Origin of the sequence: Lactiplantibacillus sp. DA1, assembly GCF_032681335.1 — a bacterium.
Classification (GTDB): domain Bacteria; phylum Bacillota; class Bacilli; order Lactobacillales; family Lactobacillaceae; genus Lactiplantibacillus.
In genome coordinates this window covers 230,687-346,029 of the sequence record NZ_JAWHTQ010000002.1, presented here as the reverse complement: position 1 = coordinate 346,029, position 115,343 = coordinate 230,687, and the positions used below count along the sequence as shown (strand labels likewise).

Genomic DNA, 115,343 nt, shown 5'->3' with positions numbered 1-115,343 from the left:
AACTGGCCTGTTTGATCGAAGATAATCACGATGTCATAGCACAGGTCGAAGCGGGGTTAGCAGAGGACTGGTTAAATACGCATGGCACCATATGGGACAGCACTCAGGGTTATCACCGTTATCCAAATGATCAGCGGGAGTTTGATGACACTGTCTTTTGGGCAGCCTCAACTTGGGCAACACCTGCAATCGTCGTTACTTTTCATAATGAACTCAGCCGTGCATTCAGTTGTTGTCGGCTTGGATCTGATCCAGACTTTCATTACTTGGGACCACTTGGAAATGGAGATTAACTCGTTATTGTTATTAACAAATTGGAGGGAAATAAGTGAAAGTTGGCATCGATAAGTTGCACTTTGCAACGTCACATTTATACGTTGATATGGCTGAGTTGGCGGTAGCGCGTCAAGCTGAGCCCGATAAATATTTGATTGGTATCGGTCAGTCTAAGATGGCAGTGATTCCACCTAGTCAAGATGCAGTTACGCTCGCGGCGAATGCTGCCGCACCAATGCTAACGGCTGAAGATATTGCCGCCATTGATTTGTTAGTTGTTGGAACCGAATCGGGTGTTGATAATTCGAAAGCAAGTGCCATATACGTGGCTAAATTGTTGGGGTTGAACCGGCGCGTCCGCACGATTGAAATGAAGGAAGCATGTTATGCTGCGACTGCTGGCGTTCAGTTGGCCCAGGATCACATTCGGATTCATCCTGATAAGAAGGCCCTAGTTATTGGTAGCGATGTGGCTCGTTATGGGTTGAACACGCCGGGAGAACCGACTCAGGGTGGCGGGGCGGTCGCCATGTTAATTAGCGTTGATCCTCAGGTGTTGTCATTGGGGACTACAACTAGTTTACTTAGTGCCGATGTAATGGATTTCTGGCGCCCGTTGTACCATACAGAAGCCCTAGTTGACGGTAAATACTCATCTAATATTTATATTGACTATTTCCAAGATGTTTTTAAAGATTACTTGAAAACAACGCACACACGTCCAGAAGCGATGACGGCATTGGCCTTTCATTTGCCATATACAAAAATGGGACTTAAGGCACTTCGGAGCGTTTTGCCACTAGTCGATGATGACCAGCAAAAACGCTGGCTGGCTCATTTTGAGCATGCGCGTCAGTTAAACCGGCAAGTGGGCAACTTGTATACTGGGTCACTCTATTTAAGCTTATTATCGCAATTATTAACAGATCCGCAGTTACAGCCGGGCGACCAATTAGGACTATTCAGTTATGGTTCTGGTGCAGAGGGGGAGTTTTATACTGGTGAACTCCAGCCTGATTATCAATTGGGCTTAGACTCTGGCTTACCGCAACGTTTAGCCCGTCGTCGACGAGTCAGTGTCGCGGAATATGAGACATTATTTAATCAGCAACTGCAATGGCAAGCTGAAGATCAGGTTGTGTCAGTTGCGGATGATCCACACCGCTTTGTGCTAACTGGACAAAAAACTGAGCAACGTCAATACCTGGATCGCGAGGCTTAATAAAAAAGCACTTGATATTAGCAAAATTGCTAGGCAAGTGCTTTTGTTATTTGAAATTATTAGTGATGATTTGGCCATCTTTAACACTAAGTAAGGTTTTATCAGTTGTATCTGGCTGTAGCAGTTGAATGGTATAACCAGCCGCTAGATTCTTTTTAAGTGACTTAGATAAGGACTTGAAGTTTGACGTAATTGTCGTGATGGCTTTTTGATTTTGTGACGGATATGACTTGATTGTCTTTAAAGATTTGACGTATTTTTTGCCGGTTGGGGTGATCGTATAAGTTTTGGTTGCTTTCGTAAATGCGACCGTCCCGATTGACTGATAGTTCGCTTGCAGCTGTTTAAGAATGTTTTCTTCGTTTAACTTAGTCGTTGCTGCAGCTTGTTTAGCGCTACCTTCGTTGAAAATAACCTGTGAGGAACTTAAGCTCGTCGATTTTGATTTGCTAGTACTTGTACTAGTTTTAGCACTTGATGCTGCTTTGCTGGTAGTGTGCTGTGACTGGTTGTAAGGCCAATACGGTAGTTTGATAACAGCATAAATAGTGACCACAGCGCTTAAGACTGTTATGAACGTTAGAAATTTCCAACCACCACCGGTTTGACGTGCATAAATCACGGAAAATAAAGCTAATAGAAAAACAATCAAGCCCATAATGGCTAGGAACAACATGTAACCAACTCCCAATGTTTGAAATAATATAATTATTATACCATTGAACTATTGGCTGTTTGACACCGAATTAAAATATTTTGAAAATGAGGGGACAAAATGACTAATTTGCTGACGACACCACCACTTTTTTTACCTAGTCATCTTGAAAATCAGGCACCGATGGCTAAGTACATGCGTGACCAGTTTCAATTTCTGGGGGTTAAAAGTCCGGAGCGTAGGGAACTGTTTCGACCGATTCGTCAGGCGAGTCACCAACTAACGGTACACCAGTTACAACACTGGCTAGTTTTTTATTATCAACAACCTTATCGCGAGTATCAGTACGTGGCAATTGACCTTGCGCGGGCCAATCTGCGCCGACTAACACCGGCTCAGTATCAATGGTGTCAGCAGCAACTTACGGTGACGCCGTGGTGGGATAGTGTTGATGCGTGGCGTAAAGTACTAGCAACGTACATTCTGAAGCACGGTTGCTTAGAACAAGCGGGGCCAGTGTACTTGCGCGCTACTGACAAATGGGTTCGGCGAGTGGGGATTACGTTACAGTTAGGTTGGCAGCAACAAACCAATGTTCAGTATTTACGGACGGCCATTTTAAGCAATCAATGCGATGAAGATTTCTTTATTCAAAAGGCGATTGGTTGGGCGTTACGCGATTACAGTAAGACTGATCCGGCATGGGTCCGTGAATTTCTGGCAACGACGACTTTGTCACGGCTTGCTCAATGTGAAGGGCAAAAATATTTATAGCGCATGTCTATAAATATTGCGCTACGCGGGAAATAAGCGAGTAAGGACCGTGACAATAAAAAAAGATGACGGCTAAGGTCATCTTTTTGATCATTAATACTTATTGAAAAAGCATGTCGCGGTATAAACCAACAACTTTACCTAGGACGGAGACGTTGTTCAGAATAATTGGTGCCATCGTATCATTCTCGGGTTGGAGGCGGTAATGATCGGCTTCTTTGAAGAAACGTTTGCACGTCGCTTCATTTTCATCGGTCATCGCAATAATGATGTCGCCGTTGTCAGCTGAGCTTTGACGACGGACAATAACTTGATCACCATTCATGATGCCGATATTGATCATACTTTCGCCTCGAATCGTTAGCATGAATAGATCACCACCGAATGATTCTAATTCCTTAGGGATCGGGAAGTAGTCTGTGGCTTCCTGGACCGCTAAGATGGGTTGCCCAGCGGTTACGGTTCCGAGGACTGGAATTTGATGCGGGGTGGTTTCGACTCCCAAGGCTTCGAAGCCAGCGGGCGTTACTTCAATGGCGCGGGGCTTGGTGGGGTCTTTTTGAATGTAACCCTTCTTTTCAAGTCGTGAAATATGGCCGTGAACGGTTGAAGTCGAAGATAAGTCAACGGCTTCCCCAATTTCACGAACAGTTGGCGGATATCCTTTTTCATTGACGCGTTCATAAATAAAACGAAGAACGGCCATTTGTTTGCTTTCCGATGTTTTACTCATCTTGGCACCTCATTTATTATTTTCATTATTGGTTAAACCAATTGTAGCATAGCGTTTCACAGCTTTCAAACAAATGTTCGGTTGACAAACGCTATTAATTGATTTACGGTCTGTTTTCGTGTATATTGCATTGATGAAAGGGGCTGCTACTTTGATTTCAAAAGAATTGCTTGCTCGGATCAATGAGTTAGCTCATAAGGCGAAAGCCGAGGGCCTCACCGAGTTGGAAGAAGCGGAACGGCAAGAGTTACGGCAAAAATACTTGCAGGAATTTCGGGCCGGGTTCCGGCAACAAGTTGAGATGCTGCAAGTCTATGATAAAGATGGTAAAGAGGTTACGCCCGAAAAGGTTCGCCAGGTACAACGTGATCGTGGCCTGCGGGATGATTAACCGATTTCAGGAAAATTTGTCAACTGACAAATTTTCCTTTTCTTTTATTATTAATTTGTGTAGACTAGTTTAATGAAGACTGTAATAAGGGAGGGGAATGACTGTGTCTACTGGAATTTGGATTTTAATCGTCGTTATCGGCGTATTAGTTGGGTTAACTGGTGGCTTCTTTGGTGCCCGGCATTATATGCAAAACTATTTGAAGCAAAATCCACCTATTAGTGAAGAAATGCTTCGGAGCATGATGATGCAAATGGGTCAACGCCCATCCGAAAAGAAATTGCACCAGATGTTAAATTCAATGAAAGCTGCTTCTAAAAACGATAGTAAGTAGTGTTGATAATAAAAAAGTGCCGGTTCGCAATCGCGATTACCGACACTTTTTTATTGTATGATTAGCGCTTAGAATTAGTTGTTGCGGGATCGATGTATTTGAATGTTGGATCAATTTGGTGATCCAGCTGGTCAAAAGCACTGAGCATTTTAGTCTCAATTTGTTTCTGGCCGGCATCATCTAGTTTAAGTTTTCGATCGATGTAGATGGGTTCCCCAAAACGGACAGTGACGCGTTGTCGGCTGAAGAGCTGTTTGAAGGTCAATGGTCCTTGGTAAACAGTTGGGACGAGGGGTACGCCAGCCATTTTTGCAATAACTATCGCGCCACCCTTGAGTTCTTGTGAGTGTCGCGTTCCTGAAGGGTACATAATTAGTGAGAGTTTTCCGCTTCGCAAGAATTTGACAGGGGTCTTGATCGCGGAGGGTCCAGGATGTTGGCGGTTGACAGGAAAAGCATTGGCATGGACGAGAATGAACCGCAAAACAGGGTTTTTAAATAATTCTTCCTTAGCCATAAAACTAAACTTCATTGGACTACCGGCTAAGGCATAATATAGAGGATCAAACCATGTTCGGTGTGGGCCGACTAAGATGTAGGCGCCCTCAGGAAGGTTGGCACGTCCTTGATAGCGGGGCCGACCGTTAATTATGGTGATGATCAGTCGGACTAGTCCGCGCATAAAAGAATAAAACATCACGATCTTCCTTTCGTTTACTAACTGCTCACAGTATGACGAAATTTGGCAAATTCTGCAAGTTAATTGTATGATAGCTTTGCGATGATTTTAATGGAGGGGGTGGCCGAGTATGGCTGACGTCACGTTACACGCTGATGAGCGTATTGATCAATTATATAGTAAAGATATTCAAATTATTCAGAGTTCTCAAGTGTTTGCATTTTCACTAGATGCCGTTTTACTGGGGAACTTTGCGCAAGTTGCGAAGGGGATTAACAGTCAGATCGTGGATCTCTGTGCTGGTAATGGCGCCGTGGGATTGTTTGCCAGCGCCAAGACTCGCGGTCATATTACAGCCGTAGAAATTCAACCACGGTTGGCGGACATGGCACAACGAAGTGTTATCTTGAATAATTTAACACAACAGATGACGGTTCTAAACGAAGACTTACTGACAATCACGCAACAATTACCGAAAGATTCGGTGGACACGGTCCTATGTAATCCACCATATTTTAAAGATCAGCCCCAAAGTGTTAAAAATCCTAATCCACATCTGGCAATTGCGCGTCATGAATTATCGGCCAATTTAGATCAGATTTTGGCTGTGAGTAGTGATTTACTAAAAATGAATGGTAAGGCTTATTTCGTTCACCGTCCTGAGCGGCTGGACGATTTATTCATCGCAATGGCTAGGAATCGGTTAGCACCCAAACGCATTCGGTTTGTGCATCCTAAGGCCGGGCGAGAAGCCAACATGGTGTTAATTGAAATGATCAAAGATGGCAAGGCCAATGGCGTTCGGATTATGCCGCCGCTTGTGGTATATCAAGATAATGGTGAGTATGGAGAAGAGGTGCACACGCTACTTTATGGCAAAGGTTGATAAGACGGTTACGGTCGACGCCGCAACGAAAAAATATTATTTTTATGTATTGTTATGTGCTGACCAGTCGTTGTACGGTGGTTTTACAGATAACTTACAACGCCGGTTAGCAACACATAACGCTGGCAAAGGTGCTAAGTACACACGTGTAAAATCACGGCGCCCCTTGCAATTAATTTATCATGAAACTTTCAATGACAAATCAAGTGCGTTGAAGGCCGAATACGCCTTTAAACACCAATCGAGAGCTGCCAAGCTAAATTACTTGTCAGCTCACGATGTAAAAATTTAGCGAAGTTTTCACAATTAATGATTCTATTTCTGGCATTTACTGTTATAATATTTACTGTATCAATATATAGGAGGAATTTTTGTAATGAAAATTATTGCATATGCTGTACGTGATGACGAACGTCCATTCTTCGATACTTGGATGAAAGAAAACCCAGATGTTGAAGTTAAATTAGTTCCAGAATTACTTACTGAAGACAACGTTGACTTAGCTAAGGGCTTCGACGGTGCCGATGTATACCAACAAAAGGACTATACTGCTGAAGTATTAAACAAGTTAGCCGACGAAGGGGTTAAGAACATCTCTCTTCGTAACGTTGGTGTTGATAACTTGGACGTTCCTACTGTTAAAGCGCGTGGCTTAAACATTTCTAACGTGCCTGCATACTCACCAAATGCGATTGCTGAATTATCAGTAACGCAATTGATGCAATTATTACGCCAAACTCCATTGTTCAACAAGAAGTTAGCTAAGCAAGACTTCCGTTGGGCTCCAGATATTGCCAAGGAATTAAATACCATGACTGTTGGTGTTATTGGTACTGGTCGGATTGGCCGTGCTGCCATCGATATTTTCAAAGGCTTCGGCGCTAAGGTTATCGGTTACGATGTTTACCGGAATGCTGAACTTGAAAAGGAAGGCATGTACGTTGACACCTTGGACGAATTATACGCCCAAGCTGATGTGATTACGTTACACGTTCCTGCATTGAAGGATAACTACCACATGTTGAATGCGGATGCCTTCAGTAAGATGAAAGATGGTGCCTACATCTTGAACTTTGCTCGTGGGACGCTCATCGACTCAGAAGACTTGATCAAAGCCTTAGACAGTGGCAAAGTTGCCGGTGCCGCTCTTGATACGTATGAATACGAAACTAAGATCTTTAACAAGGATCTTGAAGGTCAAACGATTGATGACAAGGTCTTCATGAACTTGTTCAACCGCGACAACGTTTTGATTACACCACATACGGCCTTCTACACAGAAACTGCCGTTCACAACATGGTGCACGTTTCAATGAACAGCAACAAGCAATTCATCGAAACTGGTAAAGCTGATACGCAAGTTAAGTTTGACTAATCTCGACAATAATTGATTAAAAAAGCGCTACTCAGATGAGTAGCGCCTTTTTGTATTCGTACCAGGTTCATTTTCACTAACAACAGTTGCGTAACTAACAGAATTACTGTGACTTAGGATTCGCTGGTTAGGATGGTAGTGAAGGGTATCACCAAAAGAAGTCGCCCTAGCTGAACTCTAGGGCGACTTCTTTGAGTAGTGCTTTAATTACTGATGATACAAAGTCTTGAGTAATACAACTATGATGCACTAGCAGCTTGTACTAAAGCTATTAGTAACTCGTTTAATTCCGCTGGACTTTGGATAATTTGATCCGGAATCACACTAGGCGTCATCTGCTCATTTTGCCGGTGATTGAACCAAAAGGTCTGCCAGCCGGCGTGTTTAGCGCTGGTCATATCTAATGCGGCGTTATCGCCAACATAAACGGCCTCGTTGGCTTTAATGCCAACTTGGTGGGCCCAGGTGGTGAAAATCGACGGGTCTGGTTTAGCAATGCCCAATTCTTCAGAAATGAAAATATTATCTGGGTGCACAAAATGCTCAATTTGTAATTGATGTAATTTTTGATGCTGAATGGGTGCCGGCCCGTTTGTGATGATACCAATTTTGAAAGCGTGGCTAAGCTTAGTTAACGTTGCGGCGAGACCATTGAAGAGACAAATATGGTTTAAGGCCTGTTGATAGGCCATTTCAAATTGGATCGCCCAATCCATGCTGATACGCTCAGTAATGGGTGCCAGAGCATGCCGAATACGGGCTGTTTGCCAGGCTTCTAGGCTCATGGCTGCGTCCGTCACCTGATTAAAGGTGCGGTCGTTAAAATCATGAAACCGATTAAAAATTTCTGCCAATTCAGGATCGCTTAAACGCTGGTTAAAAGTTTTGGTTAGCGCAGTCGTGAATGGTGATTTTTGATCATATAACGTATCGTCAAGGTCAAAAATGATGGCTTTTATCATTATTAAGTGAGCCCCCTATGCGAGATTGTATTTTAACACACTTTACCCAATTCACAAATTATTGATGAAATTGCTTGCAAGCACTAGTGATTTTCGGTATACTAATTTTCGGTGTTAAAACCAATTCACACCTACTGGGATAATTATGGCGGTGCTCGGGAGAGTGTCATAGTTAGTTGAGCAGTGGGGAGGAATAAAACAAATTTTTTGGAGGCACATTTATTATGGCTATTATTTCTATGAAACAATTGCTTGAAGCCGGTGTCCATTTCGGTCACCAAACTCGTCGTTGGAACCCAAAGATGAAACCATACATCTTTACGGAACGGAACGGCATCTACATCATTGACTTACAAAAGACGGTCAAGATGATTGATTCAGCTTACAACTTCGTGAAGGACGCTGCAGCTGATGATGGTGTTATCTTGTTTGTTGGGACTAAGAAGCAAGCCCAAGATTCAATCGAAGAAGAAGCAACCCGTGCTGGTCAATACTACGTTAACCATCGTTGGTTAGGTGGGACTTTGACTAACTGGAATACGATTCAAACTCGGATCAAACGGCTTAAAGACTTGAAGAAGATGGAAGCTGATGGGACCTTCGAACGTTTACCTAAGAAGGAAGTTTCATTGTTAATGAAGCAACGTGCCAAGCTTGAAAAGTTCTTGGGTGGTATTGAAGATATGCCTCGGATTCCAGATGTTGTCTTCATCGTTGATCCTCGTAAGGAACAAATTGCGGTTAAGGAAGCTCAAAAGTTGAACATTCCGATCGTTGCCATGGTTGATACCAACACTGATCCAGATGACATTGATGTTATCATCCCATCAAACGATGACGCAATTCGTGCCGTTCGCTTGATTACTTCTAAGATGGCTGATGCTGTCATTGAAGGCCGTCAAGGTGAAGACGAAGACGTTACTGAAGATTCTTTCAAAGATAGCAAGGACGCTAAGAAGTCCGTTGACTCATTGGAAGACATCGTTGAAGCCGTTGAAGGCGACAATGACGCTAAGTCAGACAAATAATTAATTGAAATAATTAGGCTGCCTAAAAATCGCGGACCATTACGGCCTGATTTGACGGGCAGCTTTTTATTTAAAATCAAGATACTCAAAGGAGAGTAAACTATGGCAAAGATTTCTGCAGCACAAGTTAAAGAACTTCGTGATAAAACCGGTGTTGGTATGATGGACGCTAAAAAGGCGTTAGTTGAAACTGAAGGCGACATGGAAAAAGCCGTTGACGTTTTGCGTGAAAAAGGGGTTGCCAAGGCCGAAAAGAAGAGTGGCCGAGTTGCCGCTGAAGGTATTGCTGCCGTTGCCATCAAAGACAACAAAGCTGCCATTGTTGAAATTAACTGTGAAACTGACTCGGTTGCTTCAACTGACAAGTTTAAGGATTTAGTTGCTGAAGTTGCTGATAAAATTGCTGAAGAAGAACCTGCTTCAGTTGATGATGCTTTAGCTTTAAAGACGACTAATGGCACAGTCAAAGACGATGTCATCGAAACGACTCAAGTAACTGGTGAAAAGATCAGCTTACGTCGTTTCCAAGTTGTTGAAAAGGGTGCTGACCAAAACTTTGGTTCATACATTCATAACGGTGGTCAAATTGCGGCGTTAGTTGTCTTAGATGGCGCTGACGGTGCGACTGCTAAGGACGTGGCGATGCACGTGGCTGCCATCAACCCTGAATACGTTAACCGTGAACAAGTCCCTGCTGATCGCTTAGCTCATGAAAAGGATGTTCTTGTTAAAGAAGCCTTAAATGAAGGTAAGCCTGAAAAGATCGTTGAAAAGATGGTTGAAGGCCGTTTGAACAAGTGGCTTTCAGAAATCAGCTTGGATGATCAAGAATTTGTTAAAGATTCTGACCAAACTGTGGCTCACTTTGTTGAATCAAAGGGTGGCAAGGTTAATTCATTCATTCGTTTTGAAGTTGGCGAAGGAATCGAAAAGAAGGCTGATAACTTTATCGACGAAGTTATGAACCAAATTAAAGACTAATTACTGGTTAAAGAATTAGCTAATTGGGGATTACGACGAAAAGCAATTTTCGGCGTAGTCCCTTTTTGTAAAGTAACGGGTTGAAGCCACTTTAAAAAGAGAATTCGGTTAATTTTCCCATGGTTTATGGCTGACAACCAAACGCTTATTCAAATATATGGTAAAATAATAGACAGATAATTTCGAGGAGGACAAAACGATGTCGGAAGTTAAATATAAGCGTGTGATCCTAAAACTTAGTGGTGAAGCCTTAGCTGGTGAAAAGGGCTTTGGCATCAATCCACCCGTCATTAAAACGGTGGCAGAAGAACTCAAGGACGTCTATGATATGGGCGTTCAAATTGCAATCGTTGTTGGCGGTGGTAACATGTGGCGTGGTGAAGCTGGCGCACAGATGGGTATGGAACGGGCGCAGGCTGATTATATCGGTATGTTGGCTACCATTATGAACGCCCTAGCACTCCAAGATAATCTTGAATCAATCGGGGTGCCAACCCGGGTTCAAACATCAATTGAAATGCGTCAAATTGCGGAACCTTATATTCGGCGGAAGGCAATGCGCCATCTTGAGAAACGCCGAATTGTTATTTTTGCCGGTGGGACTGGGAGTCCATACTTCTCAACTGATACGACTGCGGCATTACGAGCTGCTGAAATTAATGCGGACGCCATCCTTATGGCTAAAAATGGGGTCGATGGTGTTTATTCAGCTGATCCTAATAAGGATGCTAACGCGGTTAAATTTGATAAACTTACGCATCTCGACATTATCAACAAAGGCTTGCAAGTTATGGATACAACAGCTAGTTCATTATCAATGGACAATGATATTCCTGTCGTGGTCTTTAATTTGAACGAGCCCGGTAATATTCGGAAAGTCGTCGCCGGTGAACACATCGGGACAACAGTCAGGGGGAAATAAAATGGCAGTCACAGAACCAATTTTAAAAGAAGCACAGGAACGAATGAAGAAGGCGGAAGCCGCCTTACAGCGTGAGCTTGGTAATATTCGCGCTGGCCGGGCGAACGCGTCATTATTAAACCGCATCTCAGCAGATTATTATGGTACTCAAACGCCCCTTAATCAAATGGCAGCTATTACGGTGCCGGAACCACGGGTATTAATGGTGACACCTTTTGATAAGAGTGCCCTTAAAGAAATCGAAAAAGCCATCTTAGCGTCAGACCTCGGGATTAGCCCAGCTAACGACGGGTCGGCGATTCGGCTAGTTATTCCACAATTAACGGAAGAACGGCGGAAAGAACTTGCCAAGGACGTTAAGGCGGAAGGTGAACGCGCCAAAGTTGCGGTGCGGAATGTTCGTCGGGATGCAATGGAAGCCTTGAAAAAGGGCCATAAGGCTGGTCAATTTACTGACGATCAGTTACATCAATTAGAAGACCAAACCCAAAAATTAACGGATCAAGCGGGTAAGGATGTTGATGCAATCGTTGCCGATAAGGAAAAAGAAATTTTGGAAGGCTAATCACCAACTGATTATTAAGGCTTGGAGAAATTCAAGCCTTTTTTTGTTGACGAATAGTTAATTGATGCTTTTTTTGGTAAAATAGTGCATAGTTAAGCTATTTTTATGGAGGTGCGCCTTGTTCGCTTTTTTTAATAAGAATGATCCTGCAGATAAAACGGACGTGCAATTGGATCCTAATCGAATTCCGGCACACGTCGCCATTATTATGGATGGCAATGGTCGCTGGGCCAAGTCACGGCATTTACCACGCATTGCTGGTCATAAGGAAGGCATGAATACCGTCAAAAAGATTGCGATTGCCGCAAGTGATGTGGGCGTGAAAGTATTGACGCTCTATGCGTTTTCAACCGAAAACTGGAAGCGACCGACTGATGAAGTGAATTATCTGATGCAATTGCCAGTAAGTTTTTTTGACACATTTGTGCCGGATTTGATCAAAAATAACGTTCGGGTGCAAGTCATGGGCTATGTTGATCGCCTACCAGCTGCTACTCAAAAGGCAGTTCAAGATGCGATTACGGATACCAAGGATTGTGACGGCATGGTATTGAACTTTGCCCTCAACTATGGTTCACGGGCTGAGATCGTGACCGGAGTGCAAGAGATCGTACGGCAGGTGCAGGCTGGTCAATTGGCGGTTGATGATATTGATGATGCAACCATCGACGCAGCACTGATGACGGCACCACTTGCACCCTATAATGATCCTGACTTGTTGATTCGAACCAGTGGTGAACAACGAATCTCAAATTTCTTAATGTGGCAAATTGCGTACAGTGAACTGGTCTTTACGGATGTTAAGTGGCCAGACTTCACAGCGATGACTCTTCAGGCGTGCATAGCGGATTTTCAAAGCCGTGATCGCCGTTTTGGCGGGTTGTCGGATCATAAATAAAGGGGAGTTTTCAGTATGAGACAACGAGTCATCACGGCGGTCGTTGCGTTAATTTTATTTATCCCAGTCATTTTTGTTGGTGGGATTACCTTGGATATTGTGGCTATGTTACTAGGTGCCATTGCGATGAGTGAATTACTCGTGATGCGTAAAAAGTTGCTGATTTCATTTGAAGCGATTGTCAGCATGTTGGCAGTAATGATTCAAATTGCACCTAACAAATGGTTCAATGGGTTACCGGATCAACTCAATAAGGAATACGTGGTTTACTTTTTAGTGATTTTACTACTGTTGCACACGGTTTGGTCACGCAACCGATTCTCGTTTGATGATGCCGGTATGCTGACGTTAGGTGTGTTATACATTGGCATGGGCTTTAACTACTTCACCGCTGCTCGAGGTGTGAGTGTCTACATGTTATTATTCTTGATGTTTATTGTTTGGCTGACAGATAGTGGCGCCTATATGGTTGGTCGTAAGCTGGGTCGACACAAAGTGACACCCATCAGTCCTAATAAAACTTGGGAAGGGTGTATTGGTGGTAGCGTGATTGGCGTGATTGTTGCCAGTGGTTTTGCAATTGGGTTCCATGTTGGTTATGCGAGTGTGGTAAGTATGGTGTTGATCACACTCGTCTTATCAGTGGTCGGCCAGTTTGGTGATTTAGTTGAATCGGCCTTAAAACGGTACTATGGTGTTAAGGATTCTGGTAAGATTTTGCCAGGCCATGGTGGAATTTTGGACCGTTTTGATAGTATGTTATTAGTTTTTCCAATCGCACATTTATTCGGCCTCTTTTAAGCTGAATACCCGAAACGCGGGAGAAAGGAGCGCTTAATTGATCGTTACAATTATTACGTTCATTATCGTTTTCGGTATCTTGGTCATCGTCCATGAGTTTGGGCACTTTTACTTCGCCAAAAAGGCTGGGATTTTAGTGCGTGAATTTTCTGTCGGGATGGGGCCCAAGGCGGTCGCGTTTCGTCGTAATGCCACGACCTATACGTTACGGTTTTTACCAATTGGGGGCTACGTGCGGATGGCAGGTGTCGCCGATGATGAGGATGAAGAACTCAAACCAGGGACACCAGTAAGTTTGCAAGTCGGTCAGGATGGGATTGTTCATTCGATCAATGCTAGTAAAAAAACAACGTTGTTCAATGGAATTCCGCTATCGGTAACGGCCACTGATCTAGAAAAAGAACTCTGGATCGAAGGTTACGAAAATGGTGACGAAACTGAAGTGAAACGATATTCTGTCGATCATGATGCAACCATTGTGGAAAGTGACGGGACTGAAGTTCAAATTGCCCCGGTCGACGTTCAGTTTCAATCAGCCAAACTTTGGCAACGCATGTTGACCAATTTTGCTGGTCCGATGAATAATTTCATTCTGGCCATCATTACCTTTGCCATTTTAGCTTTTATGCAAGGGGGGGTCACCAGTACGACGACCCACGTTGCAGCGACAACGGCTCACTCAGTCGCACGACAAGCTGGCATTCAAAAGGGTGATCAGATTGTGGCCGTAAATGGTAAAAAAATGACGAGTGCGCAATCAATTTCGTTATTGATTCAGGACAGCCCCAAGCAACAATTAAAGTTGACCATCAAACGGGCGGGACAGACTAAAAAAATTGCAGTCACGCCCGCTGCGAAGACGGTTTCTGGTAATCGAATCGGTCAAATTGGGGTCCAATGGGCCACTAAGACGGATACGAGTCTAGGTGCTAAGTTGGCATATGGGTTTACTGGCTCGTGGGGAATCACGAAGCAGATTTTTCAAGTGCTCGGGCGGATGGTTACCCATGGTTTTAGTTTGAATGATTTAGGGGGGCCCGTGGCAATCTTTGCAACGACTTCTCAAGCGGCTAAATCTGGTGTGCGCACTGTGATTTACTTGCTGGCTGTGTTATCGATCAACCTCGGAATTGTCAATTTATTGCCAGTTCCAGCCCTTGATGGTGGTAAACTATTATTAAACATTGTTGAAGGCATTCGAGGTAAGCCACTACGAGTGGAAACGGAAAGTGTCATTACCTTGATTGGCTTTGGCCTTTTGATGTTATTAATGATTCTAGTAACTTGGAATGATATTCAACGGTATTTCTTCTAAGTGATGTTTAATTTGAAACAATAAGGAGAAGATTTGTAGATGAAACAATCGAAACTGTTAATCCCAACCCTCAAGGAAGTGCCTAATGATGCGGAGGCCTTGAGTCATCAAATGATGCTACGGGCTGGCTATATTCGCCAGATTTCAGCGGGAATGTACGCCTATCTGCCATTGGCCTACCGGGTATTAACGAATATTGAAAAAATTATCCGTCAGGAAATGGAAAACATTGATGCGGCTGAAATGCTAGTGCCGGCAGTCATCCCAGCTGAGCTGTGGAAAGCAACTGGCCGTTATGAAACGTACGGTCCAGAATTGTTCAAACTGAAGAATCGGCATGACCGGGAATTTATTTTAGGCCCTACACATGAAGAAACGTTTACTTCAATTGTTCGTGATGAAATCAAATCATATAAACGGTTGCCGTTGACGTTGTATCAAATTCAAGCTAAGTATCGTGATGAGGACCGCCCACGTTACGGGTTACTCCGTGGGCGTGAGTTTATCATGAAGGACGCTTATTCGTTCCATGCGGATGAGACGTCGTTAGATGAAACATTTCAAGCGATGGCGCAAGCTTATCAAAATATTTTTGAACGGGTCGGTTTGAAGTTCCGTTCGATTATTGGTGACGGTGGTGCCATGGGTGGCAAAGATTCTCGTGAATATTCAGCAATCGCACCGGTTGGTGAAGATACGATCGTTTACTCGGATGCGAGTGATTATGCGGCCAACTTAGAAATGGCTCGGAGCTTGTATGTTCCTAAAAAGTCGCACGCTTCGTTGAAGGATATGGAAAAGATTGACACGCCTGGAGTTGGGACCATTGAAGACTTGGCGGACTTCCTGAAGGTGGGGGCTGATCAGCTAGTTAAGAGCATTCTGTTCATTGCGGATGATCAACCAGTAATGGCATTGGTTCGTGGCGATCATGAAGTCAATGATGTTAAATTGAAGAATTATCTCGGTGCTGATTTCTTAGATATGGCAACACCAGAACAGGCGCAACAATATCTTGGGGCCAGCTTCGGTTCACTTGGGCCGGTCAATGTTAGTGATGATGTGAAAATTGTTGCTGATCAGTATGTCAAAGACATGGCTAACATTACGGTCGGGGCCAATGAAGATGGGCACCACTTCACGAATGTTAACCCAGAACGGGATTTTCATGCTGAAGATTACGTCGATATTCGCTTTGTTCAAGAGGGGGAATTATCACCAGATGGTGCCGGCGTCTTGAAGTTTACAAAGGGAATTGAAATTGGACATATTTTCAAGCTAGGTACGCGTTATTCGAAAGACTTACACGCGGAAGTCTTGGATGCTAATGGTCGTAATATTCCAGTAATCATGGGATGTTACGGAATTGGCGTCTCACGGTTGTTATCAGCGATTGCGGAACAACGGGCTGATGAAAATGGTTTGATTTGGCCTAAAGCGATCGCGCCGTTTGACGTGCACGTCATTCCGGTCAACCCGAAGAAGGCTGATCAAGTTGAAGTTGCTGATCAAGTTGAAACGCAGCTAGAAGCCGCTGGGTATCATGTGTTGTATGATGATCGTAAGGAACGGCCTGGTGTAAAATTTGCTGATTCTGATTTAATGGGAATTCCTGCACGAATCACGATTGGGAAGAAAGCCAGTGAAGGAATTGTTGAAATCAAACTTCGTCAGACTGGTGAAACTTTGGAAGTTAAGCAGGAAGAAATTGCCAATAATTTGGCCGTCTTGTTGAAAAACATTGATTAGGATTTTGTAAAATAAAAATACGGCAACTACCCGTGGTTAGTCGCCAACAACAATCACCTGGTTGAAGTTCGTTGACTAGGTGATTTTTGTTGGCCGATTAATCACGTGGCTCATTGGGCAGACTGTGATAAAATAGTAACGTTTCAAGCGAACGACTTGAACGTTCACTGAGGATTATTTAGATTAAGTCAGTACTAGTTATCATTAGTATGCATTATGATCGTTGGCCGATTATTAAGGTCAGCAGCCATTTTTGAAGGCGCGTATGCTGACAATCGGTCGATGCTAATCATAATTCATGCCAGATTAACCAGCGCAACGCAGGTATTATCAACTGAGTACAATTAACAAAAGGAGGACCACTGGTGAGTTTAAATCAACAAGAAATGTTTGAGAAATTGCTCGAACAAATTGAAATGCCAACGGGTCCTGAATTTACAGAAGCGATGATCGATAAGTTGACCGTTCATCAAGCTTCCAAAGTTTGGGAATTTCATCTGCATTTCCAACACGTTTTACCGTATACACAATTTATGACTTTTCAAAACAAACTCCAAATTGCCTTTAAAGACATCGCGCGAGTGACGTTTACAATTGCGACCGATGACACGGAAGTCAATGGTCGTGAGCTGGCTGAGTACTGGGAATGGATCGTTCAACACAGCGGTATCAAGTCGCCATTAGTTCAATCGTTGTGCAATAGTAATGTGCCGACTTATGAAGATGGGCGTGTCATTTTATTAGCTGAAAATGAAGTTATTCAAAATTTTCTGACTAATCAAGCTCTGGGACCCATTGAAAGTACGTATCATCGTCTGGGCTTTCCGAAGTTTTCCGTCCACACCATGATCGATGAGAGTGCTTCCCAGGCCAAAATCAAAGAGTTTCATGAGCAAAAGGCGAAGTCTGACCAGGCACTGGCACAAAAGGCAGAAGCGGCCATCAAGAAAGCTAATGAAAAACGTCAAAAACAAGCTGATGCCCCCGCGCCAATTGAGGGTCCCGTTCAATTGGGAAAGCAAATCAATCCACAGGAGCCTGCGAAACAAATAGTTCAAATTACCGAAGAAGAACGATCAATCATTGTGGAAGGCTACGTCTTCGACATGGAAGTGCGTACGCTTCGGTCACAGCGGCAACTATTGATTCTAAAGGTCACGGATTATAGTTCATCAATGGTCGTCAAAAAGTTCTCACGGAATGCTGATGATGAAGCTCAGTTTGCGGCCTTGAAACCGGGTATGTGGGTTCGCGTGCGCGGCTCCGTCCAAGAAGATAGTTTTATGCGTGATTTGACGATTAATGCGTACGATATCAACGAAACGTCGCATGCGAGCCGCCAAGATACTGCACCAGCAGATGACAAACGAGTCGAATTACATTTGCATTCTAATATGAGTCAGATGGACGCGACTAATAGTGTTAGTGATTATGTGAAACAAGCCGCTAAGTGGGGTCATCCGGCAATTGCCATTACGGACCATTCTGGAGCGCAGGCGTTTCCAGAAGCTTTTGCGGCCGGTGAAAAAAACAACATCAAAATTTTATACGGCGTTGAAGCCAACATGGTTGATGACGGTGTCCCGATTGCCTATAACGATGCCCATGTTGATTTAAAGGAATCGACTTATGTGATTTTTGATACCGAAACGACGGGGCTTTCTGCTATTTATGATCGGGTGATTGAACTGTCAGCGGTCAAGATGGTCAAAGGGAACGTCGTTGATCAATTTGAAGAATTTATTGATCCCGGGTTTCATCTTTCTGAGACGACCACTAATTTAACGAGTATCACTGATGACATGGTGCGGGGCTCTAAATCAGAGGAAGAAGTTTTTAAACTATTCCGAGAATTTTATGGTGATGCGATCGTTGTCGGCCATAACGTGACATTCGATATCGGTTTTATGAACACGGGCTATGCACGACATCATATGGGGCCCATCACGAATCCAATTATTGATACGTTGACGTTGGCACGGTGGTTATACCCGAATTTGCGTGGATACCGGCTGAATACGTTAGCCAAGAAATTCAACGTTAATCTGGAACACCATCACCGTGCGATCTATGATGCGGAGACAACTGGACATTTGAATCATCTTTTCTTGAAGGATGCTGAAGAACGCTATAAGGTTCAGTTCCATGATCAATTGAACGATCATATGAATGAGAATGCGGCGTATCGCCATGCCCGGCCATTTCATGCGACACTCTATGCACAGACACAAGCTGGATTGAAAAACCTCTTCCGGATTATTTCCTTATCGAATGTTGAGTACTATTACCGTGTGCCACGCGTACCACGTAGTATTTTAAATAAGTATCGTGATGGTATTTTAGTTGGTTCGGCCTGTTCCAGTGGTGAAGTATTTACTGCGATGATGCAAAAGGGAAAAGCGGAGGCCCGTCAAAAGGCTGGTTATTATGACTTTCTGGAAGTGCAACCGAAACCTGCATATTCGGCACTGATTGAGAGTGGTTTAATTGCGGATACGGCCCATCTGGAAGAAATTATCAGTAACATGGTCGAACTAGGCCATGAGATGAATATTCCGGTTGCTGCCACGGGCGACGTCCATTATCTGAATCCTGAGGACAAAATTTATCGTAAAATCTTGATACATTCACAACCAGGTAATCCGTTAAATCGAACTGAACGTCCCGATGTGCATTTCCGCTCAACGGATGAGATGCTTAAAGATTTCGATTTCTTGGGCCCAGATACGGCCCACGAAGTCGTTGTTGAGACACCACGGGCGATTGCTGATCAATTTGAAATTGTGCGGCCAGTTAAGGACAAACTATATACGCCACGAATGAGGGGTGCCGAGGCGGAAATTGAAAAATTAACAATGGATCGGGCCCATGCGTGGTACGGGGATCCACTACCTGAAATCGTTCAAAAGCGGGTCGATAAAGAACTTAAAAGTATTATTGGCAATGGGTTCTCAGTGATTTATTTGATTGCGCAACGGCTTGTGTTTAAGAGTAATAAAGACGGGTATTTGGTTGGTTCCCGGGGGTCGGTCGGTTCTAGTATCGTTGCGACCTTGTCTGGGATTACTGAAGTGAACCCGATGCCACCGCATTACCGTTGCCCCAATTGCCAATATTCGCATTTTTATACGAATAACGAATATGGGTCAGGGTACGATTTACCACCTAAGGATTGTCCTGAATGTGGGACTGACATGGTGCGTGATGGGCAAAACATTCCCTTCGAAACGTTCTTAGGCTTTTACGGCAATAAGGTACCGGATATTGATTTGAACTTCTCGGGAGACTATCAACCCATTGCCCATAATTACACCAAGGTCTTGTTCGGTGAGAAAAATGTGTATCGGGCTGGGACAATCGGTACGGTTGCTGATAAGACCGGTTATGGCTATGTCAAGGCGTATGAACGGGATACGAATCAAACACTTCGTTCGGCGGAAGTTGACCGATTAGCAAAGGGAACAACCGGCGTCAAACGGACGACTGGGCAACATCCGGCCGGTATCATCGTTGTGCCGGATTACATGGATATTTATGACTTTACGCCGGTTCAGTATCCGGCCGATGACCAGAGCGCGGCCTGGCAAACGACCCACTTTGATTTCCATTCGATTCACGATAATATTTTAAAAATCGATATTCTGGGTCACGATGATCCGACAATGATTCGGATGTTGCAAGATTTGTCCGGTGTGCAACCTGAAAGTATTCCGCCGGTTGATCCGCACGTCATGAAGATTTTTTCGAGTCCCGAGGTCTTAGGGGTCACGGAAGACCAAATTTTCTCCAAGACGGGGACGCTTGGAATCCCTGAATTTGGGACGCGCTTTGTGCGGGGAATGCTTGAAGAAACTCACCCATCCACCTTTAATGAATTACTTCAAATTTCCGGATTGTCACATGGGACCGACGTGTGGTTAGGAAACGCTGAAGAGTTGATCAAGGATGGGACGGTTACGCTGGCGGAAGTTATCGGTTGTCGGGATAACATCATGACCGACTTGATTCATTACGGAATGGAATCTGACATGTCCTTCCAAATTATGGAACACGTGCGGAAAGGGCGTGGGATCCCGGATGAGTGGCAACAAGCGATGAAAGATGCCAACGTTCCCGATTGGTACATTGAATCTTGTCTGAAAATCAAGTATATGTTCCCGCGGGCCCATGCGGCTGCTTATATCTTAATGGCACTACGGGTAGCTTACTTTAAAGTGTACTTCCCGTTGATCTATTACACGGCATACTTCTCAGTTCGGGCAGATGATTTTGATCTGGTCGCGATGGCTCATGGTAAAGAAGCTGTCAAGGCATCGATGAAAGCCATTACTGATAAAGGAATGGATGCCAGCGCCAAAGAGAAAAACTTACTAACGGTCTTAGAATTAGCCAATGAAATGCTAGAGCGGGGTTTTAAGTTCTCAATGGTCGATCTTGAAAAATCGGATGCTTCGGACTGGCTGATTGATGGTGATACATTGATTGCCCCATTTCGGGCAGTACCAGGTTTGGGCTTGAACGTTGCCAAACAGATCGTGGCGGCCCGCGCAGATAAACCGTTCCTGTCGAAGGAAGATTTATCTAAGCGCGGCAAAGTTTCAAAGGGATTAATCGATTTTATGACTGAAAACGGTGTGTTAAGCGATTTGCCAGATGAAAATCAATTATCTTTGTTTTAGGGGTCATTATGCCGACTTGGTTAAAAATTGATGAAACTTTAAGGTGAACGGCTCATTTGATACGACCGCGGGCTATCATCATCGTTGCCAATGAATCATGGTGACAAACCGCGACTTAACAGGCTTTCCGTCACTTAAAAGAGTGGCTAGCTGTTAATCAGCGTAATGGTCATTTGAATGCTATAAATGGCGTAAACTTGCGGTTCTTAGATAATTGTGCTAATATATGGGTTGTAATTTAAAACTCGTTAACGAGTGAGCAGCGATGCTCACTCTTTTTATTGGACTAATCTGAATAGGAGGCACAGCCTTGAGCAATAACGTTGTTGAAACCATTCAGCCAGTGGCCGCAGCCATTGTCAGCGCACACCAATTTGAACTCGTGGATCTTGAATTTGTTCGCGAAGGTCAAAGCTGGTATTTGCGAATTTATATTGACAAGCCGGGCGGCATTAATATTGAAGAATGTGCAATGGTTAGTGATGAACTTAGTGAAAAGTTAGATACCATGGATCCTGATCCAATTCCACAGGCCTATTTCTTAGAAGTCTCTTCGCCAGGTGCGGAGCGGCCCCTGAAGAAGGAAGCTGATTATCAAAATGCTATCGGTAAGTATGTGCACATTGGGCTATATCAGAAATTAGATGGCAAGAAGGTTTTTGAAGGTGACTTGACGGCCGTGACGCCAGCGACGTTAACCGTTGATTACATGGATAAGACGCGTCATAAAACAGTGACGATTAACCGGGAACAAATCTCGCAAGCCCGCTTAGCGGTAAAGTTCTAAATAAGTAAAGGAGTCTACACATGAGCAAGGAATTATTAGGGGCCTTAGACACCCTTGAATCAGAAAAGGGCATCAAAAAAGAAGTTGTGATCGAAGCGTTGGAAGCGGCGTTAGTATCAGCTTACAAGCGTAATTATGGTCAGGCTCAAAACGTTGAAGTTGACTTTGATCAGATTAAGGGTAATATTCACGTTTACGCGGTCAAAGAAGTTGTCGAAGACGTCTTCGACTCACGTTTGGAAGTTAGTTTGCAAGATGCATTAGCCATCAACCGAGCTTACGAAATTGGTGATGATATTCGGTTTGAAGTAACACCTAAGAACTTTGGTCGGATTGCGGCGCAGACAGCTAAACAGGTTATCATGCAGCGAGTTCGTGAAGCTGAACGTGGAATCATCTATGATGAATACAGCCAGTATGAAAATGAAATCGTGACTGGTGAGGTAGAACGTCAAGATAATCGGTTTGTTTACGTCAGCTTAGGTAAAGTAGAAGCTGTCATGGGACGTTCAGACCAGTTGCCTGGTGAAGTTTACCGGATTCATGATAAAATTAAGGTCTACGTTTCTAAGGTCGAAAACGCGACCAAAGGGCCACAAGTGTTTGTTTCGCGAACAGCGCCAGATTTGTTGAAACGTTTGTTTGAACAAGAAGTTCCCGAAATCTTTGATGGCATCGTCGAGATTGTTTCCATTGCTCGCGAAGCTGGTGACCGAGCTAAAGTAGCGGTCCGTTCTAATAATCCGAATGTTGATGCCGTCGGAACTTGTGTGGGTCCCAAAGGACAGCGGGTTCAAACGATTGTTAACGAGTTACATGGTGAAAACATGGATATCGTTGAATGGACGGATGACCAGGCCGTGTTTATTGCCAATGCATTGAATCCTGCTGAAGTTTTAGATGTTATTTTCGATCCTGAAAATGAGCGGGGTTGTACCGTGGTCGTTCCTGACTATCAATTGTCATTAGCCATTGGTAAACGTGGTCAAAATGCCCGTTTAGCTGCTAAATTGACTGGTTTCAAGATCGATATTAAATCGGAAACCGAAGCTTCTGATATAATGGATGCAAACCCGAATGATATTGCCGCTGCTGAGACGGCCCCAGAAGCAACCACTGAGGAAGTACCAACAACAGCAACGAGTGAAGCCAGTAATGATGAAGCAGCAACGTCCGAAGCAGCAGTACCGGTGACTGATTCAGAAGCAGCCGTTGATGAACCAGCGAGTGATGCTGAATAGTTTGTTGCTAAGTGAGTGAAGTAACTAAAGGAGGTCTGGGATTATGAAAAAAAGAAAAGTGCCGTTACGAAAGGACATTGTGACGGGTGAAATGCATCCCAAAAAAGACTTAGTCCGGGTCGTTAAGAATAAGCAAGATGAAGTATCCGTTGATCCGACCGGTAAAAAGCCGGGTCGCGGTGCTTACATCGCGTTAGACGTAGCGGTTGCGCAACGCGCCAAACAGGAAAAGACTTTTGATAAGGCGTTTGGTATTAAAGTTGACGCGGACTTTTACGATGAGTTAGTGGCGTATGTTGATCATCAACAAGCCCGAAAGGAACTTTTCGGTAATGACGCCTAACGAAGCTTGTTTAAACCTACTGGGCCTTTCACGGCGTGCCAGCAAGCAGATTACGGGCGAGGATTTAGCCTTGGCCGCAATTCGTAATCAGACGGCTAAACTAGTCTTTATTGCTAGCGATGCCGGTCCCACGACTGCCAAAAAATTCCATGATAAGGCCCAATCTTATGATGTTCCAGTGATCGATACCTTTACTAAAGCAGAATTAAACACGGCTACCGGGAATAAACGAACCATTTATGCCATCACGGAGGCCGGGTTTGCGAAGAAAATGGTGGCGATCATGACACGGTAAAGGAGGGTGAAGATATGGGGAAAAAGCGAATTTATGAATTAGCGAAGGAGCTCAACGTCCCAAATAAGCAACTGATTGCGCAAGCACAGCAGCTGGGATTCTCCGTCAAAAATCATATGTCGACACTCGGTGACGGTGAGGCGCGTCAGTTACAAGGCGCTACCACGGTTACCCATCCTAAATCTCAACCGGCTCCAGCTAAAACTGGTCGGGCTGCGCAAGCTGCAGCAAAAAATGTGACACGAACTGCTAATCAGCAGCAATCCAACTCGCGTCATCAACAGAGTGGTGATTCTTTGAATAATAATCGTAATAATAACCAAAATAATAGTCAAAGCCGTAACAGTAACGGTAATCGTAGCAATAATAACGGTGGCAACCGCAGTAACAGTAATAACGGTAACCGTTCAACCAATGCTGCACGTAGCAACAGTACTCGGAATAATAATGGGAACAATACGAACCGGTCTAATAACAGTACTAATAACCGGTCCAATAATAGTAACCGTTCAAATACGAGTGCTAACCGTTCGAACAATAGCAGTAATCGCTCCAATAATAGTAGTCAGAACCGGAATAATAACCGGAATACGACGAACAGCAACGCTTCAAACGGTAACCGGAGTAATGGGACTAGTAACAGCTCCCGTAACGGTAGTGGTCGCTTTGGTGGCAGTTTAAACAATAATAACAATGGTGGCGGTAATGGCGGTGGCCGTTATCGGGGTGGTAACAATAATAACCGGCGGCGCAATAACCGTAACAATAAGAGCCGCAATAATAAGAATCAACGAATTCGGCAAGTCAATAACAAGCCAGCCCCAGTTCGGAAAGATAAGCCATTGCCAGAAACACTGGTTTACACGGTCGGCATGAATGCTCAAGATTTGGGTAAGTTATTGCATCGTGAACCAGCCGAAATCATCAAGAAGTTATTCATGTTAGGCGTGGCAGTTAACCAAAATCAATCTTTGGATAAGGATACGATTGAAATCCTTGCCAGTGACTACGGCATTGAGGCTCAAGAAAAAGTGCAAGTCGATGTTACCGACTTAGACAAGTTCTTTGATGATGAAGTTAATAATACTGATAATTTGGCGCCACGAGCACCCGTTGTCACTGTCATGGGTCACGTTGACCATGGGAAGACGACTTTATTGGATCAATTACGGCATACCCACGTTACGGAAGGCGAAGCCGGTGGGATTACCCAAGCAATCGGGGCTTATCAAGTTAAACATGATGGCAAGACCATTACGTTCTTGGATACGCCTGGACATGCGGCCTTTACCGAAATGCGGGCACGGGGTGCGGACATTACTGATATCACCGTGTTAGTGGTCGCTGCTGATGATGGGGTCATGCCACAAACAATTGAAGCAATCAACCATGCGAAAGCCGCTAAGGTGCCAATTATTGTGGCCGTTAATAAGATCGATAAGCCTGGTGCTAACCCTAACCATGTGATGGAACAATTGACTGAATACGGTTTAATTCCTGAAGATTGGGGTGGCGACACGATCTTTGTTCAGATTTCAGCGAAGTTCGGTAAGAACCTTGATGAATTATTGGATATGATCTTGTTACAATCAGAAGTGTTAGAATTAACCGCTAACCCTAAACAAAATGCGGCTGGCTCCGTATTGGAAGCAAGCCTTGATCGTGGGAAGGGTTCAACCGCTACGTTGCTTGTCCAACAAGGGACAATGCATGTTGGTGACCCAATCGTCGTCGGAAATACTTACGGGAAAGTCCGGACGATGACTAATGATCATGGTAAGCGAATCAAGGAAGCTGTACCATCAACACCAATTGAAATTACTGGTTTGAACGATGTGCCTGATGCGGGTGACCGGTTCGTGGTCTTTGATGATGAAAAGACGGCGCGCGATGCTGGTGAACAACGGGCTAAACAAGCTTTGATGGAAGAACGGAAGCAAACGGCTCACGTTACCTTGGATAACTTGTTTGACTCAATGAAACAGGGTGAACTCAAGGAAGTTGATGTCATTATCAAGGCTGATGTTCAAGGTTCCGTTGAAGCGTTAGCTGGTAGTTTACGGAAAATTGAGGTTGAAGGTGTGCGGGTTAATATTATCCATACGGCGGTTGGGGCCATTAATGAAAGCGATGTTGCGTTAGCAGAAGCAAGTAACGCGATTATTATTGGGTTCAACGTCCGGCCAACGCCACAAGCGAAGGCCCAAGCTGACACTGATGATGTTGATATTCGTTTGCATCAAGTCATCTACAACGCAATCGATGAAATCGAAAGCGCGATGAAAGGGATGCTCGAACCAACTTATAAAGAAGAAATCACTGGTCAAGCCGAAATCCGTGAAATCTATAAGGTTTCTAAGATTGGGACGATCGGTGGTGGGATGGTCACTGATGGTGTTATCCATCGTGACTCCGGTGTCCGGGTCATTCGTGATGGTGTCGTCATTTATGACGGCAAGTTAGCTAGTTTACGGCGTTTCAAAGACGACGTTAAGGAAGTTAAACAGGGCTTTGAACTTGGTCTTCGGATTGAAGATTACAATGATATTAAGGTCAACGATGTCATTGAGGCCTACGTGATGAAGGAAGTCCCAGTGGAATAACCTTTAAAAAGGGGGATTAGCAGATGGCACAACATTATCGAGTTGGTCGTTTAGAACAAGAAATCGAACGTGAAGTTAATGATATTTTGTTAAAACGGGTTCGTGATCCACGAGTTGCGGGTGTCACTATTACCGGTGTGACGGTAACTGGCGACCTTCAACAAGCGACCATCTACTACAGTATTTTGTCAGATAAGGCATCCGATGGTGAAAAGACGGCGGCTGGATTGACTAAGGCAACGGGCTTAATTCGTAGTGAATTGGGTTCACGACTTAGTATCTATAAAACCCCGGAATTAACTTTTGAACGCGATCACTCGGTTCAATATGGTAGCCGGATTGACGAATTAATCAATAATTTGAAACGTCAAGATTAGGCGGTTCAACGTTATAGTCGTTGTGAATCTATGTGGATTCACAACGACTATTTTTTTGATCTCAATATTAATTGGAGCAGGCCTAAGTTGGCGGTGGCCCCCTCAACGCTGACTTCTCATCCAGCCGAATGGGTTTGCGGGAGGAAAACGCGTGATTGTAGCCATTGATTACCAGTCCGAAAGTCAGACTTAGGTCGCACTGACTAATTCGGTGATGGGAGGACCATCTTTGGATCGTTACATTAGTGATGTGTACGCTTACTGTTATTTTACGGAAGTTCAGTAAGCTGTATTTAACAGCAGTGGTAGCGGTTGCTCGAAATAATTAATTGCTCGGTTTTAAAATTAAAATAAAATTAGGGTTGACGTATTAAAATGAGAATGCTTTAATATAAACAACCAATAAAACGGAAAGGAAAGATGAATATGACGACTTTAACCATCAATGCAACTTATTATTATGGCTTTGCTTATTTTAGGTAGCGCCCGTGTTGGAACCTTAGATACGGACGGCACCTACGTTCGTGTCTAAGCGAAGTCAATTCATCTTGGCCAGCTAGACACAGTGAGTCTAGCGGCAAGCATATCATCAAATGAGATTAAATTTTGATGAGCCGGCTAGATTCTTGGAATCTAGCCGGCTTTTTTTATTTCCATTAAGGAGTTGTTGTTTATGAACAAGCATCAATTATCAGTCAGTCTTTACTTAAACTACTTTGTTCACGGCATTGGCTTAATTATTTTAACGCAAAATATGCAGGCCTTAGGTCAACATTGGCAAGCACCACTAGCGACCGTTTCTTACGTGATTTCGGGGATTGGAATCGGCCGTTTGCTCGCCTACTTTATTCTCGGCAACTTATCGGATCGCTTCGGCCGTAAAGTCTTTGTCAATCTGGGGATGCTCAGTTACTTGATTTTCTTTGTTGGAATGGCGGTTGTGACCAATATTCAACTTGCTTATGGGTTAGCAATTTTAGCAGGAATCGCGAATTCGGCATTGGATGCGGGAACTTATACGACATTTATCGAAATGGGTGGTCGGCAGGGTTCTGCGAATGTATTATTGAAAGCATTTATGTCTGCCGGCGAATTCTTATTGCCTTTGTTGGTGGCTAATTTTGAAGCTCAGAAAATTTGGTATGGCTGGTCATTTATGTTAGCGGCCGCGATTTTGATAATTAATGGAGTGTTACTGAATCGGCAACAGTTTCCAGCTAAAAATCAATCTAATTCAGATGTGGGCGTTGCAGGGCAACAGCAATCTAAAACACGACGGTGGCTAGCTACAGTAGGCTTAGCGGGCTATGGTTACACTTCGATGGCCCTCATGATTCTCTACACACAATGGGTCAGTCTATTTGCAACGAGGACCTTTCATTTTTCCTCGGTCCTGGCGCATTGGCTACTGTCACTCTACAGTATTGGCTCAATCACCGGCGTTCTTGTGATTTTTTGGTTGTTACGCCGCGGCGTTGCGGAAACTAAATTGTTAGTTGCGATGAATAGTGGTTCGTTATTGGCGCTAGCGGTGATTTGTTTTAGTCCGGTTGCTAGCGTATCCATGTTGGCGGCATTTAGTTTTGGTTTCACTGCTGCGGGTGGTGTGATGCAGGTCGGTCTTAATTTGTTTATCAAATGCTATCCGCATATCAAGGGTCGAATTACCGGTATTTACTTCACGTTTGGTAGTCTGGCGTCCTTTACGATTCCGCTGATGACTGGGTGGCTTTCAAATCAAAGTGTGACGACGGCGATGCGCTTTGATTTATTAGTTGGTCTCATTGGCCTAGCTTTTGTCGGCCTAGCTGCTTGGGCGCTACATATGCCGGCAACGCTCAACCAAGAACGGCAACGGATCAATCACATTGATCGTCAGATTGTTCGGTTACTCAATCAGCGTTTTGACACGGTGACAACTATCGGTGAGTTGAAGCAACAGCAACAGCTGCCGGTATTAGATCAGCAGCGTGAACAACGCGTCTTACAGCAAGTTGCTGTTAAAAGTACGCAAACGGCACACACACCTTATCTACAAGCAATTTTTCAGGCGATTATGCATAACTCACGGGCATACCAAACAGAATTACACAAGGAGGATATGAAACATGATTAATTACGTTACAGCGGGGGAATCTCACGGGCCCCAATTGACTGGAATTCTGACTGGTATTCCAGCAGGCCTTAAGTTAGACATTGCAGCTATTAATGCAGGATTAGCAGCACGCCAAGGCGGCTTTGGTCGCGGCAATCGGCAACAGATCGAACATGATACGGTTCAGGTCAGTGGCGGCGTCCGCCACGGGGTCACGATGGGGTCGCCCATCGCACTAACAATTATGAATCGAGATCACGCTCACTGGGCAGCTATCATGGATCCCGTTAGTCCCGCCACGGCCACGAATACGTTGCGGCAAGTCACACGGCCACGACCTGGACATGCTGATTTGGTTGGGGGCATGAAGTATGGTCATCGGGATCTGCGTAACGTGTTGGAGCGTTCCTCAGCTCGTGAAACGGCCATGCGTGTGGCAATTGGTCAAATCTGTAAGCAGTTACTAATGCAATTAGATATTCAATTAATTGGTTACGTTCAGCAAATTGGTACCAAGCAAGTCACGAATGATTTGGCGTTGACCGTTGACCAGTTACGGGCACGAATCAGTCAGAATGATTTGCGATTACCAGATGCAGCACTGGTTCCTGAAATTCATGATCTTATTACGGCAACCAAGAAAGCTGGTGACACTTTAGGTGGTGTGATTCGGGTCGTTGCGGAAAACGTTCCGGCTGGCCTAGGAAGCTACACGAATTGGGATACAAAGCTAGATGGTCAATTAGCGGCTGCGGTGATGGGTGTCAATGCCATGAAGGGTGTTGAGATCGGTGATGGGTTTGCGGCGGCTGATCACTATGGTAGTCAAGTGATGGATGAAATCAGCTGGGACGAGCAAACTGGCTGGTCGCGGCTAACGAATCATTTAGGTGGTTTTGAAGGCGGCATGACTAACGGAATGCCAATCATTGTGAAAGCGGCGATGAAGCCAATTCCAACGCTATACAAGCCGTTACAAAGTGTTGATATTGCGACTAAGGTGAGCCAAAAGGCGAGTGTTGAGCGCTCCGATACGACCGCGATCGTACCGGCATCAATCGTAGTAGAAAGCGTGGTGGCCATCGAATTAGCACGGGCGTTAACCGCCACTTTTGATGGTAGTAACTTAGTTCGTTTCCAACAAACGGTCGCAGATTACCGTGAAGCGCTTCGAAAGTACTAGGAGGGACGCATGCAAATTCATACTTTGGGTCCTAAGGTTACGGATAGTTATGCGGCAGCGCAAGCGTATAATCATCGGGATCTTCAGGATCAGGCAACGATTGTGGGGCACCCTAGTTTTGAGATGATTTTAGCTAATTTAGCTGTTTACTCGGGCGACCGCTTAATTATTCCAGCCGCTTTTAAATCGACAACGTTACACGCAAGTTGGGGTGATGTCCATTATGCGTTATTGTCCCAATTAACACTACTGACTTGTTTTATGACTAAGTTAGACCCGTTAGTCGTGATCCAGCGATTGGATGCTGACAATCAGATTGGGTATACCCATGCGGCGACTGCGCAATTACTGACAAGATTAGTGCATAACGTTACGGTCCAAGCGGTCGCTAGCAAGTATTTGGCTTATCAAGCCTATCAGCAAAATCAGGCGGCCTACGTGTTAACCAATGAGAAAAACGTAACTTTAACAACGCATGAACGACAACTGACGCGTTTGACACCTTCGATGGTGTGGTGTGTCTACCAAATAAATTAGGTGATGATAATTGATGATAAAAAAATTAATGACGCGGCCCATCAGTGGCTTACAGGGAACGTTAACGGTACCAGGCGATAAGAGTTTATCGCATCGGGGCTTGATTTTGGGGGCCATTAGTCAAGGAACTACGACGCTGCACCACTTTTTACCGGCGGCTGATTGTTTATCGACGTTAACGGCGCTGCAACAATTAGGGGTTCCTATTATGCGGGATGGTACAACGGTGACGATCATTGGCCAGGGATTACGTGGGCTGACGCAGCCAAAGCAAGAATTAAATATGGGCAACGCGGGTACGGCGACACGGTTACTTGCCGGTTTGCTAGCTGGTCAACCATTTACGACTACCTTGGTTGGGGATGCGTCACTTAGTCAGCGGCCAATGGAACGGGTACGTCAGCCCTTGCAAGCGATGGGTGCTAAGTTACAATTAACGGCCGGCCATTTACCAATGACAATCATTGGACAAGTATTACATGGAGGTCGTACAGAGATGCAAATTGCCAGCGCCCAAGTCAAGAGTGCGTTAATTTTAGCGGCCCTTCAAGCTGATCAACCGAGCACGATTATTGAAAAACTACCTACTCGTGATCATACTGAACGACTATTAAAACAATTTGGGGGTCAAATCGAAACCGCGGCTGATCAACGGACGATTACAGTGCACCCTAAGCCAGTCTTGCATGGGCAGTCATTAACGATTCCTGGGGATTTTTCCTCCGCCGCATTTTTCATCACAGCGGCAACAATCATCCCGAATTCTCATATCCGGCTAGTGAACGTAGGATTGAATCCAACGCGGACTGGGCTGTTAACGATCTTACAACGAATGGGCGGCCAAGTAACGGTTGATCAACAGCAACAGGCAGGTGAGCCAGTTGGCACGATTGATGTCGCGTATGCGCAACTACAGCCAGTACGATTAACCGCGGCTGAGATTCCTGCCGTAATTGATGAGTTGCCTCTGGTAGCCCTGTTAGCGGCAACCGCTGACGGAATCACGACAATCAGTGGGGCGGCTGAATTGCGGGTCAAAGAAACGGATCGGATTGCAACGATTGTGACCGAGTTACAAAAACTCGGGGTGCAGATCACGGCCCAACCGGATGGTTTTACCATTGATGGTCGTAAATCTTGGCATCAACCAACGATGCCGTTAGCAAGTCATGGGGATCACCGGATTGGCATGATGATGGCAATTGCGGCGTTACGGTTGGCAGCTCCGAGCGAATTACAGACCGCCGAAGCGGTGAATATTTCATACCCAACTTTTTTTGAAGATTTAGCCCGCCTAAGTCAGGAGGTACCAGCATGACGACCGTATTGATCAAAGGATTGGGATTGATTGGCAGTTCATTGGCGCTGGCCATTAAGCAAGCACACCCAACAGTTCGCATCATTGGAATGGATCGCGACGCTGCCAGCCTGAGTTACGCGTGCCAACAAGGTATGATCGATGACAGTGAAATCGACTTAGCAGCGACAGCGAGCCAGGCCGACATCATTATCTTAGCCGGTCCCGTCAATGTAATTGTGGCTGACTTGCAACAATTGGCAACCGTGGTGTTAAAGCCAGGTGTGCTCGTGACGGATGTTGGCAGTACGAAGCAAGAGGTCATGCGAGCTGCACGGGCACTACAAGAACGGGGCGTCACTTTTATTGGTGGTCATCCCATGGCCGGTTCACATAAGTCAGGTGTAACAGCCGGGCGTGCCAATCTCCTTGAAAATGCCTTTTACTTTTTGGTGCCAGGATTTGCTGCCGAGTCGGCTGTTGAACAATTACAACAACTATTGCGTGCAGCTCGCGTAAAATGGTTAACGGTTACAGCGGTGCAACACGATCGCATTGTGGGTCAGTTAAGTCATTTGCCGCATGTGATTGCTGCTGCCTTAGTTAATCAAACGCAACAGGCCTTAGCGGATTCGCCACTCGGACTACGGCTAGCGGCTGGGGGTTTTAAAAGTATTACCCGGATTGCCAGCTCTGACCCGACGATGTGGGCGGCGATTTTGATGACTAATCCTGAATTAATAACCAATCAATTGCAGGATTATATTAACCAGTTAACACATATAAAAATGGCAATTACGGCGCGTGACCAACAAACATTACATGAATTTTTTGCGGCTGCTAAAGTGACTCGTGACCACTTAGGGCCCGAGCAGCTTGGCGGGTTGCCTAACTTCTTCGACTTGTTTTTAAACGTTCCAGATCAGGTCGGGGCAATTGCAGATGTGACGCAACGGTTGGCCCGAGCTCAGCTTAGTTTGATCAACATTCATATTTTAGAAATTCGTGAAGATATTGATGGGGTGTTGCAATTGACATTTAGTGATGCCAACACTCAAAGCCAGGCTGCGACGTTACTTGCGGCAGCGGGCTATCAGATTGTGAGGAGGAATTAAACATGCAAGCAATTTTAATTGGATTTATGGGTAGCGGTAAAACAACGGTCGGTCGGATTTTGGCGCGGACGTTGGCGACTGAACATGCTGATTTGGATGATTTGATCGTTCAACGGGCCGGAAAACCAATTACGGCGATTTTTGCGGAGCACGGGGAGGGGTATTTTCGCCAGTTGGAACATCAAACCTTGCTCCAAGCGCTTGGAACGCCGGGGATTTTATCAACTGGTGGTGGGACACCAACGATTACTATGAATGCCGTAAGTTTAAAGCAAAGTGCAGTTCCGGTTATATGGTTAACGGCCAGTGACCAAACAATTATTGACCGGGTTCAAAATGACGCTGGCCGGCCATTGGTCAATGAATTGGATCATAGTGCGCTCTTAGCATTGAAAAAGCGTCGTCAAAGTTTATATGCGGCTGCGGCTGATTTGACAATTGCGACTGATCGATTGACACCCCAACAAATTGCTCAGAAAATACAAAATTGGTTAGGTCGCCAGCAAACGGCACTTCAAGCTTGATCGATAAAGTAATCAACAACTATTGCCAGTCTGACACAAGATTAGATTGATGAATCATTGATAATGACCGTGCAGTGCCTGAATTCAGGGCGGCACGGTTTTTCTACGTCTTATTAATAAAAATATGATTTATTGGTTAAATCTACTGTGATGCTAGCTATGCCTGCTTTTAATCATTACTCACGCGATGTTGTGTTGGCTGTTATCGGATTAATCATTATACATGCATTGTGCTAATTAATTATTTAGTATGAATCATGATTAAAACATGCCAGTTAGTTGGATTACTATTAGTCAGTATATGCCCGTCCGATGCCGACCTCCGGGGCTGGGTGCCAATTGCTGGAACGTAGCCGACGTCGATTTGAGCTAACGCCCAACCCGCGTCATCTCAAATACGAGTCTTATTCTAAGCCGGAAGAAGTTCACTTCCAGCTAAGAATAATTTGGCTACTGAGCATTGTCACCCAGCCCCTCCGGCCTAAAAGTCTGTGAGGGGGCACGGGGTGAAGCCGAGCACGTTTTGGCGGGCTGCTCGAATGGCTGATTGCGGCTACTTCTACTCTCAACAATTGCATCTTAAGCTATTGCTGTATATGAAACAACGACTAGTTTAATTAAAGTTGAGCCCATCAATAACTGCATTCAAACACGATCCCGTCTGGAAGGTATTTCTGACAATGCTCAGTGGTGAAATTCCACTTAGCAAGCGTCCTTTGCTTGGTTAGTGGAAGACCAGTATTTGAGACGTGGACTTCGGCTCAAATCTGTGTCCACCACGTTCCAGCAATTGGCAGGAATGCCTGGAAGCCGGCATAGAACGCGCTAATTAAAGAATTTTCCGCCAAATTACACGCTTTTCAGCGGGACTCAGCTGGCAGCTTTTAAACTTAGAAATAGCCATTTTTAATCATGTTTCATGACAAATTAACTAGCACAATGCATCATTATATATTTAAAGCGCGTGGTATATTCATCACTTAGCCAGGATAATTGGTGCTAAACGGCTTAGCTATGGCATCAAGCACTCTGAATTCTTTGATAATCCGCTTACATATGGGTGAGGTGTGGTATACTGAAAACCGTCGATTAAGGACGATTAAATCCGTGACGGCCCTGTTAGGCGTCACTTAAAACTGAATTTAAATATTGAAGGAGTTTTTTATGTTAAACGGAATTCTACCATTATATAAACCCCGGGGAATGACGAGTTTTGATTGTGTTGCTAAAATTCGCCGGCTTTACCAGACTAGAAAAGTTGGGCATTCCGGGACTTTGGATCCGAACGTCGATGGTGTTTTACCAATCTGTATCGGTAACGCCACTAAGGTTGTTCAATTTTTAGTGGCTTCGGGCAAGGAATACCAAGGCAGCATCACACTAGGATTTGCAACGACCACTGAAGACTTAGATGGTGAGGAGATTGCGCGGCAAGCGATTAGTGAACCGTTTACTAGTGAAGCAATCGATGAAGCACTAGAACAGATGACCGGTGCAATTACGCAAATTCCACCGATGTTTTCAGCAGTGAAAGTGAACGGGCGGCGGTTGTACGACTACGCCAGAAACGGTGAAACGGTCGAACGACCTGAACGTCACGTGACGATTACCAGCTTTAAGCAACGGCAGGCTGCCGATTATGATCCAGAAACTAAGACGCAAACGCTTTACTTTACCGTTGCTTGTAGCAAAGGAACCTATGTGCGAACGCTGGCGGTGGATGTTGGTAAGGCTCTCGGAGTACCCGCTGTCATGAGCGACCTAACTCGGCTAAAGAGCGGTGGTTTTACGCTGGCCGAAACGGTGACTTTTGAAGAAATTGCAGCACACGTGGAGGCTGGCACGGCCGGTGAGTTACTAGCGCCAATCGATAAAGCATTGGGGCAATACCCGCGGGTCACGTTGACTGATGAACAGTGGCAACGAGTTAAAAACGGAGCCTTCATTACGGCTGCGGAAGGCCAACAAACTGATCCAGATGCGAACACGATGGTTGCGTTAGTTTACCAAAACAGCCTAAAATGTCTATATAGTTACCGACCGGATGAACAACGGTACAAACCGTTTAAAATGTTTGCGGTCAATTAAGGAGTTTTTTGTCATGCAGGTGATTAATTTAAAGTATCCCGTGGCGACGGGCCAAATTCCAGAAGGACCGATCGTATTGGCCTTAGGCTTTTTTGACGGCGTTCACCGTGGGCATCAACAAGTTGTTGCAACGGCACGTCAGGCGGCCCAAGCACAACACGCAAAACTGGCAGTGATGACGTTTGATCAGCACCCGTCAGTTGTCTTCAAACATACGGATCCCCAGCAGGTGCGCTATTTAACGACGATTGCTCAAAAAACAGCATTGATGGCGGAACTTGGTGTTGAAATCTTGTACGTCCTCCATTTTGATGCGGCGGTGGGTGCCATGCCACCGCAAACCTTTGTTGACCAGTTGATCGTTGGTTTGCACGCGCAAACAGTAGTGGCCGGGTTTGATTACACTTACGGACCGGCCGAAATTGCCAACATGCAACGGTTGAACGAATATGGTCGCAATCGATTTGAAATTATTGAAGTTCCCAAGGCCGAATTGGATGCTGAAAAGATCAGTTCGACGCGCATTCGCCATGCGTTGGACGCTGGGGAAATTGATACGGCCAACCGGTTACTTGGTTATCAATATGAAACTAGCGGTGAAGTGGTCCATGGTGAAGCACGGGGCCGTACGCTGGGCTTCCCGACCGCCAACGTTGCCCACGGATCCAATACGCGGGTGCCCGGAATTGGTATTTATGCCACAATGGTGCAGATTGGCTCACAATGGGTCATGGGGATGGCATCAGTGGGGCGCAACGTCACGTTCGGCGATCATCGTCCAATTACGGTTGAAATTTATTTATTAGATTCCCACGGTGATCTTTACGGCCAACAGTTAACGGTTCGTTGGAGTCATCGAATGCGCGGTGAAATTAAATTTGCGGGTGCCGATGAGTTGGTCGCCCAATTAAAACGTGATGAACAGGCTACCCGAGATTACTATGCCATGCACCCATTTCAGGTGGTACCCCGGATACAAGTTGCTAAACAATCAGATAGTTTGGAGGCATAACGAATGGATACAACAACAATTTTTCAACACGGCACGTTAGGATTACTCGTGCCCGGTCTATTTGATGGAACCATCACGGCCCGGGAACTTTTAACACATGGTGATACTGGAATTGGGACGCTAGATGGTCTTAACGGTGAAGTGATCATTGTTGATGGTCACGCTTATCAGGCACGTGAAGACGGCCAGATTCGTGAAATCAAGCCTGATGAAACGTTACCGTTTGCATCGGTACACTTTGAAAAACCTGACATCAGCGCTAACTTGGCAACAATCAAGCAGGCTGATTTTGAACAGCAGGTTGTTCAAGATTATCGCTTAACGAATGTGTTTGCGGCCATTCGGGTCGATGGCACTTTTGCACATATTAAGACGCGAGTCGCCCCACGGCAAGAACCGCCTTATAAGACGTTGGTTGCAGCAACAGCGACGCAACCCGAGTTTACTGGGGAAGATGTCGCTGGAACGATTATTGGCTACTATGCGCCACACTTGTTCCAAGGGGCTACGGTCGGTGGCTTTCACTTACATTTTCTAAGCAAGGATCATCAGTTGGGTGGTCATTTGCTTGGATTCGAAGTGGAACAAGCTACGTTGAAGGTTCAACATTTTGCTGATTTTCACGTGCACTTACCGATCGACAATGAGGCTTATCTTCAGGAACAGTTTGATAATGAAGTTATCGATCATGCTATTAATAAAGCGGAACGATAAGTAGTAAGAGGTGTATGCGGTTGTTAATGGCCCCCATCTCGACAATATTGATAGAAAAATTATGCTCAGTTTCTGGAAAAAGAAACTGGGCATAATTAGTTTTGTCTCGGACTTTTTGGTGGGTAATCAATTACATCCTGGGTATTAAATCCATGTTGGCGATTACGATATGGATTGCCGCTGATGGCGAGGTGTTATTGCTAGGCATCGTGCTTGCAATGTCATTGATGTGGGTGTATATTAGCACTCGTAAGTAAGGAGTGCTAATTGTTGATTGGGGTCGTTAAAGACCCGTCATGGTGGTGCTTACCATACTGATAATTCAAGCATTCTTTTCCAGAAATACTTTGTCTTTCCTTGACTTTCATCGGGGTGGTTGTTATATTAGTAATTGTGTTAGCACTCCATTAAGTTAAGTGCTAAAAAGAGGTGATGATCACGTTAACTGAACGACAAAGCCTAATTTTAAAGGCCATTGTCCGTGACTATACCGAGGGCGGTAACCCAGTTGGGTCCAAATCGCTAGTTCAAGAGCTGCCAATCAAGGTCAGTTCGGCGACCATTCGTAATGAAATGGCCCGGCTAGAGGATTTGGGATTGATCGTCAAAACGCATTTGTCATCAGGTCGAATTCCATCAATTAAAGGGTACCGGTACTATGTCGATCATATTCTGAAGCCCGAAAAGGTTGACGGCAAAGACTTAAAAGTAATTCAACATTCGTTAGGTGGCGAGTTCCATAAGATTGACGAAATTGTTGCCCAGTCGGCTGATATTTTGTCCCAATTGACAAGCTATACGACCTTCACGTTGCGTCCAGAACTCAAAGACAGTCGTCTCAGTGGCTTTCGGCTCGTACCGTTGGGCAATCATCAAGTTATGGCGATTCTGGTTACAAATAATGGTGACGTTGAAAATCAAACGTTCACCATTCCTAGTGACATTACCGGTGATGAGCTGGAGCCAGTCGTTCGTTTCATTGACGATCAATTGGTTGGCCTGCCGTTACAAGACGTCCTCCGTCAATTAACGCATGAGATTCCGTTAAAACTTGCACAGTATTTGCAAGATCCAGACGGCTTCTTGGATATTTTTGGCAGTGTGTTGTCCAAGGCAGCTTCTGAGCGTTTCTATGTTGGTGGTAAGTTAAATTTGTTTAACTATACTGAACAACAGAGCCCGAAAGAATTACAGTCATTGTACTCGTTACTTGATCAAACCGATCGATTAGCTAATGTGATTGGTCCACCTGGTCAACAGATTCAGGTTCGTATCGGTAATGAGATTACCAACGATTTGTTGAAGAACTACAGTTTGATTACCGCTACTTACGATGTCGATCAACACGGGCAGGGTGTGATTGCCCTACTTGGACCGACCGCCATGCCGTATTCACGGATGATTGGGCTGATGGGTGCGTTCCAACGTGAACTCGCCCGTAAATTACTAGATTATTACCGGTACTTTGACGAGTGACGGACAGGGAGATGAAAACATTGGCAAAAAAATCAACGCATACGGCGCCGACTAATTCACAGGCGTCGACAGCTGATTCAAAGGCAACTTCAACTGCCAGTGAAGCAACTCAGGCGGCAACCAGCGCAGCGGGCCAACCCGAAGAAACAACGCAGGTGGATCCACAAGCGCAACAAATTGCTGACCTTAAGACGCAGTTAGATGAAAAGGACGATCAGCTGTTGCGAGCACAAGCCGAGATCGTCAATATGCAAAACCGCAATAAGAAAGCGCAAGCGGCGTTGCTGAAATATGATGGTCAAGCGTTGGCTAAGGATGTTTTACCCGTATTAGATAACTTAGAACGGGCCTTAGCAACGCAAGCGGATGATGAAGCGGCTCAGCAATTGAAGAAGGGTGTTGAAATGGTCTATGGCCATTTGCAAGACGCTTTGAAGAAGCATGGGGTCACTGAAGTCGCCGCTGCGGGTGAAAAGTTTGATCCAAATATTCACCAAGCTGTTCAGACCGTGCCAGTTGATGATGATCATCCGGCCGATACGGTGGTGCAAGTCTTACAACGGGGTTACCTATTGAAAGACCGGACACTCCGTCCAGCCATGGTCGTTGTGGCACAGTAATTAATCAATAAAAATACTAATTAAAAAGAGGTTTGTTAATTTATGGCAAGTAATAAAATTATCGGGATTGACCTCGGAACTACTAACTCTGCGGTAGCGGTTCTTGAAGGTAATGAACCTAAGATTATCACCACTCCTGAAGGTGGCCGGACGGTTCCTTCAGTTGTGGCATTCAAAGATGGCGAAACTCAAGTTGGTGAAGTTGCCAAGCGGCAAGCAATCACTAACCCTAATACCGTTGCTTCAATTAAGCGCCACATGGGTGAAGCGGGTTACAAGGTTAACATTGAAGGCAAAGACTACACGCCACAACAAATTTCAGCAATGATTTTACAATACATCAAAGGATTTGCTGAAGACTATCTTGGTGACAAGGTTGAAAAGGCCGTTGTAACTGTTCCTGCTTACTTTAATGATGCCCAACGGCAAGCAACTAAGGATGCTGGTAAGATTGCCGGTTTAAACATCGAACGGATTATTAACGAACCAACGGCGGCAGCTTTAGCCTATGGTTTGGATAAGACCGACAAAGACGAAAAAATCTTAGTTTATGACCTTGGTGGTGGGACGTTTGATGTCTCCATCTTGGAATTAGGCGATGGCGTCTTCGAAGTGTTATCAACAAACGGTGATACTCACCTTGGTGGTGACGACTTTGACCAAAAGATCATCGACTGGTTAGTGGCTAGTTTCAAGGCTGACAATGGCGTTGACTTATCACAAGACAAGATGGCCTTACAACGGTTAAAGGATGCTGCTGAAAAAGCGAAGAAGGATCTCTCTGGGGTTTCTGAAGCGCAAATCAGTTTACCGTTTATTTCTGCTGGTGCTAGTGGTCCTTTGCATTTGGAAACCACGTTAACGCGGGCTAAGTTCAATGAATTGACGGCGGACTTGGTTGAAAAGACCCGGATCCCAGTTGAAAATGCTTTGAAAGATGCCAACCTTTCTGCTAGCGACTTAGACGTTGTTATCTTAAACGGTGGGTCTACCCGGATTCCAGCTGTTCAAGAAGCCGTTGAAAAGTGGACTGGCAAAGAATCTAACCATTCAATCAACCCTGATGAAGCGGTTGCCTTAGGGGCGGCTGTTCAAGGTGGTGTGATTACTGGTGATGTTAAGGACGTTGTGTTGCTTGATGTTACGCCACTTTCACTTGGAATTGAAACTATGGGTGGGGTCTTCACGAAATTGATTGACCGTAATACCACCATTCCAACTAGCAAGTCACAAGTCTTCAGTACGGCTGCTGATAATCAACCAGCTGTTGACATTCATGTCTTGCAAGGTGAACGGCCAATGGCTGCGGACAACAAGACGTTAGGTCGTTTCCAATTAACCGACATTCCAGCAGCACCTCGTGGCGTTCCTCAAATCGAAGTTAAATTCGATATCGATAAGAACGGGATCGTTAACGTTTCTGCTAAGGATATGGGAACTAATAAAGAACAAAAGATTACCATTAAGAGTTCATCGGGTCTTTCAGACGACGAAATTGATCAAATGGTCAAGGAAGCCAAAGAAAATGAAGAAGCCGATAAGCAACGTAAAGAAGAAGTTGACTTGAAGAACGAAGTTGACCAATTGATCTTTACGACCGACAAGACCTTGAAGGACCTTGAAGGTAAGGTTTCCGAAGATGAAGTTAAGAAGGCTCAAGATGCTCGTGATGCTTTGAAGAAGGCTCAAGATGATAACAATATTGATGAGATGAAAGCCAAGAAGGATGATTTGAATAAAATCGTTCAAGACTTATCAGTCAAGTTGTATCAACAAGCCCAAGAAGCTCAGGGTGCCCAAGCTGGTGCCGACAGTAATGCTGCCGGTAACGCTGATTCGGCCAAGAGCGGTGATGACAACACGGTTGACGGTGACTTTGAAGACTTGGATAAAGACAAGGATAAGAAGTAAAACTGTCAGAACAAAAGGCCAAGGCCACGTGGCTTTGGCCTTTTTGGTTTAAATATGCTAGTATTAATGAGACTTAATTAAGGTTCATTAGGAGGTTACAATGGCAGAGCAAGACTTATATAAGGTTCTGGGTGTTGAAAAGGATGCCAGTCAGGACGAAATTAAGAAGGCATATCGGAAGCTTTCAAAGAAGTACCATCCTGATTTGAATCATGAACCTGGTGCGGAAGAAAAGTTTAAAGCTGTCAATGAAGCGTACGAAACGTTAGGCGATCCCCAAAAGCGGTCTCAGTATGACCAATTTGGATCAACTGGCGGTCAACAAGGCTTTGGCGGCGGTGCCGGTGGCTTTAGTGGTCAAGACTTTGGCGGCTTCGGAGGCGGCGGTGGTTTTGAAGATATTTTTAGTTCCTTCTTTGGTGGTGGCGCTGGTGGGGCACGGCGACCTAACCCAACGGCTCCACAACAAGGGCGCGATTTACAGTATGAAATGACATTGAAATTTGAAGATGCCATCTTTGGTAAGAAGACGACCATTACTTATAATCGTGAAGAACAATGTGAAACTTGTGGCGGTTCCGGTGCTAAGCCTGGGACCTCACCAGTGACCTGTTCAAAATGTCATGGTGTTGGTTATATTCAAGTTCAGACTAACACCCCACTCGGTCGAATGATGAGTCAACAGGTGTGTGACGTTTGTCATGGGACTGGTAAAGAAATTAAAGATAAGTGTGCAACTTGTGGTGGTTCTGGACATACAGAACAGAGCCATTCTATCAAAGTGACGGTTCCTGCTGGGGTTGAAGAAGGTCAGCAAATGCGGCTTCAAAACCAAGGGGAGGCCGGTACTAATGGTGGTCCTTATGGGGATCTCTTTATTATCTTTAGAGTTGAGCCAAGCAAAGACTTTGAACGCGATGGGGCGACGATTTACTTCAAGTTGCCGATTGACTTTGTTCAAGCAGCACTTGGTGATGAGGTTCAGGTTAAGACGGTTCACGGTGACGTTAAGTTAAAGATCCCAGCTGGTACCCAAACCGGGACAACTTTCCGGTTACGTGGTAAGGGTGCTCCCCGATTGCGTGGTAATGGTAATGGTGATGAACGGGTCACGGTTGCCATTGAAACACCAACACACTTGAACAAAGGCCAAAAAGAAGCCTTGAAGACCTTTGCTAAAGCTAGTGGTAAGACGGTGGCCGGCAACGGTAAGAGTTCACTATTTGATAAACTCCGGGGTGTTTAACTAAATGAATTAGTTTTTGAAATGTCCAATTAGCTGGATAATACTCATCACAATCTGTGATGGATATTATCCAGCTTTTTTTGAGTTGACTTGTAAAGTAAAACGGGCCTGTTTATTAGGTGACCTTTCAGTAGTTTGATTTTTATGCAAACTGTTTCGTTATCCTGTCACCGGGCGATTAGTGAGTGCTAGAATTAGTCAAGGAGGTGAAGTAATACGTCGTTGACTCATGGGAAAAACAACGTTAATGTTACAAAACCGTTACAAATATGTCGGTTCAGCAAGCGCAAATGCAGGTTTTTGTTCTTTTTGAGGTGTCACAGGCAGTATTGGCTGGTAAGTTGTTACACTAATACTTGAACTTAGCGTCCTATTAGCGGCGTAGCTAATATCACCAATCAGTTCGTAATTGATAAGCTAATGGGAGGTCAATCATTGTGAAGCGAAGCAAACTTTTAATAACAGTTTTGCTTGGACTGCTGATTGTGGGGGCTGGTGGCGGCTACTATATTTATCATACAGAGCGGCAAACAGCGATTGCTAAAAAGCGTCAAACTGAGAAAACATTAAAGAAAAAAGCGGCATCGCAAAATAGCCAGCTTAGCCGTAAAGTCAACCAAACGACATTTTCTAATAATAAAAGTACGGATGCACAAGTGACTAAGGTTTTGAATCTAAGCCATTTTGTGGGTTCAGCATTAGTTGTTAAAAATGATCATGTTATTTATAATCGTGCCTTTGGTTACGCAAATAAAGCAAAAGACCAACGTAATAAAGTAAATTCAAAGTATCAAATTTTATCGATTCAAAAATCAATGACGGCGGTCGGCATTATGCAGCTTGTACAGGCAGGCAAAGTAAAGTTAACTGATCCGATTTCTAAGTATTATCCAACTCTTAAGCATGGCCGTCAGACAACAGTTCGTCAGATGTTAGATATGACGACAGGATTTCGGTTGAAGAGTGGTTCGAAGGAATTTTTACCTGAAAATCAAGTGATTGACTTTGCGGCCCATAATGTTTTCTACTATCCAGATAAAAATGGGATTAATAATTATTCGTCCGTTAACTTTCTGTTACTGGCTGGTATTATTCGCAAGGTTACCGGTCAATCATATCAACATTTCTTTACAACGCGTTTTATTGATAAGTTGAATTTGAAGGAAACTGGTTTCTTAATTCATGGTCAGGGTCAGAATGCGACGACTGGCTATCGAGCCCTTGCAGACCAAACGATTCCTAATTATGATCAAACAATGCCAGAAAGCAAAGCACAGATGGCCAATGAGTTAGGTACTGGTCAAGTTTATATGAGTACTGCAGATTTATTTACGGTTGAAAGTGCCATTCTTAAGGGACAGTTATTGTCAAAAAAGAACGTCGCAATCTTGCACACGCGCACAGCTACAGGTGAATATGGCGGTGGTGTTTATAACATGAGTAATGGTATTCGGTCACACGGGCTTGGTTACGGATATGAATCCAGTGTTTTTCTCTCACCAGATGGCAAGACTGGTGTCGTATTGTTGAGTAATTACTATCGCAAGGCTGCCGGTAGTCAAGCAGCGGCTCAAAAAATTTTTGCGGAATTAATGAAGGGTGATATTAAGTAACTGTTATTGAATAAGAGGAGGTGATGGCATGTTCGCAAAGTTGAAAAGCTGGTTTCAACGGCCAGTCGTTCAATTTATTGCGCTCACAGTATTCTATTTTGCTGTCATGCTAGCCTTGGTTTATCTATACGGCTATAGTGGGATCAACCAAGCGAAGTTTATTTACAACGAATTCTAAAAGTGAACGCAGTAACTTATTGTTTGGGGGGAGTTTTAATTATGATTGAGAACATCATTACAACGATTGATGATTATGCACGAACGCAACCCAAGAAAGTGGTTTATGATGTGCAAGGGGTCACGCATACCTATGCGGAATTAAAAGCTTATTCGGATGCGTTAGCGGCGCATCTTGATACGCTGGATTTGCCAGCGAAAGATCCAATCATTGTGTTTGGCGGACAAACTTTTGAAATGATTGCAACTTTCTTAGGGGTTGTTAAATCAGGCCGGGCCTACATTCCGATTGATACGCATTCACCAAATGAGCGGTTAACGATGATTAATGAAATTGCTAAACCGGCTGCTGTGATTGCAGTGGTTGATCTACCAACTGGTGTTGGCACTACTCCGGTTATCACACCGGATCAATTAGCGGCAATTTTTGCAACACCAGTAGATTATCAAGCTGATCACGTAGTTAGTGGCGATGATAATTACTACATTATCTTTACATCGGGAACAACGGGCATGCCTAAAGGAGTGCAGATCAGTCATGATAATCTGGTTAGTTACGTTGACTGGATGTTAGGTGATGACTTTGGGTTGCCTGATCAACCTAATGCGTTGTCACAACCACCGTATTCATTTGACTTATCCGTGATGGATGTTTATCCAACGTTAGCCTCAGGTGGTACGCTGTACGCATTGCCGAAAGCAGTGACAGATGATTTTAAGCAATTATTTGCGGCGTTACCAACGCTACCAATTAATGTTTGGGTATCGACGCCATCGTTCATGGATATTTGCTTGTTAGAACCACGATTCAATGCCGAAAACTTACCGAGTTTAACGCATTTCTTGTTCTGTGGTGAGGAATTAACGCATAAGACAGCAGCAACATTGAAGCAACGGTTCCCAGATGCCCGGATTTTTAATACGTATGGGCCTACGGAAACTTGTGTGGCGGTTACGCAGATTGAAGTCACGGATGCAGCTTTAGCAAAGTATGACCGGTTACCAATCGGGTATGCTAAGGCCGACACGCGCATGTTAGTCGTTGATGAAAATGGTGAAGCAGTTCCAAATGGCACGGAAGGTGAACTGATTATTGCTGGACCGTCTGTTTCGAAGGGGTACCTCAACAATCCTGAAAAAACGGCCAAGGCTTTCTTTGAATTAGATGGCCAGCGCGCTTACCATTCTGGTGATATTGGCACGATGGATGCGGATGGTTTATTCCGGTATCGCGGTCGGGTCGATTTCCAAATCAAAATGCATGGTTACCGAATTGAATTAGAAGAAGTTGATCACTTCTTAGCACAACAACGGCATATCAAACAAGCAGTGGCCGTTCCCAAATACGATAAAGAGCACAAAGTAACTCAAATGATTGCGTACGTGGTGCCAAAGCCAAATGACTTTGAAAGTGATTTTGCCTTGACCACCGCAATTAAAAAGGACTTGCAAGGAATGATGATGGAATACATGATTCCACAACGGTTCGTCTATCAAACGAGCTTGCCATTAACGCCTAACGGTAAGATTGATGTCAAGTCGATCATTAAAGAGGTTAACCCAGAATGATGTCTTTTGACCCATACGGTAATCCAACGTACTTTGTGCTGCTCTTTATCGCGTTGTTACCGTTGATGATTGGTTTGTTATATGGTCGGCGGTCCCATTGGTATGAATCAGTAATATCATTTATCTTCTTAATGCTGACCTTTGGTGGTGTTAAGTGGCGAACTGGGATCGCGTTAATTATCTATTTGGTCTATCAGATCACACTAGTTTGGTTGTACTCAAAGTATCGGCAACGACCAGATTCACCTAATAAAGGCTGGGTTTTCGTGGTCAGTGTGATTTTGGCGATTATTCCATTAGCGGTCGTTAAAATTACGCCAGCTGTGTCGCATGGTGCTAATTCGATTATTGGTTTCTTGGGAATTTCCTATCTGACCTTTAAAGTTGTTCAGATGATTATGGAGACCCGTGATGGGGTGATTAAAGAATTCCATCCGGTACTGTTTGGCCAGTTCTTACTGTTCTTCCCAACGATCTCGTCCGGGCCGATTGACCGGTATCGGCGGTTCGTTAAGGATTACGATAGTGTCCCGACCCGTGAAAAGTATCTCGGATTAGTTGAAAAAGGGGTCCGCTACATTTTCTTGGGATTCTTATATAAGTTCATTTTGGCCTATATCTTTGGAACGCGGATGCTACCTGTCGTTGAACACGCGGCCTTGCAAGCTCACGGCATGTCATGGGCGTTAGTCGGTGTGATGTACGTCTATAGTATGGATTTATTCTTTGATTTTGCGGGTTACAGTTTGTTTGCCGTTGGTATCAGTTACCTGATGGGTGTTGAAACCCCGATGAACTTCAATCAGCCGTTTAAGTCAAAGAACATCAAAGACTTCTGGAATCGTTGGCACATGACGTTGTCCTTCTGGTTCCGTGACTTCATCTACATGCGGTTAGTCTTCTTCATGATGAAACACAAAGTCTTTAAGAGCCGAATCACAACAGCTAATGTGGCCTACGTTATTAATATGTTAATCATGGGGTTCTGGCACGGGGAAACATGGTATTACATCGTTTATGGGTTGTTCCATGGTTTCGCAATGGTCATCAACGACGCTTGGTTACGTTACAAGAAGAAGCATCAGGCGCAGATACCGTCGAATAAATTTACGGAATACTTTGCGATTTTTCTAACGTTTAACGTGGTTTGTTTCAGCTTCTTGATTTTCTCAGGATTTTTAAACACGTTATTCTTTGGGGCCCGGCCATAATATAATTACAATAAGGGAGCGTAATGACAATGGATGATACAAAAGCAACGGTTTTATCAATTTTAACAGACTTAACAGGGGAAGACGTTTCTAGCAATATGGACGTTAACTTATTTGATGAAGGAATCTTAGATTCGATGGGTTCTGTCCAACTCTTGTTGGAACTCCAAAATCAATTAGGCATCGAAGTACCGGTCTCTGAATTTCAACGGTCAGAATGGGATACACCGGCGAAGATTGTTGCAAAGGTTGAGAACTTGCAATGAAGGTTGCCAAACGCCTTTTTAAGATTTTTGGGCCAATTATTTTGGCAGCCGTCTTATTATTGGCCGTACTGCTTTCACCGTTCTCATTTGGATTGAATCACATTTCTAAAGATACTGAGAAAAAGGCCGCCGTTTCCTTATCCGCTAACGTATTAAAGGGTCGGTTAGTTAAACGACAAGCGTTGGATGATGGCTATGTGCCATTCTTTGGTTCTTCCGAATGGTCGCGGTTTGATCCGATGCATCCGTCCGTACTGGCAACTAAATATCACCGTGATTACCGGCCATTTTTGCTCGGTGCACGGGGGACCCAGTCATTGACCCAGTATTTTGCGATGCAGTCGGTGAAAAAGCAGATTACAAATAAGAAGGCCGTCTTTGTAATTTCGCCACAATGGTTTGTTCCTCAAGGGACGCGTAAAGATGCGTTTTCGTATTATTATTCACCATTGCAGACGATCGACTGGTTGCAAGATGAACATAATACGGCAATGGATCGGTATGCTGCCCAGCGGTTGTTACAGATGCCTTCAGGTTCATCCGACCGTGTGTTGGAGGGGGCCTTGGCACGAGTTGCGGCTGGCTTTAAACCAACGAGTGCGCAAATGACGTACATCAATTATAAAGCGCGGGTTCTTGGCAGTGAGGATGAATTTTTCTCACGCTTCGGGATTGCAGGCAAGAATTTGAACACTGTTAATAAGCAGGCTGATAAATTACCAGCGACTTATAATTTCAATCAATTAGATCAATTAGCAGGCAAGATTGGCGCCGCTCAAACGAATTCAAATGGTCTGGAGATCAGTAATCAGTTCTGGAATACGAAGTTAAAACGTAATTACAAGCGGCTTAAAGATTCACAACGCCACTTGAATTACACGAAGTCGCCAGAGTTTGCCGATTTCCAATTAGTCTTAAATCAATTTGCGAAGACACATACGGATGTCTTGTTCATCATTCCGCCAATTAATCAGCGATGGTCCGCATATACCGGATTATCAATGAAAATGATTGCGCAGTTTGATAAAAAGATTCAGTACCAGTTGAAGAGTCAAGGCTTTAATAACGTTTTGGACCTGACCCAGGACGGTGGTGAAGATTACTTTATGACTGATACCATTCATCTAGGTTGGCGTGGTTGGTTAGCGGTGGATCAGAAAGTTGATCCATTCTTGACTAAGAAGACGAAACCAGTTCATTACCAAATCAATGATGATTTTTATTCGAAGCAGTGGCAACGACTTAGTCCGAGTCAGATTGACTATTTTAAATAAGTTAGTAAAAAAGTACAAGCCATCAACGGCTTGTACTTTTTTGGTTGCGCTGAATGATCAGTTGTTCAAATGGCGGCTGTTGTCAGTCCGTTGTATTTGATAGAAAAATTGTGCTTGTGCTTGTATCTTGGTATAATTAAAAAGACTAGGACTTAGGAAGAAAGTAGGAAAATCAATGGATAAAGCGACAATGCAAGATCGGCAACAACATATTCGGAATTTTTCGATCGTCGCCCATATTGATCACGGTAAATCAACGCTAGCGGATCGAATTTTGGAACTAACTGATACGATCTCAAAGCGCGAAATGCAAGACCAAGTGTTGGATTCAATGGACTTGGAACGTGAACGTGGGATTACGATCAAATTGAATGCGGTGGAATTACACTACCAAGCAAAAGACGGGGAGACCTATATCTTCCACTTAATCGATACGCCTGGGCATGTTGACTTCACATATGAGGTTTCACGGAGTCTAGCAGCCTGCGAAGGGGCAGTTTTAGTTGTGGATGCTGCGCAAGGGGTTGAAGCTCAGACACTGGCCAACGTGTACTTAGCCATTGATGATGACTTGGAAATTGTGCCGGTAATTAATAAAATTGATCTACCCTCAGCCGAACCCGAAAAGGTCCGAAAAGAAATTGAAGATGACATCGGTATTGAGGCCGAAGATGCCGTCTTAGCCTCGGCAAAAGCGGGAATCGGGATTGAAGAGTTACTTGAACAGATTGTGCATAAAATCCCCGCACCTCAGGGGGAGTTAGATGCACCATTGAAAGCGTTAGTGTTTGATTCGGTTTATGATGACTATCGGGGTGTCGTGCTTAGTGTCCGCATTCATGAAGGGATTGTCCGTCCGGGTGACCGGATTCGGCTGATGAACAGTGGTAGTGAGTACGAAGTAACTGAAGTTGGTGTTAACTCGCCTAAGCCATTAGCTCGGGATTACTTAATGGCCGGTGATGTTGGTTATATTACGGCTAGTATCAAGGATATTCAAGATACTCGGGTCGGTGATACGGTCACGAATGCAAAAAGGCCAGCGGAAAAAGCTTTGGCCGGTTATCGTGAAATGAATCCGATGGTCTATGCCGGGATTTATCCGACTGATAATGCGAAATTTACGGATTTGCGAGAAGCGTTGGAAAAATTAAAATTAAATGACGCTGCTTTGGAATTTGAAGCAGAATCTTCACAGGCGTTGGGCTTTGGGTTCCGGTGTGGGTTCCTAGGACTGCTGCACATGGATGTCATTCAGGAGCGTCTCGAACGGGAATTTAATCTTGAACTGATTACCACGGCGCCGTCTGTAACCTACCATGTGCTCATGACCGATGGGACAGAGAAACAGGTGGAAAATCCGGCCGAAATGCCAGAAGCTTCGGCTATTAAAGAAATTCGCGAACCATACGTGAAGGCCCAAATCATGGTCCCTAACGATTATGTTGGGGCAGTGATGGAATTAGCCCAGCGAAAACGCGGCGAGTTCGATACGATGGAATACTTGGATAGTAACCGGGTCAATGTGGTTTATCACATTCCACTGTCAGAAATTATCTTTGACTTTTTTGACAAGTTAAAATCGAACACGCGCGGTTATGCTTCGTTAGATTATGATTTGGACGGCTATCGTGCCAGTGACTTGGTCAAAATTGATATTTTGTTGAATGGTGATCAAGTCGACGCCCTGAGCTTCATTGCTCATCGTGATTTTGCACCAGCACGTGGTCGTGAGATTGCTTCGAAGCTGAAGACGATTATTCCCCGACAAAACTTTGAGATTCCGGTACAGGCGACGATTGGATCTAAAGTCATTGCTCGAACTAATATCAAGGCCTATCGGAAAGACGTGACGGCGCACTTATATGGTGGTGACCGGACGCGGCGGATGAAGTTACTCGAAAAGCAAAAAGTTGGTAAAAAGCGGATGAAGGCTGTCGGTAAAGTGGAAATCCCACAAGAAGCGTTCATGGCGGTTCTGAAAACTGACGAAGACGAAAAGCCGAATTGAGCAATTAATAAATAACGCAAAGAACGGCGGTTACATCAATCGATGTAACCGCCGTTCTTTGCGTTATTGTTATAGACAACTTTAGTTAGATTCAGACGATTGTCATAGCCAATTAACCCCAAACATTGTCCATATGAGGCAGCTGCAGTAACCCATCACTAGCTGGATCAGTTGTACCGATAGTCTTTAAATGCCAGATACCTTGATCGTCTTTGGTTGCAACGACTTTTTTGCGCTTGCCTTCTTGATTCTTGTAGAAGCAGTTTTCACTGTCCGCACCGATTTCTCGCGCTAATACATCGTTAGATGTGATGTAGCCATCACTAGTTTCAAATTTTTCAATTTGATCGACACTGGTTAATTGCTCATGTCCGTGTCGATAAATTCTTTCAATAAGTACCATCAGTTAATTCCCCCTAAGATTGATAACCAGACTGATTTAATCATATTTTACCATACCCGTAAAACAGTCAAACACAATTCCGCCATGGTTAGCAAATTTATAAGAATTAAAGCGCACTACTTGCTAAACCAGTGGCAAATTGGTACACTACTTGTTTAAAGTCTGCTATAATAAAAGCTAGATATGAAAATGTAATAACGATAAATTAATTTATTATTTAATCAATTTCACATTGTGAAGGAGAGATCAACGACATGTTAAAACGCACGAAACAGTTTCTGCGATCGATACATTATGACTACGATAAAACATATATTAGACCGCTGATGGTGCCCGACAGCGTTTACGTGTTGAAGTTTGGTAAGGATCACCGCAATAATCGGGTGGTCGTTAAATATAGTCATACTTGGACTGGGCGAATTAAGATCAATGAGATTGCGGTTCGGTTGCATAAGCAAAAGCATCCTCGGATCTTTAAGCATGAGGCCGATATGATCAAGTATTTGAATAAACATCTAACGAAAAAGACCGCAAATAATGACTAAGTTAAAACGATGACGGACTGGCATAGTGGCTAGTCCGTTTTCTATTAGGAGCGAGTGAGCATGACAGATACTGAACGATTTTTAAGCACTCAAACGACGCCAGCAATTGCGGCAGCCTTGTTGGGTAAACAATTGCGACTACAAACGACTACGGGCGTATTGACAGCGTGGATTACGGAGACGGAAGCCTATTTAGGCGTGGCTGATGCGGGTGCCCATGCCTACAAGAATCATCAAACGGCCCGCAACCAAGCACTTTGGCAACCTGCTGGGACAATTTATATTTATCAAATGCGAACCTGGTATTTACTGAACATTGTGACCCAAGCGGCCAGAATACCTGAATGCGTATTGATTCGCGGTATTGAGCCAGCTGTGGGGATGGCACAAATGCAACAGCAACGCCCGGTGCCTATTGCCAACTTGACGAATGGACCAGGGAAGCTAATGCAGGCGCTTGGACTGGATGGATGTCTGAATGGTCAGCCTTTACAGCCGGCGACCTTATCATTGAATCTGCACCATGGCCGCCACCCAAAGCGGGTAGTGGCAACGCCTCGAATTGGAATTGTTAATAAGGGTGAGTGGACAACTGCGCCGCTACGTTTCTTTGTAGCTGGCAATCCGTTTGTATCAAAATTGCCACGACGAGCGGTTGATCACGAACACCATGGTTGGATTACGGGCTGATTGTCAAATTACTGCGGCTTGTTATATAATTGCTAATGAGAATAAACGGTGCGAAGCTAAGGAACTGCGACAAGCGACTTAGCTTTTTTAATAGGAGGATAATGGAAAAATGAAATGGACTGAAGTAACGGTCAGTACTTCTAATGAGGCCGTCGAGGCGGTTGCTAATATTTTAATGGAAGCTGGTGCCAGTGGGGTCAAAATTGATGATGCGTTGGATTATCAGAACTTAAAACCTGATCGGTATGGTGAGATTATTGATTTGAAAACTATTCCGCACGCAATGAGTGGGGCGAAAATCTCAGCGTACTATCCTGAAACGGTATTCGTACCGGAAGTCATTCCGACAATCAAACAGCGCGTGGGGCAATTGGCGGATTTTGGCTTAAACCCAGCGCCGAACGAAGTCAGTATGGCGGCCTTATCTGACGAAAATTGGGCCACAGCTTGGAAAAAATATTATCATCCGGTCCGGGTGACCCGGTATTTGACAATTGTGCCAAGCTGGGAATCATATCAACCTGCTCAGCCGAGCGAGTTAGTTTTACGATTAGATCCTGGTCAGGCGTTTGGTACTGGAACGCACCCAACAACGAAATTGTGTTTACAAGCACTTGAGACCGTTATTAATGGTGGCGAGCATTTAATCGATGTCGGGACTGGGTCTGGTGTCTTGAGCATTGCGGCTAAAGCAATGGGTGTCGGTGCGGTAGAAGCCTATGACCTTGACGATGTGGCCGTGGCGTCAGCACAAACAAATCTAGATTTAAACCCAGTTGCTAAGGATGTTCACGTAGCGGCTAATGATTTATTAGCTGGGATTCAGACACAGGCTGATATTATCGTGGCCAATATTTTGGCTGAAATCATTATCCCACTAGTTCCGCAGGCCCGTCAAAACTTAAAGCGTGGTGGCTACTTCATCACCTCTGGAATTATTGATGATAAGTTCCAAGTCGTGTTAAACGCGATTAAAGAAGCCGGCTTTCAAATCGCTCAGCACACGCAAATGGATGACTGGCATGGCATTGTGGCCTACTTACCAACGGATGAAGATTAGTGAGGAACTGAAATGCAACGATACTTTTTAGCAACACCAATTACAGCAACGGTTGGGCAAACCTTTACGGTTGATGGAGCAACGGTCAAACATTGGATCAAAGTGATGCGGGCTCAGCCAGGAGACCCTGCCGAGTTTGTTACCCAGACCCGTCAAGTAGTGGTAGCGGAACTGGTGAACAGTGATGGGCAAACGGCGACGGCGATGATTACCGCTGTTACCACGCCCACAGTCGAATTACCGCTGCCGGTGACCATTGCCTGCGGGCTATCTAAGGGGGATAAACCTGAACAGATTGTACAGCGTGGTACCGAGTTGGGGGCGAGTGGTTTTGTTTTTTTTGATAGCCAATGGACGGTGGCAAAATGGGCAGCCAATAAACGTGAGCGGAAGTTAGACCGATTAGCCAAAATTGCGCAGGGAGCGGCTGAACAGTCACATCGAACAATGATTCCAAGTGTGACTTATGAAGCGGATCTAACGCACGTGTTAGTAAACACCACGTATGATACGGGGGTCGTTGCATGGGAAGAGTCGGCCAAGCAGGGTGAGAGTAGTCAGCTGGTGCAAACGTTGAAAACAATGACGCCTCCGCAACGCTTACTGGCAATTTTTGGCCCTGAAGGCGGGTTGACGCCTCAAGAAGTCAGCACTTTACAAACTGCTGGTGTTACAGCAGTCGGTCTAGGGCCACGGATTATGCGAGCTGAAACGGCGCCACTATACTTGTTAAGTAGTGTTTCTTTTTGGTGCGAACTAGTGTAATTTTGTGGTCGGTGGTGTACAATAAATAATCATAGTCAGTTAGCAATAAAGCGTAAGCGAGGGAGTTAGTTTGACGGAAAAATTTCGTAAGTTTAATGGCCAGTATTGGCTGATTGCGCTTGTCGTTGGGGTGATGTTACCATGGTTGCTGAAATTCATGAGTGTTAGTCGGTTTCATCAGATTGTATGGCTACTGTTCGTAGTTGACTTTGTGTTGGCAGCCGTCGTGGGCTGGTGGATTCGGCGGACTGAACAGACGGGCTGGTTAATCTGGTTATTTCCAGTTGGCTGTTTTGTGGGTCTATATCTATTTTTCCCAACGTATGTCTATTACTTAGCATTAGTTGATTTAGGCATATCCTACTTAGCATATGGGTTAACTGGTCCCCGCGCGAGTTTGCGTTAAAACGGTTGTCAAGGCACGTTGGGTGGGAACCTCGCGTGCCTTTTATTAAATAGAATCTTTGTGGAAGTCGTGGTGATAAAATGCCCAAACAACCTACTTGGACTGCCCAGGATATCTTGGACATGGTTCAAAAGTATATGAATAATGATCACGTGGCGTTAGTTAAACGAGCCTGTGATTTTGCAGCCTACGTGCATAAGGACCAGTATCGTCAATCTGGTGAGCCATACATTATGCATCCCATTCAAGTTGCTGGTATCTTAGCTGAATTGAAGATGGACCCTGAAACCGTCGCTTCTGGTTTCTTACACGATGTTGTGGAAGATACGGGTGTAACTTTAGGTGACGTTGAAGAACTTTTTGGCCATGATGTGGCCGTTATTGTTGATGGTGTCACTAAGCTTGGTAAGATTCGGTATAAATCGAATAAGGAACAATTAGCCGAAAATCATCGAAAATTATTGTTGGCCATGTCAAAAGATATTCGGGTCATGATTGTCAAATTAGCAGACCGTTTGCATAATATGCGGACATTGAAACACTTACGTCCGGATAAGCAACGGCGGATTGCAAATGAAACCTTAGAAATTTACGCCCCCATTGCGGACCGGTTAGGGATTAGTACGATTAAGTGGGAATTGGAAGATATCTCGTTGCGCTATCTGAATCCACAACAGTATTATCGAATCGTTCATTTGATGAATTCTCGGCGTGAAGACCGTGAGAAGTATATTGAAATCGCTATTCAAGATATCCAAAAGGCACTACATGATCTTGAGTTACCAGAAGCAGAAATTTATGGTCGACCCAAACATATTTATTCGATCTATAAGAAGATGCGCGATAAACACAAGCAGTTCAGTCAGCTTTATGACTTGTTGGCAATTCGCGTGGTCGTTGATTCGATTAAGGATTGTTATGCAGTTTTAGGTGCGATTCATACGCAGTGGAAACCAATGCCAGGCCGCTTTAAAGACTATATTGCGATGCCCAAGGCTAATATGTATCAATCCTTGCATACGACGGTAGTTGGTCCTGAGGGTAAGCCCTTAGAAATTCAAATCCGGACGTTTGAAATGCACCGGGTCGCTGAATATGGGGTCGCTGCTCATTGGGCATACAAGGAAGGTAAGCGAGATGAGGTTCAGGAGACTCAGTCAGGCAATAAGCTGAATTTAGTCAAGGAGATCATTGAACTCCAAGATGAAAGCAAGGACGCTGCTGACTTCATGGAAGGTGTCAAAGGTGACTTGTTCAGTGACCGGGTCTATGCTTTTACGCCTAAGGGTGACGTGACGGAATTGCCAAAAGGGGCTGGTCCGTTGGATATGGCATACTCAATTCATACTGAAGTGGGTAACCATACGACCGGTGCCAAAGTTAACGGTAAAATCGTACCGCTGGATTACCAAATCAAAAACGGTGATATCGTGGATATTTTAACGTCCAGCAGCTCCACTGGGCCAAGTCGCGATTGGCAGAAATTAGTTTATACGCGGCGGGCGCGCAACAAAATCAAACAATTTTTCCGTAACGCTGACCGTGAAGAAAATATTATTACTGGTCACGACATGTTAGAAAAGCAATTACGTGATTTAGAGTTTAATCCTAAAGAGATTATGACTAAGGACAAATTAACCGCAGTTGCTCAGAAGATGCATTATGGCAGTGAGGATGATTTATTTGCGGCGTTAGGCTTTGGTGATGTTCAACCAGTAGGAATTGCAAATCGCTTGACGAGTGATGTGCGTAAGCAGCGAGAAGCAAATCGCCAGCGTGAGCGTGAAGAAGCTATTCTAGCGGATGCTACGGAAACGCCAACGAAGAAGAAGGCTAAGGATCATCATAATGATGATCAAGAAAAGCAGGAACGTAAACGTCAAAAAGTCTCATCTTCTGGTGGCGTGATTATTCAAGGCGTTGATAACTTGTTGGTTCGATTGAGTCATTGTTGTTCACCAATTCCGGGAGACGAAATTGTTGGCTATATTACAAAGGGCCGTGGTGTCTCGGTTCATCGAGTAGATTGCCCGAACGTTAAGAGTGCTGAAGCTAACGGTGAGCGGTTGATTGATGTGCAGTGGGAAAATCCTGAGGGTGATCGGACGAATTATAATTCTGATTTGGAAATTCAAGGTTACAATCGTAATGGGATGTTAAACGATGTGTTAAAAGTCATCAACAACCACACGAAATTTTTAACGAATGTCAATGGTAAGGTTGATCATAACAAGATGGTCATTATTAGTGTTTCGTTAGGTGTTCGGAACTTAGAGCATCTGCAACGAATTATTGATAGCTTAAAAAATGTTCAAGATCTTTATGTTGTCGAACGGAAAATGTTTTAGGAGGTCTTTATGCGAGTCATAGTTCAGCGAGCACAGCAGGCACAAGTAAGTATTGATGGTAATGTTCAAGGTGCGATCGACCATGGTTTCGTCTTGCTGGTCGGTTTTCAAGACGGCGACGGCCAGACCGAATTAGACTACGTTACACATAAGATTTTGAATCTCCGCGTTTTTAGTGACGCAGCTGGCAAAATGAATTTGAATATTCAGCAAGTTGGTGGTGCCATCTTGTCGATATCGCAGTTTACGTTATATGCAGATACGCGTCATGGCAATCGGCCAAGCTTTACGGATGCGGGAAGTCCTGAGTTAGCTAGCAAGTTGTACGATACATTTAATCGGCAACTCGCGGCTAGTGGGGTGACCGTTGCGACTGGTGAATTTGGTGCTGATATGCAAGTATCCCTAGTTAATGATGGCCCGGTCACGATTTGCTATGACACTGATCAACGTTGAGCTAAAGCTGAAAGGCCAATCTGGTACTTTCAGCTTTTTGTCTATCACAATCAATAATAGGAGTGAATGAGATGCGCGAGTTTTTATGGGATCTTGACGGGACCTTGCTAGATACTTATCCAGCCATGGTCCAAGCTTTTCAACAAGCGGTGGCTGAGTTAGGTGGAACAATAACGGCTGAAGCAACTTACCGGCTAATGCGCCAACAGTCGGTTGGTTATGCGGAAAAAACGATAGCAGCGCAAAATAGCTGGGATTGGCAGGCTTTGCGGGCGGGCTATCAACGTTGGGAGCCACAATTGCAACAAGCACCGGCCGCTTTTGCGGGGGCCAAGGCGGTGCTTGCAAAAGTAGTCGCAATCGGTGGTCATAACTATTTAATGACGCATCGTGATGAAAGCGCCCAGACCTATTTGGTCCAAGCCGGCCTTGATCACTACTTTACGGACGCAGTCACTGCCGACCAGCCGTTTCCACGCAAACCAGATCCGGCGGCCTTAAATTATTTATTAGATAAGCACCATGTTGATCGACAACAAGCCGTTATGGTTGGTGACCGTAACTTGGATATTGAGGCGGGTCACAATGCTGGCATTGCGGGCTATTTATTTGATATTGATTGGCTGATCAAGGTGACTAGTTCGCCCGAGATTCAAGTGACAGATTTAAATGACTTATTAACGATGGTCGGTTAACTAAGATACTGGCAATCCTAGTATAATTAGTGATTGTATCTAGCAAGTTGTTAAAAGCCCCGGTATCAGTGCAGGTCAATTGAGACGGACTGGTATCGGGGCTTTTCAGTTAATATTGCATCAGAATACGGTCGACGGCTGCCCCGTATGTCTCACCAAAGAGGTTCAGGTGAGCTAGCAGATAGTAAAGTTGATAACTTGGTAGTCGGGCTTGCGTGCCGGGAGCAAACGGGTAGATGGCTTGATAGCCTTGATAGAAATCAGCGTCAAAGCCGCCGAAGAGTGTCGTCATTGCGAGATCCATTTCACGGTCACCGTAAAAGACGTCGGGATCAATCAAAACAGGTGTGCCGGCGGTATCGAACAAGTAATTACCTGACCATAAATCACCGTGAAGGAGACTTGGTTGCACGGTATGCATGTGAGGATCTTGTAGAAGTTGTTGCCGCAATCGGCGATAATGCTCATCACGTGTCTGTGACCATAAATGGTGTTCCTTTGCCAAGTTGACTAATACATCTAAGCGTTGTTGGGTATAAAAAGTCGCCCAATCGGATTGCCAGTGATTAAGCTTAGGCAGTTTGCCAGCCGTGAAATCGTGGTCGAGGCCAAAGTGGGTTTGATGTTGTTGGTGGACCGTTGCTACGGCTTTACCAAGGGCAGACTGGCTACCGATCCCAGTTGTTAACCAATCTAGCAATAGGTATCCATCAGTTGCAATTGTGCCACTGGCAATAATAGTTGGTGTCTTGATCACTGCACCGAGTAGTTGCAATCCAACAACTTCATGGTCAAAAAAGGTGCCGTTGTTGTTCGGCTGGACTTTTAAAAAATATTGGTGGCGACGCGTGACAATCCGAAAAGCAGCATTGATATCGCCACCACTAACTGGCAATATTTGCTGAACGCCGGTTAATGGTAGCTGTGCGAGCCAAGCTTTTGTTAAATGCATCATGACCCCTCCTAAAATAATGCTGAATATCGTTGTCATCACTGTAACGCAATCAATTGCGATTAACAATTAGAAGGCTTAATAGTGCTGTGACTGACTAATTGTTAACTGTACGAGTTACTTAGCGGGCGTATGATCAAGCGCCCCAGGTTGAAGCTCAACAGCAAAAAATTGGTCGCCATCCAAGTAATTGAGATGGCGACCAATTTCAGACACATGATGTACTTCACGATGTTGCTATTGGTTAGCAAAGTAGGTGGTTAATCCCGCGTAGACGGCATGGGCCACTTCTTGCGGGTATTTTTTTGAGCTGATGGTCTTGAAGTCGGACTTGTCATTAATGTAGCCCAGTTCCATCAAGACGGCAGGCCGCGAATTATCACGAATAACTAAGAAGTCACCGAAGTCAGTTCCCTTACTAGGAATTGGCAAGGTCGAGACATTATTGTTCAACGCCTTGGCGAGTGCTAGTGAAGTTGATTTATGATAGTAATAAGTCGTAATTCCAGAAGCCGTGTTCTTCTCTGGTGAACTATCAAAGTGGAAACTGATGAAGGCGTCCGCATGCAGCTTATTTGCTATCGCTGGTCGCGCACTCAGCCCCACATATTTATCACTATCACGGGTCAAGACGACGTGGGCACCAGCTGCGCGGAGCTTTTTAGCCACTGCTTTGGCTACCCGTAGCGTGTACGTTTTTTCCATCTTGCCCTTGCTGGAGAGCGCTCCGGAATCAGAACCACCGTGTCCGGGGTCTAAGACGATGGTGGCCTCAGAGATCTTAGTGGTTTTGGTTAACTGACTGTTATGTTCGTTGACCAACCAACTGGCAATCCAGCCAAACTTATGATCCGCATAACGAACGTACAGCCAATTATTCTTGCGTTTTATAATGTGGACCTTGGTCCCCTTGGACGTTGCGTCTTCAATGGCATAGCTCATGCCAGGACCACTACGGATATTGACATTGGCAATGTTAACGGTGGCTGTGTTATTAGTCACTAGTAGCACTACAAAGCCAATCACCAAGCCAATGAAAATAAGCGTAACGGTGATTTGACGCCAAAATTGTTTTAAAACTTGCATGCTTTGTCACCAACTAAATTTAAGATAATTGCAATTTGAAGTGCTGCAAATAGTATACCAAAAAAATGGCTGACCGACTAAATTTTGAAATGATTTTAACTAGAATCGTTGACTTTTAAGTGATTTTCGTGTAACTTTAACCATATATTAATCAATCGACCGCAGAGAAAGTAAGAGCATTGTACGCCACTATAATCAGAGACCGGTAGTGCTGAGAATTCCGGATAGTGCGCAATGAGGAGACGCTTTTGAGGTGAACGGCAGCGTTCCGCCTGTGATTACAGACGTTATCAATTAGTACTCAAAAAGGTGGTACCGCGCTAACAGCGCCCTTGGTAAATAATCAAGGGCGCTTTTTTTGTCGATTGCAATCAAGGGAGGAACTATTAATGAGATATCAACGGCCTAAAGGCACCGCCGACATTTTGCCTGGCGATAGTGAAAAGTGGCAATACGTTGAAGCAACGGCTCGTGCCGTCTTCAAGACTTATCAGTTCAAAGAGATTCGGACACCGATGTTTGAAAATTTCGAAGTCTTCTCACGTTCAGCGGGGGATACTTCTGATATTGTGACGAAGGAAATGTACGATTTTCATGACAAGGGTGACCGGCACATTACGCTCCGCCCAGAAGGAACTGCCGGAGTAGTTCGGGCATTCGTGGAAAATAAATTGTACGGGCCGCAGGTTTTAAAACCCTATAAAGTTTATTACATGGGACCAATGTTCCGTTATGAACGGCCCCAATCAGGTCGGTTACGTGAGTTCCACCAATTAGGCGTGGAAGCTTTTGGTAGTGAAAGTGCCGCCCTAGACGTTGAAGTAATTGCAATGGGCTATAACTTACTTAAAACCTTTGGCTTGACTGATTTGAAACTGGTCATCAACACGTTGGGTGATCAACAAACGCGTGATGATTACAGACAAGCCCTGATTGATTATTTGGAACCCCACTTTGATGAATTGAGTGATGACTCCAAGGAACGGTTACACAAGAATCCATTGCGGGTTTTAGATAGTAAGGCACCGGAAGATCAACAATTTGTGGCCGATGCACCATCGATTTTAGATTACTTGTCTCCGGAAGCTCAAGCGCATTTTGATCAAACTAAGACGTATTTAGATGCGTTAGCAATTCCGTACGAGATTGATGCCACGATGGTCCGGGGATTAGATTATTATAACCATACGATTTTTGAAATTATGACCCACTCAAAAGCGTTAGGCAAGGGCTATACGACGATCTGTGCTGGGGGTCGTTACAACGGATTGGTTAAGGAATTAGGCGGCCCTGAAGTTTCTGGGGTTGGTTTTGGCCTTGGAGTTGAACGGCTATTAGTGTTGATGGATGCCGAAAACATTGCGGTACCGACTGATGATCAGTTGGACGTCTATGTCGTGGGAATTGGTGACACTGCTAGTGCTACGACTTTGAAACTGGTACAGGCATTACGGGCAGCCGGTTATAAGGCCGAACGGGATTACTTGGATCGCAAGCCTAAAGCTCAGTTTAAGAGCGCTGATCGCTTGAATGCACGTTACACAATGACGGTGGGCGAAACCGAGCTGGCTGATCAGGTCGTTAACTTGAAGGCTATGGCGACTGGTGAGGAAACCAAGGTTGCGATGGCGGATATTTATCAAGATGCTCATCAAGTTTTAGATAAGTAGTGTGGACGGCAAGTTTGCCGATTTATAAGGAGGAAGCGTTTATGAAACGGACCACATATGCGGGTCTCATCAATGAGGATTATTTAGGCCAAACGGTCACTTTACAAGGTTGGGTACAAAAACGCCGTGACCTTGGGAGCTTGATTTTTATTGATTTACGGGACCGTGAAGGAATTGTACAATTAGTCTTTAGTCAGGAATTTTCAGCGGATGCTTTGGCGGTAGCGGATCAGTTACGGGGCGAATATGTCATTGAAGTGCAAGGAACTGTTGTTAATCGGAATGCTGACGCTGTTAATGACCGCATGAAGACTGGTAAAGTTGAAGTTGAGATTCACAATGCCAAAATCTTAAATAAGGCGAAAACTCCGCCATTTTATATTCAAGATGACATTAACGTATCAGATGAATTGCGCTTGAAGTACCGTTACTTGGACTTGCGTCGGCCAGAAATGCAACGTGGATTGAAAATTCGTAATGGCATCACCCAAGCAGTTCATAGCTATTTTGATGCCAACGGGTTCTATGATATTGAAACGCCGTTCTTAACGAAGTCGACGCCAGAAGGGGCCCGGGATTACTTAGTGCCTTCGCGGGTCTATCAAGGGCATTTTTACGCGTTACCACAATCACCACAACTCTTTAAGCAATTGCTGATGGGGGCCGGTTTTGATCGCTACTATCAAATTGCGCGCTGTTTCCGTGATGAAGATTTGCGGGGTGACCGTCAGCCTGAATTTACCCAGATTGATATGGAAACATCCTTTTTAACGGCTGAAGAAATTCAGTCCTATACTGAAGGTTTGATTAAGCAAGTCATGAAGGACGTCAAGGGTGTTGACATCAAGACGCCATTTACCCGAATGACTTGGCAAGAAGCTATGGATCGTTTTGGCTCTGAAAAGCCGGATGTACGTTTTGGTATGGAACTCAAAGACATGGGTGTGGCTGTTTCTAACGCCGGTTTTAAAGTCTTTGATAATGCACTTGCTAATGGTGGCCTGGTCAAGGCGATTGCGGTTCCAGGTGGTGCTGATCAGTACTCCCGGAAGCAAATCGATGCTTATACGGAATATGTCAAACGGTTTGGAGCTAAAGGCTTAGCTTGGATGAAGGTCACTGAGGATGGTTTTAGTGGTCCCGTGGCGAAGTTCTTCAAAACTGATGGTGATTTTGAAGCCATTACGAGTGCTGCTGCGGCTAAACCAGGCGATTTATTACTGTTCGCTGCTGACAGTTTCAAAGTCGTTTCTGATACGTTAGGCTACCTGCGGACAGCTATTGCCAAAGAACTTGACTTGATTGACCAAAATCAATACGCCTACTTATGGGTCGTTGATTGGCCACTATTTGAATATGACGAAGGTATTGAACGCTGGGTACCTGCGCACCATCCATTCACAATGCCCAATGAAGAAGATGTTCATTACTTGAATGATGGCGAAGATCCCCACAAAGCCCATGCCCAGTCGTATGATATCATCTTGAACGGTTATGAACTCGGGGGCGGGTCGATCCGGATTCATACCCGCGAATTACAAGAAAAGATGTTTAAAGCGTTGGACTTTACGAAGGAACGAGCACAAGAACAATTTGGGTTCTTGCTGGATGCGCTGGATATGGGCTTCCCACCACACGGCGGCTTAGCAATCGGGTTAGACCGGTTTGCAATGTTGCTATCTGGTAATGATAATATTCGTGAAGTAATCGCCTTTCCTAAGAATTCTAAGGCTTCAGAACCGATGACCAATGCACCATCACGGGTATCTGACCAACAATTGGCTGATTTAGATTTGAATATTACTAACCCGATAACAGATGACGAACCAACCGAATAAAGCAATTAAGAGCGTCTAGAAATGGACGTTCTTTTTAATTAGTGTTAGATTTGTATTAATATTTAATTGGAGGAATTCTCATGGAAACAGCAATTTTTGCAGGTGGATGCTTTTGGTGCATGGTTCAGCCCTTTGATAGCCAACCGGGCATCGATAGCGTCGTTTCAGGTTATACCGGTGGTCACACAAAAAATCCAACGTATGAAGAAGTTAAAGCACATACGACTGGCCATACGGAAGCAGTCAAGATTACGTTTGATCCCCAAATTATTAGTTATGCGGAATTAGTTAATATTTATTGGCATCAGACGGATCCTACCGATGCGATGGGACAATTTCAGGATCGTGGCGATAACTATCGGCCGGTCATTTTTGTCGATGGCCCACAACAACGCCAAATTGCCGAAGCTTCCAAACGTGCATTACAAGTCAGCGAACGATTTGTTCAGCCAATCGTTACAACAATTGAAGACGTACAACCGTTTTATCCGGCTGAAGCGCGTCATCAGCGTTTCTATCAGAATAATCCGGTCGTGTATGCGGAACAGGAAGCGGGTGGCCGTGCTGATTTTATCGCTGAACAGTGGGCGGATGCGCCTAAGGTAGATTAGTGCTAGTGTTCACCAAATATTGATATTAAGAAATGAGGTCATGACAAGCAAGCGTAGCTGGCATGGCTAAGATTGGTTCAGCCGAGCCGATTAATGGTATTTTGCTGAGAAACGTGAGACTTTTAGCAGAAAACTGCAAAAGACCGGCTGTTTGCGGATAGGCGTGTTACAATAACGAAAGCAAAAACGTAAAGGAGCACACTTAATTCATGGATGATTTTCAGCAGTTATCCAAACACCATCGCGATGTCGTAAAAGCGTCAACTGCATTTATTTACGCCATTTTAGTTTCTATTGCCATGAACTATTTCTGGACCCCTGGGCATATTTATTCATCAGGGATTACTGGGTTAGCCCAATTGATTAATAGTTTAATGAGCAAGTTTCTACCAGTCCAAATTTCAACAGCGGCACTACTGTTTATTTTGAACGTACCGATGTTCATCATTGCGTGGCGCGCTATCGGACATAAGTTTACACTGTATACGTTCTTGGCGGTTACATTATCTAGTATTATGATTAAACTGATTGCCCCAGTCGGATTGACTCATGACCCCATTATTTGTGCGATTTTTGGGGGTGCTGTTAATGGTTTTGGAACCGGAACGGCTCTTAAAAATGGTATTTCAACTGGCGGACTCGATATTATCGGGATTGTATTACGCCGTAAAACGGGACGGAGTATTGGGACCATCAACATGGCCTTCAATTCGATCATTGTGATTGCGGCCGGTTTCGTCTATGGGTGGCCATACGCTTTTTATTCGGCACTCGGTTTATTTGTGAATGGTCGGGTCATGGATATGACGTATACGCGTCAGCAGAAGATGCAAGTCATGATTATTACGAGTCGCCCGAAGACGGTGATTGACAGTGTTCAAAATCGAATTCGCCGTGGTGTTACTATCGTCCACAATGCTGAAGGCGCCTATCAACATGATGACAAGACGATTTTATTCACGGTTATCACGCGTTACGAGATGGGCGAGTTGAAGGCGGCGATGGCGGAATCCGATCCCCACGCTTTCGTCAGTATTTCGGATACAGTCAAGATCCTGGGGCATTTCTATGAACCGAAACCTTGATTGGGTTGATATGATAAAAAGTGTTTGCAAACCATGGCGTTTGCAAACACTTTTTTGTAGATGCTCTAGTTTGGCTGGACGCCATTAGTTAGTACTATTAACTGTGTCCCGACTAGCCGAAGCCTGGGAATCTGGTATATAATACAAGCATTGTGTTAGTGACTGATAGCATGAGAAACTAGTAATTAATAACGAAATGAAAGGATGGCCAGTGTGAAAAAAACAATTTATGTCTGGCTTGTGCGGATTATATCGTGGCTGGCACACTTTAGCACCACCGATCGGGTCATTTATCTCATGAGTTTTGCAGATAATTTGGACTTTATTCGGCAATTGAATCAGCGAATCCCGGGACGCGTAACCGTTTATTATTTGCCAAGTGCCAGTACAGGAGCTGCCCAACTGGCACAAGCCGGGATTGTAACGCAGCCGTATCATGATTCTATTCGATTTGCATTGACGGGGATTCCCGCCATTACACGGGCAACGGATGTCTATATCGATAATTATTATGGCTTTACTGCCGGCCTGACTCGGCGTTCATCGCAGCGACTAATTCAACTTTGGCATGCTGCTGGAGCAGTTAAAACGTTTGGTTGGGGTGATCCACAGACTGCTCAGCGCTCCGCAGATGATCGCCAGCGATTTCAAGCTGTTTATGATCAGATTACGGATTACGTGGTTGGTTCCGATAAGATGGGAAGGATTTTTGCGGCGAGTTACCACGTTCCGGAGACACGCATGCGGGTTTTGGGATACCCACGATCGGACCGGTATTGTGAGTCTGACTGGGTGAAGCGAACGGCGACCGCCATCTATCAAAAATACCCAGAATTTAAACAACAGGAAGTTATTTTGTATGCGCCAACGTATCGGGCCGGTGTTCAGTTTACATTACCAGCAGATTTTGGCCAATTAAAGTTACGACCTGATCAACGGTTGGTTATCAAATTACATCCGCATTTGGTTGATCAGGAGCGCGATTTGCAAGCTCGTTACCCAGATCAAGTGATGTTAGTACCCGAGTTTAGTACGGATGAATTATTGACGGTTGCCAATACACTGATCAGTGATTATTCATCGGTTGTGTTTGACTACGCGTTATTACCGAGTTGTCAAAAGATTGTTTTCTATGTATTTGATTGGGACCACTATAAACGTGAGGTGGGCCTCCAAGCTGACTTTAAGGATTGGGCGCCGGGGCCATTCGTGATGACGATGGCGGATTTGAACCAAGTCTTGGCAATGCCAGCGACGTCGTTACAACTGGTCCGATTTAATCAGCTGTGGAATACGCGTAATGATGGTCACGCGATTGAGCGGACCTTGGCGTACTTTTATCCACAGGCGACTGAAACTAGTTGAGATACTTCAGCTGGTGCAATGATTGTTTGGTATCGTAAAGAAAATAGCGCTAATCCTTGTTATGATCAGAATTAGCCAATTTGAGAAAAGGATGGATCAATAATGCTTAGACTAGGATCACATGTTTCGATGAAAGCGCCTGATATGTTGCTAGGCTCAGCCAATGAGGCAGCTAGCTACGGCGCCAATACGTTTATGATTTATACGGGGGCGCCGCAAAATACGCGGCGCAAACCGATTGATGAACTTAAAATTGCTGAAGCCCAATCAGTAATTGATGCTAACGATCTTCGTCAGATTGTGGTGCATGCGCCATACATTATTAACTTGGGCAATACGAAAAAACCGGGTTACTTTGAATTTGCAACGGAATTTCTATATCAAGAAATTCAGCGGGCGGACGCAGTTGGGGCAACGCAATTGACATTACACCCTGGCGCCCATATTGGTGCTGGGGCGGATGTGGCCATTGCACAAATCATTAAAGGCTTGAATACGGTTATCCGACCAGAACAGCATGTTCAAATTGCGTTAGAAACGATGGCTGGTAAGGGGACTGAAGTTGGGCGGACGTTTGAAGAGCTCGCACAAATGATTGACGGTGTGACTCACAATGAAAAGTTATCCGTTACCTTTGATACTTGTCATACGAGTGATGCCGGCTATGCCATCAGAGATGATTTTGATGGGGTTCTGAATGAATTTGACCATGTCATTGGGCTAGACCGCTTGAAAGTGATTCATCTCAATGACTCGAAGAATCCACAGGGTGCGCATAAAGATCGGCATACCAATATTGGTATGGGAACAATTGGCTTTGATACTTTGAATGCGGTCGCACACCATCCTCAGTTACCAGATATCAGTAAGATTTTAGAAACGCCATATGTCGGGGCTGATAAGAAACACCAGTTGCCACCATACAAGTACGAGATTGCCATGTTGCGCGCTGGCCGGTTTAATGACCATCTGATTGCAGATATTGAACAACAGTAGTTAATAAGAATTGAACGATGATCGCTAGCCGGTTATCGTTTTTTATTTTAAGGAGGAAGTTTAAGATGCAATTTGAACAACGGATACTAGTAGTCGGTGGTACTTCAGGTTTTGGCATGGAAATTACGCAGCAGGCATTACAATACGGTGCTCGTGTTCATATTATTGGTCATACGACTGCGCATGTAGCGGCTGCAGTTAAAAAAATAGGAGTTTCGAACCGGTTGATGGGAACGGCGTTAGAGGCACAAGATAAGGATCAGTTGACAGCCTTTTTTGAAAAAAATACTGGTTTTGATCATATTATTTCGATGCTAGGTGGTGCCATGGGTGGCGGATTTCTTGATAACTCGGTGGCGGCGATACGGCAGACGGTTGAAGATAAATTTTTTGCTAATCTTCAGCTAGCGCAGATTGCTAGTCGGCATCTTAACCAGCACGGTTCGCTAATCTTCACTTCCGGTGCGGGTGGTCGGCCGGATAACGCTTCTGGGGCCATCATTGGCAATCAAGCAATTAATACGATGGTTGCTGGCCTCGCCGTTGAGTTGGCGCCAAATCATCGTGTTAATGCAGTTGCACCAACTTGGACACCAACCGGATTGTGGCGGCAATTATCTGCTGAGCAGTTAGCGACTCAAACAGCTGAAGTAAGCGATGGTAATCCATTGAAACGTGTGGCGACACCAGCGGAAGTGGCGACAGCTTATCTCTATCTGATGCAAAATCAATTTGTGACGGGACAAGTATTGCATGTTGATGGGGGTGTCGAATTAGCTTGAGTTGTTCGCAGTTACTGGAAATGCTGAGTATCGCAAGATAAATAGAAGACAAAGAGCGTTACGATTTTAAGTAGTCGTAACGCTCTTTTAGTGAAAAATAGGCTCATTGTGGCCGTGATTAACTAGTAAGTGAACCGGTTAATGATTGTCCGACTCATCAGTATTTAAGCTCTCGGTAATCAGAGTGGCCGTTTCTTCAATCGATTTATTAGCGACATTGATAACTAAGCAACCAATCTTCTTGAAAATCTTGTCAGCATATTCAAGTTCTGCTTTGATTTTATCTGTGTTGGAATACATGGTATCAGGATTGAGCCCATATTGAACCATCCGCTGTCGGCGAATGTCATTCAACTTTTCAGGATCGTTAGTTAGGCCGAAAATCTTTTTAGGATCGACTTTCCAAATCTCATCAGGAATTTGAGCTTGAGGAACCAGTGGTAAGTTGGCGACCTTTAGATTGCGATTGGCCAAGTAAAGTGACAAGGGAGTCTTAGAAGTTCGCGAGACGCCCAGTAAAACAACATCGGCTTCCAAAAAGCCACTAGGATTTTTGCCATCGTCGTAAGTGACCGCAAATTCGATCGCGTTGATCCGATCAAAATAGTTGGTATTCAAGGCATGAACCGTCCCAGGATGATTGGACGGTTGAACGTGAGTAATTTGCGAAAAAGTGTCAAGAGCTGGCGTAATGACGTCATAATAAGGTAATTCATGGGTTGCACAAAATTGATTGACAATCTGACTAAGCCGTCGATCGACGAACGTGTGAAAGATGGCGGCATGTTCCTTGAGGGCTTGAGTTAAGACGGTTTGGAGTAGTGAATCTGTCCGTACAAATGGAAAACGTTGATAGCGAATGTCATAGTCGGAAAATTGAGCAGCTGCGGCTAAGGCAACGTTGTGCGCCGTTTCACCAATGGAATCGGATAAAATAAAAACTTTAATTGCTGACATGTAATAACCTCATTTCGGTTCGATAATATCCTTAGTGTAGCATAGCTGGCGGGGGATGAAAACGATTTACTGCCCGGATTGACGTTGCTTTTAATGTTTTATTTTAAGGAAATTGTAAACTTTAGTTGACGGCCTTTTTCAATTTATGTATAATTTACTAGAACAGTTGCGTTATGTGTAAGTACGCATAATTTAACGGTTACTTTTTGAGCTCGGAGGGAGGGAATTTAACATGGCAAAAACAGTCGTTCGTAAAAACGAATCTCTTGATGATGCTCTTCGTCGCTTTAAACGTACCGTTTCAAAAAGTGGTACTTTACAAGAATACCGCAAACGGGAATTCTACGAAAAACCAAGTGTGAAGAAGAAGTTAAAATCTGAAGCAGCACGTAAGCGTAAGAACCGTCGTCGTTTCAAGTAATTAGTATTATACTAATGACCTAACGAGGAGGGAAAACCAATGAGTTTAATTGATACACTCAATGGTGATCTAAAAGCTGCGATGAAGGCGCGCGATAAGCAAACCCTCAGCGTTATACGGATGCTTAAGTCCGCAGTAATGAATGAACAAATTAATGCGGGTCATGATTTAACGACTGATGAAGAAGTGAGCGTACTTTCACGTGAGCTGAAACAACGGCGCGAATCATTAAGTGAATTCGAAAATGCGGGTCGTCAAGACTTAGTTGACGGCGTTAAAGCAGAAATTGCAATTGTTGAGCAGTACATGCCAAAACAATTGTCGGACGAAGAAGTTCAACAAATTGTTGCTGAGACCATTCAACAAATCGGAGCCACTGGTAAAGGTGACTTTGGTAAGGTGATGGGAGCAGTGATGCCCAAGCTTAAAGGTCAGGCGGATGGCAAGCTGATCAACCAAACAGTTAAATCATTATTGAATTAACGGTTAACCGGAGAAGACTTTCTCCGGTTTTTTTGTGCTACCTTTGCCACTAACAACAATTGCTTACGGAAATAAGATCACAATTTGAAAAGTTGGTTCGTTAATTAGGCGTAGCCGGTGGAATGTATTGGTGAGTGGAGGCTGGAGCGTCCTTGTACTGGTTCCTAAGGGGCTTTTATGCTATGATTAATTAACAAATACCTGCTGAAATCAGCGTGGTTATCACGCTGATTGTGGGTGACATTACCAGATGATGGTGATTAAATCTGTCAATAAAGGAGTCCATGTTTTTGACCGAAAACTCAAAATATGAACAAAAATTTCTCATTGCTGATCCGACCCAATCAGTTGCTTTATTAGGGCCAGAGGACGCCCACTTAGCCTTGCTTGAGGACGGACTACACGTACAATTACACGTGTTTGGTGATCAGATGACGATTAGTAGTGATGACGAAGCGGCTGTTCATAATACGCAAGCAGTACTAGACAATTTAACGAGTTTAATTAAACAAGGCATTCAAATTGGCGCGCCCGATGTCATCAGCGCCATTAAGATGGTAAACCGCGGCACGTTGGCTTACTTCAAAGATCTCTATTCGGAGACCTTGATCAAGGACAATCGTGGACGGCCCATTCGGGTGAAGAACTTTGGTCAACGACAGTACGTGCAAGCCGTTGCTAAAAGTGACATTACATTTGGAATCGGCCCAGCGGGGACTGGGAAGACGTATCTCGCTGTTGTCATGGCGATTGCTGCCTTAAAACGTGGTGATGTTGAAAAACTGATTTTGACTCGGCCAGCAGTTGAAGCCGGTGAGAGTCTTGGCTTTCTGCCGGGTGACTTGAAGGAAAAGGTTGATCCATATTTACGGCCGATTTATGATGCTTTGTACGATATTTATGGCGCTGAACATACGCAACGTTTAATGGATCGTGGCATTATTGAAATTGCTCCGCTAGCTTATATGCGGGGCCGGACGCTTGATCACGCCTTCGTCATCTTGGACGAAGCTCAAAATACGACGAATGCCCAGATGAAGATGTTCCTGACCCGCCTTGGCTTTGGCGCCAAAATGATCGTTAATGGTGATATTTCGCAAATTGACTTACCACACCACACTAAGAGCGGGTTAATTCAAGCCGAACAAATTTTAGATGGTATTAGTAATATCACGTTTGTTAAGTTTACGGCGGATGATGTGGTTAGAAATCCGGTCGTTGCCAAGATTATCACGGCTTATGACCGCGTGGAACAACGCTAGGGGGCACTTATGGATTTAGAATTATATGATCAAACAACGGCTGGAGCGCAGCCTGAACAGTTGCAACTAATTCAGGATCTAATCGCGCTAGCCGGGAAGACATTGAAGTTACGAGACGACACGGAAGTTTCCGTGACTTTAATGAACAATGATGCGATTCAAAAAATTAATGAACAATATCGGGGTGTTGATCGGCCAACGGATGTCATTAGTTTCGCGATGCACGATGATGATGAGGACGATCTGATTGTGATGGATCCTGAGATGGCAGCGGAAATGCCGTTAAATCTAGGTGATATTATGATATCAGTTGATAAAGTCAGCGAACAAGCCGCCTTTTTGCAACATTCAGAGGCCCGTGAGTTGGGGTATTTGGTCGTTCACGGCTTTTTACATTTAAACGGGTATGATCATCTTCAGCCAGCAGATGAGACCGAAATGTTTACGTTGCAACGTCAGATTCTGGATGCTTATGGCCTCGAAAAATAGGCCGGATCGGCTTCAGGTCGGCAAGAATCACTCCTTTTGGCAATCCTGGTTGCATGCTTGGAATGGTCTTAAAACGGTCGTGATTGAAGAACGGAATATGCGAACGCATCTTGCATTGGGAGCGGTAGCCTTGATTGCTGGCTGGTGGGTTCACCTAAACGTTAACGAATGGCTATGGCTGGCATTAGCTATTTTTTTGGTCATGCTATGTGAAATTAACAATACGATTGCCGAAAACTTGTCCGACATGGTGACAGGGCCCAACTTCAGTCCATTAGCTAAAAAGATCAAGGATATTGCAGCTGGCGCAGTCGTGTTTGCCGCAGCATTTGCAGTTTTGGTCGGGTTAGTATTGTTTGCACCCAAAATTTGGAACTTCGTTGTCGACTGGTTAGGCTAATGATTGGTCAACCGGTGGGCAAGATTGAAAGGAATTGAATATGGCAGAACAACAAGCATTTCATTCCGGCTTTGTGGCGATTATTGGTCGTCCAAATGTCGGTAAATCAACATTATTAAACCGGGTCGTTGGTCAAAAAGTGGCAATTATGTCAGATAAAGCCCAAACGACGCGGAATCGAATCCAAGGTATCTATACAACGAGCGATACCCAGATGGTCTTTATTGATACGCCTGGGATTCATAAGCCACACAGTCGCTTGGGTGACTTTATGGTCAAGTCGGCGTTGTCGACATTAGGTGAAGTGGATGCGGTGTTATTTATGATCAATGCTGATGAACGACGTGGTGCTGGTGATAATTTTATTATTGACCGACTTAAGACGGTCAAACAACCGATTTATTTGGTGATTAATAAAATTGACCAAGTTCACCCGGACCATCTCCTGGAAATCATGGATCAGTACAAGGACGCGTTACCGTGGAAAGAAGTTTACCCGATCTCGGCCCTTGAAGGCAACAATGTTGATGAATTATTGGCGACCTTGAAAGCGCAATTACCAGAAGGCCCTCAATATTATCCGTCTGACCAGATCACTGATCATCCAGAACGTTTTATCATTTCGGAATTGATTCGTGAAAAGGTTTTGGAATTGACGCGCCAAGAAGTGCCACATTCAACAGCGGTGGTCATTGATTCAATTAAGCGGCAGGATGAAGAAAAGATTCACGTGCAGGCCACGATTATTATTGAACGTTCCTCACAAAAAGGGATTATTATTGGTAAGGGTGGTAGTATGCTCAAGAAGATTGGTTCTCTAGCCCGGCGTGATATTGAACATCTGCTCGGGGATAAAGTGTACCTTGAACTTTGGGTGAAGGTCCAAGAAAACTGGAAGGACCGCCAAGACTTGTTGGCAAGCTACGGCTACCGGCAAGATGACTATTAGAATCGTTAGGTGATTCAGATGGCCCAACAAATGGTCACAAATTTTAACGGTATTTTGCTTTTTCGCCGCGATTACCGTGAGCGCGACATGCTGATCAAGTTTTTAACCGCTGAGTATGGTAAGAAAATGTTTTTTGTTCGCGGTGCGCGGCGTCGCGGCTTCAAGATGGCGGCAGAGTTATTACCTTTTACGATGGGGGAATACGTTGGCGATTTACGCGATCAAGGCCTGTCGTATATTAATAGCGTTAAATCCGTTCAGTATCTTGAGCATATTAGTCAAGATATCGCGCTGAATGCTTACGCGACGTATGTGATGAATTTAGTCGACGTGGCTTTTCCTGATAATCAACCGGTAGGCCGGTGGTACCAACAATTGACCAGCGCGCTACAACTGATTGATCAAGACGTGGCCCCCGCGTTGGTGGCTAACGTGGTTGAGATTCAATTATTGCAACCATTTGGCGTTGCACCGGAATTGCGTTGGTGTACGGTATGTGGCCGTACCGATTTACCACTGGATTATTCTGAAAGTTACGGTGGTTTACTTTGCCAGCAACACTGGCACTTAGATCTGCATCGTTTGCATGCCAGTGCCGCGGCTATCTTTTATTTGCGCCAGTTTTCGGTGCTGGACTTGGCCAAGGTTCATTCCATTAAGGTCAAACCGCGGACGGCGGCGGAGTTACGGCGAATTCTCGATGAAATTTATCAGAACTCAGTGGGCGTTCGATTGAAATCTAAACGCTTCATCGATCAGATGGGCAGTTGGTACCAACCACTGGCGCCACGCAAGAATGAGGATTGACAAACGAACAAGCATCAGCTATGATGATGAAGAACTGAATAGTTAAGTGTTGATGAGAGAAGGTTGATGGCCTTTGATTTACAGTGAGATCGTGATGGTGTGAAACGGTCAATCAAAGTCGTTAATTGGCGCTCTCGGAGCTTTAAGACCATGTAATTAAGCTGCTGAGGTTACTCAGAAGTAGGGTGGAACCGCGAAACCAATCGTCCCTATGTCGTTATTGTTGACGACAGGGGACTTTTTTGTTGCCATTAAGTTGGTTGAGCGGGTCCCTGCTTCAAAGTTATCAGCCGTTCAGTCACTAATTTTGGGAGGATACTAATGAGCAAAAAATTATCAGTGCAAGAGATTATCTTAACCTTGCAAAAGTTTTGGTCGGATCAAGGTTGTATGTTAATGCAATCCTATGATACAGAAAAAGGGGCCGGAACGATGAGCCCCTACACGTTCTTACGGGCAATCGGTCCCGAACCATGGAATGCAGCCTATGTTGAACCATCACGGCGGCCTGCTGATGGGCGTTATGGTGAGAACCCCAATCGGTTATACCAACATCACCAATTCCAAGTGGTCATGAAACCTTCACCAGAAAACGTGCAGGATTTATATTTGCAAAGCTTAGAACAATTAGGGATTAATCCACTGGAACATGATATTCGCTTTGTAGAAGACAACTGGGAAAACCCATCAATGGGTTGTGCCGGTGTTGGTTGGGAAGTTTGGCTCGACGGTATGGAAATTAGCCAATTTACGTATTTTCAACAAGTTGGTGGCTTAGAAGTTGATCCGGTCACTTCCGAAATCACCTATGGGTTGGAACGCCTGTCTTCATATATTCAAGATGTGAATTCCGTATTCGACCTTGAGTGGGGCGATGGTGTGAAGTATGGTGACATCTTCTTGGAACCAGAATTTGAGAATTCTAAGTACGCCTTTGAAGACAGTAATGAAGAATTATTGTTAATGTTATTTGATGAATACGAAAAGGAAGCTAAGCGACAAATCAAGAATGGCTTAGTTCACCCAGCGTACGACTACTGTCTTAAATGTAGTCATACCTTCAATTTGATGGATGCTCGCGGCATGGTTTCAGTAACGGAACGGGCTGGTTATTTAGACCGGATCCGGAACATGGCGAAGTCAATTGCCAAGGAATTTGTGGCGCAACGTGAAAAACGTGGCTTCCCATTATTAAAACATGCACAGGAGGAGACGAAATAATGGCGAAAACTTATTTACTTGAAATTGGTTTGGAAGAAATGCCGGCCCACGTCGTTACACCGAGTGTGTTACAACTTAAGGAACGAATGGTCAAATTCTTGAAAGATGCGCGACTCGATTTTGAAGATGTTAAAACTTTTTCAACACCACGCCGGTTGACGGTCCAAGTGCTGGGCTTAGCTGACAAACAGGCGGATGTGAAAAAAGAAGTTCGGGGCCCAGCTAAGAAAATTGCCCAGGATGCGGATGGCAACTGGACAAAAGCTGCGATTGGCTTCTCTAAAGGTCAAGGAGCTTCGACTGATGATATCGTCTTTAAAGATATTAAGGGCACCCCGTACGTCTTTGTGCAAACTTTTACGGCTGGTAAAACGGCGGCTGAAGTTTTGGCGACTGGCGTTAAGGATGTTATCACCAAGATGAATTTCCCAACGATGATGAAATGGTCAACGTACAGTTTTAAGTATATTCGACCGATTCGGTGGCTCGTATCATTATTAGATACCGATATTGTACCCGTTCAAATCTTAGACGTGACGGCTGATCGAATTTCTCGTGGTCATCGTTTCTTAGGCCATGATGTTGAGATTGCGACTGCCATGGACTATGAAACTGACTTAGCCAGTGTTCAAGTGATTGCGGATGCAGCAAAGCGTAAAGCAACGATTCGTGAACAGATTGCGACCTTGGCTAATAAACACGATTGGCAGATCAAAGTTAACGAAGGCTTGCTGGAAGAAGTTAATAACTTGGTGGAATACCCAACTGCATTTGCAGGTGATTTTGATACTAAGTACTTAACGATTCCAGACGAAGTATTAATTACTTCGATGCGTGATCATCAACGATTCTTCTACGTGACGGATGCTGAAGATAACTTGTTACCACACTTTGTTTCTGTCCGGAATGGAAATACGGATCACTTGGAAAACGTCGCTTTAGGTAACCAAAAAGTGTTGACGGCACGATTAGAAGATGCGGCTTTCTTCTATCATGAAGATCAACAACATTCGATTCAAGAATACGTCGAACGGCTCAAAAAGGTTAGTTTCCACGATAAGATTGGGACCATGTATGAAAAGATGCAACGAGTCATGGTTATCAGTGATTTCTTAGCCAACCGTTTTGGCTTGACTGAGACTGAGCAAAACCAGCTTCACCGCGCAGCTCAAATCTATAAGTTTGATTTGGTGACGGGGATGGTGGGAGAATTCCCTGAATTACAAGGAGTCATGGGTGACAAGTACGCCGTCTTGAAGGGTGAAGATCCAGTAGTTGGCCAAGCCATTCGTGAACATTACATGCCAATCAGCGCTGATGGCGACTTACCTAAGTCCAAGGTTGGCGCAGTGTTAGCCATTGCTGACAAGGTCGATTCCATTACAAGCTTCTTTGCTGTTGGGCTGACTCCTAGTGGTTCTAATGATCCGTTCGCTTTGCGGCGTCAGGCGTTTGGAATTGTCCGAATTGTCCGAGATCAAGGTTGGGACTTCCCGATTCGTCAAATCGAAATCGATATTCAAAAAGAACTAGTGGCACATGGTGCGACATATCACTTGGACTTTGAAAAGCAAACGGCACCGGTGGCTGATTTCTTAACGGACCGAGTTAAGCAATGGTTCAATAATCGTAAGATTCGTTATGATATTGTTGATACGGTCGTCAAAGGGAGTCGGCAAGATATTCGTGAAATGTTCAAGGCGGCAGATGTCTTGAATGCTCATCAAGATGATCCTAAATTTAAGGATACGATCGAAGCCTTTACGCGTTTGTTACGAATTACGGCCAAGGCAGAATTACAAGCAGGTGATTTGACGGTTGATCCTAGTTTGTTTGAAAATGAAGCGGAACGGGCACTTTATGAAGCGGTGCTTGACGTACAGAAAAAAATTACCCCAACCATGAGTATGGAAGATCGGTTTAAAGCTTTAACAAGCTTGCGACCATTAATTGCGGATTATTTTGAACAAACGATGGTTATGAGTAAGGATGAAAAAGTCCGTGATAACCATTTGAAACAGCTCTTAACAATCGCTCAAATGGTTAACGTTATGGGTGACTTAAACCAATTAGTCGTTAAATAAGACTAGACTGTGTATAATAAAAGAAGTTACAGTAAATTTGCTGTGACTTCTTTTTTAGCACTTTTGAAAAACAAATTTAACAAATATGTCTAATAAGAACAACTTATTGTTGCACTGCTGTCAAATTTGTGATAACCTATATTCTGTCAAAGTTTGCACGCACAAAGTCGCATCTAAATTTCGTGATGCGACTTTTACTTGCGTCAATGGTTTAGCTGGTTTGTCAGACTTTAGTTAGTAGAAATGGGGTGGCAAAGTGGCCAATCGAATTCCAGAAGAAAAGGTTGAGCAAGTTCGCTCAGCAGTCAATATTGCGGATTTTATTGGACAATACGTTCAGTTGAAGAAGGCTGGTAAGAATTTATTTGGCCTGTGTCCCTTTCACGAAGAACGCACGCCGTCTTTTTCGGTCAATGAACAAAAACAGATTTTTCACTGTTTCAGCTGTGGCCGGGGGGGCAATGTGTTCAGCTTCATTATGGATCTCGAAAACTTGTCTTTTCCAGAAGCAATCGTCAAAGTAGCCGATTTTGGGCACATTGACTTGCCGGCAACTTATACGGCTCAGTCACAACCGACCGCACCTAAGGATCAGCAACAAGCTGATTTGTTAAAGTTATACGCGGATAGCGCCAAGATGTATCAACATATTTTAGTTAATACTGAACTTGGTGAACCGGCGCTCAAATACTTGCACGAGCGCGGACTGGATGATGAAACGATTAAAACGTTTGGCATCGGATATGCACCCGCTAATCAGCTTTTATTGGATTTTTTTAAGGAGCATCAGACAGACTACCAACTACTACGGCAGTCGGGACTGTTTATTGAAAATCAAGCAGGTGACTTACGTGATCGCTTCATTGACCGGGTCTTGTTTCCGATTAAAGACGCGAGTGGGCGAGTAATTGCTTTTTCAGGGCGGATTCTAAAAAAATCACCTAATGAACCCAAATATTTAAATAGTCCGGAGACGAAGCTGTTTAATAAGCGTTCGGTGCTCTTTAACTTTGATTTAGCGCGTGGCCCCATTCGGCAACAGAAATCGGTGGTACTATTTGAAGGCTTTATGGATGTGATTGCGGCCTATCGTGCTGGCATTCAGAACGGGGTTGCATCAATGGGAACGAGCTTGACTGATGAGCAGATTTACATGCTTGAGCGCGTTACCGACACCCTATATGTCTGTTACGATAGCGATATGCCAGGGCAAAAAGCGACCGATCGTGCCCTGAAGTTACTGAGTGGCAACAGTCGACTGAATCTGGGCGTGATCCAAATGCCGGATGGAATGGATCCCGACGAATATTTACGTGCTCAGGGACAGACGAAGTTCGTTCAAGTATTTGAAGATGGCAAGCAAACACCAACTGCTTTTGAAATGCAATATTTAAAACATGATTTGAATTTGCAAAATACGCCTGATCAATTGACTTATTTGCAGGCGGTTTTGCAACAATTAGCACAGCTATCATCGAGTGTCGAACAGGATTTATATTTAAACCAGTTAGTGGCTGAATTTGATCTTGATAAGGACGATTTGAAACAACAGTTACGATCGCTCGTTGGTCGGCAGGCTGTTCAGCGTGGTGGTAGTCATCATGATGATCGGCAAATGACGCCTCCGCCGGCACCAGCGCCGTTAGTGCCACCACCAGCAACGGTTGATGGTGGCACTAATAGTGGCCCGTTGAGCCGGGTAGAAAAGGCTGAACGGCTATTATTATACCGATTATTGAATGATCATGACGTTTGGTTACGGGTAATGGCGACTGCTGGTTTTCACTTTGTTCATGATTCTTATCAGCAAATCTTGGTATATGCGGAGGCTTATTTTAAAACGCATAATCAGTTTGACTTGGGCAATTTTACGGATTTTATGACAGATTCTGATTTACAACCAGTTGTCACCAGTTTGGAATTTATGGACGTAGCCAGTGAAACTTCAAAGGAAGAGATTGCGGATCTGGTCAACGTGATTATGAATCAACAGCCGCTGGTGGAACAAATTAATAGTAAGAAGGCTGAGTTAACAGCAGCTAAGCAAATCGGTAATCATGATTTGGTCCAACAGTTGACGTTGGCACTAATTGACCTTTATCGGCAGCAGCAACAGGTTCAACAAGCTGATAACTAGGCATGACAATGGTATACTTAAAGGTAGCTCGGTATCATAATCGAGCAGCTGGTAGATGCACACTAAATAGGAGGCTACTACATGGCAAAGGCAAAAGCAACGACGGCATACGACAAAGCCGTTAAAGCATTAATCAAAGAATATAAGAAAACTGGTAGCATTCAATATGATGAATTATCAGATAAATTAGCAGCGCCTTATAAATTAGATGCTAGTGGCATTGATAAATTACTACAAAAAGTTGAAGATGCAGGGATCAGTGTTGTTGATGAAAAAGGTGATCCTGATGCTCGGGCGGTCAAGAGTGTCAAAAAGGTTTCTAAAAAGGAACTTAGTGATGCTGGATCGGCTTCTGGAATCAAGATTAATGATCCTGTGCGGATGTACTTGAAAGAAATTGGTCGAGTCGACCTGTTAACAGCTGACGAAGAGGTGGCTTTAGCGCTTCGAATCGAACAAGGTGATGAATCTGCTAAGCAAGAATTAGCCGAAGCCAACTTACGGTTGGTCGTTTCCATTGCCAAGCGTTACGTGGGTCGGGGAATGCAATTCCTTGATTTGATTCAAGAAGGAAACATGGGGCTAATGAAGGCCGTTGAAAAGTTTGATTATCGCAAAGGGTTCAAGTTCTCAACCTATGCGACTTGGTGGATTCGCCAAGCGATTACGCGGGCAATTGCGGACCAAGCGCGGACAATTCGGATTCCAGTGCATATGGTGGAAACCATTAACAAGTTAATTCGGATTCAACGGCAACTGTTACAAGATTTAGGCCGCGAACCAACCCCTGAAGAAATTGGGGCCGAGATGGATATGCCAACGGAAAAGGTTCGTGAAATCTTGAAAATCGCACAAGAACCGGTTTCATTGGAAACACCAATCGGTGAAGAAGATGATTCACATTTGGGTGACTTCATTGAAGACCAAGATGCGACTTCACCAGCCGATGCGGCAGCTTATGAACTGTTAAAAGAACAACTAGAGGGTGTCCTTGATACCTTGACGGATCGGGAAGAAAACGTCTTACGGTTACGGTTCGGACTTGATGATGGTCGGACCCGGACACTAGAAGAAGTTGGGAAAGTCTTCGGTGTTACGCGTGAACGGATTCGGCAAATCGAGGCCAAGGCGTTGCGAAAGTTGCGCCATCCATCACGCAGTAAACAATTGAAAGATTTCTTGGAATAATCACCAAATAATTGCGTCTGACCAACCAGCTAAAGAGGCTGATTGGTCAGACGCTTTTTTATTTATGTGGATGTTGAAACATACTGTTCTAGTTTTTTGCCGGTATCTGCCAAGATGAACAGCCACTTAACTAAGCAAGTTTACTAACTCGAATTTTTTCCAGCGGGTCTAAGCTGGCTGTTTTTGACCTTAGAATGGCACTCTTTAGTAATTTTTTGTGCTGTAATGATTTAGACCCCGCAGTTGACGTGATTGTTTTGTGTGGAGAATATGATTGTTGAGTTGTCAAACTCAAATTAGTATGTTAGTGTACTAGTTGTAGTAATACACGTAGTACACAAGACCGAGGTGATAAAATGCCGTTTGCAACTAATGGGGCACCGTATTACGAACAGTTAGTTATGCAGATTAAGCAGCAGATTGTTCAGGAAGTCTTACGACCAGGGGATAAATTGCCTTCAATTCGAGCAATGGCGTCAGAAATGCATCTTAATCCGAACACGGTTAGTAAGGCTTATCAAATCTTGGAGCATCAGCGAGCCGTGTACACCATAAAAGGTCGGGGGACGTTTGTGAGTGAACCGAGTCAGATTGCAACTGATTCGAATGCGGTTGATGATCTTCAGACGCGCTTACAATCACTGTTAACGGAAGCACAATTTTTAGGAATCAGTGCGCAGCAAGTTCAGGCGTGGGTGACCACGGCTTATCAAAAGGGGGAGTCACGGGATGAGTATCCAAGTTAAAGCATTAAGTAAGCAGATTGATAATCGTGAAATATTAAGGGGGATTACTTTTACTTGGCAGCCAGGTCGAATCGTGGGATTGGTCGGGCGGAACGGCGTTGGAAAGACGACGCTTTTTCGGACGATGGCTGATCACTATTTGGCGGACGAAGGCGAATTAGTGATTGAGGGGCAGTCGACTTTGCAGCAACCATACTGTCGGCAAAAATTATTTTATATTGATACACAACGTCACTTTTTTGGTGGTCAACGGTTAAAACAAATTATAACGACTTATGCATTGGCCTACGATAACTTTGACCGGCAACGATTATCACAACTATTAAGAGACGAACATTTATCAGCCAAAAGTTATTATCGACAATTATCAAAGGGTCAACAAATGTTATTTCAAATCTTGTTAGCGCTAGCTAGCAATATGGCCTATATTATTTTAGATGAGCCGTTTGACGGTTTAGATATCTTAGTTCGGGAACGGATTGTCACCCATATTATTGATGAAGTCGCGGACCGCGGTGCCAGTTTTTTGATTTCATCGCACAATCTCGATGAACTTGATGGCTTATGTGATCAAGTCTTGGTTTTACAACATCATGAATTGGTTGCAGATTATGATCTAGAAAGCTTACGAGCGACGGCCCGCAAATTTCAACTGGTTTTTGCAGACAAACATATACCAGCGGTCGTGAAAAAATATGGGCAGCTGATTAAAGTTTACGGTCGGGTCTTGGAAGTATACTTTGCGGACTACACGCCGACAATTGAGACTGCGCTTCAACAAGCTCAACCATTGATGATGGCTGTCCAGCCGTTGACTATTACAGATGTTTTTCGAGTTAAATTAGGCGACCGGCAAGCTGTTTGGGGTGGTGTGTAGAATGGCAACTGTAAAATTGAGACGGTTATGGTGGCAACAAAATCGGGCTTGGGTGCGACTTGTGACAGCGGCGTGTCTGTTAGTGAGCTTATTAATGGCAATTAATGTGACACATACTTGGCAGGTGGAACATGCCCGGAGCGTACGTGGTGAACGGATCAACGCTGCGGATTTTATTAAACACCCGAAAGACTATAAAATTGTCGGACATCCAGCGGTTAGCTTGCAAGCCTATTATGAACATCTTGACCAGTATTTTTGGCCCGGCGAATACACTTCTACTAGTCCGGATCAGGCAGTGCGGGCCCAACGACCCAACCTTTTGTATTATGTTGTGGCACTTATCAGTGGCTTAATGTTCGCCTTCTGGGGTCGACGAACACACAGCTACGAGTTTATGCTTGGTTTAGGTGTTACGCGCTGGCAAATTTGGCGACAACAGTTGCGACTCGGATTGGTATTAATGGCAACCGTTTTTGTGAGCCAGGTAATTTATTATGGTTGGATTATGGTCGTGATTCCTCAAGTTTATCAGCGTTACCGTAATTTGGCCGCTCTTTTGGGCAGTAGTGTGGCAGTGACGATGGTCAGCGGGTGCTTGCTGATGCTCGGCTGGCTGGTGGGGAGCCTTAATCAACGGTTATGGTTGGCAATCCTGATCAGCACTCTGACCTGGCGTTGGGCGTCGGGAATGTTAACGCGGACAAATATGTGGTTGCGGTGGTTTCACATTCAGTCGTTGCCTAGTATTTGGTTACATGTTCACTACGGCGTGGCGGCAATCATGGCATTAGTGGGCTTGCTGATGCTGCTAGGATTAACTTGGGTAGCCTGCCGTCAATGGTCAGCGGATATCACCACATTGCGGCAACAATCGCCATTCAATGGGGTTATTGCCAGCGTTCTCATTAGTTTGAGTATAGGGTCAACGCTCGGTGATATTTTGCTTTTACCATTGATGAGAACAATTATGCCGTGGTATGAATTGGTCGGAATTGTGCTGACTCTGATAGGAATGCTCATCTATCAGAGTTGCCGACAGCACCGACACGTGGGGGAAATCGTAAGATGAATAAAAAATTGGGGCACTTGATTATTCGGCAACATGCACCACTTCTTATTGGTATATTGGTCCTGTTTTTGGCACTGGGGGCGTGGACTGGCTTCAGAATGAATCAACACTGGCAAATGCTAGATCAGAATCATGAAATGCTAATTTCAGGTCTTAAATACGACCACCAGCGGCAACAGTATCAGGATGTAGATGGCTTAGTAGCACCTTCGAAACAGCAGTACTTGAATCAATATTTACAAGTTTATCATGCTGATCGGCGGGGATTATTGGCGAATTTGCGCGTTGGGAGTAATATTGAACCAAATGATTTTCTGTGGGGAATCAGTATTTTAGTGGGCATAGCACTCATTGCCAGTCCACGTTACCGGCATCAGAATGAGTGGTTACAGAGCTTAGGCTTTCGCCGAGCAGCAATTTTTGGTGCGACGTTTTTGAGCTATAGTTTAACGACGATCATTGCGTATAGTTTGGCGAAATTAATGGTTCTGCTGGTGCTGGTACAGAACGTTCCCGGGACTTATTTCACGCAATTCAATTGGTGGGTCTGGGGCGGCAATGTAATCAGTACCACGCTCGTTGCACTGATTTTGATGACCGTTTCTGCATTAGTGTTATTGGTCACGCCTAACCTGGTGATGGCAATGCTCGTCGGCTATGCAGTCGTTAAACCAATCAGTAGGTTTGTATTGATACGGTCATTCGGTCAACCTGGTAATTATTTGTTGGCGTTCCTCAATCAACACTGGTTGTTGGGTATCGTAATTGGATGTCTATTCTGGGGCTTGGGCGGGCTACTTGGCCGGTATTTGAGCGCCCAGCAAACCACGGAGCGTAACCACCAAGCGATTTTGTTACCGGCTTTGCGGGTACCAATGCTGATAGGGTTGAGCATCATACTGACTAAATTGATTACCGACGTTATGCTGGCACCACAGACGAGTTGGTCATATGTAGCAGTAGTTTGGTCAGCAACATTAATTGGTCTGATCGCTTGGATTTATCAACCACGCTGGAGTCGTTACTTTTGGCAAGTTGTGCGCCAGTTACGCTAATATGATGAAATTAACAATTAATCGATAAAGCATCCAGCCGGTCATTAATCATATTTGACCGGCTGGATGCTTTTAAACGTTACGGGTTTGAAAAGAATAGTTGGCAAGCGTTAAGAATAACAGTAGATAGGCGATATAACCAATCGTCAGCGTGGATAGATTTAGTCGGGTTAATTGTTGTAGCTGTGGTGTTTGGATTTGCTCGCCTAGATTGATCATGTTGAGCGGATTCCACTTTAACCAGCTGACTTTGGCGTATAAATAAAAACAAAGCTGATTGAAAATGGTCACAGTAAAGTACCCAATGATGCCAGTCAGAATGGCTGGTGTTGAGCTGGTGAATAGGGTGCCCAATAGTAAGACGACAATCATTAAAAATAATAGGGTCAGTCCTGTTGATAGCATGTTCAGACCCCAAGTGTGCCAAATTGTACCGTAATTAGGTAACCGCCGAAAGAAGCTCAACTTCAGTCCGAGACTCATGAGGGTGCTAAAGCCAGATAAGCCAATCATCAGACCGAGTATCGTGAGCCATTTGCTGACTAAGACTTGGGTCCGCGAATAACTGCGATAAAGTAGCGCTCGTAACGTGCCATTTTGCCGTTCATTCGTTAAATAAGTGCTGCCAATTGTGATTGCCAAAAATAGTATCGGAATACAGCCGTAGTCGTTGTTTACAAATGCATCATATGGCGTTAGTAGCTGTGGGTAGTGAGCGGCATATATCGCAATTATGAATTGAAAAATCATTATAAATGGAATAAACAGTTGAATCACACGATGGTGCATTAATTTTCGATTTTCTTGTCGTAACAATGTGCCCGAATTGTCAAATCAAGTGCAACACTTACAACCTATTCTTAAACAGCGGTCTAGTTAATCAAAGTCTGGCAGGACACCCTTAGCTGATTGATAGCCGAGAATTCGCCGTGGCCGTTGATTCAAAGCATCTTGAATCGCTTGAATCCTGGTGATGGTCAAGGACCGCATCGACCGTCCATTGGGAACGAACTCGCGAATCAACTGGTTTTGGTTTTCATTAGATCCCCGTTCCCAGGGTGAGTATGGGTGGGCGAAATAGACCGTTGTACCAGTCACTTGGGACAGGTTTGCAAACTCCGAACCATTATCAAAGGTCACAGTTTTAAAGTGTTCAGACCCATAGTCATCGATAACGCTTTGAAGCGCTTGGCGACAAGTCTCGGCATGATAATTCGCAATTTTAACAATGATTTCATAGCGACTAGTTCGCTCGGTCAATGTCATGATGGCTGGCTCACTAGCGACCCGCTTACCCTTGACTAAATCGCCTTCCCAATGGCCGACTTCCATACGCCCATTCACAGCGGTTGGCCGGTCTTCGATGGACTGGCCTAAAGAGCGCTTATTCCTGCGCTGGTGGGTCTTATGGGCCGACTTTATCCGTCGGCGTAACTTCATCGGGAGCTCACTATTAGTCAGTTCTAACCGGCCTTCGTCAATGTAACGGTAAACCGTGGGTGTCGAAGGACACGGTAATTTGGACCGGTGCATCTTAAACCAGTGGACAAAAGAGTCGATACTGTGGACACGCGGTTTACGGCGTAATTCAATCACCAACTGGCGGAAGAATTCAGGAGCCTTTAGTAACCAACTGACCGCGTGGCAAGCTGTTCGGTGGTTATCATAAACGACTTGGGCGGTATCAGCAAAGTAGGCCACAAAAGGCTTATGGTTAGCACCGATTTGCCGGATTGTCCCACGTTTCAGTTCACGACTGATGGTACTAGGGTTGCGATGTAGTTCGCGCGCAATCCGCCGGCAAGACCAGCCGTCAGATTGCCGGGCCATAATCAGGCCACGTTCGTAAGGTTGAAGTTGTTGGTAGTGAAAAGTAATGGTATTCTGGTTATGGGTCATGAAGACATCTCTTTCTTAGTTCGTGGTGATTTAAGAATAGGTCTTCGTAGCCTTTTTGGTCCAGTTTTTTAGGTGTTGCACTTAGATTTTAAATCCGGGCAAAATATTCAATAAATAATTGTACCAAGTTAGGCGGTCATTCGAGTGGTTTGCCAGTCACCGATGTTCACCTGCATTAGTGGCTGAAAAAATTCGGGCACTGGCAGACTAACGAACTGGCATGAATACAAGCCAAAAAACACGATCACTAGCCAGTGACCGTGTTTTTCTTTGATGATTCTGGAAATTAGTTGTTCGCGTCAGCGGATGGTGTCATCCAATCAACAAATCGATTTGCATGTTCGGTAAAGAAATTTACGAGTCGCCCAGTTAAAAAGGCTGCAATGAGGGTACCTTCCCGAACCCCCGCTAAAGAATGAGTAAAGCTAAGTGCCAGGACTAGTGAAATGCCAATCAGAATGAAATCATTATAAACTTTGACTTTGGCAAACTTGAGTTGATGCATCAGTGCGATGGCGTTCGGAAGTCCTTCACCAGGCATGATAATGGCGTGTGAATTGACTTCTAAAAAGACACCTAACGATAAGAGCACCGTTCCCATTAAGACAAGTCCGAGTTGCTCGATGTATGTCTGATTAGGGAGACTATGGAAAAACCGCACAAAAGCATCGATGAACCAACCGAACAGGCTACCCGGAATTAATTGTAATAAATTTTGCCAGGAGAACTGCTGGCGCAAAACGATGGCTTCTAGTAGAACTAAAATGAAAATAAAAGCAATTGTCAACTGGCCAATTGGAATTGCCGTAATATTGCTAATGACATTCGGAATACTTGAAATTGGGGACGTTCCTAATAAGGATAATTTAGAGAGTGCGACGCCAGCTGACATGCACAGGATGCCAATTACGAGGACTCCAAAGTGTTTAATGAATTTTTTCAATGACGATTTCAATCTCTTTTCTCTTGTAAGGCTAGGTAAACTTGTTGTAATTGGTTCGTAAACACTTGCTCGTTGACTTCTGGATGAGCAGCGAAGAAGTCATGCCACCAGTCAATCAACGTTTTCTTAATGGCGATAGCGATTTGTTCACCGTCCGGTGTCAAGCTAATTCGTAGACTACGCTGATCGGCAGGATCACGAAACCGGATGACGAGTTGGCGTTGCTCAAGTTGACGAACAGTTCGAGCTAATAAACTAGGATCGAGCATCAGACTGGCAGCCAAGTCCTTTTGAGTTTGGGCCGGGTGATCGTAAACAACCAGTAATAGGTCACTTTCGGTCGCCCGAATGTTCAGCGCCTGTAGTTGGGTGTTGATGCTGTTTTTGGATTCGCGGTAAATACCCGCAATATATTTAGTTAGACTAAAATACTCGATAGTCAGCACTCCTTTTTTATAAATAGTGGACAAGTCCATTATTTATAAAAAAAACGACCTTGTCAAGTCAGTCGTTTAATGGGTCACAGTTGTAAGTCATAGTTAATAGTGGATATGGACGGCCCTGATCATCAGTTGGTTGGCGATTAGTGACTTGGAAACCACGGTGTTCATAAAATTGACGCGCCCGCGAGTTTTGATCATTCACCGTAAGCGTTGTGGCACCATAATCCTGAATACTAGTTTGCAGTAAGGCGGTTCCAATACCAGTCCCACTAGCGGTTGGGGTGATAAAAAGCATGGCTACTAGTGAACCATCAATACCGATGAAACCAGTTGGGGTATTTTGGTCATCCACTGCAATGAGCAGTTGTGGAACGGTTCGTAATGCTGTGGGGACTTCGTGCTCAATGGTTGTGATTTCAGTAGGCGTTAGAAAGTGGTGGCTGGCGTCGACGGACTGTCGCCAAAGCCGAGTTAATCGGCTAATCAATTGCGGTGTTCGCTCGGCAGGTTGTAAAGGCTTAATTAACAATGGTCGACCTCCTTATTTCGTTGTGATTGGTTAAGTTTAACATAGGGGCTAGTGTCAGCGGCAAAAGTAATTTAACATTTGGAATAACCTTTGAATGGACTAGTCGTTTTCCAACTGTAAGAGGTCGGATTAGGGCGCACACATGTAGGCGATTAGCAACTAAACGAAGTGAAGTACCGGTTAATTAGCGACTATACTCAGCTAGTGACGGCAAATTAATCGACATTGTATTGGCTGGCTCGTATACTAGCGAAAAGTGGATTGGATGTGTTGGAATGAAATTTCTAATTTTTGGCGGTGAATTACTGGTGTTGGCTGCCCGGCTATTTTATGGTCGCACATTGTCATTGAGTTTGCGTATTGTTGGTGTCATTGGAATCATTGCGGTTTCACAATTAGCGCATTGGGCATTGAAAGCACGGTGATCAGCGACACTGATTGTGATTCAAATGAACTTTTGGTCTAGATCCAGAAGTTCATTTTTTGTCTGGTTTCTAATCTAAAGTGGTATGCTGACTTATCAATACTGCTGGAATAATGACATTTGTCACCTGATAGTCATGACAAACGCGACTACTCGACCCGAATGCGCTGACGTACACTATAGTCATTAAAGGGGGGGGCGGTTATAATGACACCGTTGATTGAAGCAACTAAGGTTGCATTTAGTTATGGTCAACAATCAGTTTTGACTGATATTAATATGACGATCGTACCGGGCGAGATTATTGGTCTGATTGGTGAAAATGGGGCCGGCAAAACAACGTTGCTGAATCTATTATTAGGAGTCAATCAGGTTCAACGGGGCCATCTCAAGGTGTTTGGGCAAGCGGCCGGTAGTCTGATGGCGCGATTAAAGATCGGGTCGATGCTGCAGGGCGATATGTCAATTCAGGGCGTGACGGTTCGTGACATGCTAATGTTAGCTACGGCTCAACGGCTGCCAGAATTTGATTGGCATGTATTATTAGCCAAATTGGAATTACAAGATTTAGCCCAACAACGTTTGACAGCATTATCCGGAGGACAGTTGCGTCGAGTCACCTTTGCTTTAGCGCTGGTAGGTGATCCTGATTTATTATTTTTAGACGAGCCGACCGTTGGCATGGATACCAATGCGCAACAGACATTTTGGCAACAGATTAGGCGCTTAAAGGCCGCTGGTAAAACCATTATCATTACTAGTCATTACCTACCGGAGATTGAAGCTATCGCCGATCGAATTATGTTGTTGAAGGACGGACAGTTTGCTTTTCAAGGCTCATTTGCCGCGTTGCAAAAGCAATATCAACAGGTAGAGATTCGTTGCCAAACGACATTGCCAGCGGACCGGTTTACAAACTTAACGGCAGTAACTGCGGTTACTAAGCAAGGTGACGAACTACGCATGAGTAGTGAAGACGGTGACGCTACGCTGCAAGCGATGGTGCCAATAATCAGTGAGTTGCATCAAGTCTCAATTAGTCGTGAATCATTGACGGATATTTTTGTTCATCTGACGAAGGGGGTCTCAGCATGAAAATTTTAATGGCACAACTAAGCTTCGATGCACGGCGTTTGATTATGCGCAACGCAGCGTTTCAGTTCTTTGCCTTGGTGATGCCAGCAGCTTTTTACTTGTTATTTACAAAATTAATGGTTACTGGTGGCACAACGGCCCAAGTCGCACTTTTTAATCGGTCATACATGGGCAGTATGATTGTTTATAGTGGGACGATCAGTGGGCTGTTCAGCATTGCCCAGATTCTGATGCATGACCGGGAGCGGGGACTATTACGCTGGCTACAATTAATGCCACACGGGGTGGTACCATACTATCGTTCGATTGGTATTGTGAGTTTAGGGATGAATGCACTAGCAGTCGTTATTTTAGGCACGCTTGCGGTCGCCGTTAACCATGTTGATTTAGCGGTGTTCCAATGGCTAGGGATACTTGGAATTGCCTTGATCGGTCAATTGCCGACGCTACTTATGGGTGTGGGGCTATCTTTCTTGAATCGTGCTGAAACGTTAAGTGTTGCCAGTAATTTAATTACCTTTCCAATGGCTATTATTAGTGGCTTATGGTGGCCCATCAGCATGTTACCGGAATGGTTGCGGATGGTTGGCAAACGACTGCCAACATATTATGTGAACGATTTGTTGGTCAACTGGAGCACCCATGGTACACTAAAATTAATCGATTTGCTTGGTATCGGGCTGTGGGTGTGCGGCCTGCTGGTGATTGTTAGTTGGAAAATTCAGCGGGGACTTAAACGGGGGAATGGCGTTGTTGACGCATCATAAAAATAAATTGAAGACGATCGAATGGACGAGCTACGTGTGGCTCGCCTATTTGCCGTACACAATTGCGGCTTACATACCAGTTAAATCTTGGCATGATTGGTTTTGGCTAATGCTAGTTGGTGTTTTTCTTGTATTGTACATCTTGGTTGTTGAGAAGCCACACTGGCGTACAGTGACGATGCCAGCGGAGTTAGTTGTGACGGGACTGTTTGCAGTATTTGCGGCTAACAATTTTATGATCATCTTTCCCGGCTGGCAAGTAAGTTTTTTACTTGGTCGCCGTCCTAAACGAGAATTTTATGGTTTTGCTTTGGGGTATTATGCCTTTTTAATTGGTGGCTGTATACGTGACTATTTGCAGTATCCTGGCGTGTTTGGGTGGCATAATGGTGACGTGATGGGCTTAGTTTTTCCGTTGTTATCACCCATACTCGCGTATACCTTTTCGCGGTCAGTTGAACGACAGCGCCAACTCAACCAAACTAACCGCCGATTAAAGACAATTGTTGAACGTAACGAACGTGAACGAATCGCGCGTGACTTGCACGATACCCTTGGACAGAGCTTTTCAATGATTACACTCAAAACGGAATTAGCTAAAAAATTGCTCGTCAAAGCACCGGAGAAAGTGGCACCAGAATTGGACGAAATCGAACAAACCAGTCGTCAAAATTTACAGTTAGTTCGCGAAATCGTCAATAATTTACATGAACAATCGCTCACAGAAGTCCTGTTGGTTCAAACTCGTAATCTAGCAGCGGCCGGTGTCTGGACGACGACAACTGGTGAGACACAAGCAACCCAGTGGCCGACAACGGTCCAAAGCTGTTTTGCGGCGGTGTTAGTTGAAGCCATGACCAATGTGATGCGCCACGCACACGCGCACGAGGTGCGGATTGATTTTGTCGAGACGGCAAAATTTTATCAGATTAAGCTGCAAGATGACGGTAAGGGCGGGGCATTGATTCGTCAGGGTGCCAACGGAATTGCCGGGATGCGAACACGCTTGCAAGCTAAACAGGGCACTTTTGCTATCACGAGTAGTCGGCGTGGTACCCAGTTAATCTTAACTTTACCAAAGGAGCCGTGAGCCAGCATGATAACTTTATACTTAGCAGAAGACCAAAGTATGCTGAATTCTGCCTTGACCCAGCTATTAGAATTAGAAGATGACCTACACGTGGTGGGCAGCGCAGCAGATGGAATAACAGCATGGCAGCAGTTGCAAACATTGCAACCAGATGTCGCAATTCTTGATATCGAAATGCCGGGGATGACTGGTTTGGATGTTGCTGATCGATTGGCCAGTTCGCAGCTAGCCACGAAAGTAATTGTTTTGACGACCTTTGCGCAACGCCGTTATTTTGAACGAGCAGTTAAAGCCAATGTCGCGGGATATTTGTTAAAAGATAGTCCAAGTGATGATCTAATCGAAGCGATTCGGGCTGTGATGACCGGTCGCACCATCTATACCCCCGAGCTGGTGACGAATATGTTGTCAGCGGATAACAATCCATTAACTGAACGGGAATTAACGGTTTTGGTGGAAGCTGAAAAAGGACTCCCAACCAAGACGATTGCCGCTAATTTATACTTATCGGCGGGGACAACCCGTAATTATTTGTCAGCTATTTTTAGTAAATTGGGGGTTCACAATCGGTTAGAGGCGATTCGAGTGGCAAAAGCTAATCAATGGTTGTGAAACTAGCAGTATATAAATGAAAGTTAAACCAGATATATGAGAACCAACACATATACAAATGATTTGGTGCGCGATATAATAATTAAATAGTGATTAATGTTGAACCCTATTACTAATTACGTGGCAAATCTTGAAGAATGGAAGACCCGGTAAGATGAAAATAATTATCGTTGGTAGTACCCATGCAGGTACAGCAGCGGCACGTGCAATTTTGACGCGTCATCCTGAGACGGCGGTGACGATTTACGAGCGGAATGATAATGTTTCGTTTGTTTCGAGTGGGATTTATTTATACTTAACGGGTGTTATCCAACACCTAGAAGACATGTTTTACACCTCGCCGGCTGATTTGAAGCAGTTAGGCGCCCAAGTTAAAACCCGCCATAATGTTTTACGAATTGATGCGAGCCATAAAACGGTGCAGGTCGCCAATATGCAGACTGGCGAAGTCTTTGATGATACTTATGATAAGTTGATTATGGCAACTGGTTCATCAGTTATTGTGCCACCAATTATGGGTATCGATCATGAGAAAGTATTACTTTGCAAAAACTACGAGCAGGCTGAACAACTTTACCAGTCTCTACAAGCCAACCAACGCGTTGCAATTGTTGGGGCCGGATATATGGGGACCGAGTTAGCGGAAAGCTATGCTAGCATGGACCAACAAGTCATGTTATTTCATTCGCATTCACATATTTTGAATAATTATCTTGATCCCCAAATGGCGGATGCTACAACTAAACTCTTGCAATATCACCAGGTCGATGTTCACCTCAATGAACGGGTGACTGGATTCACGAGCGGTTCGAACGAACAGTTGGTCGTTGAAACCGCGCAGGGTGATTACGAGGTTGACTTGGCAGTCGTTTGTGCTGGCTTTATGCCGAATACGGAATTGTTACGCGGGCAGGTCGCTATGGACCGCCACGGTGCCATCTTGATCAATGATTATGTTCAAACCTCTGACCCGGATATTTATGCGGCTGGGGATGCTTGTGTGGTCAATTATAATCCAACGGGTCAGCCGGTGTATGCCCCGCTGGCCACTAACGCATTGCGCCAAGGGGCTTTAGCGGGGATTAATGTTTTCGGAGATTTACAGCCGTACATGGGAACGCAAGCCACCTCAGCCATGCAATTATTTGATCACACGATGGCCACGACTGGCTTAACCTATGTGGCAGCGCAAAGACGAGAACTACCAGTACGACGCGCCGTCTATCAAGGCAATTGGCGGCCAGCTTATATGCCGACGACGGCCAAAGTCACGATTGAATTAGTTTATAATTATCAGAATCGTCAGCTTCTCGGCGCGCAATTCTGGAGTCGTCACGACATTGCCCAAGCTGCCAACACGATCTCAGTAATGATTCAAAATCAGAATACGATCGATGATTTGGCTTACGTGGATATGTTCTTTCAGCCGAATTTTAATCAACCGTTCAACTATTTAAATTTGGTGGGGCAACTAGCCGTCAAACAAGAATATCAGCGAGGCAATCAAACACCACGAATTACAGCTCGTGGTAACTGGTCGAATAGTAGTGATAAGCATTGACCTAACGTAAAGCAGCACAGGCGCATTAAATCACAGACTTGGGGTCATTGCCCAAGTCTGTTTTTATGACATCCCAATGATGAAAACGCTGTTCGCCATCCCATAATTGTTGAAAAAGCTTGACTTACGCTGACAGGAACCCTGTATAATAGGTTCCAATCAAAGGTGGGGATCAGGACATGCAAGTAAAAGTGAAATGGCTGTCGGGGTTGCTAGTGGTTTTGTTAGTACTGGGGCTCAGTGGATGTATGGCCCAACAACGTCGCATGAAGTATATACGGTCAAATACGCCCACGTTATTTTTCCACGGTGGCGGTAGTAGTTATCACGCTGAGGAACATATGGTACAAGCGGCTGAAAATGCAGGGGTGACAACTAGCGTTATTCGGGCGATGGTCAGTAAGACGGGGCGCGTCAAATTAGTGGGTACTTGGCAGCATGGTGCCATTAATCCCATTGTGGAAGTGAATTATGCGGATAATCGCCAATTGAATTTTAAACGTCATGGACAGTGGGCTAAAAATGTGGTGATTGCATTGCAACGGCGGTACCACATTCGGAAATTCAATATGGTTGGCCACTCGTTAGGCAATATTTCGTTGATTTACTATTCTTTACAAAATAGTAATCAGTCCCGGTTGCCCAAGTTACAAAAACAGGTTGATATTGCTGGCCACTTTGCGGGTTTGAACTTTAAGCGGGTGCCAACTAGTGTCCGCCAACCAGCCAATCTCAAATTAGCGGCCGATGGTAAGCCCAACCGGATGAATGCAACATATCGGCGGATGACCGGTTTGCGGCAGACGTTACCGCGGCGTGTGCAAGTATTGAACCTGTACGGTGATATTGGTGGTCATACTGATGGTACTGTCCCGAACGTATCGTCATTATCGTTAAAGTATTTAGTCGCGTCGCGAGCACGGTCGTATACGGAACGGCGCTTTACAGGACAACAAGCGCGTCATAGTCGGTTACATGACAATCCACAAGTCGATCGAGCCTTGATTAAATTCTTGTGGGGACGATCGAGTCATTAAGGGACAACGATGGCCACTTTATCGGCGAACCTAGATAATCAAAAAGACGTTCAGAATCGGCGCATGGTGCTGTTGTGGCAGCGTTGACCAGCGGTGGACGTTAGCGTAATGATTACCGGAACGAGCCCGAGACGATGCGTGTTAAAAAGGGCGCTCCAAGAATTCATGGTGGATTCTTGAAGCGCCCTTTTTAAGACTTTAACGCGTCGTTTGACAGTCAATGTGGCGATTGGTCAATTGGCTGAGGCTGGAGCCGATACCGTATTAAGCTTCAGTGCCGACGTTGATGATGAGCTTACCAGCACTATGACTGTTTTCGCTATACCGGTGGGCGGATTGGAGACCAGCCGTACTAAACGGAAAGACTTGGTCGATGATGACTTGTAAGTGTCCTTCAACGACGAGCTGCCCCAAGATGGCTAACTCACGGCCGTTGGGTTGTAACCACCAGCTGGAGACGGTGGGACCTTGTGATTTTTGAGCCGACGTTGGTTGCCCGTCAATCGTCACGAGTCGGCCAGTTGGCTTTAAGATTGCCAAGCCCTCATCAATGGCGTCAACGGTATCAAAGACGGCATCGTAGTCTGTAAGGACATCTTGAATAGCCGTCGTGTGGTAATCAATGACGTGGTCAGCGCCGATTTGCTTCAACAGCGCATGGTGGTTGGCGCTCGCAGTGGTTGCAACTTCGGCACCGAGGTACTTAGCAATCTGGATGGCGTTTAACCCAACCCCGCCGGCACCGGCTTGAATTAAGACTTTCTCGCCAGCTTGAATCTTTAATTGGTCATGAATGACTTGGTAAGCAGTTAGCCCCGCTAACGGCAAAGCGGCGGCTTGTTCAAAAGAAAGACTGGCTGGTTTTAGCGCTAATTTGTCTTCTTTGACTGCGGCATATTCAGCGTAAGTCCCACGGCGGCCGTCGGCATAAATGTCTGGACGGGCAAAGACTTCATCGCCAACCTTAAAGCTGGTCACGGCCGCGCCAGCCTCAACAATGGTCCCAGCGACATCCCAACCAAGGACAACTGGCATTTGCCAGTCAAACATGCTTTTAAGCAACCCTTGACGAGCTTTCCAATCGATGGGGTTGATACTCGTTGCCTGAACGGCGACTAAGACCTCGTCCTGATCAATGCTGGGACGTTCGATAGTGGCCATCTGGAGTTCTTCGGGCCCACCGTACTGATTAATAATGACTGCTTTCATTTTAAATAATTCCTCCCTGAAACTGAATAACTTAGCTTAGCATTTTAGTTGTGCTCAATTCAATTATTTAGTTCGAATTAGCGTGAATTAGATGCGCGTCGTCTTCAGCAGCCATCAATTGGGCAGTGTGTTGTGGTGATTGGTGAGAGCTGAGTCGATACTGTCAGTCAGTAGGTATTTGTTGCTGCAGGTCTGTCGCCAGTTGCGTTAAAAAGGTTTTGGCGGCTTCCGACAGGCGTTGTCCCTTAGTCCAGACTAGGCTAGTGCGGGCGGTTATTCGAGGTGTTAGTGGGATGAAAATCAAATCGGATTGGTTCGTATTGATGATGCCATCAATCCCCAACGCGTACCCGACGCCCGCAGAAACTAGTAACGAGGCATTATAGAGTAAATTATAAGTGGCGACGATGGTGAATTTGGGCGTGCTTTCACCATACCAATCCTGAAGTTGATTGATCGTACCGTGTTGTGCAGAAACAATGATCTTTTGGCCTTCAAGATCAGCTAAGCTAATGTAATCATGGTCAGCTAGCGGCGAATGCCGCGGAACCAGTAATCCCCAGCGACTTTCTCCGGGTAGATGGATAAAGTTTAAGTCGTGTTTGTCAGTTGGTTCCGTGACGATTCCAAAGTCAAAGTTCCCGGTTTTGAGGTTGGTTCGAATCTGATTCGCATTACTACTCGTCACATTGATCCTGATTTTCGGATACTGTTGTTGTAGTTTCTTAACCGACTGAGCAATCGTCAAAAAACTGCGCATCTCGGCACTCCCTAATTCAATCGTGCCACTGATTTCTTTGGCTGTATTAATGTTGGCAAGCGTCTTATCGGCTAAGGCGATGATTTGGTTCGCCTGCGTGGCAAAGTATTCGCCACTACTCGTGAGACTGATATGACGGCCATTGCGTTCAAATAGGGTCACGCCCAGTTCATCCTCTAAATCCTTTAATTGTCGTGAAATTGTTGGCTGCGAGACGTGTAAGCGTTCAGCAGCCCGACTGATATTTAACTCGGCGACCACTGCTTGAAAATAACGTAGAACTCGTAATTCCATCTAAAGCACTTCTTTCTATTACAATTAAGTATAATTTTAAATACCATATAAGCATTCGACATGATTGCTGTCAAGCTTTAAGATGAAACTTGAGGTTAGTGCAGAATAGTTGGTTATTCAGAGAATAACGTGTCAAGCATCAAGGCAGGGCACCATTTAACCGAAGTGCTCTGAATTAAGCACCACTATTTTTGCCAGAATGGAGGAATGTTAACGATGAACAAAAGTAATCAGCCCGTAGTGTCAACCACTGTAACCACGATGCAGTGGTCCAGAGCACAGTTAGCCGCTTTTAGCACGGCGGATGATTTTCAAGTCTCCCCATTTTACAGTGATGGGCAGACATACGGGACACCGACCTGGATTTGGTCGGTCGTGATAGGGCAGCAACTATTTATTCGTGCTTGGAACGGTCCGCGCTCACGCTGGTATCGATCGGCCGTAACCCAAAGGGCTGGCCGGATTCACTTGGCCGAGAGCAATCATCTGGTGAATTTTGTGCCCATTTGTGATGAACAGTTAAATAACCAGATTGACCAAGCTTATCGACAAAAATATGCCGGTAGTCCGTATTTAATGCCGATGCTAGCAAGCGGACCGCGGCAGGCGACGGTCCAAGTGATGCCACGAATATCTAAGAAAGGTGAATAGAAATGACTAAAATAATGATTATTGGTGCTAATGGTGGGATTGCCAAGAAGCTGACGCAACGGTTATTAGCAGAAACTGACGATGAACTGGTATTGTTCTTACGTCGAGCGGAACGTTTAGCCCAGTATCGGGAGCAACCACGGGTCACGCTGATTGATGGCAACGTGCTTGATACGGATGAACTCGCCACAGCAATGGCACCGGTGGACATCGTCTATTCCAATGTTGGTGGGACTGATCTAGCAGCCCAGACGAAGAGTATTTTGGCCGCAATGGCCCGAACTCAGCGGCAACGGTTGATCTTCATTAGCGCACTTGGCGCCCATCATGAGGTGCCAGGAAAATTTGGCGCGTGGAACGAACAAGCCATTGCCGATTTCCTACCCGGTTTTCGAGAAGCAGTGAGGTTGCTTAGTGCTTCCAAACTGGTTTATACGGAGATCCGACCAGCCTGGCTAACGGATGTTGCCGAAATTGATTATGAATTGACGACTGGCGCAGAACCTTTTAAAGGAACTGAGGTATCACGAGCAAGTGTTGCCGATTTAGTCTTTAAATTAATGGCGCATCCTGAAAATTATCAGCGTGTCAGTTTAGGGGTCGATAAACCTGGTACGGCGGGTGACCGGCCTAGTTGGTTGTAATTCCTGTCATGAGCCTTGATTGAATGCTAAAATAGGCGTTAACGCTCAGACGACAACGCCTTCCGATGCGGGGTGGCGCAAATTCAAATGACGAACTAACAGTGAATAGATGATTAAATAGAATTCAGGGGGAAGTTATTGAAAAGAATACGCTTATGGGGGCTGATGGCAAGCCTGCTGTTATTATTAGTTGGTTGTGGTCGTGCAGAGACGACCGGGGTGACTAAACCGGTTACGACTCAGGGGCATCGCTACATTCCGACACTGTTTTTCCATGGGTGGGGCAGTAGTTACCATGCTGAGACGCACATGGCAGATGCTATCGTTAAAGCCGGCAAAACACAAACTATTGTACGCGCGATGGTTGCTAAAAACGGGACGGTGGCTTTGAAAGGCCACTTTAGATCAGGTGATTATCGACCAATTGTCGAAGTGAACTTTGCTAATAACCGGTCTTCAGATTATCCAACCGTGGGCCGCTGGGCAAAAAATGTGGTGGTGGCGCTCCAACGAACTTATGGCATCACGTCGTTTAACATGGTTGGTCATTCCATGGGTAATATGGCGATTACCTATTATCTATTGGCGAATGCGCAAAATGAGCGGTTGCCGCAGCTCAGGCGACAAGTCGCAATTGCTGGACATTTCAATGGTATTTTAGGCATGGACGACAGCCCTAACCAGATGACGTTGAATGCTGCGGGACGACCGAATAAATTGCGACCGGCCTACCGCCAGTTATTAGGATTGCGGCGGGTTTATCCACGTCAGCAAGTACGAGTCCTTAATATTTATGGCGATAAGGGCGATGGGACGCATTCGGATGGGTCCGTCAGTAACGCTTCATCACGCTCTTTACGGTACTTAGTTGCGGCGCGTGCGCGTTCTTATCGCGAGGTTAAGATTACTGGGAAACATGCGCAACACAGCCAGTTGCATGAAAATGCGCAGGTCGACCGGTTACTGATTGATTTTTTATGGCCCACACATTAAAGTGGGGCAGCCTGATGGACAGGCACTGGCGAGTTCGCATTTTTAAAATTGACGCTAAAGAAACTGGGGTAGTCAGCTGACGTTTGTCAGTGATTAGCCTAGTTTTTAGGTTGCTACCAACTTGTAATGACGGGGTATTCGCGCTTAAATAGATAAAGACTGATTACTGGTAACGGTGTTGGTCGTTTGCTAGCGCGATCAGAGTGGCTGATTATAGTAGGCTATTGATAGTAGTTACGCGTCCAATCGATTGTATGACTAATGAGGGTCGAACAAACCAGGTCATTATGGTGACCAAGCAACGGATTATTGGAGTGGGGGGTAGTGGCGGATGTTTAGTTATGAGCAGCTCGAAAAATATAATGAAACTGATGTGGAAATTTACAGGTACGTTATTAATAATATGGATAGGGTCGGCTACATGAGCATTCGTGAGTTAGCTCACGAGTTGCACGTGTCGACCTCGACGATTTTGCGTTTTTGTCTTAAAAATGGGTTCGAAGGTTATCGTGATTTTAAACGGGCTCTTAAAAGTGAACAACAACAGTTGTCCACCTACGAGCCCAAGAGCGACGTCAGTGAGCTAGCACACTTTTTTGCAAAAACTAATTCTAGCGCGTATGAACGTAAGTTGATGCCAGCGCTCACGTATTTGCGTCGAGCCACGCTGGTTATTTTTGTCGGCATTGGTTCCTCAGGCAGTTTGGCCCGCTATGCCGCGCGCTGTTTTACCAACGCTGGTAAGGTTGCGTTTGGACTTGAGGATAGTAATTATCCAGTGAATACTTTTGAGATTCACGATACGGTCGTTTTTGCGTTATCTGAGAGTGGCGAAACCCCAGAATTAATTGCACTTGTTCAGCATTTTCAACAACGCCGGTGCGCAGTCTTAAGCATTACTAACCAGTCCCAATCCACGCTAGCGAAGCTTTCCGATTGGAATTTTTCATATCAATTGGCTCACCAGAGAATTAATGGTAATTATAATATAACGACCCAGGTCCCCGTGGTCTATGTGATTGAGACCTTAGCGAAACGACTATAACTAAAGAAACGAATCGTGACTTGAATAGTAACGATTCGTTTTTTAAGCTTGGAAGTGAAAGGGGTGCTTAATGATGGATGAACGACAGCGGAGTTTGAGCGGTCAGACCTATGATGCACACGCACCAGTATTTTTAGAGCTAAAACGGCGTACACGGCAACTTTTAAGCCAGTATAACCAGCTCGCCTATGACCAAAAAAGTGAGAAACGTACGATATTGCAGGCTATGTTTGCCAAGATTGGATCGAATGTTTCGGTGGGGAGCCCATTTATTTGTGACTACGAATGTAATATTTCGATTGGTCAGAATGTTTCAATCAATATGAACTGTACCTTGATCGACTGTAATCGGATTACCATTGGCAATAATGTCTTGATTGCCTCAAATGTTCAAATTTATACGGCTACCCATCCGGTCGAACTGCATGAACGTTTACGTGCGGACTGGCAGCCAGATAGTGATCAGTATTTTTGCCAGACGTTAGCGCGGCCAGTCACAATCGAGGATGGCTGTTGGATTGGCGGTGGCGTGATTATTATTCCCGGCGTGACAATTGGTCGGGAATCCGTGATTGGTGCCGGTAGTGTGGTCGTCAAAGACATTCCAGCTAATTCGTTGGCGGTAGGCAATCCTTGTCGTGTGATTCGGCAGATTAATCAAGGTGAACCGCATGCTTAAGATGATCGCCTTTGACTTTGACGGCACGCTCGTGCCGACGATTCCAATGGTGATTGACGTCTTTCGTCGTAGCGTTGCACCGTACGTTGAGCACGAACTGACCAAGCAAGCTATCGTCCAGACGTTTGGGCTAAATGAGGTTGGGATGGTCAAAGCAGTGGCTGGTCAACGGTGGCCGGTCGCTTTGGCCGCCTTTTATCAAGAATACGCTCGCGCACATTTACGGGTGTCAGCACCGTATCCGGGAATCGTCACACTTTTAGAACTGTTGCAGCAGCAAGGGGTGGCGCTAGCTTTGATTACGGGTAAGGCGGCTAAGAGTTGTCAAATTTCCTTGGACGTGACTGGCCTGACGTCCTATTTCCCCACGCGGTTGTATGGTTCTGAGTATCAACCTAATAAAGCTGACAATCTGCGACAATTGATGCGCACTAAGTCGTTAGACGCCGCGGAACTCTTGTACGTTGGCGATACTCGCTCAGATTTTGAAGCAGCTGATACGGCCGGGGTGCAATGTTTGACGGCGGCGTGGGATCCTAATCAGCCAATTGTTGAAGCCGGCGATCAGATCGTGTTTACTTCGGTCGAGCAGTTGTGGGCCTACTTGCAACGGCGACTTGGTCATGGATTGGTGCGGCCAATGAGCCACAAACCACGGTGAAAAAACAAGCTTCTTAGTGTCAACAGATAAAGTTATGACACGGCGTATGCTAGATGGGGTCGGTATGGAGTTATATGGTGAGAAAATGCTTGCCGGGTCTTGCCCAATTCGCCATACCATAGTATGGTTAGGACAAACGAGTTAACGGGAGTGACAATATGGACTGGGAAGACTATTTTCCAACGGCAATCGCTGAACGTGGGTACGATTATTACTTACAGGGGTATGTCACTGGTTTAAAGCGGACCAAAACACAAATTACGGCAACGGTTACGGGCACGCAGGACTATGGCGTGGTGATTGATCTCGCTAATGGTGACTTTCATGATGGCGCGTGTGAGTGTCCGTATGCCAATGGTCATCCGTACTGCAAGCACATGGCGGCCGTTTTGTACCAAGCGACGGCGGCTGACAAACCTGCCAGTCAACAGCAAGTTTCCAAAGCACCAACTAGTTGCGACAGTCTTGAACAGGCTGCCACTAAGCTGGTTGAGCGGGCTACTGATCGGCAAGTCCGGGACTTTTTGAGTGCGGTGTTGGCCCATGACAATCATCTCGTCCAGCTGTTCCGGACGGTCATGGGTGAGACTAATGTCGTGACAGATTTACCTGAATATCTCGCGAGTGTTGATGATTTATTTGACACTAACGCGGATGTCGGTGGTTTTATCGATTATGACGCGGCGACGGATTTCGGTGATGAGGCCTTAACTTTCTTAAAAGAAGAGGTGCAGCCGTTGGTCGATCACGGCAAGTATGGTTTGGTATTTCAAATCTTGGCGCATCTGATGCTTAAAATCGACCACGTCGACATTGATGATTCCGATGGTGAAATTATGATGATCATGAGTGCTAGTGACGACTTGTGGGAAGCTGTCTTAACAAAAGCCGACGCGGATGTGCAGCAGCAGGTGTTTGATTGGTTATGCAAACAATTAACGAAGTCGTTGAATATCATTGAAGATACGCTTGACGATTTATTATTCACATATTTCAAGACGCCAGCGTTTATTGATGCAAAGTTGGTGTATACCGCTAAACGGTTCCGTGCGGTGCAAAAACACCCGGATTTCTGGGACTATGACTGGCAGATTGAAAAATGGCTAAAGTACTATTTACAAATGATGACTGCGGCTCATGTGCCTGATAAGCAAGTTATTGAATTTTGTGATTCTAATTTAGCGATACCACAAGTCCGCCTGTTTTATAGCCAGTTCTGTCTTCAACATCAAGATGAGGCGCATGCGCTCCAATTACTAAAAGATGGCAAAAAGTTGGTCGCGGACAATCCAAGCGTGTTAGCCTCCCTTAGTCGCCAACTGAAGGACGCTTATCAGCAATTAGGTGAACAACAATTGTATCGTCAGGAATTATGGCAATTGCTGACTGAATATGCGCCAGCAGATGAGATGCTATTTTCAGAGTTGAAGCAGAGTTACCCGACCAAGGATTGGCCGGCGGTTCGCGAGCAACTGTTGACGGCGATAGCGAAGAATTCCAATGTTGATTTGAAACCACTGTACGTGCAAGAAAACTTATTGAACCCGCTATTAAAAGCGGTCGTGGCCACGGACGGGCTCTGGGATTTACGGAGCTATGAGTCTTTATTGAAACCACGTTTTTCAGATCAGCTATTAGCGAAATATGATCATGAAGTGCGGAAGATGGCCACTGCTACCGGAACTCGGCGGAAGTATCAACAATTAGTTGGCATATTGGAACGGATGCTCGCTTACCCGGCTGGTAAATCGACCGTGCAGGCGATTGTGCATGATTGGCAGCAACAATATCCGCGGCGCTCAGCAATGATGGATGAGCTCTCGCGGCTAAATTGGTAATTGATCGTCAGTCATCGAATCACAATTAAGTTTGAATAATGACCGAATTATCATCTTGAAACCGGTGTAATGAGCCTTAAGCGACCGAACTGATTGACCATAGGGTGTGGATATGCGCTATTGACGTCATTCGTAGTTCGGACCGCTGCTATGAATAAATTAGCGAGTGATGTGAGGAACGTGATCAGTAGTGCATATTTTGATTATTGGAACGGGTAAATTGGGGTATCAGGTGTATCGTCGAGTGGCCATGATACCGCAGCACCACGTGACTTTGCTGGATCATCACCGGCATGAGCATGATGTCTCGTTAGCCACGCAGTTAATCGGGGATGCGAGCAATGTTGATGATTTAAAACGCGCGCTGCGAGGGATTGACGTCGTATTTTCAACGGTGGGCATTACCCACGCGGCGCAGTTTGCCACGGCATTGGTGCAAGCGATGGATGCAGTTGGGGTCAAACAGCTATTTTGGACGACCCAGTTTCAAATCAACTATGATCAGATTTCAGAAGCAATGTACACCTTAGCCCGCCGCGAGTTTGGGTTTAGTCGTGAAGTTGAGACGACCTATGTGGCGGGGCAAAAGGCCGGGGCCGCAGTCATCAGGAATAGTGATTTGGACTATACATTGCTAGCCTGTCATTTTTTCAAGTACAATGATGAAGCAGATCAATTAATTGTTGAACCAGCTGGAAATGCTGTTAGCGGTGGGCCACTAAGTCTATTCTCATTGGCGACATTAATCACCGATATGTTGGAACATCCACAAGATTATCCGCAACGTGAGCTCATGATCTCAGCTTGGCCAGGCGAAAAGTAACATCAGTTCTGGCTGATTAACTTGAGTGGGCAACAGTAGTACTCATAAAATATAAGTTTTGATGGCGATAGCTAAGTTGCACCAACGGGTAACTGGGCTATCGCCATTTTTGTGCAGAGTTTCAAAACTTACGACTGTTATCAGTGTGCTAATGTAAATTGGTTCTATTTTCCTGAGCCAGACGGTACAATATTTGTAAATTCATCAAAAGATTGAGGAGATGGGAGCAATGTCACAATGGCAACAAGATTGGGCTTACCAAAAGTACTGGGTCATGGCACACTCACAGCAGCATTATAATGCCATCCGACAATTAGCTCGGCACAATGATTGGTCAGTTGCAAAACAGGAACGCTACCAACAATTATTAGCAGAAGCCGAACAAATTACGCCAACTAAAGCCACGTTGACAACGGCTTATCAGCATGTCTGGGGCTATTTTAAAAAGCGGTGTACGCTGGCCGAGAAGCAACGTTACCTGAATTTACTAACGAATTTAACCCCGGCACACGATCAGCTTGGGCCGTTCTTGTGGCAGTTAACGGTGAAGTACGAAGTGGCTTATTTGCTGGCGTCACGCTTGCTGCGCGCGTTTGATCAGCATGAAAATTAACGTTTATTCGTATAACATTTATATTATTTAAACAATAATAAATATGAAAAAACAATGAATTTTTTACGATTACTTCGTTCAGGTCCTTACAAAGTTATGAATAACCTGCTACAATAATAAACAAGTTATAATTATCATAATAAAAACACTAATCAAGGAGGCGAAATAATTATGATTAAATTGTTTACGCAAGCAGGATGTAACTCATCGCGAAAGGCCCGCCAATGGTTCCGGGATCATGATATTGCATTTGAGGAGAAGAACTTTAGTAGCGCAGCCCCTACTGTTAGTGAGTTAAAACAGATTCTGTGCCTAACTGAGAATGGATTGGAAGATATTATTTCTACCCGTTCACAAAGTTATCCCGCAATTGCTGATAAGCTGCCAGATATGTCATTCAATGAGACGCTCCGGCTGTTATGCGAACAGCCCCAGTTGTTGCGGCGGCCAATTATTGTTGGCCGTAATAAATTGCAAGTAGGCTTTAATGATGATGATATTCGCCAATTCATTCCCCGGCATATTCGGCGACTGAATTTTCAACAAACCTTAGTTGGATTGGTGGATATGTAATGATAGGGGACTTAAAGTCCACCATATTGTGAAAATGGTAATTACTAGGTTGATGTAAATTAATGTTAATCCGACGCTCTTTTTCATAATTGTTGATGCCAATAGCGGCCTAACTTGATTGAAAGACGTCATAAAGAAACAAAAACATCCCGGCTAGCAGACAGGCTAGTCGGGATGTTTTTGGCGCTTCAGCAGTCATTTAGTCGACTGTGATGGTAGTGGAAGATGCCATTAGCTGTGCCAACTGTTCCTCGGTTGTCCGGTTTTGGGACAACGGTGGCAAGTTGTCGAGCGTAAAGTAGGCTGTTTGGGCGACCTCAATGTTAGGCTCAAATTGGCCATCAGTAATTTCACAAGCAAAGACCAATTTATAATACTGAAATGGTTGGGGAATATCGACACGTAGAGCAGTATCAAAAACGGTGATGAGCCCCTGAACCGCGACGTGACGGCCAGTCTCTTCCCACACCTCGCGTTGCACATTTTCAGTCGGCGTGTAGCCCACATCCGCAAAGCCGCCTGGTAAGGCCCATAGTTTCGTTTTAATATCTTGAACGAGTAGTAGCTGGTTTCCATGGCGTATCAAGCCGCGAACGTCGATCTTGGGGGTGATGTAGCCAGAGTCCTGAGTTAGAGCAGTCGTCAGGTCAGCAGTGGCGACGTTGGCAGCGGCGGCCATTTGTTGAATCAATAAGGTTTGCAACTTTTGATAGCGATCTTTGTCGAACGGGTCAGTCGTGTAGGCTAAGCCGCTTTGAATCAGGGCTAACATTGCCCGTTGAGTGGTTAATAGTGAAGATGGCATGTTAATGATCCTCCTCTAAAGGTAAATAAGTTTATCAGGTGCAATCTTAGTAGCTAGGTTATCCGGTAGTGGCTGATCAGTCACAAAGTAATCAAAATCACTGAGAGCTAGCAAGTTGAAGTTGTGGCTGACGTTCACCTTGGTGTGGTCAAACAACAGCACTAGTCGGTCGCTTTGGGCGCGTAACGTTTCCTTTAAAGCAATATCAGATTCGTAAGCGTAATAAACGCCGTCTGCGGTCAACCCAGCGCAACTCAAGATCGTGGTCGTAAATCGAAATTTGTGTAGTGCTAGAATGCTGTCGGCGCCTTGAACATACCGTTGTTGTGCATCTAATGTGCCACCCAGGATATGCGTTTGAAAGTTGCTATGTCGTAATGCCTGATCAGCAATGTCAAGGGAATTCGTAACGATCATGCCGGGGTGCTTGGACTAGAGATATTGTGGTAGACAGGCAACGGTGGTTGAGATATCTAGAAATAATAAAGCATCATTTAGTAAATACGAACTGGCAGTGTGGGGCAGGGCTCGTTTGGTTTGCAGTAAGTCATCATCCTGGTTCAGGTACTAATCTAGCTTATTAAACGTATTCGGCCGACTAATGCCGACGTAGTTTCGCTCAGCCAAATTATGAGCTGCGAGTTTGACAATATCGCGCTGGGCAGTATCGCGTGAAGTCCCCGTTAATTGCATAATGTCTTTTAAACGCAGTGACGGGTGGGTTTTTAATTCATCAAGCATCAATGTTAAGCGTGTTTTTTGGTTCATAATTGATCACCTTAAGCTTTTTTTAGCATTAAACACATACTAACTTATTTTAGCTTAAATAGAAGGTCAATGACACCAATCAATGAAAACGGTTAAATCAATCGGCGTTGATGTTGTGGTTACGCCTTGAAACCCTTAAAATTAAGCTAATTAGTGGCAGGGCTGCAGCGTACGAAAGGATGGTTCAGATGGAAGTGAAAAAAGTGGTCATTGTTGGTGGCGTTGGTGGTGGTGCTTCGGCGGCGGCCCGCGTGCGTCGATTGGACGAGTTCGCCCAGATTACAATTTTTGAAAAGGGATCGGATGTCTCATTTTCCAATTGTGCCTTACCGTACACATTCAGTGATGTGATTGACCAGCCCGATGACGTGATTTTAAAGACGCCGATGCAATTCGAGCAACAGTACAATATTGACGTTCAAGTGAATACAACGGTTGTCGCCATTGATGCGCAGGCTAAGACAGTGACGATCAAACGGCAAGGACAGGTCACAACGACGACCGTCCCATATGATACATTGATTCTGTCACCTGGCGCCCGACCGATACTACCCGCAGTGATTGCGGGAATCGACCGGCCCAATGTTAAAACGGTCCGCAATGTTCAAGATGCCCGAACGATTCAAGCGTATCTGACTGAACAACACGTTCATGATGTGACGATTGTTGGCGGCGGCTTTATTGGACTAGAGATGGCTGAGAATTTACAACAGGCTGGCTATCAGGTCACAATCATTGAGGCCGCCGGGCATGTCTTGGGCACTTTGGATGACGAGTTTGCTCAGCTAGTACACAAGGAACTATACGACCACGGTGTGCAGGTGATACTGCAAGAACATGTGACGGCCATTGGTGCAACACAAGTGCAGCTCGCCTCGGGACGCGTCGTGACAAGCCAGTTAGTGATTATGGCGATTGGGGTTACACCAGTAACTGAATTAGCGGTTCAAGCGGGTTGTGCGTTAGGCGTGACCGGTGGTATCAAGGTTGATCATCGCTACCAGACGTCCGTGGCCGACATTTATGCGGTGGGCGATGCCATTGAAGTGACAAATCGGCTTACGCGTCAATCTACACGGCTAGCATTGGCGTTTCCCGCACAAATGCAGGCCCGACACATGGTGGATCAATTATACGGGCGGACGCCACATTATCAGGGTGTGATCGGATCGCAGGTTCTTCACGTCTTTACGTTAAACGTGGCGTCAACGGGCCTGAACACTGCTGAGTGTGAACACCAGCAACTTGATTATCGGTTCGCAACGGTGGCGCCGCAGAATCGGGTCAGCGTGATGCCGGGGACAACAGCCGTCTTTCTTAAGTTGATATTCAGTTATCCGACCGGTGAGATTTTGGGCGCGCAGGCCATTGGTCAATCGGACGTTGACAAACCGATTGATATTATCGCTAGTCTAATCACGATGCACGGTCGAGTCAGTGACCTGACAGATGTTGAATTATGTTATTCGCCATGGGTCAGTACCGCCAAAAATGTCGTCAATATGGTTGGCTTAGTGGCGGAAAACGTCCTGAACGACGAATTTAAGCAGGTTGCGGTGACGCAGGTTCGACAGCTGGTCTTGGCGGGGGCGTTTATCATCGATGCCCGTGAACCACAAGAGTACGCTAATGGTCACATCAAAGGTGCTCATAATATTCTACTGAGTCAGTTTCGGCAGCGCTTAGCGGAGATCCCGACCAATCAGCCAGTTTATATTCATTGTCAGACCGGACAGCGAAGTTACAATATGATCCGCGCATTACTTCAGCGTGGTTTTACGAACGTGGTCAACATTGCTGGGTCGTATGCCGAACTAGTTCAGTATGAATACTTTAATGATCAGACAACGGGGCGAACCTCAATCTTGACACGAACATGATGATTGATAACTAAGATATTAATTTTAACAAAATTTGATGACGTGGCAGAGGCTATTGGGGAAAATAGAACGTTCATAAGTGTTAGACTGAAATTATCATAAGAAAGTTGGTGGCGAAATATGCGAACGATTGAAGACGATGCCGCGCTTCGGATTCTAGCAGATGTGATTAAGATTCCATCAGTTAACGACCATGAGTTGGTGGTCGCGAAATACTTACAGACCCTGTTGGCGAAGTATGATATTTCAGCTGAGATTCACCCCATTACCGGTGATCGCGCGAATTTAGTTGCTGAGATTGGTCATGGGCAGCCTGTTTTAGCAGTTTCCGGTCATATGGATGTGGTCGCGGCAGGTGACCTGGCGGCGTGGGACACCGATCCTTTCACCTTAGTAGAAAAATCCGGTCAGTTATTTGGTCGGGGTGTCACGGATATGAAGGCTGGTTTAGTCGCATTAATCGTTGCGATGATCAACATTCAGCAGCAAGGTGGCCCTAAACATGGCACCATTCGCTTGTTGGCGACAATGGGCGAAGAAGTTGGTGAAGCTGGCTCGGCTGCCTTTTATCAACAAGGGGCGATGCAAGATGCAGCTGGTTTACTGATTGCTGAACCTTCAACGGTTTATGGAACAGCGGCTGAGCAGAAAGGGTCTTATGACTTAAAACTGACGTCTAAGGGTAAGGCGGTACACAGTTCGACACCCGAACGCGGCTACAATGCCTTAGTCCCGCTGATTAAATTACTCAATGAAGCCAATGACTATTTTGAAACGATTCCAGCGGGCGAGATGGGACCGGTCAGATTTAACATTGACGTGTTAAACGGTGGGAACCAAGTAAATTCGTTACCCGATTTAGCGACTGCACTTGTTAATGTGCGGACGATTCCGGAATACGATAATGACCAAGTGACCCAAAAATTAACGGACCTGATCGCAGCGTATAATCAGCAAGGTGCTGACATTAAGATGACCGCTATCATGAATGAGTCACCAATTGCAACCACGGCTGATAATCGGTTAGTAAAATTAGTGCAGGCCATTGGCAAGCCCTATGCTGGCCGCGATATTGTCGTTGCCTCAAGTCCGGGAATTACCGATGCGTCCAATTTGGCTAAGCATCAACCAGCTGATTCTCCCTTTGCGATTTATGGACCGGGTAATATGACCCAACATCAGGTCAATGAAAGTTTACCAAAACAGATGTTTTACGACTTTATTGCAATTTATCAACAACTGTTTACACGTTTTTTGGCCGAGTAATCGGTGTTGATTGATCGTAAAATCAAAGACCCGCTGGCAGTCAGTAACTGTCAGCGGGTCTTTGAACGGTTAGTACCAATTTTCAGGTGCATGGGTCGGTGTTGAAAAAGCGACAGCAATTTGTCGCAGAGCTTCGTAAGTTTCGGCGGTATTTACCCCTAAAATTGTCGCCATTCGTTGTTCACTGGTTTCAAAGAAACGTTCGATCTTGGTGGCTAATTGGCGGGCCTTGGGTGTTAGGAGTAGTCGTTTGTAGCGACCATCGTCCTTTGCTGGCACGCGAATGAGTAAATCAGCGGCTTCCATTTTGGAAACGAGGCTGGAACAGGTTGCTTTACGAATATTGAACTCTAATTCTAAGTCCCGTTGGAAGAGGTTGTGATGCTGTTCATTGTTGGCAATAAAGTTGATCGTACTGATTTGCATGCCAGTTAGTCCCAGTGATTTTGCATAATGGTCTGAGTCCCTGGCTAATGCATTGTTCGCTTTCTTAATCATGATTCCTAATGAATCTTGCATGGGTAGGCTCCTTAATGATGTTATGGTTCGTATTCTAACTAAATTGAATTATAAGAACTAATTGTTAAAAAGTCAATTAAAATAGGACTTTAAATTTTAGAATAGTATGCTAAAATAGTTAATTAGTTCGTATTCGAACTATAGGTCAAGGAGCTGATTTTAAGTATGGAAAAACGTGTTGACCTCAAATTGATTCTTGCAATCGTGGCTGCCGGATTACTTTCATTTTGCGGAGTGATCGTGGAGACTGCGATGAATATCACTTTCCCTAAGTTGATGCGAGAATTTGCACTCAATACGGCGACGGTCCAGTGGATGACCACGGCTTACTTGTTAGTAGTCGCAATTATTGTGCCAATTTCGGCGTTTCTGAAACGCCGCTTTCGCACTAAAACGCTGTTTGTGACAGCCAATTTATTGTTTATACTGGGATTGGTCGTTGACGCGACCGCGACCAGTTTTTCCGTTTTAGTCACTGGACGAATCATTCAGGGAATGGGAACTGGGATTGCTTTACCACTGATGTTTAATATTATTATTGATTGGGCACCAGCACGGCAGAAAGGGACCTTGATGGGAATTGGCACGCTGATTACCGCAATCGCCCCAGCACTGGGGCCGACTTTTGGGGGCTTGATCGTTAGTTGGATGGATTGGCATTGGATTTTCGTATTGCTAATCCCGGTACTCGTGATTTCACTTGTGTTAGGGCTGTATGCGATTCGACAAGCCCAGCCGACAGTTAAAGTTGGATTTGATGTGGTCGGTTGGCTGATGATCGTCCTCTTATTCGTTGGCTTTACAATTGGATTTAGCAAGTTAGCCACGATTACCACGCAACCACTGATTTTTGTGGCTTGGCTAGTGGTCGGTCTGATTGGTCTTGTGGGTTTCGTTATCCGCACACGTCGAGCGGCACAACCGCTAATCAATCTGGCGATTTTTACCACAAAATCTTATGATTTGCACTTAATGGCGTACTTTTTGGTTCAAATCTGTGCCCTCGGGTTGGCCTTCATATTGCCCAACTACATCCAGTTAGTGAATGGCAAGAGTGCTTTGTTAGCTGGCTTGTTTGTACTACCTGGCGCGGCAATCGGGGCTGTTTTTGCCCCACTAGGTGGACGGATTCTAGACAGTCTGGGTGCAGCCAAACCAGTCCTAACGGGTTCAACAATTTTGGTTATTGCCATGGCACTGTTTACGGTGTTGGGGATGCACCTGTCAGGCGGTTTGATTTTAGCCATTTACATTTTATTAATGATTGGTATTGGCTTAACCATGGGTAATACGATGACGAGTGGCTTACAGCAGTTGTCAGCTGAGCATCAAGCTGATGGCAATGCCGTGTTCAATACCATGCAGCAGTTTGCAGGAGCCATTGGGACTTCGGTCGTGTCCGCCGTTATCACGTTAGTTCAAGCACAGGCGACTGGAACGAGTGCGCACCGCACAGCATTAGGGTCGACCGTGGCGCTAGGGCTGTTACTGGTTTTGGTACTAATTGAATTAGGAACAATGATATTAGCCATGAAGACGCGTCGAGCTGTTCAATGATAAAAATATTATAAAAAAGATTGACTTTATTTTGAGAAGGTGTAATCTTTAGTTGTTCAAAAGTTAATCGGCGATGACGTTCGCCACATAATAATTGATAATCAATTTGATGACGTCTACTGTTTGTTTTTCAGACAGTAGACGTCTTTTCTTTTTGGTTACGAAGGAGAGATTGATATGGAAAAACAGGCTATTGAAACGGTAAAGGCTCGCGAAATCTTTGACTCACGGGGGAATCCCACAGTTGAGGCTGACGTTATTTTGTCTGATGGCACGTTGGGACGTGCGGAAGTGCCATCAGGGGCCTCGACTGGCGAAAAAGAAGCGGTTGAATTACGTGATGGCGGTGATCGGTTAGCGGGTAAGGGCGTGCTTAAAGCCGTTAATAATGTCAATACGGCCATTAATCATGTTTTACATGGTGCTGACCCATTTAATCAGGCTCATATTGATCAATTGATGATTGACTTAGATGGTACGCCTAATAAAGCCCGGCTAGGTGCAAATGCTATTTTAGGGGTTTCGATGGCTACGGCGCGGGCAGCCGCTAATGCCTTACACCAACCGCTTTATCGATATTTGGGCGGTACGGACTTAGAGCTGCCGCAAACATTTCATAACGTGATTAATGGCGGTGAACATGCGGATAATGGCATTGATATTCAAGAATTTATGATTACACCGGTTGCACGAACCAGTTTTCGAGATGGTTTTGAAAAGATTACGAACACTTACCATACCTTAAAAAAGGTTATCGAAGATGCTGGTTACACAACCGGTTTGGGTGATGAAGGTGGATTTGCTCCTAATCTCAAAAATTCAGAAGAAGCCTTACAGATGCTACATGATGCGATTATTAAGGCAGGCTATACACCTGGCAAGGAAATTGCGATTGCTTTTGATGCGGCGGCTTCGTATTTTTATAACCGAACGACCCACAATTATGATTTTGAGGGTAAAACGTATACGCCAGCTGCTCTTGGTGATTATTATATGCAGTTATTAGCGAAGTTTCCGGAAATTATTTCAATTGAGGATCCTTACGGAGAGGAGGACTGGGATAACTTTGCGGCCTTTACAACCGCTCATGGTGATCAGCTCCAAATTGTGACCGACGATCCCGTTTGTACTAATCCGCAATTAATTCGGCAAGCGATTCAACAGGGTATGGCCAACAGTATCTTAATTAAATTAAATCAAATTGGGACGATTACTGAAACCTTGGAAGCGATTCGGCTAGCTCGCAAAAACGGTTATACCACGATGATGTCACACCGATCTGGTGAAACTGGTGACACTTTCGTTGCCGACTTCACGGTAGCAACCAATGCAGCTCAATTAAAGTCTGGTGCGCCAGCCCGTTCTGAACGCGTTGAAAAATACAATCAATTACTGCGGATTGAGGAAGAATTAGGTACTGACGGTACCCGGTTAGCACACTTTCCAGATAATGTTATGTTTGACTAATTATTTAGCGATAACCTGGTGATGCATAACAAATGTGGGGTGTGAAATGCTTGAAGATTTAACGAAGCAGCAAGCAGCCACTAAACTAGCGGAAGATGGGTTTAATGATGTCCCAGAACCAACGTTTAATTTTTTAAAAGCTGTGGTCGGTCGTTTATGGGAACCTTCAGCATGGATTTTGGAAGGTGCCTTAGTCATTGAAGTTGTTTTAGGCAAAGAAATTCAAGCCGGTTTTATTGCCTTAATGCTGATCTTTGCAGCCGTTAATGGCGCAATTCAATCGCGACGTGCGGCCATGGTTTTACAGGAGTTAGCGCATCAATTGACGCCTACTAGTTCGGTACGACGCGATGGTCATTGGCAATTGATTAATGCGAAGGCTTTAGTTGTAGGTGACCTGATTAGTTTACAGGTAGGAAGCGTGATCCCGGCTGATGTCCATGTGTTGACGCATTCAATTAATATAGATGAAAGTTCGATTACCGGTGAATCCGTTGCAGTGACACGCATGCCCGGTGATATTGCATTTGCAGGCACGATGGTGCTGGCTGGAACAACCTTAGCACGTGTGCTGGCAACGGGCAGCCATAGTCGCGCTGGGAAAACAGTTAGTTTGATTAATCAAACTAATGCACCTGGTCATTTACAACAATTGTTGGGCAAAATCATTGGTTACTTGGCATTGTTAGACAGTGTTTTAGCCATCGTTATTATTGGGGTAGCACTAATTCGCCATGCGGATATGGTTCAGATGTTACCGTTCCTAGCGATGTTGTTCATTGCTACGATTCCAATTGCCATGCCATCAAGTTTTGCGGTTGCAAATGCGGTAGAAGCTCGTGAACTTAGCCGGCATCGGGTTCTAGTTAGTGAATTAACCGGTATTCAGGAAGCAGCCAGTTTGGATTTGTTACTTGTTGATAAAACGGGAACGATAACAACGAATCAACCGCGGGTTGTACAGTTTAAAAACTTATCAGCCAGGTCAGACCGGCAACTGATACAGTTAGCAGCCAGTGCGACCGATTTGCGACATCCCAGCGTTGTGGATCAAGCACTTATGAACTTTGCTCGTCAGCATCGACTGGAGCAGTTGCCGCAGCAAGAATTTAAGCCATTCGATGCCAGCGTTGGTTATGCCGAAGCATTGGTTGGTGATGCACTAACAAGCGTGCGGGTGCGCGTTG

General features: G+C 44.9%; 114 protein-coding genes and 1 riboswitch (2 of these 115 running past the window's edge). Of the genes, 95 read left to right on the top strand and 19 right to left on the bottom strand.

The window, feature by feature from the left end; translation table 11 throughout:
* On the top strand, nt 1-293 hold the 3' portion of the coding sequence (locus RXV91_RS04240) for a hypothetical protein (RefSeq protein WP_316438789.1). 100 nt of this gene lie to the left of the window's left edge; the window shows 293 of its 393 coding nt (coding positions 101-393); the start codon falls outside the window, past its left edge; its stop codon occupies nt 291-293.
* Nucleotides 294-328: 35 nt separating this feature from the next.
* Nucleotides 329-1,498 (top strand): hydroxymethylglutaryl-CoA synthase, encoded by a 1,170-nt coding sequence (locus RXV91_RS04235; protein WP_316438788.1) that lies wholly within the window; start codon nt 329-331, stop codon nt 1,496-1,498.
* A 46-nt stretch (nt 1,499-1,544) separates the two neighbouring features.
* On the opposite strand, the gene RXV91_RS04230 is transcribed toward RXV91_RS04235, so the two are convergent.
* Nucleotides 1,545-2,174, bottom strand: coding sequence for a hypothetical protein (locus RXV91_RS04230; RefSeq protein WP_033611107.1), 630 nt, complete (start codon nt 2,172-2,174; stop codon nt 1,545-1,547).
* A gap of 99 nt (nt 2,175-2,273) precedes the next feature.
* Between RXV91_RS04230 and RXV91_RS04225 the strand changes: the two genes are divergently transcribed.
* Nucleotides 2,274-2,927, top strand: coding sequence for a DNA alkylation repair protein (locus RXV91_RS04225; protein WP_316438787.1), 654 nt, complete (start codon nt 2,274-2,276; stop codon nt 2,925-2,927).
* A gap of 100 nt (nt 2,928-3,027) precedes the next feature.
* On the opposite strand, the gene lexA is transcribed toward RXV91_RS04225, so the two are convergent.
* Nucleotides 3,028-3,660 (bottom strand): transcriptional repressor LexA, encoded by a 633-nt coding sequence (lexA, locus tag RXV91_RS04220; RefSeq protein ID WP_003640747.1) that lies wholly within the window; start codon nt 3,658-3,660, stop codon nt 3,028-3,030.
* Between the two features lie 133 nt (nt 3,661-3,793).
* Between lexA and RXV91_RS04215 the strand changes: the two genes are divergently transcribed.
* Together RXV91_RS04215 and RXV91_RS04210 are read left to right on the top strand one after the other, a co-directional pair.
* A complete protein-coding gene (locus tag RXV91_RS04215; RefSeq protein WP_021732289.1) occupies nt 3,794-4,051 on the top strand; it encodes a DUF896 domain-containing protein in 258 nt (85 codons plus the stop codon).
* 97 nt (nt 4,052-4,148) lie between these two features.
* Nucleotides 4,149-4,385, top strand: a complete 237-nt coding sequence (locus RXV91_RS04210; RefSeq protein ID WP_080235722.1) for a YneF family protein — start codon at nt 4,149-4,151, stop codon at nt 4,383-4,385.
* Nucleotides 4,386-4,446: 61 nt separating this feature from the next.
* Here RXV91_RS04210 and RXV91_RS04205 read toward each other — a convergent pair whose 3' ends face one another.
* A complete protein-coding gene (locus RXV91_RS04205; RefSeq protein WP_260352320.1) occupies nt 4,447-5,082 on the bottom strand; it encodes a 1-acyl-sn-glycerol-3-phosphate acyltransferase in 636 nt (211 codons plus the stop codon).
* A 112-nt stretch (nt 5,083-5,194) separates the two neighbouring features.
* Here RXV91_RS04205 and RXV91_RS04200 point away from each other — a divergent pair, with 112 nt between their 5' ends.
* The 3 genes from RXV91_RS04200 (at nt 5,195) to RXV91_RS04190 (ending at nt 7,325) form a co-directional block, all read left to right on the top strand.
* Nucleotides 5,195-5,950: a tRNA1(Val) (adenine(37)-N6)-methyltransferase gene (locus RXV91_RS04200; protein ID WP_316438786.1), complete on the top strand. Its 756-nt coding sequence runs from the start codon at nt 5,195-5,197 to the stop codon at nt 5,948-5,950.
* Nucleotides 5,937-6,242, top strand: a complete 306-nt coding sequence (locus tag RXV91_RS04195) for a GIY-YIG nuclease family protein (RefSeq protein WP_316438785.1) — start codon at nt 5,937-5,939, stop codon at nt 6,240-6,242. Before RXV91_RS04200 ends, RXV91_RS04195 begins: the two co-directional genes overlap by 14 nt.
* Nucleotides 6,243-6,326: 84 nt before the next feature.
* A complete protein-coding gene (locus tag RXV91_RS04190) occupies nt 6,327-7,325 on the top strand; it encodes a D-2-hydroxyacid dehydrogenase (protein WP_003640741.1) in 999 nt (332 codons plus the stop codon).
* A gap of 239 nt (nt 7,326-7,564) precedes the next feature.
* Here the strand turns inward: RXV91_RS04190 and RXV91_RS04185 are convergent, their stop codons facing one another.
* On the bottom strand, nt 7,565-8,287 hold the full coding sequence (locus tag RXV91_RS04185; RefSeq protein ID WP_316438784.1) for an HAD family hydrolase: 723 nt from the start codon (nt 8,285-8,287) through the stop codon (nt 7,565-7,567).
* 224 nt (nt 8,288-8,511) lie between these two features.
* On the opposite strand from RXV91_RS04185, the gene rpsB reads away from it, so the two are divergent.
* From rpsB to lepA, 35 genes are all read left to right on the top strand, one after another.
* The gene (rpsB, locus tag RXV91_RS04180) at nt 8,512-9,315 is read left to right on the top strand and encodes a 30S ribosomal protein S2 (RefSeq protein ID WP_033611112.1); all 804 of its coding nucleotides are present in this window, start codon (nt 8,512-8,514) and stop codon (nt 9,313-9,315) included.
* A 102-nt stretch (nt 9,316-9,417) separates the two neighbouring features.
* Nucleotides 9,418-10,296, top strand: coding sequence for a translation elongation factor Ts (tsf, locus tag RXV91_RS04175; RefSeq protein ID WP_316438783.1), 879 nt, complete (start codon nt 9,418-9,420; stop codon nt 10,294-10,296).
* Nucleotides 10,297-10,495: 199 nt separating this feature from the next.
* Complete coding sequence (gene pyrH, locus RXV91_RS04170) at nt 10,496-11,218, top strand: UMP kinase (protein ID WP_021730795.1); 723 nt, start codon at nt 10,496-10,498, stop codon at nt 11,216-11,218.
* Between the two features lies 1 nt (nt 11,219).
* Nucleotides 11,220-11,783, top strand: a complete 564-nt coding sequence (frr, locus tag RXV91_RS04165; protein WP_316438782.1) for a ribosome recycling factor — start codon at nt 11,220-11,222, stop codon at nt 11,781-11,783.
* A gap of 118 nt (nt 11,784-11,901) precedes the next feature.
* Nucleotides 11,902-12,681 carry an isoprenyl transferase gene (locus RXV91_RS04160; protein ID WP_316438781.1) on the top strand — a complete coding sequence of 260 codons (780 nt, stop codon included), beginning with the start codon at nt 11,902-11,904 and terminating at the stop codon, nt 12,679-12,681.
* 15 nt (nt 12,682-12,696) lie between these two features.
* Nucleotides 12,697-13,482, top strand: a complete 786-nt coding sequence (locus RXV91_RS04155; protein WP_316438779.1) for a phosphatidate cytidylyltransferase — start codon at nt 12,697-12,699, stop codon at nt 13,480-13,482.
* Between the two features lie 37 nt (nt 13,483-13,519).
* Nucleotides 13,520-14,797 (top strand): RIP metalloprotease RseP, encoded by a 1,278-nt coding sequence (gene rseP, locus RXV91_RS04150; RefSeq protein WP_316438778.1) that lies wholly within the window; start codon nt 13,520-13,522, stop codon nt 14,795-14,797.
* 39 nt (nt 14,798-14,836) lie between these two features.
* Nucleotides 14,837-16,546 carry a proline--tRNA ligase gene (locus tag RXV91_RS04145; RefSeq protein WP_260352315.1) on the top strand — a complete coding sequence of 570 codons (1,710 nt, stop codon included), beginning with the start codon at nt 14,837-14,839 and terminating at the stop codon, nt 16,544-16,546.
* 365 nt (nt 16,547-16,911) lie between these two features.
* Entirely contained in the window at nt 16,912-21,225 is a 4,314-nt protein-coding gene (locus RXV91_RS04140) for a PolC-type DNA polymerase III (RefSeq protein ID WP_316438777.1), read from the top strand.
* 310 nt (nt 21,226-21,535) lie between these two features.
* The gene (gene rimP, locus RXV91_RS04135) at nt 21,536-22,012 is read left to right on the top strand and encodes a ribosome maturation factor RimP (protein WP_021730803.1); all 477 of its coding nucleotides are present in this window, start codon (nt 21,536-21,538) and stop codon (nt 22,010-22,012) included.
* A gap of 20 nt (nt 22,013-22,032) precedes the next feature.
* Entirely contained in the window at nt 22,033-23,253 is a 1,221-nt protein-coding gene (gene nusA / locus RXV91_RS04130) for a transcription termination factor NusA (protein ID WP_021730804.1), read from the top strand.
* A gap of 43 nt (nt 23,254-23,296) precedes the next feature.
* Complete coding sequence (rnpM, locus tag RXV91_RS04125; protein ID WP_021730805.1) at nt 23,297-23,596, top strand: RNase P modulator RnpM; 300 nt, start codon at nt 23,297-23,299, stop codon at nt 23,594-23,596.
* On the top strand, nt 23,586-23,891 hold the full coding sequence (locus RXV91_RS04120; protein WP_316438776.1) for a ribosomal L7Ae/L30e/S12e/Gadd45 family protein: 306 nt from the start codon (nt 23,586-23,588) through the stop codon (nt 23,889-23,891). The genes rnpM and RXV91_RS04120 overlap by 11 nt, the downstream gene beginning before the upstream one ends.
* Nucleotides 23,892-23,905: 14 nt before the next feature.
* Nucleotides 23,906-26,494, top strand: coding sequence for a translation initiation factor IF-2 (gene infB, locus RXV91_RS04115; protein WP_316438775.1), 2,589 nt, complete (start codon nt 23,906-23,908; stop codon nt 26,492-26,494).
* Between the two features lie 23 nt (nt 26,495-26,517).
* On the top strand, nt 26,518-26,871 hold the full coding sequence (rbfA, locus tag RXV91_RS04110) for a 30S ribosome-binding factor RbfA (RefSeq protein WP_021730808.1): 354 nt from the start codon (nt 26,518-26,520) through the stop codon (nt 26,869-26,871).
* A gap of 673 nt (nt 26,872-27,544) precedes the next feature.
* On the top strand, nt 27,545-28,987 hold the full coding sequence (locus RXV91_RS04105; protein ID WP_316438774.1) for an MFS transporter: 1,443 nt from the start codon (nt 27,545-27,547) through the stop codon (nt 28,985-28,987).
* A complete protein-coding gene (aroC, locus tag RXV91_RS04100) occupies nt 28,980-30,149 on the top strand; it encodes a chorismate synthase (protein ID WP_316438773.1) in 1,170 nt (389 codons plus the stop codon). The genes RXV91_RS04105 and aroC overlap by 8 nt, the downstream gene beginning before the upstream one ends.
* 9 nt (nt 30,150-30,158) lie before the next feature.
* Nucleotides 30,159-30,686, top strand: a complete 528-nt coding sequence (locus RXV91_RS04095) for a hypothetical protein (protein WP_033611123.1) — start codon at nt 30,159-30,161, stop codon at nt 30,684-30,686.
* A gap of 13 nt (nt 30,687-30,699) precedes the next feature.
* The gene (gene aroA / locus RXV91_RS04090; RefSeq protein ID WP_316438772.1) at nt 30,700-32,004 is read left to right on the top strand and encodes a 3-phosphoshikimate 1-carboxyvinyltransferase; all 1,305 of its coding nucleotides are present in this window, start codon (nt 30,700-30,702) and stop codon (nt 32,002-32,004) included.
* Complete coding sequence (locus tag RXV91_RS04085; RefSeq protein ID WP_316438771.1) at nt 32,001-33,098, top strand: prephenate dehydrogenase; 1,098 nt, start codon at nt 32,001-32,003, stop codon at nt 33,096-33,098. Before aroA ends, RXV91_RS04085 begins: the two co-directional genes overlap by 4 nt.
* Before the next feature lie 2 nt (nt 33,099-33,100).
* Nucleotides 33,101-33,622, top strand: coding sequence for a shikimate kinase (locus RXV91_RS04080; protein WP_316438770.1), 522 nt, complete (start codon nt 33,101-33,103; stop codon nt 33,620-33,622).
* Between the two features lie 1,164 nt (nt 33,623-34,786).
* Nucleotides 34,787-35,710 carry a tRNA pseudouridine(55) synthase TruB gene (gene truB / locus RXV91_RS04075; RefSeq protein ID WP_316438769.1) on the top strand — a complete coding sequence of 308 codons (924 nt, stop codon included), beginning with the start codon at nt 34,787-34,789 and terminating at the stop codon, nt 35,708-35,710.
* A gap of 13 nt (nt 35,711-35,723) precedes the next feature.
* A complete protein-coding gene (gene ribF, locus RXV91_RS04070; protein ID WP_316438768.1) occupies nt 35,724-36,722 on the top strand; it encodes a riboflavin biosynthesis protein RibF in 999 nt (332 codons plus the stop codon).
* Between the two features lie 3 nt (nt 36,723-36,725).
* A complete protein-coding gene (gene budA, locus RXV91_RS04065) occupies nt 36,726-37,436 on the top strand; it encodes an acetolactate decarboxylase (protein WP_275090705.1) in 711 nt (236 codons plus the stop codon).
* Nucleotides 37,437-37,868: 432 nt separating this feature from the next.
* Entirely contained in the window at nt 37,869-38,912 is a 1,044-nt protein-coding gene (gene hrcA, locus RXV91_RS04060; protein ID WP_316438962.1) for a heat-inducible transcriptional repressor HrcA, read from the top strand.
* A gap of 20 nt (nt 38,913-38,932) precedes the next feature.
* Complete coding sequence (gene grpE, locus RXV91_RS04055; RefSeq protein ID WP_316438767.1) at nt 38,933-39,532, top strand: nucleotide exchange factor GrpE; 600 nt, start codon at nt 38,933-38,935, stop codon at nt 39,530-39,532.
* Nucleotides 39,533-39,574: 42 nt separating this feature from the next.
* Nucleotides 39,575-41,443: a molecular chaperone DnaK gene (dnaK, locus tag RXV91_RS04050; RefSeq protein ID WP_316438766.1), complete on the top strand. Its 1,869-nt coding sequence runs from the start codon at nt 39,575-39,577 to the stop codon at nt 41,441-41,443.
* A gap of 100 nt (nt 41,444-41,543) precedes the next feature.
* The gene (dnaJ, locus tag RXV91_RS04045; RefSeq protein WP_316438765.1) at nt 41,544-42,689 is read left to right on the top strand and encodes a molecular chaperone DnaJ; all 1,146 of its coding nucleotides are present in this window, start codon (nt 41,544-41,546) and stop codon (nt 42,687-42,689) included.
* Nucleotides 42,690-43,126: 437 nt separating this feature from the next.
* Nucleotides 43,127-44,302, top strand: coding sequence for a serine hydrolase domain-containing protein (locus RXV91_RS04040; RefSeq protein ID WP_316438764.1), 1,176 nt, complete (start codon nt 43,127-43,129; stop codon nt 44,300-44,302).
* 28 nt (nt 44,303-44,330) lie between these two features.
* Entirely contained in the window at nt 44,331-44,480 is a 150-nt protein-coding gene (locus tag RXV91_RS04035) for a teichoic acid D-Ala incorporation-associated protein DltX (protein ID WP_003640708.1), read from the top strand.
* A 41-nt stretch (nt 44,481-44,521) separates the two neighbouring features.
* On the top strand, nt 44,522-46,048 hold the full coding sequence (dltA, locus tag RXV91_RS04030) for a D-alanine--poly(phosphoribitol) ligase subunit DltA (RefSeq protein WP_316438763.1): 1,527 nt from the start codon (nt 44,522-44,524) through the stop codon (nt 46,046-46,048).
* Nucleotides 46,045-47,259 (top strand): D-alanyl-lipoteichoic acid biosynthesis protein DltB, encoded by a 1,215-nt coding sequence (gene dltB / locus RXV91_RS04025; protein ID WP_316438762.1) that lies wholly within the window; start codon nt 46,045-46,047, stop codon nt 47,257-47,259. The genes dltA and dltB overlap by 4 nt, the downstream gene beginning before the upstream one ends.
* A 23-nt stretch (nt 47,260-47,282) precedes the next feature.
* On the top strand, nt 47,283-47,525 hold the full coding sequence (dltC, locus tag RXV91_RS04020) for a D-alanine--poly(phosphoribitol) ligase subunit DltC (RefSeq protein ID WP_316438761.1): 243 nt from the start codon (nt 47,283-47,285) through the stop codon (nt 47,523-47,525).
* Entirely contained in the window at nt 47,522-48,799 is a 1,278-nt protein-coding gene (gene dltD / locus RXV91_RS04015) for a D-alanyl-lipoteichoic acid biosynthesis protein DltD (protein WP_316438760.1), read from the top strand. Before dltC ends, dltD begins: the two co-directional genes overlap by 4 nt.
* A gap of 175 nt (nt 48,800-48,974) precedes the next feature.
* A complete protein-coding gene (gene lepA, locus RXV91_RS04010; protein WP_316438759.1) occupies nt 48,975-50,810 on the top strand; it encodes a translation elongation factor 4 in 1,836 nt (611 codons plus the stop codon).
* A 112-nt stretch (nt 50,811-50,922) separates the two neighbouring features.
* Here lepA and RXV91_RS04005 read toward each other — a convergent pair whose 3' ends face one another.
* Nucleotides 50,923-51,213, bottom strand: a complete 291-nt coding sequence (locus RXV91_RS04005; RefSeq protein ID WP_316438758.1) for a hypothetical protein — start codon at nt 51,211-51,213, stop codon at nt 50,923-50,925.
* Between the two features lie 254 nt (nt 51,214-51,467).
* Between RXV91_RS04005 and RXV91_RS04000 the strand changes: the two genes are divergently transcribed.
* The 8 genes from RXV91_RS04000 (at nt 51,468) to RXV91_RS03965 (ending at nt 58,178) form a co-directional block, all read left to right on the top strand.
* Nucleotides 51,468-51,758 carry a hypothetical protein gene (locus RXV91_RS04000; RefSeq protein WP_003640701.1) on the top strand — a complete coding sequence of 97 codons (291 nt, stop codon included), beginning with the start codon at nt 51,468-51,470 and terminating at the stop codon, nt 51,756-51,758.
* A gap of 60 nt (nt 51,759-51,818) precedes the next feature.
* A complete protein-coding gene (locus tag RXV91_RS03995) occupies nt 51,819-52,448 on the top strand; it encodes a DNA-3-methyladenine glycosylase (protein WP_316438757.1) in 630 nt (209 codons plus the stop codon).
* Between the two features lie 109 nt (nt 52,449-52,557).
* Nucleotides 52,558-53,508 carry a 50S ribosomal protein L11 methyltransferase gene (prmA, locus tag RXV91_RS03990; protein ID WP_316438756.1) on the top strand — a complete coding sequence of 317 codons (951 nt, stop codon included), beginning with the start codon at nt 52,558-52,560 and terminating at the stop codon, nt 53,506-53,508.
* 12 nt (nt 53,509-53,520) lie between these two features.
* Complete coding sequence (locus tag RXV91_RS03985) at nt 53,521-54,273, top strand: 16S rRNA (uracil(1498)-N(3))-methyltransferase (RefSeq protein WP_316438755.1); 753 nt, start codon at nt 53,521-53,523, stop codon at nt 54,271-54,273.
* A 70-nt stretch (nt 54,274-54,343) separates the two neighbouring features.
* Nucleotides 54,344-54,679 carry a hypothetical protein gene (locus tag RXV91_RS03980; protein ID WP_021730832.1) on the top strand — a complete coding sequence of 112 codons (336 nt, stop codon included), beginning with the start codon at nt 54,344-54,346 and terminating at the stop codon, nt 54,677-54,679.
* Nucleotides 54,680-54,759: 80 nt separating this feature from the next.
* Entirely contained in the window at nt 54,760-57,027 is a 2,268-nt protein-coding gene (locus tag RXV91_RS03975; RefSeq protein WP_021730833.1) for a bifunctional (p)ppGpp synthetase/guanosine-3',5'-bis(diphosphate) 3'-pyrophosphohydrolase, read from the top strand.
* 9 nt (nt 57,028-57,036) lie between these two features.
* Nucleotides 57,037-57,483 carry a D-aminoacyl-tRNA deacylase gene (gene dtd, locus RXV91_RS03970; protein ID WP_316438754.1) on the top strand — a complete coding sequence of 149 codons (447 nt, stop codon included), beginning with the start codon at nt 57,037-57,039 and terminating at the stop codon, nt 57,481-57,483.
* 71 nt (nt 57,484-57,554) lie between these two features.
* Entirely contained in the window at nt 57,555-58,178 is a 624-nt protein-coding gene (locus tag RXV91_RS03965; protein ID WP_316438753.1) for an HAD-IA family hydrolase, read from the top strand.
* 109 nt (nt 58,179-58,287) lie between these two features.
* Here the strand turns inward: RXV91_RS03965 and RXV91_RS03960 are convergent, their stop codons facing one another.
* Both RXV91_RS03960 and RXV91_RS03955 read right to left on the bottom strand, forming a co-directional pair.
* Entirely contained in the window at nt 58,288-59,130 is an 843-nt protein-coding gene (locus RXV91_RS03960) for a fructosamine kinase family protein (protein ID WP_316438961.1), read from the bottom strand.
* Nucleotides 59,131-59,367: 237 nt separating this feature from the next.
* The gene (locus RXV91_RS03955) at nt 59,368-60,216 is read right to left on the bottom strand and encodes an N-acetylmuramoyl-L-alanine amidase (protein ID WP_316438752.1); all 849 of its coding nucleotides are present in this window, start codon (nt 60,214-60,216) and stop codon (nt 59,368-59,370) included.
* Nucleotides 60,217-60,605: 389 nt separating this feature from the next.
* Here RXV91_RS03955 and hisS point away from each other — a divergent pair, with 389 nt between their 5' ends.
* From hisS to RXV91_RS03920, 7 genes are all read left to right on the top strand, one after another.
* A complete protein-coding gene (gene hisS, locus RXV91_RS03950) occupies nt 60,606-61,886 on the top strand; it encodes a histidine--tRNA ligase (RefSeq protein WP_003640691.1) in 1,281 nt (426 codons plus the stop codon).
* A gap of 41 nt (nt 61,887-61,927) precedes the next feature.
* Nucleotides 61,928-63,724: an aspartate--tRNA ligase gene (gene aspS / locus RXV91_RS03945; protein WP_316438751.1), complete on the top strand. Its 1,797-nt coding sequence runs from the start codon at nt 61,928-61,930 to the stop codon at nt 63,722-63,724.
* A gap of 80 nt (nt 63,725-63,804) precedes the next feature.
* Nucleotides 63,805-64,335 carry a peptide-methionine (S)-S-oxide reductase MsrA gene (gene msrA / locus RXV91_RS03940; protein ID WP_316438750.1) on the top strand — a complete coding sequence of 177 codons (531 nt, stop codon included), beginning with the start codon at nt 63,805-63,807 and terminating at the stop codon, nt 64,333-64,335.
* Nucleotides 64,336-64,544: 209 nt separating this feature from the next.
* Nucleotides 64,545-65,420, top strand: a complete 876-nt coding sequence (locus RXV91_RS03935; protein ID WP_316438749.1) for a YitT family protein — start codon at nt 64,545-64,547, stop codon at nt 65,418-65,420.
* Between the two features lie 204 nt (nt 65,421-65,624).
* Complete coding sequence (locus RXV91_RS03930) at nt 65,625-66,785, top strand: CDP-glycerol glycerophosphotransferase family protein (protein WP_316438748.1); 1,161 nt, start codon at nt 65,625-65,627, stop codon at nt 66,783-66,785.
* Nucleotides 66,786-66,887: 102 nt separating this feature from the next.
* The gene (locus RXV91_RS03925) at nt 66,888-67,781 is read left to right on the top strand and encodes a deoxyribonuclease IV (protein WP_316438747.1); all 894 of its coding nucleotides are present in this window, start codon (nt 66,888-66,890) and stop codon (nt 67,779-67,781) included.
* Nucleotides 67,782-67,846: 65 nt separating this feature from the next.
* Nucleotides 67,847-68,563 (top strand): SDR family oxidoreductase, encoded by a 717-nt coding sequence (locus RXV91_RS03920; protein WP_316438746.1) that lies wholly within the window; start codon nt 67,847-67,849, stop codon nt 68,561-68,563.
* A gap of 138 nt (nt 68,564-68,701) precedes the next feature.
* On the opposite strand, the gene RXV91_RS03915 is transcribed toward RXV91_RS03920, so the two are convergent.
* Nucleotides 68,702-69,520 (bottom strand): pyruvate, water dikinase regulatory protein, encoded by an 819-nt coding sequence (locus RXV91_RS03915; RefSeq protein ID WP_316438745.1) that lies wholly within the window; start codon nt 69,518-69,520, stop codon nt 68,702-68,704.
* Between the two features lie 232 nt (nt 69,521-69,752).
* Between RXV91_RS03915 and rpsU the strand changes: the two genes are divergently transcribed.
* From rpsU to RXV91_RS03840, 15 genes are all read left to right on the top strand, one after another.
* On the top strand, nt 69,753-69,941 hold the full coding sequence (rpsU, locus tag RXV91_RS03910) for a 30S ribosomal protein S21 (protein ID WP_003638914.1): 189 nt from the start codon (nt 69,753-69,755) through the stop codon (nt 69,939-69,941).
* A 39-nt stretch (nt 69,942-69,980) separates the two neighbouring features.
* On the top strand, nt 69,981-70,424 hold the full coding sequence (locus tag RXV91_RS03905) for a GatB/YqeY domain-containing protein (protein WP_316438744.1): 444 nt from the start codon (nt 69,981-69,983) through the stop codon (nt 70,422-70,424).
* A gap of 284 nt (nt 70,425-70,708) precedes the next feature.
* Nucleotides 70,709-71,686: a PhoH family protein gene (locus RXV91_RS03900; protein ID WP_316438743.1), complete on the top strand. Its 978-nt coding sequence runs from the start codon at nt 70,709-70,711 to the stop codon at nt 71,684-71,686.
* Between the two features lie 9 nt (nt 71,687-71,695).
* A complete protein-coding gene (gene ybeY / locus RXV91_RS03895) occupies nt 71,696-72,175 on the top strand; it encodes an rRNA maturation RNase YbeY (RefSeq protein ID WP_021730847.1) in 480 nt (159 codons plus the stop codon).
* Nucleotides 72,159-72,575, top strand: a complete 417-nt coding sequence (locus RXV91_RS03890; RefSeq protein WP_251897922.1) for a diacylglycerol kinase family protein — start codon at nt 72,159-72,161, stop codon at nt 72,573-72,575. Before ybeY ends, RXV91_RS03890 begins: the two co-directional genes overlap by 17 nt.
* Before the next feature lie 40 nt (nt 72,576-72,615).
* Complete coding sequence (era, locus tag RXV91_RS03885; RefSeq protein WP_021730849.1) at nt 72,616-73,524, top strand: GTPase Era; 909 nt, start codon at nt 72,616-72,618, stop codon at nt 73,522-73,524.
* Between the two features lie 30 nt (nt 73,525-73,554).
* Nucleotides 73,555-74,331 (top strand): DNA repair protein RecO, encoded by a 777-nt coding sequence (gene recO / locus RXV91_RS03880; protein WP_316438960.1) that lies wholly within the window; start codon nt 73,555-73,557, stop codon nt 74,329-74,331.
* Nucleotides 74,332-74,652: 321 nt separating this feature from the next.
* Nucleotides 74,653-75,552, top strand: a complete 900-nt coding sequence (gene glyQ / locus RXV91_RS03875; protein WP_021730851.1) for a glycine--tRNA ligase subunit alpha — start codon at nt 74,653-74,655, stop codon at nt 75,550-75,552.
* Nucleotides 75,552-77,636 carry a glycine--tRNA ligase subunit beta gene (gene glyS / locus RXV91_RS03870; RefSeq protein WP_316438742.1) on the top strand — a complete coding sequence of 695 codons (2,085 nt, stop codon included), beginning with the start codon at nt 75,552-75,554 and terminating at the stop codon, nt 77,634-77,636. The genes glyQ and glyS overlap by 1 nt, the downstream gene beginning before the upstream one ends.
* A 256-nt stretch (nt 77,637-77,892) precedes the next feature.
* Nucleotides 77,893-79,773, top strand: coding sequence for a DNA primase (gene dnaG, locus RXV91_RS03865; protein ID WP_316438741.1), 1,881 nt, complete (start codon nt 77,893-77,895; stop codon nt 79,771-79,773).
* Nucleotides 79,774-79,854: 81 nt separating this feature from the next.
* A complete protein-coding gene (rpoD, locus tag RXV91_RS03860) occupies nt 79,855-80,961 on the top strand; it encodes an RNA polymerase sigma factor RpoD (RefSeq protein ID WP_021730854.1) in 1,107 nt (368 codons plus the stop codon).
* Nucleotides 80,962-81,317: 356 nt separating this feature from the next.
* Nucleotides 81,318-81,707 carry a GntR family transcriptional regulator gene (locus tag RXV91_RS03855; RefSeq protein WP_316438740.1) on the top strand — a complete coding sequence of 130 codons (390 nt, stop codon included), beginning with the start codon at nt 81,318-81,320 and terminating at the stop codon, nt 81,705-81,707.
* Nucleotides 81,691-82,584: an ABC transporter ATP-binding protein gene (locus RXV91_RS03850; RefSeq protein ID WP_316438739.1), complete on the top strand. Its 894-nt coding sequence runs from the start codon at nt 81,691-81,693 to the stop codon at nt 82,582-82,584. The genes RXV91_RS03855 and RXV91_RS03850 overlap by 17 nt, the downstream gene beginning before the upstream one ends.
* 1 nt (nt 82,585) lies before the next feature.
* Complete coding sequence (locus tag RXV91_RS03845) at nt 82,586-83,656, top strand: ABC transporter permease (RefSeq protein ID WP_316438738.1); 1,071 nt, start codon at nt 82,586-82,588, stop codon at nt 83,654-83,656.
* Nucleotides 83,653-84,711, top strand: coding sequence for an ABC transporter permease (locus RXV91_RS03840; protein ID WP_316438737.1), 1,059 nt, complete (start codon nt 83,653-83,655; stop codon nt 84,709-84,711). The genes RXV91_RS03845 and RXV91_RS03840 overlap by 4 nt, the downstream gene beginning before the upstream one ends.
* Before the next feature lie 72 nt (nt 84,712-84,783).
* Here the strand turns inward: RXV91_RS03840 and RXV91_RS03835 are convergent, their stop codons facing one another.
* From RXV91_RS03835 to RXV91_RS03815, 5 genes are all read right to left on the bottom strand, one after another.
* Nucleotides 84,784-85,527, bottom strand: coding sequence for an ABC transporter permease (locus RXV91_RS03835; RefSeq protein ID WP_316438736.1), 744 nt, complete (start codon nt 85,525-85,527; stop codon nt 84,784-84,786).
* 60 nt (nt 85,528-85,587) lie between these two features.
* On the bottom strand, nt 85,588-86,610 hold the full coding sequence (locus tag RXV91_RS03830) for an IS30 family transposase (RefSeq protein ID WP_316438735.1): 1,023 nt from the start codon (nt 86,608-86,610) through the stop codon (nt 85,588-85,590).
* A 286-nt stretch (nt 86,611-86,896) separates the two neighbouring features.
* On the bottom strand, nt 86,897-87,565 hold the full coding sequence (locus tag RXV91_RS03825) for a DUF6198 family protein (protein ID WP_316438734.1): 669 nt from the start codon (nt 87,563-87,565) through the stop codon (nt 86,897-86,899).
* Entirely contained in the window at nt 87,562-87,999 is a 438-nt protein-coding gene (locus RXV91_RS03820; RefSeq protein WP_316438959.1) for a MarR family transcriptional regulator, read from the bottom strand. Before RXV91_RS03820 ends, RXV91_RS03825 begins: the two co-directional genes overlap by 4 nt.
* Before the next feature lie 58 nt (nt 88,000-88,057).
* Complete coding sequence (locus RXV91_RS03815) at nt 88,058-88,525, bottom strand: GNAT family N-acetyltransferase (protein WP_316438733.1); 468 nt, start codon at nt 88,523-88,525, stop codon at nt 88,058-88,060.
* A 275-nt stretch (nt 88,526-88,800) separates the two neighbouring features.
* On the opposite strand from RXV91_RS03815, the gene RXV91_RS03810 reads away from it, so the two are divergent.
* From RXV91_RS03810 to RXV91_RS03780, 7 genes are all read left to right on the top strand, one after another.
* Entirely contained in the window at nt 88,801-88,950 is a 150-nt protein-coding gene (locus RXV91_RS03810; RefSeq protein ID WP_316438732.1) for a hypothetical protein, read from the top strand.
* A 206-nt stretch (nt 88,951-89,156) separates the two neighbouring features.
* Nucleotides 89,157-90,044 (top strand): ABC transporter ATP-binding protein, encoded by an 888-nt coding sequence (locus RXV91_RS03805; protein WP_316438731.1) that lies wholly within the window; start codon nt 89,157-89,159, stop codon nt 90,042-90,044.
* Complete coding sequence (locus RXV91_RS03800; protein WP_316438730.1) at nt 90,041-90,811, top strand: ABC transporter permease; 771 nt, start codon at nt 90,041-90,043, stop codon at nt 90,809-90,811. Before RXV91_RS03805 ends, RXV91_RS03800 begins: the two co-directional genes overlap by 4 nt.
* Nucleotides 90,789-91,901, top strand: coding sequence for a sensor histidine kinase (locus RXV91_RS03795; protein WP_316438958.1), 1,113 nt, complete (start codon nt 90,789-90,791; stop codon nt 91,899-91,901). Before RXV91_RS03800 ends, RXV91_RS03795 begins: the two co-directional genes overlap by 23 nt.
* 6 nt (nt 91,902-91,907) lie before the next feature.
* On the top strand, nt 91,908-92,513 hold the full coding sequence (locus RXV91_RS03790; RefSeq protein ID WP_316438729.1) for a response regulator transcription factor: 606 nt from the start codon (nt 91,908-91,910) through the stop codon (nt 92,511-92,513).
* Between the two features lie 154 nt (nt 92,514-92,667).
* The gene (locus RXV91_RS03785; RefSeq protein ID WP_316438728.1) at nt 92,668-94,074 is read left to right on the top strand and encodes an FAD-dependent oxidoreductase; all 1,407 of its coding nucleotides are present in this window, start codon (nt 92,668-92,670) and stop codon (nt 94,072-94,074) included.
* Between the two features lie 179 nt (nt 94,075-94,253).
* Entirely contained in the window at nt 94,254-95,111 is an 858-nt protein-coding gene (locus RXV91_RS03780; protein WP_316438727.1) for an alpha/beta hydrolase, read from the top strand.
* A 264-nt stretch (nt 95,112-95,375) separates the two neighbouring features.
* On the opposite strand, the gene RXV91_RS03775 is transcribed toward RXV91_RS03780, so the two are convergent.
* Nucleotides 95,376-96,320 (bottom strand): NADP-dependent oxidoreductase, encoded by a 945-nt coding sequence (locus RXV91_RS03775; protein ID WP_316438726.1) that lies wholly within the window; start codon nt 96,318-96,320, stop codon nt 95,376-95,378.
* 163 nt (nt 96,321-96,483) lie between these two features.
* A complete protein-coding gene (locus tag RXV91_RS03770; RefSeq protein ID WP_316438725.1) occupies nt 96,484-97,374 on the bottom strand; it encodes a LysR family transcriptional regulator in 891 nt (296 codons plus the stop codon).
* A 216-nt stretch (nt 97,375-97,590) separates the two neighbouring features.
* On the opposite strand from RXV91_RS03770, the gene RXV91_RS03765 reads away from it, so the two are divergent.
* The 10 genes from RXV91_RS03765 (at nt 97,591) to RXV91_RS03720 (ending at nt 105,894) form a co-directional block, all read left to right on the top strand.
* Nucleotides 97,591-98,025, top strand: a complete 435-nt coding sequence (locus tag RXV91_RS03765) for a DUF2255 family protein (RefSeq protein WP_316438724.1) — start codon at nt 97,591-97,593, stop codon at nt 98,023-98,025.
* A 2-nt stretch (nt 98,026-98,027) separates the two neighbouring features.
* Complete coding sequence (locus RXV91_RS03760) at nt 98,028-98,669, top strand: NAD(P)H-binding protein (protein WP_316438723.1); 642 nt, start codon at nt 98,028-98,030, stop codon at nt 98,667-98,669.
* A gap of 138 nt (nt 98,670-98,807) precedes the next feature.
* Entirely contained in the window at nt 98,808-99,662 is an 855-nt protein-coding gene (locus RXV91_RS03755; RefSeq protein ID WP_316438722.1) for an alpha/beta hydrolase, read from the top strand.
* A gap of 331 nt (nt 99,663-99,993) precedes the next feature.
* Complete coding sequence (locus tag RXV91_RS03750; RefSeq protein ID WP_013355586.1) at nt 99,994-100,707, top strand: MurR/RpiR family transcriptional regulator; 714 nt, start codon at nt 99,994-99,996, stop codon at nt 100,705-100,707.
* A 70-nt stretch (nt 100,708-100,777) separates the two neighbouring features.
* Complete coding sequence (locus RXV91_RS03745; RefSeq protein WP_063722596.1) at nt 100,778-101,386, top strand: sugar O-acetyltransferase; 609 nt, start codon at nt 100,778-100,780, stop codon at nt 101,384-101,386.
* Complete coding sequence (locus tag RXV91_RS03740) at nt 101,379-102,047, top strand: HAD hydrolase-like protein (protein ID WP_316438721.1); 669 nt, start codon at nt 101,379-101,381, stop codon at nt 102,045-102,047. Before RXV91_RS03745 ends, RXV91_RS03740 begins: the two co-directional genes overlap by 8 nt.
* 158 nt (nt 102,048-102,205) lie before the next feature.
* On the top strand, nt 102,206-103,885 hold the full coding sequence (locus tag RXV91_RS03735; RefSeq protein WP_316438720.1) for a hypothetical protein: 1,680 nt from the start codon (nt 102,206-102,208) through the stop codon (nt 103,883-103,885).
* A 190-nt stretch (nt 103,886-104,075) separates the two neighbouring features.
* A complete protein-coding gene (locus RXV91_RS03730; protein WP_316438719.1) occupies nt 104,076-104,708 on the top strand; it encodes an NAD(P)H-binding protein in 633 nt (210 codons plus the stop codon).
* Between the two features lie 229 nt (nt 104,709-104,937).
* Complete coding sequence (locus RXV91_RS03725) at nt 104,938-105,321, top strand: YbgA family protein (protein ID WP_316438718.1); 384 nt, start codon at nt 104,938-104,940, stop codon at nt 105,319-105,321.
* A 171-nt stretch (nt 105,322-105,492) separates the two neighbouring features.
* A complete protein-coding gene (locus RXV91_RS03720) occupies nt 105,493-105,894 on the top strand; it encodes a Spx/MgsR family RNA polymerase-binding regulatory protein (protein ID WP_003640632.1) in 402 nt (133 codons plus the stop codon).
* Between the two features lie 199 nt (nt 105,895-106,093).
* On the opposite strand, the gene RXV91_RS03715 is transcribed toward RXV91_RS03720, so the two are convergent.
* The 3 genes from RXV91_RS03715 to RXV91_RS03705 all read right to left on the bottom strand — a co-directional run bounded on the left by RXV91_RS03715 (nt 106,094) and on the right by RXV91_RS03705 (nt 107,467).
* On the bottom strand, nt 106,094-106,699 hold the full coding sequence (locus RXV91_RS03715; RefSeq protein WP_021356687.1) for an NUDIX hydrolase N-terminal domain-containing protein: 606 nt from the start codon (nt 106,697-106,699) through the stop codon (nt 106,094-106,096).
* A 15-nt stretch (nt 106,700-106,714) separates the two neighbouring features.
* Nucleotides 106,715-107,116 (bottom strand): hypothetical protein, encoded by a 402-nt coding sequence (locus RXV91_RS03710; RefSeq protein WP_316438717.1) that lies wholly within the window; start codon nt 107,114-107,116, stop codon nt 106,715-106,717.
* A 150-nt stretch (nt 107,117-107,266) separates the two neighbouring features.
* On the bottom strand, nt 107,267-107,467 hold the full coding sequence (locus tag RXV91_RS03705) for a DeoR family transcriptional regulator (protein ID WP_316438716.1): 201 nt from the start codon (nt 107,465-107,467) through the stop codon (nt 107,267-107,269).
* A gap of 188 nt (nt 107,468-107,655) precedes the next feature.
* Between RXV91_RS03705 and RXV91_RS03700 the strand changes: the two genes are divergently transcribed.
* Together RXV91_RS03700 and RXV91_RS03695 are read left to right on the top strand one after the other, a co-directional pair.
* Nucleotides 107,656-109,347 (top strand): FAD-dependent oxidoreductase, encoded by a 1,692-nt coding sequence (locus RXV91_RS03700; protein ID WP_316438715.1) that lies wholly within the window; start codon nt 107,656-107,658, stop codon nt 109,345-109,347.
* Between the two features lie 120 nt (nt 109,348-109,467).
* A complete protein-coding gene (locus RXV91_RS03695; RefSeq protein WP_316438714.1) occupies nt 109,468-110,613 on the top strand; it encodes an ArgE/DapE family deacylase in 1,146 nt (381 codons plus the stop codon).
* 69 nt (nt 110,614-110,682) lie between these two features.
* Here RXV91_RS03695 and RXV91_RS03690 read toward each other — a convergent pair whose 3' ends face one another.
* On the bottom strand, nt 110,683-111,132 hold the full coding sequence (locus RXV91_RS03690) for a MarR family transcriptional regulator (RefSeq protein WP_316438713.1): 450 nt from the start codon (nt 111,130-111,132) through the stop codon (nt 110,683-110,685).
* Nucleotides 111,133-111,297: 165 nt separating this feature from the next.
* On the opposite strand from RXV91_RS03690, the gene RXV91_RS03685 reads away from it, so the two are divergent.
* The 3 genes from RXV91_RS03685 to RXV91_RS03675 all read left to right on the top strand — a co-directional run.
* Nucleotides 111,298-112,689 carry a DHA2 family efflux MFS transporter permease subunit gene (locus RXV91_RS03685; RefSeq protein ID WP_316438712.1) on the top strand — a complete coding sequence of 464 codons (1,392 nt, stop codon included), beginning with the start codon at nt 111,298-111,300 and terminating at the stop codon, nt 112,687-112,689.
* A gap of 60 nt (nt 112,690-112,749) precedes the next feature.
* Nucleotides 112,750-112,815: riboswitch (Fluoride riboswitch) on the top strand.
* A gap of 51 nt (nt 112,816-112,866) precedes the next feature.
* On the top strand, nt 112,867-114,156 hold the full coding sequence (gene eno / locus RXV91_RS03680; protein ID WP_316438711.1) for a phosphopyruvate hydratase: 1,290 nt from the start codon (nt 112,867-112,869) through the stop codon (nt 114,154-114,156).
* Nucleotides 114,157-114,202: 46 nt separating this feature from the next.
* Nucleotides 114,203-115,343, top strand: partial view of an HAD-IC family P-type ATPase gene (locus RXV91_RS03675; protein WP_316438710.1) — the 5' portion only. The gene runs 1,133 nt beyond the window's last position; only the first 1,141 of its 2,274 coding nucleotides appear in the window; it begins with the start codon at nt 114,203-114,205; its stop codon lies off the right edge, out of view.

Bases quoted from the DNA above. Each gene is read 5' to 3' on its own strand.
- RXV91_RS04230 (WP_033611107.1), bottom strand. From the start codon at position 2,174: ATGTTGTTCCTAGCCATTATGGGCTTGATTGTTTTTCTATTAGCTTTA.
- RXV91_RS04225 (WP_316438787.1), top strand. From the start codon at position 2,274: ATGACTAATTTGCTGACGACACCACCACTTTTTTTACCTAGTCATCTT.
- lexA (WP_003640747.1), bottom strand. From the start codon at position 3,660: ATGAGTAAAACATCGGAAAGCAAACAAATGGCCGTTCTTCGTTTTATT.
- RXV91_RS04215 (WP_021732289.1), top strand. From the start codon at position 3,794: ATGAAAGGGGCTGCTACTTTGATTTCAAAAGAATTGCTTGCTCGGATC.
- RXV91_RS04210 (WP_080235722.1), top strand. From the start codon at position 4,149: ATGACTGTGTCTACTGGAATTTGGATTTTAATCGTCGTTATCGGCGTA.
- RXV91_RS04205 (WP_260352320.1), bottom strand. From the start codon at position 5,082: ATGTTTTATTCTTTTATGCGCGGACTAGTCCGACTGATCATCACCATA.
- RXV91_RS04200 (WP_316438786.1), top strand. From the start codon at position 5,195: ATGGCTGACGTCACGTTACACGCTGATGAGCGTATTGATCAATTATAT.
- RXV91_RS04195 (WP_316438785.1), top strand. From the start codon at position 5,937: ATGGCAAAGGTTGATAAGACGGTTACGGTCGACGCCGCAACGAAAAAA.
- RXV91_RS04190 (WP_003640741.1), top strand. From the start codon at position 6,327: ATGAAAATTATTGCATATGCTGTACGTGATGACGAACGTCCATTCTTC.
- RXV91_RS04185 (WP_316438784.1), bottom strand. From the start codon at position 8,287: ATGATAAAAGCCATCATTTTTGACCTTGACGATACGTTATATGATCAA.
- rpsB (WP_033611112.1), top strand. From the start codon at position 8,512: ATGGCTATTATTTCTATGAAACAATTGCTTGAAGCCGGTGTCCATTTC.
- tsf (WP_316438783.1), top strand. From the start codon at position 9,418: ATGGCAAAGATTTCTGCAGCACAAGTTAAAGAACTTCGTGATAAAACC.
- pyrH (WP_021730795.1), top strand. From the start codon at position 10,496: ATGTCGGAAGTTAAATATAAGCGTGTGATCCTAAAACTTAGTGGTGAA.
- frr (WP_316438782.1), top strand. From the start codon at position 11,220: ATGGCAGTCACAGAACCAATTTTAAAAGAAGCACAGGAACGAATGAAG.
- RXV91_RS04155 (WP_316438779.1), top strand. From the start codon at position 12,697: ATGAGACAACGAGTCATCACGGCGGTCGTTGCGTTAATTTTATTTATC.
- RXV91_RS04145 (WP_260352315.1), top strand. From the start codon at position 14,837: ATGAAACAATCGAAACTGTTAATCCCAACCCTCAAGGAAGTGCCTAAT.
- nusA (WP_021730804.1), top strand. From the start codon at position 22,033: ATGAGCAAGGAATTATTAGGGGCCTTAGACACCCTTGAATCAGAAAAG.
- rnpM (WP_021730805.1), top strand. From the start codon at position 23,297: ATGAAAAAAAGAAAAGTGCCGTTACGAAAGGACATTGTGACGGGTGAA.
- RXV91_RS04120 (WP_316438776.1), top strand. From the start codon at position 23,586: ATGACGCCTAACGAAGCTTGTTTAAACCTACTGGGCCTTTCACGGCGT.
- infB (WP_316438775.1), top strand. From the start codon at position 23,906: ATGGGGAAAAAGCGAATTTATGAATTAGCGAAGGAGCTCAACGTCCCA.
- rbfA (WP_021730808.1), top strand. From the start codon at position 26,518: ATGGCACAACATTATCGAGTTGGTCGTTTAGAACAAGAAATCGAACGT.
- RXV91_RS04105 (WP_316438774.1), top strand. From the start codon at position 27,545: ATGAACAAGCATCAATTATCAGTCAGTCTTTACTTAAACTACTTTGTT.
- aroC (WP_316438773.1), top strand. From the start codon at position 28,980: ATGATTAATTACGTTACAGCGGGGGAATCTCACGGGCCCCAATTGACT.
- RXV91_RS04095 (WP_033611123.1), top strand. From the start codon at position 30,159: ATGCAAATTCATACTTTGGGTCCTAAGGTTACGGATAGTTATGCGGCA.
- aroA (WP_316438772.1), top strand. From the start codon at position 30,700: ATGATAAAAAAATTAATGACGCGGCCCATCAGTGGCTTACAGGGAACG.
- RXV91_RS04085 (WP_316438771.1), top strand. From the start codon at position 32,001: ATGACGACCGTATTGATCAAAGGATTGGGATTGATTGGCAGTTCATTG.
- RXV91_RS04080 (WP_316438770.1), top strand. From the start codon at position 33,101: ATGCAAGCAATTTTAATTGGATTTATGGGTAGCGGTAAAACAACGGTC.
- truB (WP_316438769.1), top strand. From the start codon at position 34,787: ATGTTAAACGGAATTCTACCATTATATAAACCCCGGGGAATGACGAGT.
- ribF (WP_316438768.1), top strand. From the start codon at position 35,724: ATGCAGGTGATTAATTTAAAGTATCCCGTGGCGACGGGCCAAATTCCA.
- budA (WP_275090705.1), top strand. From the start codon at position 36,726: ATGGATACAACAACAATTTTTCAACACGGCACGTTAGGATTACTCGTG.
- hrcA (WP_316438962.1), top strand. From the start codon at position 37,869: ATGATCACGTTAACTGAACGACAAAGCCTAATTTTAAAGGCCATTGTC.
- dnaK (WP_316438766.1), top strand. From the start codon at position 39,575: ATGGCAAGTAATAAAATTATCGGGATTGACCTCGGAACTACTAACTCT.
- dnaJ (WP_316438765.1), top strand. From the start codon at position 41,544: ATGGCAGAGCAAGACTTATATAAGGTTCTGGGTGTTGAAAAGGATGCC.
- RXV91_RS04035 (WP_003640708.1), top strand. From the start codon at position 44,331: ATGTTCGCAAAGTTGAAAAGCTGGTTTCAACGGCCAGTCGTTCAATTT.
- dltA (WP_316438763.1), top strand. From the start codon at position 44,522: ATGATTGAGAACATCATTACAACGATTGATGATTATGCACGAACGCAA.
- dltB (WP_316438762.1), top strand. From the start codon at position 46,045: ATGATGTCTTTTGACCCATACGGTAATCCAACGTACTTTGTGCTGCTC.
- dltC (WP_316438761.1), top strand. From the start codon at position 47,283: ATGACAATGGATGATACAAAAGCAACGGTTTTATCAATTTTAACAGAC.
- dltD (WP_316438760.1), top strand. From the start codon at position 47,522: ATGAAGGTTGCCAAACGCCTTTTTAAGATTTTTGGGCCAATTATTTTG.
- lepA (WP_316438759.1), top strand. From the start codon at position 48,975: ATGGATAAAGCGACAATGCAAGATCGGCAACAACATATTCGGAATTTT.
- RXV91_RS04005 (WP_316438758.1), bottom strand. From the start codon at position 51,213: ATGGTACTTATTGAAAGAATTTATCGACACGGACATGAGCAATTAACC.
- RXV91_RS04000 (WP_003640701.1), top strand. From the start codon at position 51,468: ATGTTAAAACGCACGAAACAGTTTCTGCGATCGATACATTATGACTAC.
- RXV91_RS03995 (WP_316438757.1), top strand. From the start codon at position 51,819: ATGACAGATACTGAACGATTTTTAAGCACTCAAACGACGCCAGCAATT.
- prmA (WP_316438756.1), top strand. From the start codon at position 52,558: ATGAAATGGACTGAAGTAACGGTCAGTACTTCTAATGAGGCCGTCGAG.
- RXV91_RS03985 (WP_316438755.1), top strand. From the start codon at position 53,521: ATGCAACGATACTTTTTAGCAACACCAATTACAGCAACGGTTGGGCAA.
- RXV91_RS03975 (WP_021730833.1), top strand. From the start codon at position 54,760: ATGCCCAAACAACCTACTTGGACTGCCCAGGATATCTTGGACATGGTT.
- dtd (WP_316438754.1), top strand. From the start codon at position 57,037: ATGCGAGTCATAGTTCAGCGAGCACAGCAGGCACAAGTAAGTATTGAT.
- RXV91_RS03965 (WP_316438753.1), top strand. From the start codon at position 57,555: ATGCGCGAGTTTTTATGGGATCTTGACGGGACCTTGCTAGATACTTAT.
- RXV91_RS03960 (WP_316438961.1), bottom strand. From the start codon at position 59,130: ATGCATTTAACAAAAGCTTGGCTCGCACAGCTACCATTAACCGGCGTT.
- RXV91_RS03955 (WP_316438752.1), bottom strand. From the start codon at position 60,216: ATGCAAGTTTTAAAACAATTTTGGCGTCAAATCACCGTTACGCTTATT.
- hisS (WP_003640691.1), top strand. From the start codon at position 60,606: ATGAGATATCAACGGCCTAAAGGCACCGCCGACATTTTGCCTGGCGAT.
- aspS (WP_316438751.1), top strand. From the start codon at position 61,928: ATGAAACGGACCACATATGCGGGTCTCATCAATGAGGATTATTTAGGC.
- msrA (WP_316438750.1), top strand. From the start codon at position 63,805: ATGGAAACAGCAATTTTTGCAGGTGGATGCTTTTGGTGCATGGTTCAG.
- RXV91_RS03935 (WP_316438749.1), top strand. From the start codon at position 64,545: ATGGATGATTTTCAGCAGTTATCCAAACACCATCGCGATGTCGTAAAA.
- RXV91_RS03930 (WP_316438748.1), top strand. From the start codon at position 65,625: ATGGCCAGTGTGAAAAAAACAATTTATGTCTGGCTTGTGCGGATTATA.
- RXV91_RS03925 (WP_316438747.1), top strand. From the start codon at position 66,888: ATGCTTAGACTAGGATCACATGTTTCGATGAAAGCGCCTGATATGTTG.
- RXV91_RS03920 (WP_316438746.1), top strand. From the start codon at position 67,847: ATGCAATTTGAACAACGGATACTAGTAGTCGGTGGTACTTCAGGTTTT.
- RXV91_RS03915 (WP_316438745.1), bottom strand. From the start codon at position 69,520: ATGTCAGCAATTAAAGTTTTTATTTTATCCGATTCCATTGGTGAAACG.
- rpsU (WP_003638914.1), top strand. From the start codon at position 69,753: ATGGCAAAAACAGTCGTTCGTAAAAACGAATCTCTTGATGATGCTCTT.
- RXV91_RS03905 (WP_316438744.1), top strand. From the start codon at position 69,981: ATGAGTTTAATTGATACACTCAATGGTGATCTAAAAGCTGCGATGAAG.
- RXV91_RS03900 (WP_316438743.1), top strand. From the start codon at position 70,709: ATGTTTTTGACCGAAAACTCAAAATATGAACAAAAATTTCTCATTGCT.
- ybeY (WP_021730847.1), top strand. From the start codon at position 71,696: ATGGATTTAGAATTATATGATCAAACAACGGCTGGAGCGCAGCCTGAA.
- RXV91_RS03890 (WP_251897922.1), top strand. From the start codon at position 72,159: ATGGCCTCGAAAAATAGGCCGGATCGGCTTCAGGTCGGCAAGAATCAC.
- era (WP_021730849.1), top strand. From the start codon at position 72,616: ATGGCAGAACAACAAGCATTTCATTCCGGCTTTGTGGCGATTATTGGT.
- recO (WP_316438960.1), top strand. From the start codon at position 73,555: ATGGTCACAAATTTTAACGGTATTTTGCTTTTTCGCCGCGATTACCGT.
- glyQ (WP_021730851.1), top strand. From the start codon at position 74,653: ATGAGCAAAAAATTATCAGTGCAAGAGATTATCTTAACCTTGCAAAAG.
- glyS (WP_316438742.1), top strand. From the start codon at position 75,552: ATGGCGAAAACTTATTTACTTGAAATTGGTTTGGAAGAAATGCCGGCC.
- rpoD (WP_021730854.1), top strand. From the start codon at position 79,855: ATGGCAAAGGCAAAAGCAACGACGGCATACGACAAAGCCGTTAAAGCA.
- RXV91_RS03855 (WP_316438740.1), top strand. From the start codon at position 81,318: ATGCCGTTTGCAACTAATGGGGCACCGTATTACGAACAGTTAGTTATG.
- RXV91_RS03850 (WP_316438739.1), top strand. From the start codon at position 81,691: ATGAGTATCCAAGTTAAAGCATTAAGTAAGCAGATTGATAATCGTGAA.
- RXV91_RS03845 (WP_316438738.1), top strand. From the start codon at position 82,586: ATGGCAACTGTAAAATTGAGACGGTTATGGTGGCAACAAAATCGGGCT.
- RXV91_RS03840 (WP_316438737.1), top strand. From the start codon at position 83,653: ATGAATAAAAAATTGGGGCACTTGATTATTCGGCAACATGCACCACTT.
- RXV91_RS03830 (WP_316438735.1), bottom strand. From the start codon at position 86,610: ATGACCCATAACCAGAATACCATTACTTTTCACTACCAACAACTTCAA.
- RXV91_RS03810 (WP_316438732.1), top strand. From the start codon at position 88,801: ATGAAATTTCTAATTTTTGGCGGTGAATTACTGGTGTTGGCTGCCCGG.
- RXV91_RS03805 (WP_316438731.1), top strand. From the start codon at position 89,157: ATGACACCGTTGATTGAAGCAACTAAGGTTGCATTTAGTTATGGTCAA.
- RXV91_RS03800 (WP_316438730.1), top strand. From the start codon at position 90,041: ATGAAAATTTTAATGGCACAACTAAGCTTCGATGCACGGCGTTTGATT.
- RXV91_RS03795 (WP_316438958.1), top strand. From the start codon at position 90,789: ATGGCGTTGTTGACGCATCATAAAAATAAATTGAAGACGATCGAATGG.
- RXV91_RS03790 (WP_316438729.1), top strand. From the start codon at position 91,908: ATGATAACTTTATACTTAGCAGAAGACCAAAGTATGCTGAATTCTGCC.
- RXV91_RS03785 (WP_316438728.1), top strand. From the start codon at position 92,668: ATGAAAATAATTATCGTTGGTAGTACCCATGCAGGTACAGCAGCGGCA.
- RXV91_RS03780 (WP_316438727.1), top strand. From the start codon at position 94,254: ATGCAAGTAAAAGTGAAATGGCTGTCGGGGTTGCTAGTGGTTTTGTTA.
- RXV91_RS03775 (WP_316438726.1), bottom strand. From the start codon at position 96,320: ATGAAAGCAGTCATTATTAATCAGTACGGTGGGCCCGAAGAACTCCAG.
- RXV91_RS03770 (WP_316438725.1), bottom strand. From the start codon at position 97,374: ATGGAATTACGAGTTCTACGTTATTTTCAAGCAGTGGTCGCCGAGTTA.
- RXV91_RS03765 (WP_316438724.1), top strand. From the start codon at position 97,591: ATGAACAAAAGTAATCAGCCCGTAGTGTCAACCACTGTAACCACGATG.
- RXV91_RS03760 (WP_316438723.1), top strand. From the start codon at position 98,028: ATGACTAAAATAATGATTATTGGTGCTAATGGTGGGATTGCCAAGAAG.
- RXV91_RS03750 (WP_013355586.1), top strand. From the start codon at position 99,994: ATGTTTAGTTATGAGCAGCTCGAAAAATATAATGAAACTGATGTGGAA.
- RXV91_RS03745 (WP_063722596.1), top strand. From the start codon at position 100,778: ATGATGGATGAACGACAGCGGAGTTTGAGCGGTCAGACCTATGATGCA.
- RXV91_RS03740 (WP_316438721.1), top strand. From the start codon at position 101,379: ATGCTTAAGATGATCGCCTTTGACTTTGACGGCACGCTCGTGCCGACG.
- RXV91_RS03735 (WP_316438720.1), top strand. From the start codon at position 102,206: ATGGACTGGGAAGACTATTTTCCAACGGCAATCGCTGAACGTGGGTAC.
- RXV91_RS03725 (WP_316438718.1), top strand. From the start codon at position 104,938: ATGTCACAATGGCAACAAGATTGGGCTTACCAAAAGTACTGGGTCATG.
- RXV91_RS03720 (WP_003640632.1), top strand. From the start codon at position 105,493: ATGATTAAATTGTTTACGCAAGCAGGATGTAACTCATCGCGAAAGGCC.
- RXV91_RS03715 (WP_021356687.1), bottom strand. From the start codon at position 106,699: ATGCCATCTTCACTATTAACCACTCAACGGGCAATGTTAGCCCTGATT.
- RXV91_RS03710 (WP_316438717.1), bottom strand. From the start codon at position 107,116: ATGATCGTTACGAATTCCCTTGACATTGCTGATCAGGCATTACGACAT.
- RXV91_RS03705 (WP_316438716.1), bottom strand. From the start codon at position 107,467: ATGAACCAAAAAACACGCTTAACATTGATGCTTGATGAATTAAAAACC.
- RXV91_RS03700 (WP_316438715.1), top strand. From the start codon at position 107,656: ATGGAAGTGAAAAAAGTGGTCATTGTTGGTGGCGTTGGTGGTGGTGCT.
- RXV91_RS03695 (WP_316438714.1), top strand. From the start codon at position 109,468: ATGCGAACGATTGAAGACGATGCCGCGCTTCGGATTCTAGCAGATGTG.
- RXV91_RS03690 (WP_316438713.1), bottom strand. From the start codon at position 111,132: ATGCAAGATTCATTAGGAATCATGATTAAGAAAGCGAACAATGCATTA.
- RXV91_RS03685 (WP_316438712.1), top strand. From the start codon at position 111,298: ATGGAAAAACGTGTTGACCTCAAATTGATTCTTGCAATCGTGGCTGCC.
- eno (WP_316438711.1), top strand. From the start codon at position 112,867: ATGGAAAAACAGGCTATTGAAACGGTAAAGGCTCGCGAAATCTTTGAC.